Source organism: Variovorax beijingensis, from assembly GCF_003951285.1.
GTDB lineage: Bacteria > Pseudomonadota > Gammaproteobacteria > Burkholderiales > Burkholderiaceae_C > Variovorax > Variovorax beijingensis.
Genome location: NZ_RXFQ01000006.1, coordinates 1 through 109,321, shown reverse-complemented (window position 1 = coordinate 109,321; position 109,321 = coordinate 1). Strand labels below are relative to the sequence as shown.

The following is a 109,321-nucleotide window of genomic DNA, read 5'->3' as shown; positions in this document are numbered from 1 at the left end:
CGTGCCCAACCCGCCGCAGCGTCCCGACGCCAGCATGCCGGTGTCGCGCGAAGCCGTGAAGGCCGAGGCACGCGCCCACAATCGCAACAACACCAACAACCTGGTGCCCAAGGGCGAGGCCAGCACCACCGTGAACGGACAGCCGAACGCCATGCCGCAACCCACCGGCGAGATGTCGCGCGCCGAGGTGAGCCAGCTGGCCCGCAAGCCCAAGCCCCAGTTCGGCCAGCCAGGCGAGCGGCCGGACGTGCCCACCAACCCGACCGAAAAGACCGGCACGCCTCAATAGGCGCCCATTTACGACCATGTACGAAAAAAGCCCGCGGTGCTCGAGGCATCGCGGGCTTTTCATCGTGTGCACCGGCGCGGGCGCACTGTCTGCAGGTCAGCTCTTGGCAGGCGCCGCGGAATGCTGGCCGCCGTGGTCGCCGTGACCATGATGGCCGCGGTGGCCGTGCATGCCGGCATGCACCGTTTCGGCATCGAAGGTCTTCTGCTGCTCGGGCGTCAGCGCGGCATAGAAAGCCTTGGTGGCCTCGGCGCGCTTGGCGAACCTGGCGCTGCGCTCGGCCTGGCGGGCCTGCATGCGCTCCAGGCGCTCGGGCGTGGTGAGCTTGGCGAATTCCGCACGGTCCATGCGCTGCGCGCGGGCCCCGGCCGGCGGCTGGCTGGCCGCTGCGAAGCTGGTCCACGCGCTTTCCTGTCCGGCGTTCAGCTTGAGCTTTTCCTTCAGCGCGGCAAGCCGTTTGGCGCGGTGCTCCTGCATGCGCTCCATGCGCTGTGCCGGATCCATGCGCTTGCGCTGCGCCTTGGGTGCTGCGCTGTCCTCGGCCTGCGCAACGGCAGCCGCGGGCGTGGAGGACGAAGTGACGGGTGCCGCCGGGGCCTGTTGTGCAAAGGCGCCCGAAGAGGCGAGGGCAGCCGAGCCCAGAAGGCTGGCCCAGATGATGCGTTGGCGAAGAGAGATCATGAGAAGTGCTTCCTTTCGAAGAAGCCCGCCGCCAATGGGCAGCAGGTGAGACGAAGTGTGGAAGACCTCTGTATCGGCGCGGTGAGCCGGAAGTGAGCGTGCGTAAAGAATCATGAACGCGCAGGCCTTTCACCGCCCGCAGCGTGACTTATTTGGGCCTTGGTGGCTTCAATCCGCGGTCGGGCGCCTGCAGCTTGCCCGAGCGCAGCTCGCCCACCGCCAGCGCCACGGCGCGGGCCACGTTGCGCACTTCTTCCTGCACGCCTTCGTCGGCATCGAGGCTGTCGTGGCTGGTGGCGTAGGGCTCGTAGTAGCCGATGTAGCGGTCGAGCCGGGCCTGCGCGCCCGCGTCGATCAGGCCCATCCAGTCGAGCCAGTCCGACAGGTTGCGCCGCAGGCTCTCGGCGCCGGCCACGTCGCCGTGCACCACCACGCCGTAGACCCGTCCCGCCAGGTGCTTGGGATAGCCCCAGCCCTGGAGTTCGAGGGCCTTGGCTTCGTCGGGCTTCTTGCCGTGGGTGCTGGTCGGGTCGGGGTTGCCGCCGTCGGCGCACACCAGCCGGTCGGCCATGAGCTTGAGCGGGCTGGCCGACTGGTACCAGTGCGTGGGCGTGAACACGATCACGCCATGCGCCGCCACCCAGCGCTCGTAGATCTCGTTCATCCAGTCGCCGGTCTGGCGCATCGCATGGTTGGGATAGCAGCTGCAGGGCCAGTGGCACAGCGGCATGGCGGTGGACACGCAGCCCTTGCAGGGATGGATATGGCGCCCGTAGTCGGAGGCGAGCAGGCTCAGGTCGAGCACGTCGACGTCGATGCCGCAGCCATCGAGCACCTCGCGCGCGAGCTGCAGCAGCCGCCAGGTCTTGGAGATTTCGCCCGGGCAGGTGCCGTCGTTGCGCGGCGAGCCGTTGATCAGCAGCACGCGCGACTTCGTCTGCGCCCGGCCCCAGGCGGCCTGCGCCGCATCGATGCGCGCTCTGGCTTCGAGCCAGTCGACGGAAAGTTCGTAGTCGGGGTCGGCGTGGCCGGGGCCGGCCTTGCGCGTGACGGGTGCCTTGCGGCCTTGCTCGTAGGCCTCCCATGCGATGAGCTCGATGCGCTGCAGCGCAGCCTTTTCAGCCTGGAAGGCGGGGTCCTGGAACGGCTGCATGAAGCGCTCGTGGAACTGGCCGCGCTTCAGCGTTTCGGGTGCCTGTCCCTTGCGGACCTCCGGGGCTTTGATCGTGCGGTGGGGCATGGCAGTCAATCTATGCCCCATGCGTGCGCCCGTGACCTGCGGGCGATGCCGATTTGCGGTAGGCCGGCGACTACATCAACCGCCGAACTTGCCGCTCTGGAAGTCCTGCACGGCCTCCTTCAGCTGCTCCTGCGTGTTCATCACGAAGGGGCCGTATTGAGCGATCGGCTCGTGCAGCGGCTTGCCGGCAATCAGCAATGCGCGCGCCGGGCTGTGGTTGGTGGCCCCGGCACGCAGCACCACGCCATCGCTGCCGGGGTCGTTCGCAAGAATGGCCATGCGGCGCGTCGGCACCTCGCTGCCCGCGATCCACACCGATTCGCGGAACGCATACACCAGCGCGTTGTGGTCGTCGGGCAGGGGCTGGGCGAATTCGGCGCCAGGCGGCAGGGTGATGTCGAGGTACAGCGGCTCGGTGTGCTCGCGCCGCACCGCGCCCTCGATGCCATGGCTCGCGCCCGCGATCACGCGCACGTGCACACCCGCGGCGGTGGTGTATTCCGGGATTTCCTCGCTCTGGATGTCGCGATACCAGGGCTCGCGCATCTTGTCCTTGGCAGGCAGGTTGAGCCAGAGCTGAAAGCCCTCCATCAGGCCGTCCTCCTGCTCGGGCAGTTCGCTGTGGACGAGCCCGCGGCCGGCCGTCATCCATTGCACGCCGCCGTTCTGCAGCAGCCCCTCGTGGCCTGCGCTGTCGCGGTGCCGCATGCGGCCCGCGATCATGTAGGTCACGGTTTCGAAGCCGCGGTGCGGATGATTGGGAAAGCCGCCGATGTAGTCGCCCGGGTTGTCGCTGCCGAAGGCGTCGAGCATCAGGTAGGGATCGAGCCTTTTTTGCAGCGGCTGCTGCAGCACGCGGGTGAGCTTGACGCCGTCGCCATCGCTGGTGGAAACACCGGCCACGATGTGGTCGATGCCTCGCGGGGTGGCCACGGGATCGGTCGGGTGGTTGGCGTGGTGGTTTGCATTCGTCATGCAGCCATGGTGGCACTAACGGCCCGACCGCGCCACCCGGGAGGAATTGCCGAACCGGTCCTGGCGCCTCGGCGCGGCTTCAGCGCGGCCACTGCTGGCGCTGCCAGTAGCGGTACTGCCACTGCGTCGAGAAACCGGCGCGCCGATAGAGCGCATGGGCGGCCGTGTTGTGTGCGTCGACCTGCAGGAACACGCGCTCGAAGCCGCGCTCGAGCGCGGCCCGCGCAAGGCCCGCCAGCACGCGTCCGGCCAGGCCCTTGCCGCGGTGGGACTGCTCGGTTCGCATGCCGTGCACGCTGGCCCATCCGTGGCCGAAGGCCATGGCGCCTGCCGCCACGGTTCGGCGGCCCTCGCGCACGCTGGCGTAGAGCGAGTCCTGGGCGCGCGACAGCGCCCGCACGCGGTGGGCGCCATCCACGGGATCGAAGCCCTCGCCGAGGAACAGGGTGGCCCAGGCGTCGTCGGGGGCAAGGTCGACATCGGCCAGCGCGGCGCCAGGCGGCACCACCTCGCGCATGCGCCTCGCGGAGCCGATCTGCACGCAGGTCGGCGAGTCCCCGACGTAGTGCCGCTGCTCCAGCTCCGACTGCAGCGCCACGAAAGAGGGCACATCGGCCAGGCGGAACGCGGGCACGAACTGCCGGCGGTCGTAGCGCTCCTCGATGCGGTCGATCGTGCGGCCTGCGACCGGCTCGCGGTGCAGCGGAACGGCCGACCTGGCGCGCTTGACGGTGCCGTCGTCGAAGGGCAGCAGCCAGCCGTCGAGCTCTTCGACGGCAAGGGGCGAAACGGCGGCCACGGTGGCGCGCTCGATGGCTTCAACCTCGTTCATGGGAAAGCCTCCGGCGCCGTGAATCTGGCGGCCGCCACGCTCTTGAGCAATGCCTCGCGCTGGTTGCGGCTGATGCCGCGCACGCTCTCGGCGACCCACTTGGTGCGGTCCGGGTCGATCTGCCCGTCGCGCCGCCATTGCTCGAGCACCGCCTGCGGCTTGTGCAGCATGGACGCGAGCCAGACCGCCTGCGCAGGCTCCAGGCTGCGCGCGGAACGCTTGAAATAGCGCCGGGCGGCGGCTTCGGCGCCGCACAGGTTGCCGCCCCACGGCGCGTTGTCCAGATAGAGCTGCAGGATGCGGGCCTTGCCCAGGGTCTGCTCCATTTCGACCGCGTAGAGCAGCTCGCGCAGCTTGCGTTCCGCCGTGCGGTCGCTGCCGGTCACCAGCATCTTGGCGAGCTGCTGCGTCAGCGTGCTGCCGCCGCGCTTGGGCTGGCCTTCCTTCTGGTTGTTGTCGATCGACGCGACGATCTCCGCCAGGTCGTAACCGGCGTGGGTGAAGAACCGCTGGTCTTCGGCCGCGATGACGGCGCGCGCCAGCCAGCTGTCGTTGGCCAGCTTCGATGGCGCGCCGCAGCTGGTGCGCGCGCCCAGCATGGCTTCGGTGCCCAGCCCCTCGACGGTGAACTGGCTCACGGTGGGCTGCACCGCGAACGTGGCCTCGGGCAGCGCGACCTGCCCGCGCAACGCCAGCGTGCCGCCGATGCGGGCGCGCTGCAGTTCGGGCAGGTTGGGCGCGAGCACCGCATACCAGCGGGCAATCGGCGCGTCCTTGATGTCGGCGCTGAGCTGCAGGCCCTTTCCCTTGGGTGGCAGGTGTCCTTCCCATTGGCCCTGGAGCATGGCGGCGGCCTCGGCGCTGCGCGGCGTGGCCTCGATGGTGCCGCCCAGCGTGTTGCCGTCCCGCTTCACGGTGGCGACCAGGCCCTCGAACACGATCGGCTGCGTGCCGAGCGCGGCAACCTCGGCGCTGCAGGGCGAGCAGCGCACTTCGAGCACGCCTGTCGCTTCCTTCCAGGCGAAATGCAGGGTGCCGAACCGGCTGTCGAACGAATGTCCGTCCAGCCGCGGCGCGAACCAGGACGAGGTGGCCAGGCGCACCGCCGTGGGCACGCCCACGGCAATGCGCAGCGGGCCGGCCTCGACCGTGGTGCTCCACTCCCCCGCCGCCGGCGCAAGCACCAGTTTCACTATCAGGAAGATAGCAACGCAGGTTGTCACCACAAGGGCCAGCAGCCCGTAGATCACGAATCGCAGAAACTGTTTCACAAAACTCTCATCACATCGGCCTCGCCACCGTCACAGCTTGCCACGGACCGCTCGAGCGTCCACTGGCCGCCGCCCAGTACCAGGCTGAAGTGTCGGTGAAAGACGTGCCTTCGGCATCGACGATGCGCTCGCAGACACGGATCTTTTGCGTGCTGTGCCGTTGCGCAACAAAACAGCGCCACAGCCGCTCCTGCGCATCGCGTTCGAGCCGCGCCTGTTCGATGCGGAAACCCAGCGCGCGGTAGCAGTCGGCCGCCGGATGCAGCATGCGCGTGGGGGCATTCACCGCACGCATCACGATCGTCTGCGTGCCGTCGGTCATGCGGCCGATGGCGCCCGGAAAGCGGTCGGCAAAACGCTGCTCGACGTCGCCGAGCGCCAGTGGCCGCAATGGAACGCCGTCCCATTGGCTGGGCCATTCATGCGAGGCCATGGCCATCGAAGGCTCGGGCGGCGCGCGCAGCACCGCCGCGGTCGACCACAGCATGCACAGCAGCATCGCGAGCGCGAAGGCCGTCTTGTGGCCGATGCGGTTGATGAAATGGTTGGCAAACAGCGCCTCAAAGAACCGTGTCGACATGGCGGCCTCCTTGCGCGGTGATCAGGCCCGGGATCGGCCGGTCGGCGAACGGGGGCACGGCGCGCATCGGCACCATCAGGCGGGCGATGCCGCTGCATACCGCGGCCAGCACCAGCAGACCGAGCAGGTTGTGCGCCCAGGGCGCGAGCGGATGGCCTGCGCCTTCGAATGCAATCAGCACGCTGTTGCGCAGGATGTTGCCGCCCAGCACCAGCAGGCCGACCATCGGCAGCCGGCGCAGGAAGCCGCGATCGCTCTGGCGGGCCCAGAGCGCAACCGCGCAGGCCGTGAAGTAGCCGAGCCACACCATCTGCACGCCCGAGCACGGCGCGTCGACGATCACCAGCCGGCCATCGACCACCAGGCTGCTTCCCTCGCGCGCCACGCTGAAGCCCGGCGCCAGCAGCCAGCGGCTCGCCTCGGCCGTGATCACGCGCAGCGGATAGCCTGCATAGAACTGCAGCGACGACAGCAGCGGCAGCGCAAGCACCGCCAGGCCGGCCACCGGCAGCACGGCCACGCGCCGCGGCAGGAAGGCCAGCAGGCCGCAGGCCAGCGCCAGCACGGCCACCAGGCCCGCGGCGAGCGGCGGCAGCGCGGGCAGGGCGCCGAGCCCGGTGCGCAGCACGGTCGCCAGCACGGTGCCGGCGCCGGCCAGCGCCAGCCAGCCCAGCTGCGGCGCGGCCCGCAGTTCGCGCCGGCAATGCCAAGCCAGCGCAGCCAGGGCGGCCAGCGCCAGCAGGCCCAGCGGATCGTCGGAGCCATCGCGCAGGCGCCGGGCCATCCAGGCCCAGGTCGGCGCGAGCGCGGCGAATTGCAGTGCGAGCCAGCCGGCAGCCGGTGCACGGTCGACGTGGATGCCCCAATCCACGATGCGCGGATGGCGATGGGCGAGTGCGGCCAATGACATTTTTCTTTTTCCCTGGCTCAGGCCGTGAAGCGGCGCGGGTCGTTGCGGCGCGCGCGGCGGCGCAGCATCGCGAGCATCGACAGCACCACGGCAATGGCGCCCAGCGTCTCGGGCTCCGGCGTGCTCGGCACCTCGGCGCCGAGTGCGAGTTCGCTCACGCCCTGCGGCAGCGGCAGCGGCTGGTTCACGCCCACGCTGTTCTGCGGCGCGGGGTTGCGCACCACCTTGTCCACCGCGATGAAGCTGGTGTACTGGGTCAGCAGGCTGTACTTCAGGCCGAGCTCGGTGATGCGCTCCTTGAAGGCGCTGCCGCCCTCGAGCGTCTCCTGGTCGCTCAGGCTCTGAATGCGGTGGCGCGCCCACAGCGTGCGCAGCGCGGCCGTGTCCTGGCGCAGTTGCGGGTCGATACGCAGTTCCTGGCGGTACGGGCCATTGGCGCCCTGGCCTTCGACGATGACGCGGCCCTTGGCCTTGCCCTCGGCGTCCGCGCGCCACTTGCCGAACACGATCACCGGGCGCTCGCCCAGCACGTCGGGCAGCGCCTGCGGCTCCACGTCGTACACGTCGAGCCCGCCGAAAGTCAGCTTCACGTTGGTGAGCACCGGCGACTCCACCATGCGGCGGAAGCGCGCGGCCTGCTCCGGCGCCTGGATCGGGTCGGTGATGATGAAGGGCTCGCCCATGCCGGCGCGCGCAATGCCTTCCATGAGGCTGCGGTTCACCGACGAACCGATGCCGAAGGCGAACACATTGGCCCTCGAAAGGTTCTTGCGCACGAGCTCGAAAGCCTCGCGCTCCACGCTCACGTAGCCGTCCGTCACCAGGACCACGGTGCGCGACACGTTCTCTTCCTTCGGCTCGGCGTAGACGCGCTTGAGCGCGGGAATCAGCTCGGTGCTGCCGCTGCCGCCGTAGTTCTGGATGGTGGCCAGCGCCTGCTCGATGTTGGCGCGCGTAGCCGGCACCGATTTGGGCGAGAGCATCTTGTTGCTGCCCGAGAACAGCAGCACGTTGAAGGTATCGCTCGGCCTGAGGCCGCCGATCAGGCGTTCGAGCACCGTCTTGGCGGTGTCGAGCGGAAAGCCGTGCATCGAACCCGAGATGTCGACCACGAAGATGTAGTCGCGCGGCGAGATCGCGCTGGCGGCCACGGCCTTGGGCGGCTCGACCATCGCGAGAAAGAAGTTCTCGGCACTGCCGCCGGTGTTCTGGCCCTTGTAGAGCATCAGGCCCGATTCGATCCTTTCGCCCGCAAGGCGGTAGTCGAGCACGAAGTCGCGGTTGTCCGCCGGCCGGCCGTCGGCCGCGAGCACGATGTCGGCATGGCGGTCTTCATCGCTCTTCTTCACCTCGATGGCGTGGGAAGAGGAACGCACCTCCTTCAGGCCCATGGGCGTGTCGATGCTGGCCTTGAGCCTGAAGCTGGTGCCGGACGCCACCCCCGCGCGCAGCGTGGGCTGCGCCACCCACTTCGCCTGGGCGTTCTGCGACTGCGGACTGTTGTAGCGCGGGCCCACCACGGTGGGAAAGACGAACGCATAGTTGCCCGACTGCGGCACCAGCAGTTCGGTGTAGCGCAGCTCCACCTTCACGTCGTCGCCCGGCAGGATGTTGGCGACGTTCATCTGGAACACGTTGGGCAGGTGCTGCTCGAGCAGCGCGGCGGTCTTGCCTTCCTTCCTGGCGGTGTCGTATTCGATCTGCGCCTGCTGCTTCTCGCGGATCTGCGCGGTGATCAGCCGGTCGGCCAGGCGCACGTTGAGGCCGCTCACGGCAGCCTTGGTCGAGCCCGGAAAAACATACCTGGCTTCGATGGCGCGCTGGCCTTCGTTGCGGTAGGTCTGCGTGACGGTCACGTCAGCAATGACGCCCGAGATCTTCACCGCCACCTCGGTGGCCTTGAGCGGCAGGCGGTCGACCGAGGGATCGTCGCTCTTCACGAAGAAGTACGGGCTCTCGGTCTTCAGCCGCGGGCCCGGTGCTTCCTGGGCATGCACGGGGTTCAGGCTGAGCGCGACGAAGCCCGCCGTGGCCAGGCTCACGGTGGCGAGCCAGAGCCAGCGGCCGGGACGGGTGGAGTTGTGGGCATCCATGGCGGTGTGGGTGTTGGTGTCCGTGCGAACTTGCACAGCCGCAACTGTCGGCACCGCGCGAGAAGGAAATTGGAAGGCTCCTTGAAGTCCGGCGTGCGGATGCCGCCTTGTGTGAAGCCTGTGTGAAGTCTGCCGGCGGCTGCGCTTCACACGCGCTTCGGATGGCACGGCGAGCATCGCGGCTTCGACAATCGACGAGGAGAAAAACATGTTCCAGTTGCTGAAGGCCCTGCAGGGTTCGATGCTGGTCAAGGTGGCCGGGCTGCTGCTGCTCACGCTCTTGCTGTGCATCCCGCTGGCCGAGATCAATGCGATCAACCGCGAGCGCGGCAACAGCCAGCGCGAGGCGGCCGCGGAACTCGCCGCCACCTACGCGGGCCCGCAGACCGTGGTGGGCCCGCTGCTGCTGGTGCCCTATGTGGAGCGCTGGATGGAGCCGCTTCGCAATGCGCAAGGCCGCGTGATCGGCCAGGAGGCGCGCAGCAAGGAAATGACCCATGTGGTGTTTCCCGACAAGCTGCACATCGAAGGTTCGATGGCACCGCACGAACGCTACCGGGGCATCTTCAGGATTCCGTTCTATACGCTCGACGCCACGCTCGGCGGCGGCTTTGCGCCCTTCGATCCCAAATCGGTGGCGCACAGCGAGACCGATTCGCGCATCGAATTCAAGGCACCTTTCGTCGTCTTCGGCACGAGCGACCTGCGCGGGATCGATGGTTCGCCTTCGATCGCGATGAACGGCGAGGCCTTGCGTTTCAGGCAGCGCGTGCCGGGCCTGGCGGACGACGCCTCGCTGGCCGATGGCATCCACGCACCGCTCACCGGCGCAGCGCTCGCCGCATGGGAGGCAAAGGCTGCGCTGCCGTTCGAGATGAAGCTCGGCCTCGTCGGGCAGGACACGCTCTCCATGGTGCCGATTGCCGAAGAAACCACCGCCCACCTGCGCTCACCCTGGGCGCATCCGAGTTTCGGCGGCCGCTTTCTCGCCACGCAGCGCGAAGTGACGCCGCAGGGCTTCGATGCGCACTGGCGCGTGTCCTCGCTCGTGACTTCCGCACGCGAGCAGGTGCGCGCCGGACTGTCGGGCCGCGGCGATGCCGCCACGGCGGCAGCCGTAGTTGCAACCAACCATGCGCAACGCAACCTCGGCCCGCTGCAGACCTTCGACGTGTCGCTCGCGCAGCCGGTCAACGTGTATTCGATGAGCACGCGCGCCGGCAAGTACGGCGCGCTCTTCATCGGCCTGGTGATCATGGCGGCCTTCATGTTCGAGCTGTTCCGCAGGCAGCGCATGCATCCGGTGCAATACGGCCTGGTCGGCCTCTCGATCGCGCTGTTCTTCCTGCTGCTGCTGGCCCTGTCCGAGAAGCTGGCTTTCTCGCTGGCCTACGCCAGCGCGGCCGGCGCGAGCGTGCTGCTGCTCGGCATCTATTTCAGCGCGGTCTTGCAAAGCTGGAAACGCGGCGCGGGCTTCGGAGCCTATGTCGCGGTACTCTATGGCGCGCTCTACGGCCTGCTGGCATCGGAAAGCAATGCGCTGCTGCTCGGCGCCCTGCTGACATTCGGCATGCTGACGGTGCTGATGCTCGCCACGCGCAAGGTCGACTGGTATGCACTGTCGGCCGGGAACCCCCGAACGCCCGAGCCGGTCTTACCTGAGGCGGCCGCGTCCGTGTAACCAACGCTACGGACTGTTTTTTTCCTTACCTTTTTGCCACTGATTCCCATGGACGATTCTTCTCCTTCCACCGAGCCCGCGCGCTCGCCGCGTTCGGTGAAGCTGCGGCGCGCGGCGCGGTGGAGCGCCATCGCGCTCGGCTCCGGCACGCTGGTGCTGCTGGTGGCCGCCGTCGTTGCGGTGGCCGCCATCTATCCCCGGCTGCCCGACATTTCCGAACTGGCCGACTACCGGCCGAAGCTGCCCCTGCGCGTGTACACGGTCGAAGGCACGCTGATCGGCGAGTTCGGCGAGGAGCGCCGCACGCTCACGCCATTTGCCAGCATCCCCAAGGTCATGAAGGACGCCGTGCTCGCGGTGGAAGATGCGCGCTTCTACGACCATGGCGGTGTCGACTACAAGGGCTTCGCGCGCGCGGCCGTGGCCAGCCTGAAGGGCGGACGCAAGCAGGGCGCATCGACCATCACGATGCAGGTGGCGCGCAACGTCTACCTGAGCTCCGAACGCACGCTGAGCCGCAAGGCCTACGAGATCCTGCTGGCCCTGCGCCTGGAGCAGCAGCTCAGCAAGGACCAGATCCTGGAGATCTACCTGAACCAGATCTACCTGGGCAATCGCGCCTATGGTTTTGCCGCTGCGTCCGAGGCTTATTTCGGCAAGCCGCTGCAGAACGTCACGCTGGCCGAAGCCGCCATGCTGGCCGGCCTGCCCAAGGCGCCCGGCGCGAACAACCCGGTGGCCAATCCGCGGCGCGCCCGCGCACGCCAGCTCTACGTGATCGACCGCATGCAGGAAACCGGCTTCATCACCGCCGAGCAGGCGGCCGAGGCCAAGAAGGAGGAGCTGCACCTGCGCGATGCCGCCGACCCGGACCGGCTGCATGCGGAATACGTGGCCGAGACGGTGCGCCAGATGATGTACGCGCAGTACGGCGACAGCATCTACACCAGCGGCATGAAGGTCTACACCTCGCTGGTCGCGGCCGACCAGGCCGCGGCCTACAGGTCGCTGCGCAAGGGCATCATGGACTACGAGCGGCGCCAGCCCTATCGCGGGCCGGAGCGCTTCGTCGACCTGCCGAGCGATCCCAAGGAAGTCGACGAGGCGGTGGACGAAGCGCTGGCCGAGCACTCCGACAACGGCGACGTGATGGCCGCCGTGGTGCTGGAGGCCGGCAGCAAGGAAATCAACGCGGTGCGCGCGAACGGCGAAACCGTGCAGATCACCGGCGAAGGCCTCAGGCCCGCGCAGTCGGGGCTCGCGGCGAAGGCACCGCCCCATATCAAGATCCGCCGCGGCGCGGTGATCCGCGTGGCCCGCACGCCGAAGAACACCTGGGAGATCACGCAGCTGCCCGAAGTGGAAGGCGCCTTCATCGGCATGGACCCGCGCACCGGCGCCATCAAGTCGCTGGTGGGCGGCTTCGACTTCGGCAAGAACAAGTTCAACCACGTGACGCAGGCCTGGCGCCAGCCGGGTTCGAGCTTCAAGCCCTTCATCTATTCGGCCGCGCTCGAGAAGGGCTTCACGCCCGCGACCATCGTCAACGACGCGCCGCTGTACTTCGAGCCGGGCACCCAGGGCGGCCAGCCCTGGGAACCGAAGAACTTCGACGGCGGCTTCGAGGGACCGATGCCGCTGCGCACCGCACTGATGAAGTCGAAGAACCTGGTGACGGTGCGCGTGCTGCAGGCCATCGGCGCGCCGTATGCGCAGGAGTGGATCACCCGCTTCGGCTTCGACAAGGACAAGCATCCGGCCTACCTGCCGATGGCGCTGGGCGCCGGTTCGGTCACGCCGATGCAGATGGCCACCGCCTATTCGGTGTTCGCCAATGGCGGCTACAAGGTCAATCCGTACCTGGTCACGCGCATCACCGACCTGCGCGACAAGGTACTGCTCGAGACCGAGCCGCCGGTGCTCGACGAAAGCCGCCGCGCCATTCCCGAGCGCAACGCCTTCATCATGGATTCGCTGCTGCAGAGCGTGGTGAAGGGCGGCACCGCCGCGCGCGCCTACCAGGCGCTCAGGCGCGACGACCTGTTCGGCAAGACCGGCACCACCAACGACTCCTTCGACACCTGGTTCGCGGGCTTCCAGCCCACGACGGTAGGCATTGCATGGATCGGCTACGACACGCCGCGCCAGCTGGGCGTGCGCGGCGAAACCGGCGGCAGCCTGAGCCTGCCGATCTGGATCGGCTATATGCAAGCCGCGCTGAAGGGCGTGCCGGTGAGCAAGATTGCCGAGCCGCCGGGCGTCGTCAACATCGATGGCGAGTGGTACTTCGACGACTTCACGCCGGGCCACAGCGTGGCCAGCCTGGGCGTGGAGAGCGAGGCGCCGCCAGTGCCGGCCGAAGAACTCACGGGTGTGCCGCCCCTCGCTGCCCCGCCGCCGCTGGGCCCGCCGCCGCAGCCCGAAGAGCGCAACCGCATCCTCGATTTCTTCCGCTGAGGCGGCATGGCGGGAAGGAGCCGTAGCGAGTCTCTACACTCGGTGCGGCTCCTTTCGCTTTACCTTCCCACGCCTCTTTCCCCATGGAAATCCTTATCCTGGCGACGTCGATCGTCGTCGGCGCCTACATCCTCAAGTCCAGGGACCAGCGCCAGCGCATCGCGCTGCTCGGCAGCCACCTGGGCAGATACCAGATCGAAAGATTGATGGAGAGCCTCACCGAAGGCTACCTGCGCTGCCTGGGCGAGGACAACGCCGAGCGGCGCCAGCAGATCTGGAGCCTGCTCGACTCCACCGAGGAAAAGCTCTCGGCCCAGTTCGACAGCTTTGCCGCCGAATTTGCGCGGGTCGACGCGGCGGATGCGCGCGTGAGCAAGCTGCCCGTGGCCATTCCCTTCGCGCACAAGCTGTTTCCGGCCGCGACCTTCGACCTGCGCGAGGCGCTGGCCATCCACGCGCGCGGCATTGCCGATGTCATGCGCAATGACGCGGGCCGCTCGCCAAAGGCCAAGGCCTTCACCATGTCGGCCGAACTGTTCCTGATGCAGCACACCTGCCACTGGTTCTGCAAGTCGAAGACGGTGGCCTCGGCGCGCATGCTGGCGCGGCACAAGACCTCGTACGAGCAATTGCTCGAGGCCGTGAGCCCCGCAACGCGCAGGGCCTACGCGGCGCTCACGGGCCAGTGACCCGTTCAGTGGTGTGACGGCAGCAGCGGCAGCGTGAGCGTGGCCACCGCGCCGCCGCGCGCCGCATTGCCGAGCTCGATGCGCCCGCGGTGCAGCGCGGCAATCTCCTTCACGAAAGCCAGCCCGAGTCCGGTGCTCTTCTTCTGGCTGTGCGGCCGCGCGAGCGAATAGAACTTCTGGAAGACCTTTTCCTGTGCGTAGTCCGGAATGCCCGGGCCATGGTCGCGCACGCTCACGCGCGCCAGCTTCGAGGTGGTTTCCAGCGTCAGCAGCACCTCGCTGCCCTGCGGCGAAAAATCGATCGCGTTGTCCAGCAGGTTGCTGATGGCGCGCCGCAGCAGGAACGGATCGCCCTCGGTGCGGGCCTCGGTGCGGATGTTCACGCGCACGCCGATGTTGCGCTTGGCCGCCGCGGGCTGCGCGCTGATGGCGATGTCCTCGATCAGCGAAGCCAGCGCCACCGGCTCCGTGCGGTCGAGCCCGTGGCGGGTTTCCAGCGCGGTGAGCTCCATCATGCGGTCGACGATTTCCTGGATGCGCTGCGTCTCGCGCTCGATGTTCTTCAGGAAGCGCTCGCGCTCCGCATGCGGCATCGACGGCTCCTGCAGCAGCTCGGCCGCGCCGCGGATCGCCGAGAGCGGGCTCTTCACTTCGTGCGTGAAGGTCTGCACGTAGTCGGCCACGTAGTTGCGGCCGGTCAGCGCATCGCGCATTTCGCTGAAGCCGGTGCGCACCGCATCGACCGCGCGCCGCGCCATGCGCGAAAGGCTCAGCGTGCGCTGCGCACGCACCCAGGCCCAGTAGTCCGAGATCAGCCCGAAGGGCCGCACCAGCCAGACCGAGACGATCACCGCCAGCAGCAGCAGCGCCAGCCCCGAACCCACGCCCACCCACAACGTGCGTGCGCGGGCGTCTTCGACGAACTGGCCGAAGCTCTGCACCGGCTTGCCGACGCTGACCATGCCGACGATCTCGTTGTTCCACCGGATCGGCGCGCCCACGTACATGACCGAAGTGCGCGGATCGCCATCGACGTCGCGCGAGGTGCGCGCGCCGTACAGGCCGGCGAGCGTGCGGCTCACGTCGCTCCACTGCGAGTAGTCGGTGCCCAGGTGCCTGCCGAGCGAATCGAACACCACGCGGCCGCTGCGGTCGGTGACGTACACGCGCAGCTCGACGCGGTTCTTGTGCAGGTTGTAGATCTGCGCGGAGAACTCGCGCGCATAGACCGTGCGGAACAGCGGCTCGAGCCGCGCGGTGTTGAGGGCGCCCGCGATCACGTCCTGCTCGACCAGGCTGGCCATGAGCTGCGAAGTCTCGACCAGCGATTCCTCGGCCGATTCGCGGTAGCGCGGATCGATGTCCGACACCACGCGGTAGAGCAGGAAGGCGATGCCCGCCGTGTAGATCAGCAGGATTCCAATGAATATCCGCGTGCGCCGGCTCACGGCGTCGGGGGCAGTTCTTCGTTCAGCGCATAGCCGGTGCCGCGCAGCGTGCGGATCGGCTCCACCTCGGGCGCCACGGCCTTGAGCTTGGCGCGCAGGGTCTTCACATGGGCGTCGACCGTGCGGTCGAAGCTGTCGCTCGCGTCGTCCCAGACCAGCTGCAGCAGTTCGTCGCGCGTGAAGACGCGTCCCGGGCGCTGCACCAGGAGCCGCAGCAGCCCGTATTCGTAGCGCGAGAGCTCGAGCAGACGTCCGTAGTAGCGGATTTGCATCCGCTCGTTGTCCAGCGCAAACGGCATTGCGGGGGGCTGGACGGACGCTGGAGGCGCCGCGCCCGGAATTCGAGGGGGTACCCCGTCGCCCGGTCCTGCGGGCGCTCCGGGGGCCGCTCGTGCGCTGCGCCGCAGGATGGTGCGTACCCGCGCCACCAGTTCGCGCGGCGAAAAGGGTTTGGCGATGTAGTCGTCGGCACCGAGTTCCAGCCCCACCACGCGGTCGATCTCGTCGCTTCGGGCCGTGAGAAACAGCATCGGCACCTCGGCACCGCCCTGCGACTGGTTCAGCGCGCGCAGCCGCTTGAACAACTCGAAGCCGTTGAGGTCGGGCAGCCCGACGTCCAGGATCGCGAGCGCCGGCGGTTCCTGTGCGAACTGCGCGATGGCGTCTTCGGCCGTGGCGCACCAGACCGGCGTGAAGCCGTCGCTCTTCAGGACGTACTGGAGGGTGTCGGCAATGCCTGATTCGTCTTCGGCGATCAGGATCCGCGGTTTGAAACTCATCCCCGGATGTTAGCGAGCGAGCGCCGATCGGCGAGGCAAGTTTGGCTGCGTGGCGCTGCGGACACGGCGCGGCCGTTCACGGCCTTTTTTTCGGGCGCAGCGCTGTCCCCGTTTCTATTTCTTATTTCTCTTATTCAAATTAGTAGTAGTAGATAAGGGCAGCGCCGGTCTGTGGACAGGGCACTTTTTCCCTTGCGTGACATGGACTTGTCATGCCCGCGTCACTGTGCGCAGCTGCGCTTTTGTGCTGTCGCGCCAAAAGGGACAACATTGCGGGAAGCGCCGGCCCTGTGGATAACGCCCTGCTTGTGCCGGAAATCTCCCCAGAGTTGTCCTTTGACACGGTCCGGAAAATCTGCCAAAGGCGTTTTTCGGCGCGAGAAATTCATTGCCTCATATTTGGGCAGACTGTAGATTTTCCTTGCAAATCAATCACTTAGCTTTCTCTTACAAGGAAGCGCGAGTGTTATCCACAGAGTTGCCCAAGCTTTGTGGGGAGAACCGGCGGCGGAACCTTCGGGCTCCATGCCGAACGAACTTTGTCCTTCAACCAGTGGAAATTCGAACGTGACACCTTCCGAAACCCGGGCCATCGTGTCCCTCAGCCTCCTGGCCGCCTTCGTCGACGGCGAGAAGCACGAGCGCGAACGCGCCGAGATCAAGCGCATTGCCGAGGGTCTTTCGCAGGCCGACGGCGTGAACCTGCCCACGCTCTACCAGGACGTCCTGATGAAGCGCGTCTCGCTGGCTTCGGTCGCCGGCGAACTGAAGAGCACGGAATCGAAGCAGCTGGCCTACGAAATGGCGGTGTGCGTGTGCGATGCGGACGGCACGCAGTCCGATGCCGAGCGCATGTTCCTGCTGGACGTGCGCACTTCGCTCGGGCTCGATGCCTCGGCGGCGCAGTTCTCGCAGCAGGCGGAAGACATTGCGGCAGCGGTGCCGGCGGCGGCCACCGTCACGGCCACGGCGCCTGCCGCTGTTGCTGCTGTGCCATCGCCCGACAGTGCGGAGCTCGACAAGTCCATCCTCAACGCGTCCATCCTCAACGGCGCGCTCGAACTGCTGCCCGAAACGCTGTCGACCATGGCGATCATTCCGCTGCAGATGAAGCTGGTCTACCGCATCGGCAAGGCCTACGGCTACGAGCTCGACAGCGGCCACGTGAAGGATTTCCTGGCGACGGTCGGCGTGGGCCTGACCTCGCAGTACCTGGAACAGGCCGGGCGCAAGCTGCTCGGCGGCCTGCTCGGCAAGATGGGTGGCGGTCTGCTGCGCGGCCTCGGCAACCAGGCGGTGAGCTCGGGCATGAGCTTCGCCTCGACCTACGCGCTCGGACACGTGGCCAAGCGCTACTACGCCGGCGGCCGCACGCTCTCGGCGCAGATGCTCAAGGAAACGTTCTCGGGCGTGGTGCAGGAAGGCAAGAGCCTGCAGACCCAATACCTGCCGGCCATCCAGGAAAAGGCCCGCACCCTGGATGCCGGAAAAGTGCTGTCGCTTGTCAGAGGGGCCTGATCTTTTCTCAGGAACACCGTGGAACCGGCTTTGCCGGGCCACCGGTGCTGCCCCCGGTGAGGGGGTGGCGCAGCGACACGAAGTGCGCGAAGCTTGGGGGAGAGCCTATTTCGCTAGATCGTCGAGGATGGGGCAGTCGGGGCGCGCATCTCCGTGGCAGCAATGCACCAGGTGCGCGAGCGTGCTGCGCATCGACTGCATGTCGGCAATGCGCTGTTCCAGTTCGCCCAGGTGCTTTTGTGCGATGCGCTTCACGTTCGAACTCGCGCGCCGGCGGTTGTGCCACAGGCCCACGAGCTCGGCGATTTCCTCCATCGAGAAGCCGAGATCGCGCGAGCGCTTGATGAAGCGCAGCGTGTGGATGTCGGCATCGCCGTACTGGCGGTAGCCGCTTTCGGTGCGCGCCACCGGGGGCAGCAGGCCCAGGCCTTCGTAGTGCCGCACCATGCGCGCCGAGACACCCGAGAGCCGTGCGGCCTCGCCGATCGAGACAGTGCCGAAGCCGCTCATTGGACCCGGTAGCCGGCGTTCTCGATGGCCGCCACGATGTCCTGGCGAGGCTGCGCGCTCAGCACATCGACATGGCCGGTTTCAAGATCCACCGTGACCTGCGCTTCGGGGTCCACCGTCTGTACCGCGTTCTGCACCGCGCTCACGCAGTGGCCGCAGCTCATGCCCGAGACCTGGAATTTCTGGCTCATCGTCTTTGCTCCTCTGTTGAATGAAATGAAGTGAACGAGGCGCCAGTTTGAACCTTCTCATGATGTCAATGTCCAGTGCAGGGTCACTGCGTGCTGCGGCTTGACCTTGCCATGATGTGAGACTTTAGCCTCGGGCCATGGACAATCTGCTGCAAAACCTACACGACCCGATGAGCACCCTGGATCTTTCCGTCGGCGGCATGACCTGCGCCTCTTGCGTGATGCGCGTGGAACGCGCGCTCAAGAACGTGCCGGGCGTGCAGGACGTCAGCGTGAACCTCGCCACCGAATCGGCGCGCGTGGTCACGGCCGCCGGCGGCGAAGACATGGACGCCCGCCTGCGCCGCGCGGTGCGCGCCGCGGGCTACGAGCCGCGCGCGGCAGGCGGCGCAGCCGACGAGGCCGCTGCGCTGTCGCCCTGGCATGGTTTCGGGCCCGTGGGCATCGGGCTGCTGCTGTCGATACCGCTCCTGGCACCGATGCTTGGCCAACCCTTCGGGCAGGACTGGATGCTGCCACCCTGGGTGCAGCTGCTGCTGGCGGCGCCGGTGCAGTTCTGGCTCGGCGCGCGTTTCTACCGCGCGGGCTGGCATGCCGCAAAGGCAGGTACCGGCAACATGGACCTGCTGGTGGCACTCGGTACCAGTGCGGCATTCGGCTTGTCGCTCTGGCTCTGGTGGCGCGCGGGCGAGCACGCGGGGCACGGCGGCGTGCCGCATCTGTATTTCGAAGCCTCGGCCGTGGTGATCACGCTGGTGTTGCTCGGCAAGTGGCTGGAGGCGCGCGCCAAGCGGCAGGCTACCTCGGCCATCCGCGCGCTGCAGCAGCTGCGGCCCGAGACCGCGCACCTGGTGGGCCTGCGCGGTGAAAGCGACGTGCCGCTGGCCGAGGTGATGGTGGGTGACCGTCTCGCGGTGCGTCCGGGCGAGCGCGTGCCCGCCGATGCGCGCGTGATCGAGGGGCAGTCCGAGGTCGACGAATCGATGCTCACGGGCGAGCCGCTGCCGGTGCCGAAGGGACCTGGCGATGCACTGACGGGTGGCGCCGTGAACGGCGACGGCCGCATGGTCGTCGAAGTGAGCGCAGTGGGCGCCGAGAGCGTGCTGGCGCGCATCATCCGCCTGGTCGAGGATGCACAGGCCGCCAAGGCGCCGATCCAGCGGCTGGTGGACCAGGTCGCGGCCGTGTTCGTGCCGGTGGTGCTGGCGATTGCGCTGGCCACGCTGGCAGGATGGCTGCTCGCGGGCGCCGGCATCGAGGTGGCCATGATCCATGCGGTGGCCGTGCTGGTCATTGCCTGTCCCTGTGCGCTGGGCCTGGCGACGCCTGTCGCCGTGATGGCCGGCACCGGCGTGGCGGCGCGCCGCGGCATTCTCATCAAGGACGCGCGCGCGCTGGAGCTTGCGCACCGTGTCGGCACCGTGGCCTTCGACAAGACCGGCACGCTGACGCTGGGCCGCCCGGTGCTCACGGCGCTGGTGCCGGTGGCGGGCGGCAGCGACGAAGCCGCATTGCTCGCAACCGCCGCCAGCCTGCAAGGCGGCAGCGAGCATCCGCTGGCGCGTGCCGTGATGGCGGCGGCCGCACAGCGCGGCCTGCAGGCGCCGCCGCTGAGTGCGATGCAGGCGATGCCTGGCCGCGGCGTGCGCGGCCAGGTGAATGGCGAGCCCTGGGCCATTGCCAGTCTGCGCTGGTGCGCGGAACTCGGCGCCGTGCCCGACGCCGCGCAGCTCGAGCGCCTGCACGCGCAGGGCGCCACGCTGTCCGCGTTGCTGCGTTTCGACGCGGCGGGCGCTGCCCGGGTGCAGGCGCTGCTGGCCTTTGCCGACGAGCCCAAGCCCGAGGCCGCGCAAGCCATCCGAGCCTTGCATGCGCGCGGCCTGCGCGTGGTGATGATCTCGGGCGACAACCTGCGCGCCGCGCAGGCCATGGCGGCGCGGCTCGGCATTGCGGCCGAGGACGTGCGCGCCGAGGTGCTGCCCGCCGACAAGGCGGCGCAGGTCAGCGCCCTGAAGAAGAACGGCCAGGTGGTCGCGATGATCGGCGACGGTGCCAACGACGCACCCGCGCTGGCCGCGGCCGACGTGGGCATTGCCATGGCGCCCGCGGGTGGCGGCACCGACGTGGCGATGGAAGCTGCGGGCATCACGCTGATGCGCGGCGACCTGGCGCTCGTGGCCGAGGCGCTTGAGCTCTCGGCGCGTACGGTGGCCAAGATCCGGCAGAACCTGTTCTGGGCCTTTGCCTACAACGTGGCCGGCATTCCGCTGGCCGCATTCGGGCTGCTGAGCCCGGTGGTGGCGGGCGCGGCCATGGCGCTGTCGAGCGTCAGCGTGATGGCCAACGCGCTGCTGCTGCGGCGCTGGAAGCCCTGAGCCCAATCGATTTCAGTCGATCAGCAGCGCCAGCAGGTGGTCGTCGATGTAGTCGGCCTCGCCGGCGCGCTTGTAGAACTTGCGCAGGGTGCCTTCGTACTCGAAGCCCAGTTTCTCGTAGAAGCGCAGCCCCGGCGCGTTGTCGCTCTCGGCATAGAGCTCGATGCGCTTGACGCCCTCGGCCTTGAGCCTGGCAATGGCATCGGTCACCATCGCCTGCGCAATGCCCTTGCCATGCAGTGACGGATCGACCGCGAGCGTGCCGAAGCAGGCCACGTGCCGCGCGCGGCCCGGATAGCGCGTTGCGCGGTAGAAGCCCGCGACGCGGCCGTCGACTTCGTAGACATGGAAGCTGCGGCTGTCGACCAGCTCCTTGTAGATGGCGCGGAATTCGTCGAGCGGCATCGGGTCGTAGCCGAGGAACGGGACCACGCTCTCGTGCATGTAGATGGAGAAGACCGCTTCGAGGTCCTGGGGTGTGGCGAGCCTGCGCATGGATGACGGGTTTTCTGCGGATGCGGCGAAGGCGCCAGCATACCCAGTCCCGCCGGCACGCTGTTCTTCAACGGCCCGCGATCAGCACGGCGTTGGTGCCGCCGAATGCGAACGAATTGGAAAGCACGTAGCGCAGGTCGCGGGCTTCGCGCGGCTCGCCGCGCACGAAGTCGACATCGAAGGCTGCGTCGGGAATCCGCAGGTTGGCGGTGGGAGGAAGCATCCCGCGCGCCAGCGTTCGCAGCGCGACCACGAGTTCGATCGCGCCGCCGCCGCCCAGCACATGGCCGTGGATGGCCTTGGTGGCGCTCACGGGCGTGGCGTTGCCGAACACTTCGCGGATGGAGGCGGCCTCGGCGGCGTCGCCGGCAATGGTCGCGGTGCCGTGCGCATTGATGTGGCCGACTTGCGCGGGCTCGATGCCCGCATCGCGCAGCGCCGCGCGCATGGCGCGCGCCTGGCCGGCGGTGTCGGGGTTGGTGACGTGCGTCGCATCGCAATTGGTGGCGTAGCCCGCAAGAAAGAGCGAAGAGGCATGAATGGCGCCTCGCGCATTGGCATGCGCCGCTGATTCGAGCACCAGCGCCGCCGCGCCTTCGCCCAGCGCGAAGCCCGCGCGGTCGCCCGAGAACGGCCGGCAGGCGCTGGCCGGCGCACCAGGCGGCGGCGGCGCCGTCACGCGCATCGCATGCCAGCTGGCCATCACGCCCGGCGTGAGCATGGCCTCGTGTCCGCCGACGATGGCCGCGTCGATCCAGCCGCCCCGGATGGCACGCATCGCCTCGCCGATGGCCACGGCCGACGACGCGCAGGCGCAGGCATACGCAATGGCCGCGCCCTGTGCGCCGAACTGCAATGCGAGCTCCGCCACCGCGGCATTGGGCATCACGGTGAGCACGGTCGTCGGCCGCATGCGGCGCTGCTGGCCGTAGAGTGCGCGCGTGGTGTCGTCGAAGCTGCCGGCGCCCGCCAGCCCGCTGCCCCAGAAGATGCCCAGGCGCTCGGGGTCGATGCTGCCGGCGCCGAGTCCGGCCTGCGCGGCGGCATCCCGCGCGGCCGCGAGTGCCATGGCGGTGCCTCGATCGAGCGGCAGGCGCGAGCTGCTGCGCACGGCGCCCGCGTCGAAATCGCAGGCGGCCACGGCAAGTTCAATCGGATCGAGGCCTTCGATCTCGAGCGTTCGCGCGCGCGCCGCGGAATGCCCGCTGAAGAGCGCTTCGTCGAACAGTCCGGTGGTGCAGCCCAGCGGCGTGACGAAGCCGATGCCCGTCACCTGTACGCGCGTGCTGTTCACGCCTGCGCGGCCATCGGCGAATCGAGCTTGCAGTCGATCTGGGCTTCGATCGCCTCGCACAGGTGGCCGAGCGTGATGCCGGCCTCGCGCGGATCGAGCCGGTCTTCGGGCAGGCGCAGATGGAAGGCGTCTTCCACCGCGAACACGAATTCCATCAGCGACAGCGAATCGAGGCCGAGTTCGGACAAGGCCGCGCCGGGCGCGATGGTGTCGCGCGCCACGTCGAACTGGTTCACCAGGATGCTTGCGATGCTGTTGAAGACGGGCGAAGCCGAGGAAAAGGAGGAAGAGGGCATGGCGTGCTTTGTTTCAGGCGGCAAGGGAGCCTGCGGACAGGGCGCTGGCGGGGTCGGCCGTGCCATGCGCCACGGCATCGGCGAAGGCGGAGGTTTCGCGCGCCACCTGGTGGCGGTCGTTGTCGATCGTGATCATGTGATAGCTGTTGGCGAGCACCACGCTGCGGAACGTCCCGCAACGAAGGCCGCGCGCAAGGAGGCCGAGATTGGCCACGCTGGCCACCTCGTCCTCGCGCGCATGCAGCGCGAGCACGCTGCCGCATTGCACGCGGTGCAAGTTGCGCCTCACGTGGCGGATCAGCCGGTCGTGCTCGCGCAGGTGGCCCACGCCGATCACCGCGCTGCCGGCGCTCGACACCTTGCGGCGGTGCAGCTCGCGCGCGATCCAGGCGCGCACGCGTTCGTTCTTCACGCCGTAGGGCGGGCATTCGCGGTACTGCCAGAACCGCCCGAGCGGCGTGTAGAAGGCCAGCGGCAGCAGCACCTGCGTTCGCGGCACGGCCCAGCCGTCGAAGCGCAGCGTGGTCGACATCAGCACCAGCGCGTCGACGCCGCTGCCGCAGCGGATGGCCGCGCCGAGCGCCAGCGACGATCCGGCCGAGATGCCCACCAGCATCACGCGATCGTGCTGCGTGCGCAGCGCCTTCACCCGTGCCTCGATGGCGTCGATCCAGCGTTCGTACGGCAGGGCCCGCTGCACCGGCGCGGCGGCATCGAAGGAGTAGCCGTCGACACGCATCGGATGCACCGGGTAGCCGCTGGCGCGCAGGGACGATTGCACGGTCAGGAGCTCGTCAGGTGTGCTGCATAAACCATGCAGCAGCACGATGGCCGTGCGCCGCACCGCGGGATGCACCACGCTCAGGAGATCGGAGGGATCGCGGGCGCTCATCGCGTTGTCCGAGCGGCCTGGAAGGAGACCCGTGCCGCAGGTTGCTGTCGTATGCTCATGGCGCGTTTATCGCCGGGGTGTGCTGACCGGCCGCTGACCCTCCTTCGCGCAAGAATAGGCACTTCAAACCACCACACACCATGCGAATCCTGCTTGTCGAAGACGACGCCGTGCTGCGCGACGTGATGCTGCGCAGCCTTGCGGATGCCGGCCACCGGGTCGACGTGTCGACCAACGTCGAGGACGCCGACCACCTCTGGCGCGTGCAGCCCTTCGATGCGGTGCTGCTCGACCTGAACCTGCCGGCCACGGCCAGCCCCACCAGCGGCCTGGCGAGCGGCCTCAATGCCTTGCGCCAGGCGCGTGCCCGCGGCGACCGCACGCCGGTGCTGGTGCTGACGGCGCGCGGCCGCACGGAGGAGCGCATCGCGGGCCTCGATGCCGGTGCCGACGACTACCTTGGCAAGCCCTTCGACCTGGCCGAGGTCGAGGCACGGCTGCGCGCACTGGTGCGGCGGGCCAAGGGCACTGAAGACATCGTGCTGCTGGGCCAGCTCAAGCTGGACCGCAAGGCGCGCCGCTTCTCCATCGCGAGCGGGCCGCTCGACCTGCCGGCGCGCGAGTTCGAGGTGCTGTGGGAGCTGATGAGCCCGCCGGGCCGCACGGTGAGCAAGCGGGCGCTGTCCGACAAGCTCTCCAGCTTCGACGAATCGCTGGGCGACAACGCGCTGGAGGCCTTCATCTCCCGGCTGCGCAAGAAGCTGGCCGGTTCGGGCGCGGGCATCCGCACGCTGCGCGGCATCGGCTACCTGCTCGAAGCCGAAGTGTGAGCCGCACGCAACCGGCCGCGCCCGGGCCATCGAAGGCAGCGCCTTCGCTCACGCGGCGCGTGCTGCGCAATGTGCTGGTGCCGCTGGCGCTCACGTGGATGGTGGGTGCGGTGATCGCGCTGGTCATCGCCAACTACTTTTCCGAGCAGGCCTTCGACCGCGCCATGCTCGACGATGCCTATGCGCTCTCGGCCAACGTGCAAGCGGGCGAGCGCGGCATCGAGCTGCTGCTCACGCCGCGCGAAGTGGCCACGGTGCTGTTCGACCAGGTCGACAAGATCTACTTCGCGGTGCAGCGGCTCGACGGCACGCTGATCTCGGGGCAGGCGGGCCTGAATGCACCGCTGCCGGCCGCAGGTGCGCACTATCGCTTTTCGGACGTGGACTACGACGGCAAGGTCCTGCGCGCAGTGGTGCTCGAGCCCGTCACCGAGCCCGCCCGCCTGATGCCCTACCGGGTGGTGATTGCGCAGACCACGCTGAGCCGCGCGGCACTGGTGCAGCGGCTGCTCGGCTATGCATTGGCACCGCAGGTGCTGCTGCTGATGCTGCTCGCGGTATGGCTCTGGCATGGCATTCGCAGCGACCTGCGTCCGCTCGGCGAGCTCCAGCAGGCGCTGGACCGCCGCGACGTGTACGACCTTTCTCCGGTCGCGGTGGTGCGCACCTCGCGCGAGGTGCAGCGCCTGGGCAATGCGGTCAATGCGCTGTTCGACCGGCTGAACCACAGCGTGCGCGCGCAGCGCGAGTTCGTGGGCAACGTGGCGCATGAGCTGCGCACGCCGCTCGCGGGCATCCGCGCACTGGCCGAATACGGGCTCGCGCAGCACGATTCCACGGTGTGGCGCGAGCAGCTCGCGCGCGTGGCCGAGCGGCAGGCCCGTGCCAGCCATCTGATCGACCAGCTGCTGGCGCTCGCGCTGGCCGACGAGGCGCGCACCGGCCTTGCGCGCGAGCCGGTGCGGCTCGACATGTTGGCCGAGCAGACGGTGCTGCGGCACCTGGCCCGCGCCGACGCGCACGGCGTCGACCTGGGCGCGCGCGGCCTCGACGAGCGCGTGACGGTGCTTGCGAACGAAGCGCTGGTCGAAGGCATTCTCGACAACCTGATCGACAACGCGCTGCGCTACGGCGGGCGCACCATCACCGTCGAGCTGGCGGGCCGCACCCTGAGCGTGATCGACGACGGCCCCGGCATTCCGCTGGAAGCGCAGCGCGACCTGATGCAGCGCTGGGCGCAGGGGCCGGCGGGCCAGAAGCTGGGGCAGGGCTCGGGCCTGGGGCTGTCGATCGTCGCGCGCTATGCGGAGCTGCTGGGTGCCGAGCTGCGGCTCGATGCGGCCGAGCCCGCGGGACTGCGCGTGAGCGTCGCCTTCGCGGAGCTGCGCCCGACGGCGGCCGGCGATTAATCCCCGAACTCCACTTCGCCTTCGATCTCGACCGGGATGCTGAACGGAAGCTCCGCCATGCCGACGGCACTGCGTGCGTGGGCGCCGATCTCCGGACCGAAGAGCTCGAGCACGAGGTCCGAGAAGCCGTTGATGACGGCGGGCTGCCTGTCGAAGCCCGGTGCCGAAGCCACCATGCCGAACACGCGCGTCCAGGCCGTGATGCGGTCGAGGTCGCCGAGCGCGCGCTGCAGGCTGCCGAGCATCGCCAGCGCGGTGAGCCGTGCCGCTGCGTAGCCCTGTTCGACCGTCAGCTCGCGGCCCAGCTTGCCGAGCGGCGCAGCGATGGTGCCGTCGGCATTCAGCGGGCCGTGGCCCGAGACGATGGCGCGGCGCCCGGCGATGCGCACGAACGCGAAAGGCAGCACCACGCCGGGCGGCGGCGTGACCGGCGGCGGCAGCACAAGGCCGAGCGCGGCGAGTCGCTGTTCGATTCGGGCCATGGCGTTTTCTCCTGCGAGCTCAGTCCAGCGCCGGATAGTCCGTGTAGCCCTTGGTGCCGCCGCCGTACATGGTGGCCTTGTCCACGGCGTTGAGCGGTGCGTTCTCGCGCAGGCGGCGCACCAGGTCGGGGTTGGCGATGAAGGGCTTGCCGAAGGCCACGAGGTCGTCGCCTTCCTTGACGGCTTCGTCCGCCAGCGGCTTGTCGTAGCCGTTGTTGACCATCCATGCGCCCTTGCCGCCGGCCTGGCGGTAGGCGGCCTTGAGCGCCTCGTAGTCGAAGGGGCGGTCCTCGATCTCGCGCGGGCCGCCGGTGGCGCCTTCGATGATGTGGATGTAGGCCAGGCCGAGCGGGGCGAGCTGCTTCACCACGTAGGTGAAGAGCGGCTGCGGTTCGGAATCGTGCACGTCGTTGGCCGGCGTGACGGGCGACAGGCGGATGCCGGTCCTGCCGCCACCGACCGCGTCGACCACGGCGCGCGTGGCTTCCAGCAGCAGGCGGGCGCGGTTCTCGATGCTGCCGCCGTAGTCGTCGCTGCGCTTGTTGCTGCCATCCTTCAGGAACTGGTCGAGCAGGTAGCCGTTGGCGCCGTGGAGTTCCACGCCGTCGAAGCCGGCGGTTTCCACCGCATTGCGCGCGGCGGCCGCGTAGGCGTGGACGATGCCGGGCAGTTCCTCGGCGTCGAGCGCGCGCGGCTCGGAGGTTTCGACGAAGGTCGGTACGCCCTCCTTGATGAGCACGGTCTTGGTCCTGGCAGTGATGGCCGAGGGCGCGACGGGCTTGCCGCCGCCCGGCTGCAGTTCGCTGTGCGAGACGCGGCCCACATGCCAGAGCTGCACCACGATCTTGCCGCCCTTGGCGTGCACCGCGTCGGTCACGCGCTTCCAGGCGTCGAGCTGCTCGGTGCCGTAGAGGCCCGGCACGTCGGCATAGCCCTGGCCCTGGTGGCTGATGGCGGTGGCTTCGGTGATGAGCAGGCCCGCGCTGGCGCGCTGCGCGTAGTAGGTGGCGGCAATGTCCTGCGGGACCGCGTTGGGCGAACGGTTGCGCGTGAGCGGCGCCATCACGATGCGGTTGGCGAGCTGCAGGTCACCGGCCTGTACGGGATCGAAGAGGGAGGGCATGGCGAAACGTCAAAGAGTGGGACAGAGGCCGCGAGGCTAAACCTGCGCGGCCAAACCTGCTGTCGCACGGTTGTCCGTTTGCTGCTAGGCGTTCAGGGCGTCGCGATCGGACCCGGCGAGCGCGAGCAGTTGCGCGCCCACGCGCACGGGCATCGCGAGCAGGATCTGCCCCATGCCCTTGCCGAGCGGATCGTTGCGCAGCGACGCCATGCCGCCGCCGCCGAGCGCCTGCTCGCAGACGAAGTTGAAGGCGCCGATGCCCGGCACTTCGTAGCGCCTGACCGGCCCCTTGACCAGGTGTGCGAGCCATTCGGCCGCGCGCGCTTCGCTGAGCTGCTCGCGCAACAGCGGCAGCAGGGCAGGGTGTCGCGCGATGACGCCGATGTTCGAGGCGTCGCCCTTGTCGCCGCTGCGGGCCCAGGCGAGGCGGATGAGCGGCACTTCGATGGCGTCGGCATCGATGGACACCACGGCATTCGCGTCGCCGGCTGCATGCCGTGGCAAAGGCGCGTCGGCAGCCGCCGCAACCACGGCGTCGCGCGGCAATTCGATGCGCTGCCCGTCGATGCTCACGCGCGCCTCGACCTTCGACTTGTCGAGCAGGAAGGCGTACTGCCGGATCGACGGCGAGACCGAGGGCCGCCCGCCCGCGCCCGTGGTGCCCGGCGCCCACGAGGTGCCGGCGGGCGCCACTTCACGCGCGAAGAGTTCCAGCGCCTCCTTGCGCGCATGCGTGACCGCGAGCCGCAGCACGGCCTCGCGCGTCTGCAGGGCCCGCGCATGCGGGCCGTAGCAAGACTCGGCTCCGAGCACCTCGAGCTGCGTGCCGCTGTAGGGGCCGAAGCCTTGCTGCTCGAACAGCGCACCGGTGCGCGCGAGGATCGCCTCGCCGGTGCGCCTGGCCTTGGCCACGGCGTCGAAGCCGACGATGGTGAGCTGTGCCGCGGCCTTGAAGCCCTCTGCATAGGTGGCGCAGACCTTGTAGCTCGCGGTGGGCGCGTGGCCCCGCGCACCATGCACGCGCACGCGGTGCTCGCCGGCCTGCGCGATGCGCACCTGCGTGAAGTCGGCCACCACGTCGGGCAGCAGGTAGGCCGACGGATCACCGATCTCGTAGAGCATCTGCTCGCCCACCACGGCCGGCGTGACCTTGCCGCCAGTGCCCGCGGGCTTGGTGACGACGAAGCCGCCATCGGCGCTGCACTCGACGATCGGATAGCCGATGTTCGGCCAGTCGGGCACGGTGTCCCAGTCGGTGTGCAGCCCGCCCGTGGCCTGGCAGCCGCATTCGATGATGTGGCCCGCGAGGCTGCCCGCTGCGAGCAGGTCGTGGTCGCCGGGCTGCCAGCCGAACGCGTGCATCAACACGCCGAGCGTCACGGCCGAATCGACGCAGCGGCCGGTAATGACCACCTGCGCGCCCGCATCGAGCGCCGCCTGGATCGGCCGCGCGCCGAGGTAGGCATTGGCCGTGAGCACGCGCTCGGGCAGCGGTGCGCCGCTCTGCAGTTCGCGCACGGGGGGCTGTTGCTGCCGCAGCTGCGGCAGCAGCGGCGATACGTCGTCGCCGCTGACCACCGCGATCTTCAGCGCGATGCCCTGCTCGGCCGCGAGTGCGGCCAGCGCGTCGGCGCAGCCCTGCGGATTGACGCCGCCCGCATTGCTCACCACGCGGATGCCCTGCTGCACGACGTCCTTCAGCACCGCCTTCATCGCGATGGAGACAAAGTCGGTGGCGTAGCCGAGCTCCGGCTTCCTGAGCCGCGCCGCCGCGAGGATCGACATCGTGAGCTCGGCCAGGTAGTCGAACACCAGGTAGTCGATCTGCCCGCTGGCCACGAGCTGCGGTGCGCCCACGCTGCTGTCGCCCCAGAAGCCCGAGGCGCCGCCGATGCGCACGACGCGTTCGCTGCTGTTATTGCTGCGCGCGTTCATCGGCCGCTCCACCGCGGCTTGCGCTTTTCGCGGAAGGCGAGCTGGCCCTCGGCCGCATCTTCGGTGAGTGCGAAGAGGCCGATCTGGCTTTCGGTGAAGGCCATCGATTCCTCGAAGGCCATGGCCTCGATCTTCTTCATCGTGTACAGGCCGCGGCGGATGGCGGCGGGCGACTTGTCGAGCATGCGGCCGAGCAGCCAGTCCAGGCTTTCGTCGACGTCCTCGCCCACGCGGTTCACGAGCCCGTGTTCGAGCGCCTGCGCGGCGGTGATGGGTTCGCCGGTGAGGCACATCTGGGCCAGCACACGGCGCGGCAGCAGGTTGCCGAGCACGCTGAGCACCTGGGCGGGAAAGAGGCCGACCTTGACTTCGGGCAGGCCGAACACGGCGTGGCTGCCGGCAGCCGCCATGTCGCACATGCCCAGGATGCCCATGCCGCCCGCCATGCAGGCACCGTTGACGCGCGCGACCAGCGGCACCGTCAGCTGCCGGGCCTGGCGCAAGAGGTTGGCGAAGCCCTGGTACGGCTCGGCATGGTCGAACTTGAAAGCGCTGCCGCCCTGCAGGTCGGCACCGGCGCAGAAGGCACGCGCGCCCGCGCCGGTGACGACCACCGCGCGCACGGCGCGGTCGGCGTCGGCGCGGGACAGTGCCGACGAGAGTGCCGCGAGCACGCCGGGGCTGATGGCGTTGCGGCGCTCCTCGCGGTCGATGGTGAGCCACATCACGGGCCCGCGCATCTCCTCGCGCAGTTCTTGGTGATGATGATGAAGGGCAGGGGCTTCGGCCATCGTCGGATCCTTCGCTACGGAGTCTGGAGCAAGGCCGTAGCGTGACCCGAAAAAAAAGCCGCGGCATGCGGCTTGTGGCTGAAGCAGCCCGGGTTTTCCCGGGGCTGGGGCGGACTGCTTCGCGGCTCTTGCGAGCTTCTGTCGGCTTCTTCTTACTTCAGCAGGCCTTCGGCCTTCATCGCATCTTGAACAGCGGGGCGAGCGGCCACGCGCGCGTGCCAGGCCTGGAGATTGGAGAAGTCCGAGATGTCGACGCCGGTAGGCTTGGCCCAGTTGGTGACGGTGAACAGGTAGCCGTCGGCCACGCTGAACTGGTCGCCCATCAGGTAGGGCTTGTCGGCAAGCTGGCCGTCGAGCCATTCATAGCGCGACTTGAGCTTGTTCTTGAAGATGGCCTTGGCTTCTTCGGGCATGTTCGGATTGAACAGCGGGCTGTAGCCCTTGTGCATCTCGGTGCCGATGAAGGTCAGCCACTCCTGCAGGCGGTAGCGCTGCAGCGTGCCGGCGGCCGGTGCGAGGTTCTTGGTGGGTGCCAGGTCGGCGATGTACTGCACGATGGCCGGGCCTTCGCGCAGGCGGGTGCCGTCGTCGAGCTCGAGCATCGGCACGTAGCCCAGCGGGTTGATGCCGTAGTAGTCGGTGCCGTCCTGCAGCTTGTGGGTCTTGGTGCTGGCCAGCACGGGCTCGAAGGCAAGGCCTGCCTCGTGCAGCGCGATGTGGGGCGAAAGGGAGCAGGCGCCGGGCGAGTAATACAGCTTCATGCGAAGAAATCTCCAATGTTGGGAATATGGATAGCGGGAATCGATCCATGGACCAGCGGGCATGCTAGCGGGTTTGCGCGCTGGGCGTTTGTCCTACGGCCGCTCGCGCGGGGCGACTATCGGGGCGGGAACGGCCAGTTCCTAAGCTCCCCCGCACGGTGGGCGAGGCCTGCCGCAAGGAGTTTTTCAGATGTTGAAGTACGCGATTATTTTTGCCTTGATCTCGCTGGTGGCCGGATTGCTGGGCTTCGGCGGCATCGCGGCAGGCGCAGCCGGCATCGCGAAGCTGCTGTTCGGGTTGTTCCTGGTCCTGGCGGTGGTGTTCGTGGTCCTGGCGGCACTGGGGATTGGCGCGGTGAAAAAGGCAATCGATTGATGCACCGTCCGCAACCGCTCTGGCCGCGGCCCCGCCCACTCGGCCTGCTGCTGCAGAGCCCGGCCCATCGCGTGGTGCGCGTGTTGCTCGTCACCCAGACCCACTGGCAGCTTCCCGAGCATCGCTTGCGGCGGCGGCATGCCTGAGCGCAGTCTGTGCTATTAAATTTATAGCAAACTGTTCAATATACATAGGGAAGTAATGGGCCACGGGGTGGTTTAGGCGCCATTAACCATATTGCCCGCATTTCGAACGCAAACCGGCACCCCCGATTAAAATCGGTGCCCCCTTTGCGCAGCGCACGCGTCAGTAGTGCGCCCCCTCTTTCAAATGCTGTACCCCGAAGAATTCGATGTGATCGTCGTCGGCGGTGGCCATGCCGGCACCGAAGCCGCGCTGGCCGCTGCACGCATGGGCGCCAAGACGCTGCTGCTCTCCCACAACATCGAGACGCTGGGGCAGATGAGCTGCAATCCATCGATCGGCGGGATCGGCAAGGGCCACCTCGTGAAGGAAGTGGATGCGCTGGGCGGCGCCATGGCCATTGCCACGGATGAAGCGGGTATCCAGTTCCGCATTCTCAATTCGAGCAAGGGCCCGGCGGTGCGTGCGACCCGCGCGCAGGCCGACCGCGTGCTGTACAAGGCCGCGATTCGCCATCGCCTGGAAAACCAGCCGAACCTGAGCCTGTTCCAGCAAGCCGTCGATGACCTGATGGTGGAGGGCGACCGCGTGGTCGGCGCCGTCACGCAGGTGGGCATCGCCTTTCGTGCGCGCACGGTGGTGCTCACCGCTGGGACTTTTCTCGACGGCCGCATCCATGTGGGCCTGGACAACTACCAGGCCGGACGCGCGGGCGATCCGCCGGCGGTCAGCCTGTCGGCACGGCTCAAGGAACTCAAGCTGCCGCAGGGCCGCCTGAAGACCGGCACACCCCCGCGCCTGGACGGCCGGAGCATCGATTTTTCGAAATGTACCGAACAGCCTGGCGACGGCATGCCGGGTGGGGCAGGGCCGATGCCGGTGTTCAGCTTCATGGGGCGGGTCGACATGCATCCGCAGCAGATGCCGTGCTGGATCACCCACACCAATGCGCGTACGCACGACATCATCCGCTCGGGCTTCGACCGCAGCCCGATGTTCACCGGCAAGATCGACGGCGTCGGTCCGCGCTACTGCCCGAGCGTCGAAGACAAGATCAACCGCTTTGCCGACAAGGAAAGCCACCAGATCTTCCTCGAGCCCGAAGGGCTGACGACCAACGAGTACTACCCCAACGGCATCTCGACCAGCCTGCCGTTCGACATCCAGTACCAGCTCGTGCGCTCGATGCCCGGGCTGGAGAATGCCCACATCCTGCGGCCCGGCTACGCCATCGAGTACGACTACTTCGATCCGCGCGAACTCAAGAGCAGCTTCGAGACGCGCTCGATCAAGGGGCTGTTCTTTGCTGGACAGATCAACGGCACCACCGGCTACGAAGAGGCTGCGGCCCAAGGCCTGTTTGCCGGCATCAACGCGGCGCTCCAATGCCGTGGCGAGGAAGCCTGGCTGCCGCGCCGCGACGAAGCCTACCTGGGCGTCCTGGTAGACGACCTGATCACCAAGGGCGTGACCGAGCCTTACCGCATGTTCACGAGCCGCGCCGAATTCCGGCTGCAACTGCGCGAGGACAACGCCGACATGCGCCTGACCGAAGCAGGGCGCAAGCTGGGCCTGGTGGACGATGCGCGCTGGGACGCTTTCAGCCGCAAGCGCGACACTGTTTCACGTGAAACAGAACGACTCAAGTCGATCTGGGTGAATCCGCGCAACCTGCCGGCATCCGAGTCGGAGCGCGTGCTTGGCAAGGCCATCGAGCACGAATACAACCTGGCTGACCTGCTGCGTCGGCCCGATGTGAACTACGAGACGCTGATGTCGCTGGACGGCGGGAAGTACAGCGCAGGGTCGCCGCTCAGTGAAACCGAGATCGAGCAGATCGAGATCTCGGCCAAGTATTCTGGCTACATCGAGCGCCAGCACGACGAAGTGGAGCGCGCTGCACATTTCGAGAACCTGCGCCTTCCGAACGACTTCGACTACAGCCAGGTCAAGGCGCTGAGTTTCGAGGTTCGCCAGAAGCTCGACAAGCACCGGCCTGAAACACTGGGCTTGGCGTCGCGCATTTCGGGCGTCACGCCCGCCGCAATTTCCCTGCTGATGATCCATTTGCGAAAAGGCGGCCACAAGGCATTCAACCGCGACGCCGCCACGGAAGCCGCCGCAGCATCGCAGCCCACCCAATGAGCGCGCCCATCGACACGCTGCGCCAGGGCGCGGCAGCCCTGGGCACGGCCTTGTCCGATGCGCAGGCAGAACAGCTGCTGGCCTACGGCACGCTGATGCTCAAGTGGAACAAGGTCTACAACCTCACGGCGCTGCGCGATCCGGCCAGCGTGCTGACGCACCATCTGCTCGACAGCCTGGCGGTCGTGGCCCCGTTGCAGCGCGAGTGGGCAGGGAAGGGTAAGCTGCTCGACGTCGGCTCTGGCGGCGGCCTGCCGGGCGTGGTGATTGCCGTCATGCGGCCGGATCTCGAGGTGAGCTGCCTCGATGCGGTTGCCAAGAAGGCGGCTTTCGTCCAGCAGGTGGCAGCCGAACTCGAATTGCCCAACCTGCGTGGCTTGCACGCACGCGTCGAATCGCTGACGGGCAGCTATGAAGTCATCAGCTCCCGGGCCTTTGCCTCGTTGCCTGATTTCTTCAACGGCTCCCGGCACCTGCTGGCACCGGGCGGTGTCTGGCTTGCCATGAAGGGCAAGGTACCCACCGATGAACTCGCTGCCTTGCCCCCAGGTATCGCAGTGTTTCACGTGGAACAATTGACCGTGCCGGGCCTGGACGCCGAGCGTTGTATCGTCTGGGCGCGCCAAGAAGTGGCCTGAATCGCCAAAAAAAGAGGTCGCCGCGCCGGCGAAAGCCGGTGCCGAACGATCCCCGTCGGGCCGGCCTCGCTTAGACTCGACGCCTCCCCCTGGCTCTCCTTCTCGAGGCAATTCCCATGTTCGGCATCGCTGACTACGGCGCATTCGTCGCCGCCATCGTCCTCTTTCTCCTGATTCCCGGTCCGGGCAACCTCGCGTTGATCACGTCGACCAGCAAAGGCGGAATCCGTGGCGGCCTGGCAGCCACCTTGGGCGTGATCGTCGGCGACCAGTTCCTGATGTGGGCGGCGGTGGCGGGCGTGGCGGCCGTGCTGGCGGCGTATCCGGCGGCGTTCAAGGCGGTGCAGTGGCTGGGCGCCGCCTACCTCGCATGGCTGGGCGCCAAGATGCTGCTGGCCAAGCCAGGTGCGGCACCGATTCTCAACATCCGCCCCAGCCATTTCCTGCGCCAGGCTCTCGCCATCACCTTGCTGAACCCCAAGGCCATCGTGTTCTACATGGCCTTCTTCCCGCTGTTCGTCGATCCCGCACGCCACCAGGGCGTGGTCACTTTCGGCGCCATGGCGGTAACGATTGCCGCGCTGACCTTCCTCTACGGCCTCACTTCGACGCTGCTCACGCACTTCCTGGCGGAGCGCATCCGCGCCAATCCGCGCATTTCGGGCACGCTCGAAAAGCTCGCGGGCGTCTTCCTGATTGCCTTCGGCGTCAAGCTCGCCATTTCCCGCTGATCCTCATATGGCCAAGATTTTCTGTATTGCCAACCAAAAGGGCGGCGTCGGCAAGACCACCACCACCGTCAACCTAGCCGCCGGGCTGGCCAAGGTGGGCCAGCGGGTGCTCATGATCGACCTCGATCCCCAAGGCAATGCAACCATGGGTTCGGGCATCGACAAGCGCCAGCTGGAGCTCACGGTGTACGACGTGCTGCTCGAGTCGGCTTCGGTGGCCGAGGCGCGCGTCAAGGCCGACAAGCTGGTGGAGGGCGGCTGCGGCTACGACGTGCTGGGTGCCAACCGCGAACTCGCCGGCGCCGAAGTCGAAATGGTGGCGCTCGACCGCCGCGAAAAACGCCTGCGAACGGCGCTCGCCGCGGTAGGTGCCGAGTACGACTTCGTGCTGATCGACTGCCCGCCGAGCCTGAGCCTGCTGACGCTCAACGGCCTGTGCGCCGCGCATGGCGTGATCGTGCCGATGCAGTGCGAGTACTTCGCGCTCGAGGGGCTCACGGACCTGGTCAATACCATCAAGCAGGTGCATGCCAACCTCAACAAGAACCTGCAGATCATCGGCCTGCTGCGCGTGATGTTCGATCCGCGGATCACGCTGCAGCAGCAGGTGAGCGAGCAGCTCAAGGCCCACTTCGGCGACAAGGTGTTCGACACCGTGATCCCGCGCAACGTGCGGCTGGCCGAGGCGCCGAGCTATGGCCTGCCGGGCGTGGTGTTCGATCCGGCCGCCCGCGGCAGCCAGGCCTTCGTTGCCTTCGCAAAGGAACTGGTCGAGAAGATGCCGCCCGCCAGCGCCTTCGCATCCGGGGCCGTTGCGCCTCCCATTGCGCCGGTCGGTCCGGTCGCGCCGCCCAACCTGGCCGTTCCCGAGGACGTGCTGTCGCCGGCCGGCGGCCCCGATTCTGGCGAAAAAAGCTTCTGATGGCCGAGTCTCGCGTCTTCCTGCTGCCGGGCTGGCAGAACAGCGGCCCTGGCCATTGGCAGACCCGGTGGGAGTCGGTCCATGGCGACCACCGGGTCGAACAGCACGACTGGATGCGGCCGCTGCGCGGCGACTGGTCCGCGCGGCTCGAAGAAGAGGTGCTCGCAGCGCCTGGCCCCGTGGCCTTTGCAGCGCACAGCCTGGGGTGCATCCTCGTTGCGGCCTGGGCCGCGCATTCGCGCAACACGCACAAGGTGCGGGGTGCGCTGCTGGTGGCGCCCGGCGACCTCGAACGCGACGACCTGCGGCAGTTGATTCCGGGCTGGGCGCCCATCGTGCGCCAGCCGCTGCCCTTTCCCTCGGTGCTGATTGCCGCCAACGACGATCCCTACTGCGAGGCCGCGCGCTCGCGCCAGATGGCCGCCGACTGGGGCGCGCGCTTCGTCGACACCGGTGCGGGCGGCCACCTGAACGCCGAATCCGGCCTGGGCGACTGGGCCCGGGGCCGGCAACTACTGAACGAAATCTCGACGAAAGACACGCACTGATGGCGACCAAGAAACCCAAGGGCCTGGGGCGCGGCCTCGAAGCGCTGCTCGGCCCGACGGCCGCGCCGTCCGCCGACCCCACCGGCTCCGACGAGGGCGCCGCCGCGCAGAATCCGAACACGCTGATGCTCGACGAGATGGTGGCGGGCGTCTACCAGCCGCGCACCCGCATGGACGAAGGCGCGCTGTACGAACTGGCCGAGAGCATCAAGGCGCAGGGCATCATGCAGCCGATCCTGGTGCGCCGGCTCGATGCCGAATCGGCCGCCGCCAAGAACGCCGAGTACGAAATCATCGCGGGCGAGCGCCGCTTCCGCGCCGCCAGGCTCGCGGGTCTCGACCGCGTGCCGGTGCTGGTGCGCGACGTGCCCAACGAAGCCGCAGCGGCCATGTCGCTGATCGAGAACATCCAGCGCGAAGACCTCAATCCGCTTGAAGAAGCCCAAGGCCTGCAACGCCTGGTCTCAGAGTTTGGGCTCACTCACGAAGCTGCCGCACAGGCCGTGGGCCGGTCGCGCAGCGCGGCCAGCAACCTGCTGCGGCTGCTGAACCTGGCCGAGCCGGCGCAGCAGATGCTGATGGCGGGCGACATCGACATGGGCCATGCCCGGGCGCTGCTTTCGCTCGACCGCGGCACGCAGATCACGGCCGCCAACCAGATCGCGGCCAAGAAGATGTCGGTGCGCGAAGCCGAGGCGCTGGTGAAAAGGCTGGCGGCCGAGTTCACCCTCACGCCGTCTCGCCGCAGCAACGACGGCGAGAAGTCGCGCGACCTGCAGCGCGTGGAAGAGGAACTGGCCGACCTGCTGACCGCCGAGGTCGAGGTCCGCATCAAGAAGCGCAGCAAGCGCGGCGGCAAGGTGGAGGAGAGCGGCGAGCTGGCCATCCACTTCGGCTCCATCGAGGCGCTCAACGGGCTGATCGAGCGCATCCGCCGAACGGCCTAGGCGCAGGGGCGTCCAGTCGGACATTCGCGTGATTGATTCTTGCAATCTTTTACGCGTATCCTCGCCGCTGACGTTTTCAACACCAGATCTCGACGAGAGGGAGTTCTCCATGAAGTTCAGGACAAAGTTTCCGTTCGCGGCCGTGGCTGTGGGCGCGCTGCTGCTGACCGGTTGCGTGACCACCGACATGCAGATGGGCAGCCAGTCGGCCAAGACCATGGCCACGGGCAGTGCCGCGGGCTCCGCCACCGCCGGCGAAAGCGGCCAGCTCGAGCGCTGCGAATCGCCGCTGGGCACCGTCTCGCTGATCGAGAACGTGAATGCCGGCTGGTACACCATCCTCACCGGCGAATACCGCCTGCCGCCCACGGCCAACCTGCTGCGCCTGCTGGTGCAGCAGTCGAACTGCTTCGTGGTGGTCGAACGCGGCGCGGCCGGCATGAACGCCATGACGCGCGAGCGCGCGCTCATGCAGTCGGGCGAAATGCGCGGTGGCAGCAACTTCGGCCGCGGCCAGATGGTGGCTTCCGACTACGGCCTGTCGCCCGAGATCGTGTTCAGCAACAGCGATGCCGGCGGCATCGGCGGCGCGCTGGGCGGGCTGGTCGGTGGCGGCCGAGGTCGCGCCCTTGCGGCCGTTGGCGGCAGCTTGCAGACCAAGGAAGCCAGCGCGCTCCTGACGCTCATCGACAACCGCTCGGGCGTGCAGGTGGCGGCTTCGGAAGGCAGTGCCTCCAAGACCGATTTCGGCGCCTTCGGCTCGGTGCTCGGCAGCCGCGCGGGCGGCGGCCTCGGTGGCTACACCAACACGGCGCAAGGCAAGGTGATTGCCGCGGCCTTCATGGACGCCTTCAACCAGATGGTGCGTTCGCTGCGCAGCTACAAGGCGCAGACGGTGCGCGGCCAGGGCCTGGGCGGCGGCGGCCGGCTCGGCGTGGATGGCGGCGCGGCGCCGTCGCAGACTTACGTGCCGGCCGAGCAGCCGGCGCCCGCACGCCGCCGCAGGTAAGCAAGGCGCACAGCCACCGACAAGAAAGCCCGGCGCTCTTGCGAGCCGCCGGGCTTTTTCATGAGCGTACTTCCGAAGGGATCAGAGCGCGAAGATCTTTCCGGGATTCATGATGTTCTTCGGGTCGAGCGCGCGCTTGATCGTGCGCATCATGTCGATCGCACCCACGCCTGCTTCCGTCACCAGGAAGTCCATCTTGTGCAGCCCCACGCCGTGCTCGCCGGTGCAGGTGCCCTCGAGCGCCAGTGCGCGGCTCACGAGCGAGTGGTTCAGTTCCTCGGCCTTCACGCGCTCTTCGGGGATGTTCGGGTCGAGCAGGTAGCCGAAGTGGAAATTGCCGTCGCCCACGTGGCCGACCAGGAAATAGGGGATGCCGCTGGCATCGGCCTCGGCCACGGAGTCGAGCAGGCAGTCGGCCAGGCGCGAGATGGGCACGCAGGTGTCGGTCGAGATCACGCGGCAGCCGGGGCGCGACTGCACGGCCGCAAAGTAGGCGTTGTGCCGCGCGGTCCAAAGGCGCGTGCGCTCTTCGGGCGTGCTGGCCCATTCGAAGGCATTGCCGCCGTGGCCGCTCGCGAGCTCCTGCACCGTCTCGGCCTGCTCTTTCACGCCGGCCGGCGAGCCGTGGAATTCCATCAGCAGCATCGGCTCTTCGCGCAGGTTCAGCTTGGCGTAGGTGTTGACCATGCGCACCGTGTTCACGTCGATCAGCTCCACGCGCGCGATCGGCACGCCGAGCTGGATGGTCTCGATGGTGGTGCGCACCGCGGCCTCGATGCTCGGGAAGGAGCAGATCGCGGCCGAGACCGCCTCGGGCAGCGGATAGATGCGCAGCGTGACTTCGGTGACCACGCCCAGCGTGCCCTCGCTGCCCACCATGAGGCGCGTGAGGTCGTAGCCGGCGGACGACTTCTTCGCGCGCGTGCCGGTGCGGATGACGTCGCCGCCGGCCGTGACCACTTCGAGCGCCAGCACGTTCTCGCGCATGGTGCCGTAGCGCACTGCGTTCGTGCCGCTCGCGCGCGTGGCGGTCATGCCGCCGATGGACGCGTCCGCGCCCGGGTCGATGGGAAAGAACAGGCCCGTGCTCTTGATCTCGTCGTTGAGCTGCTTGCGCGTGACGCCGGGCTGCACGGTGACGGTGAGGTCGTCGGCATTGACCGACAGCACGCGGTTCATGCGCGAGACGTCGATGCTGATGCCGCCCTGCACCGCGAGCAGGTGGCCTTCGAGCGACGAGCCCACGCCGAAGGGAATGACCGGCACGCTGTGCTCGCTCGCGAGCTTCACCGCGTCGGCCACGTCCTGCGTGCTTTCGGCAAACACTACCGCCGAGGGGGGCGGTGCGTCGAAGGAGGACTCGTCGCGGCCATGCTGCGTGCGCACGGCCATGGCCGTGGAACAGTTGACGCCGAAGCGCGCTTTCAGGCCTTCGATCAGGCTGTCGGGCACTTCGCGCAGATGAAGCTCCGGCATCAGGTGCGAGGTTTGGGTCGGGGCGTTCATCGGGCGTCTCCTGGGGTGAAATGGGGGCGGGGCTCTGCTCGGCCATTTTACGGAGCGAGCACCATAATGCGCTTCGGAAAAAGCCATGAACCCCACGACCCTCGCGGCGCTTGCCGCATTCCCTTCGCAGCTCGAAGCCCACTACGCGGCCATTCCCGATGCCTTCCGCCACTGGGCGCCGCCCTCGTGGGAGGGCGTGCCCAGCGAGGCCTTCACGGCCATCGAGCAGCTCTGCCACGTGCGCGACATCGAGGTCGAGGGCTATCACGTGCGCTTTCGCCGCACGCTGGAAGAAAGCCATCCGACGCTGGCCTCGATCGACAGCGAACCGCTCGCCATTGCGCGCGCCTATGGAATGGCCGACGCGGCAAAGGTGCTGGCTGAATTCCGCATCGCGCGTGCCCGGACCATGGAAATCGTCTCGAACCTGACGGACATGCAACTTGCGCGCACGGCCGTGTTCGAAGGCTATGGGCCGCTCACGATGCGCAGCCTTGTCCACTACCTCTGCAGCCACGACCAGCAGCATCTGGCGGGCCTGCAATGGCTGGCCGGCAAGATCGACGCGTCAAAGGCCGCAGTCGCTGCATAAACCAGGAGCATCCATGGGCAACCGACTCTCACAGATCGCCACGCGCACCGGCGACGACGGCACCACCGGCCTCGGCGACAACACCCGCGTGCCCAAGGACCACCTGCGCGTGCACGCGATGGGCGACGTGGACGAACTCAACTCGCAGATCGGCCTCTTGCTGTGCGAGCCCATGCCGGAGCCCGTGCGCGAGCTGCTGGTCGACGTGCAGCACCAGCTCTTCAACCTGGGCGGCGAGCTTTCGATGCCGGGCTACACGCTGCTGAAGGCCGACGCGCTGCTGCAGCTGGACAACGCGCTGGCCGAGCACAACGCCGCCTTGCCGCGCCTGGCCGAATTCATCCTGCCCGCGGGCACGCGCGCGGCCTCGCTCGCGCACGTGTGCCGCACGGTGGCGCGGCGCGCCGAACGCGCCGTGGTGGCGCTCGGCGCGACGGCCGAACTCAACGATGCGCTGCGCCAGTATCTCAACCGGCTCAGCGACCTGCTCTTCGTGCTCGCGCGCGTGCTCAACCGGATGAACGGCGGCGACGACGTCTACTGGAAGAGCGAACGCATGGCGCGCGCCGCGGCGGCAGATGCTGCCGAGCCCAACGACGAAGAAGGAAGCCCATCATGACAAAGAAGACGTTTGCCCATGCATTCACGCAGACCGCGTGCGGCGCCGCGCTCCTGCTGCTGTCCGCCGCCAACGTTCACGCGCAGAGCGCCGACAGTCCGCCCAGGACGGAGCCCGCGCACACGCTCCAGCCGCCGCCGCGTGACAGCAAGGTCGTGAACAGCGTGCAGCGCGGCACCCACGCCGCCGGCCGCGGCATCGACCGCGCAGAGAACGCGACGCGGCGCGGCGTCAACAACGTTTCGGAAAAAGCCAGCCGGCCGGTGCGCCGGGTGGGGGAGTCCTTCGGACGCAAGCTCGCCCCGGGTTCCAGCGGCCGCACTGCGCCGCCGCCTGTGGGGCCGCAGGGTAACGCGCCTTGATGTGAGCGCTCGTTCAGGGGAGTACCCGGTGGCCTGTGCACGCGCCCCGAACAAAAGCCCCGAACAAAAGCCCCGAACAAAGACCGAAGCCGCAACACGCAGACCACCAGAAATGGCAAGAAACATAGAGATCAAGGCCCGCATCGACAGCGTGGAACGCGTGGCACTCATCGCCGCGAAGCTCGCCGATTCAGGCCCGGTCGAAATCGCGCAGGACGACACCTTCTTCCGCTGCGACAACAGCGTCGACCGCCTCAAGCTGCGCACCTTCGCGCCCGACCGCGCCGAGCTGATCTTCTATCGCCGCGCCAACAGCAGCGGCCCAAAGGAATCGTTCTACCTGATCTCGCCCACCACCACGCCCGACGCACTGCGCGAATCGCTCACGCTTGCCTGGGGCCAGGCAGGCCGCGTGCGCAAGCAGCGCCGGCTGTTCATCGTGGGCCGCACGCGCGTGCACCTCGACCGCGTGGAAGGCCTGGGCGAATTCCTCGAACTCGAAGTGGTGCTGAAGGAAGGCGAGCCTGCCGAGGCCGGCACGGCCGAAGCGCATGGGCTCATGGCGCAACTGGGCATTGCGTCCGGCCAGCTCGTGCAGGGTGCCTACGTCGACCTGCTGCAGGCCGCCTGAGCCTTGCGGTCAGCGCCAGCCCGCGGCCTTGAGTTGGTCGGCGAGCTGCTGCGCAACGCGGGCATAGCCCTCGGCATTGGCATGGATGCGGTCGGAGCGCAGCGATGCGTCCGACAGCACGCTCGAATACACATTGGCCACGAGCAGCGCCTGCCCCGACTTCGCCACCTCCTCGTAGAACAGCGCATCGCTCAGCGAGCCGACGGCCGCGCGCATCGCGTCGGGCGAGGGCGTGGCCAGCAGCGCCACGTAGGGCGTGTGCGCGCGCGCCTGGCTGACAAGGGCTGCGAGGTTCTCGCGCGTGGCCGCTGGCGACACGCCGCGCAGCATGTCGTTGCCGCCGATGCCGATCAGGACCGCGTCGTAGCTGCCGGCGGCCAGCAGCGGCGGCAGGCGCTCCAGTGCGCCGGCCGAGGTGTCGCCATTGAGGCCCGCGTTCTCGATCTGCCAACCGGTGAGCTCGCCCAGCTTCACGGGCCAGGCGGCCTCGGGCGGCGCGCCGTAGCCGAAAGTCAGGCTGTCGCCCAGCGCGAGTACGCGGGCATCGGATTTCAGCGCGGCGGCGGAGGGCTTGCGCTTGCCGCAGGCGGCCACAAGGGCGGCAGCGGGCACGCCGGCCAGCAGGTGGAGGAGGTGGCGTCGCTTCATGCTGCGCGCCGCCTCAGTCAGGACGCTTGAAGAAGCGGTACAGGCCCGCAACCAGCATGACCGCGCCCAGCAGGGCCACGGCGGTCTGGCCGCCTTGATAGCCGCCGATGCCGGCAGGCGGGCCCGACATGAGCCACCTCAGGAGCATGCCCCCGCCCCACACGATGCCGATGGCACCAATGATCTTGTCACGCATGTTGATGATGGCGCCTCCACGCCCTGGATGGTTTGGAGGCCCATTGTCGCCAGGGTCGGACAACACGCCGCCCCGATACCAGCCCTTACCTGATTTCACCTGACGGCGACCTGATGCGTGCGGGGCAGACACAAGCACCGCTGACAATGGATTCGTCATCAACACGAAGGAGTTCCAGATGATCATCAAGTCAAAGAGCATGGCCGTCGCTGCTGCGGCGCTCGCGATGTGCATGGCAGCGGGAAGCGCCTTCGCACAAGGCCGCGGCCATGACGGCGACCACGGCAACCGCGGCAACGGCCATGGCAACGGCCGCTACGAGCAGCAGGACCGCCGGTTCGATCGGCACGACGACCGCCGCTACGGTCGCGAGGACTATCGTCCCGGCCGCCATTTCGATCGCCGCGGCTACCCCCAGCCGCACGCGGAATGGCGCCGTGGCGGGCGCGTGCCCCACGAGTACCGAGGCCGCAACTACGTGGTGAACGACTGGCGCGCCTACCGCCTGCAGCAGCCGCCGCGCGGCTACCAGTGGGTGGGCGTGGGCGGCGACTACGTGCTCGCGGCCATTGCCACCGGCGTGATCGCGCAGATCATCGTGGGCAGCCAGTAACCAGCCGGGCGCGCAGGCTGCTGCTGCGCGCCGAACATTTCAAGACCGCCGCGGGCTTCCTGCGGCGGTCTTTTGTTTTGGGCCGCGCGAGCCTCTCAGGCCACCACCGTGGGCAGCGACTGGGCGCAGACATTGCGCCCGGTGATGGTGAGCCGCAGGCCGCCGCCGTGCCATTCGAGCCAGTTCAGGCTCACGTAGGCCTCGATGTCGCTGTCGTCGATGCGGTCCGCCTGGCGGCTCTGCAGCAGCTCCACCGTGGCGGGCAATGCCCGCCTCAACCGCTCGCGCCGCTCGGCGGCGTCGGCGGCCTTCAGGGCGGCCCTTGTTTTCTGTTGCTGCTGCGGGGTCGATGCCATTGCTGATCCGTTCCGGGAAGCCAAGGAATTAACCCGAATGTACGCTCCCTGTGTGAAGCGGCGCGCTTCTTTTTAAAACCTGTTGCTGCAGGCGCCGAATGCATTGCGCAGACCCTAGATTTCGTAGTGTGATCCCTTCGCTTCATCGCCCAGAGCCTTTTCGACGACCGCGCGTGTCAACGTGGGTGCGAACGATTCGATGAAGGCGTGGACGTACTTGCGCAGGTAGTTGCCGCGCCGCACCGCGAGCTTGGTCATGTTGATGCCGAAGAGCCGGCCCGCATCGAGCGCGCGCAGCTGCGTGTCGCGCTCCGTCTCGTACGCCACGCCGGCCACGATGCCCACGCCCATGCCCAGCTGCACGTAGGTCTTGATCACGTCGGCGTCCATCGCGGCCAGCACGATGTTGGGCGCGAGCCCGCGCTGTGCAAAGGCCTCATCGATGCGCGAGCGCCCGGTGAAGCCGGTGTCGTAGGTGATCAGCGGATGGCGCGTGAGCGCCTCGAGCGTCAGCGGCGCATCCAGCAGCGCATGGCCCGGCGGCACGATCACCGAATGCGTCCAGCGGTAGCAGGGCAGGGCCACCAGCTGGGGATAGTCGCCCAGCGCCTCCGTTGCTATGCCCACGTCGGCCTCGCCGTCAATCAGCATCTGCGCGATCTGCTTGGGCGAGCCCTGGTGCAGGTGCAGCTTCACGTTGGGAAACTGCGCGCGGAATTCCTGCACCGCCACCGGCATCGCATAGCGCGCCTGCGAATGCGTGGCCGCCACCGAGAGCAGGCCGCTTTGCTGCGCCACGAACTCCTGCCCGGCATGGCGCAGGTTGCTGCTCTCCATCAGCATGCGCTCGATGATCGGCAGCACGTGGCCGCCCGGCTCGGTGAGCCCGGTGAGCCGCTTGCCGGCGCGCACGAAGAGCTCGATGCCGAGCTCTTCCTCCAGCTCGCGGATCTGCCGGCTCACGCCCGGCTGGGAAGTGTGGAGGGTATGGGCGACTTCGGTCAGGTTGAAGCCGCAACGAACGGCCTCGCGTACCGAGCGCAGTTGTTGGAAGTTCATCTGGCGCGGAAGAAGATCGGGGGGAAGGCACAGGCCCGCAGCGGGCCGAGCGGCGATTCTCGGCACAAGTGCTTATGCGGGGAACGATGCGTTTGTTGGTTTCACATGAGCAAAACATCTGTGCCGGCCTTTTTGCGGGAGCGCCTGCAGTGGATTTGCAATTTCGCACGACTGTGCTAAAGTTGACCGCATGGACGCCAAGACCCAGAAAAGCGAACTCACCCGCGCCGCCATCGTCGGCGCGGCGATGGACCTTGCGCTGGCCGAAGGCCTGGAGGCCATCACGCTGCAGGCCGTGGCCAGCCGCCTGGCGCTCTCCAAGAGCGGCGTGTTCTCGCGCGTGGGTTCGCGCGAGGCGCTGCAGAAGGCGGTGATCGAGGAATACGGCCGCCGCTTCCTGGCCGACGTGTTCGTGCCGGCCATGCAGAAGCCCAAGGGCCTCGCGCGGCTCGACGACATCGTCGGGCGATGGATTGCCCGCACCCGCGACATCGAGGCCGAAACCGGCTGCATCTACATGGCGGGCGCTTTCGAATACGACGACCGCGAAGGCGAGCTGCGCGACCTGCTGTTCGGCGAGATCACGCGCTGGCGCGCCGCGCTGCGCCGCACGGTGCTCCAGGCGGTGGAAACCGGCGAGCTGCGGCCCGACACCGACCCTGCGCAGCTGGTCAGCGAATTGAACGGCCTCGTCATGGGCCTGTTGCACGACGCGCGCTTCCTGCGCGACCCCCAGGCCGCCGATCACGCCACGCAGACCTGGCAGCGGCTTCTTTCGAGCTACCGCGCCTGAGCCACGGCACAGGCCATTCCGTTCCGTCTTTCTTTGTCTCAATTTCGCACGATCGTGCGATAAAAGGAGAAGCACCATGCTGATCATCGCCCTCTGTCTTGCCGTCTACCTGGGCGCCATCGGCGCCGAAACCGTCCGCACCGCGCTGCGCAGCCTGCCGCGCAGCAACGAGGACTGGGTCTGGTACTGAATGAAGAACGCAGGAGCCCATCGCATGACGAGCACCACCACCTCCGCGGCCACGCATGCCGCCCAGTCCAACTACTACCGCCCGGGCCGCCTGATGCGCGCCTTGCGCTTCGGCCTGACCGCCTCGCAGCGCCTGTGGCCCGCGCTGGGCGTGCGCGCCGCCTACCGCGTGTTCGGCACGCCGCTGCCGCCCAAGTGGCTCTACCGCGGCCAGGGGCCCGGCGCGGCGTGGCGGCGCGAGGCCTGGGCTTTCGAAAACGCCGGCCTCGGCCTCTATCACCCGGCTGCGCAGGACTTCGGTGCGCAATCGGCACCTGTCGTGCTGCTGGTGCACGGCTGGGGCGGGCATGCGGGGCAGATGCTGGCGCTCGCGCAGGCGCTGGCCGATGCGGGCCTGCGGCCGGTGCTGCTCGAACTGCCGGCCCATGGCCGCAGCGCAGGCACGATGAGCAACTCGCCGCAGTTCGCGCGGGCCATCGCGTATGTGGTTGCCAGGCTGGCGGCCGACGGCCATGCGCTGCGCGCGGTGGCCGCCCATTCGCTGGGTGCCAACGGGCTTGCGCTGGCGGCCGCGCAGGGCCTCAACGCCGAACGGCTGGTGCTGCTTGCGCCGCCGGCATCGCCGCGCGAATACACGCGCTACTTCGCGCACACCTTCGGCCTCAGCGAGGCGACGCGCCTGGCCATGCAGCGGCGGTTCGAGGCGCGCGAAGGCGTTCTGATGGCGCAACTGGAGCCGGCGGCCGTCGGTCCGCGCATCGCGCAGCCGACGCTGATCGTGCATGACCGCGACGACCGCGTGAACCGCTTTGCCGACGCACAGGCCTACAGAGACGCGATCAGGGGAGCGCGGCTGGTGGCCACGCAGGGACTGGGGCACCGCCGCATCCTCAAGGAGGAGGACGTGGTCCGCCAGGTGGTGCGCTTCGTGGCGCAGTCCTGAGCGGTGGGCAGGGCGGGCCGGCAATGCCGCCAGCCGCGCGTTCTTTCTTCAGCGCGCCGGCGAGGGGGCCGGGTCGGGCAGCTCGATCTTGATGTCGAGCACTTCGAGGTCGTCCTGCTTTTCCAGGTGAACCTTGATGTCGTCGGCATTGATCTTCACGTACTTGGAGATCACCGCCATCAGCTCGCGCTGGAGGTCGGGCAGGTAGTCGGGGCGCTTCTTGCCGCTGAGGCTGGACCGCTCGTGCGCGAGGATGATCTGCAGCCGCTCCTTGGCGACGCTGGCTGTCTTCTTCTTTTCGCCGAGCAGGAACGAGAAAAAGGACATGGCCTACTTGCCTCCGAAAATTCGCTTGAAGAAGCCCGGCTTTTCGGCGTCGACGAAGCGCATCGGGCGGTCTTCGCCCAGGAAGCGCGCCACCACGTCGCTGTAGGCCTTGGCCACGTCGGTTTCCTTGTCGTGGATCGCGGGCACGCCCTGGTTGGAAGCCTGCAGCACGCTTTCCGATTCGGGAATGACGCCGATCAGCTTGATGCGCAGGATGTCCTGGATGTCTTCCAGCGAGAGCATCTGGCCGCCGGCCACGCGGTTGGGGTTGTAGCGGGTGATCAGCAGGTGCTCCTTGATGGGGTCGCCGCCTTCCTTCGCCCGCTTGGTCTTGCTGCTGAGCATGCCCAGGATGCGGTCGGAGTCGCGCACCGAGGATACCTCGGGGTTGGTCACCACGAGCGCCTCGTCGGCAAAGTGCATGGCCATCATCGCGCCGGTCTCGATGCCGGCGGGCGAATCGCAGACGATGTAGTCGAAGTCCATGGCGGCCAGGTCGGTCAGCACCTTTTCGACGCCTTCCTGCGTGAGCGCTTCCTTGTCGCGCGTCTGCGAGGCCGCGAGCACGAACAGGTTGTCGCACTGCTTGTCCTTGATGAGCGCCTGGCTCAGGTTGGCCTCGCCCTGGATCACGTTGATCAGGTCGTACACCACGCGGCGCTCGCAGCCCATGATGAGGTCGAGGTTGCGCAGGCCCACGTCGAAGTCGATCACCGCCGTCTTCTTGCCCGCGAGCGCGAGGCCCGACGCGAAGCTGGCGCTCGTCGTGGTCTTGCCGACGCCGCCCTTGCCTGAGGTCACCACCACAATTTTGGCCATGGCCATTCCTTCTTGTTTCGATTCGGTTATTGGTTGTCGGATGCGGCGCGGCCCGTCAGGGAATCGCGTCGATCACCAGCTTCTTGCCGTCCAGGCGTATCTGGGCGGGCTTGCCGAGCACCGGGTCGGGCAGCGGCACTTCGTTGGTGCGATAGATGCCCGCGATGGCCACGAGCTGCGCTTCCATGCAGGTCGAGAAGATGCGCGCCTCGGTGTTGCCGCGCGCGCCGGCAATGGCCTTGCCCCGCAGCGGCGCGTAGACGTGCACGTTGCCGTCGGCAATGACCTCGGCGCCGAAGCTCACCACCGCGGTCACCACCACGTCGCCGCCGCGGGCGTAGACCTGCTGGCCCGAACGCAGCGGCTTGTCGATCAGCAGGGTGCCGTTGGCCGGCACCGGCACTTCGCGCACGATCTGCGGCGCTTCGCTGGCGGGCGCCGGCGAAGCGGCCGGTGGTGCCGGGGAGCGCGGCGCGGGCGCCACCGGCATGGCCGTGAGCGACAGGCCGGCGGCGCGGGCCGCGGCATTCTGGGCGTTGTTGCCCCCGCGCACCGCAATCGGCTGCGTCTGGTGGCGCGCCAGCAGGCCGCGCAGCGCCGTGAAGTCGAGCTCGGCGGGTTCCTCGCCGCTTTCCTCGTCCGGCTGCAGCTGCGAGAGGTCGATGACCACCGGCTCCTGCTCGAAGAAATCGGGCGAGTCGGCCAGCTGCGCGTCGAGGGCCTCGGCCAGCACGGCCAGATCGGCCGTCTTGAGGATCACTGCGATCAGCGGCAGCGTGGCGCTCTTGAATTCGAAAACCGCCTTGGTGCGCGCGGCGGAGACATCGGCCATTGGAAAACGTCGGTGCGAAAAGCGTTGAAGTCTAACGGGCGCGGGCTTCCGGCCAGTGACCGGGGCCCGCTTCAAGCGCCTCGGACAACATTTCTTGCACGAGGTTTCACTTTGCAGGGCCTCAGGCGTTGCGCGTCCGGCCCAGAAGCGCGTAGAGGATGATGGCCCCGAAAGTCGCGGTGCCGATGCCGCCCAATGCGAAATCGCCGAACTTCAGCGTGAAGTCGCCGGTGCCGATGATCAGCGTGATGGCGGCCACGATCAGGTTCTTGTTCTGCGAGAAGTCGACCTTGTTGTCGACCCAGATCTTGGCGCCCGCAATGGCGATGAGGCCGAACACCACGATGCTCACGCCGCCCATCACCGGCAGCGGAATCGCCTGGATCAGCGCGCCGAACTTGGGGCTGAAGCCCAGCACCAGCGCAATGAGCGCGGCCACCACGAACACCGCCGTCGAATAGATGCGCGTGGCCGCCATCACGCCGATGTTCTCGGCATAGGTGGTCACGCCGGTGCCGCCCGAGGCGCCGCTCACCACGGTGGCAATCCCGTCGCCGATGAAGGCGCGGCCGATGTAGGGGTCCAGGTTGCGTCCGGTCATGGCCGTGACCGCCTTCAGGTGGCCGAGATTCTCGGCCACCAGGATGATGGCCACGGGCGCGATCAGCAGCATGGCGTTGGCCGTGAACACCGGCGCGGTGAAGGTCGGCATGCCGAACCAGGCCGCGTTGGCGATGCCGCCCAGGTCCACCGGCTTGCCAAGGCCCATGCCGTTGGTCAGCGCCGCATAGACCAGCGTGGCCAGGATCAGCCCGACCAGGATCAGCAGCCGCTGCAGCATGCCGCGCGTGAACACCGCCACCAGCCCCACGCAGAGGAAGGTGACGGCCTGCATCCAGGAGTCGAAATTGCTGGCCGCCATGTTCTTGATCGGCACGCCCGCCAGGTTGAGCCCGATCACCGCCACCACCGCGCCCGTGACCACCGGCGGCATGAAGCGCTCGATCCAGCCGGTGCCGATCGCCTGCACGAGGGCGCCGATCAGGATGTAGACCACCCCGCAGGCGACGATGCCGCCCAGCGCCACCGCGATGTTGGCGTTGGGCCCCTTGCCCGCATAGCCGCTGGCCGCGATCACCACGCCGATGAACGCGAAGCTCGAGCCCAGGTAGCTGGGCACCTTGCCGCCCGTCACCAGGAAGAAGATCAGCGTGCCGATGCCGCTCATCAGGATGGCGATGTTGGGATTGAAGCCCATCAGGATGGGCGCCAGCACCGTGGCGCCGAACATCGCGATCACGTGCTGCACGCCCATCGCGCCGGTCTGCAGCCAGGGCAGGCGTTCGTCGGGCGCGACCACGCTGCCTTCGGTGGCGGCGACTTCGCGCCAGCTGAACAGGTTGCTCATGAGTGGTTATCTCCTCGGTAGTTATGTTCCTGGGGGGCTTCTCTCGGCCCGCTGCCGCCCGCGTGCCGGGCGGATCTTCTTCACTTCGCTAGCGCGGCGGCAGCACCGCCATTGTGATGCGTGAGACGCAGGTCAATTCGCCCGCGTCGTTGGTCATGTCGATCTGCCACACCTGCGTGGTGCGCCCGCGGTGCACCGGCCGCGCGGTGCCCGTGACCCAGCCGCTCGCGGCCGAGCGGATGTGGTTGGCGTTGATGTCCAGGCCCACGGCCCGGTCGCCTTCGGGGGCCGAGTAGTGCGCGCCGCAGGAGCCCAGCGTCTCGGCCAGCACCACCGAGACGCCGCCGTGCAGGATGCCGTAGGGCTGGCGGGTGCGTTCGTCCACCGGCACGCGGGCGCGGATGAAGTCGTCGCCCACCTCCAGGAATTCCATGCCCAGCGTGGACACGGCGGTGCCGATGTGGTTGCGGGTCAGTTCCTCGACAGAGATGTCTTTTTTCCAGATACGCATTCGGTTTCTCCGGTGCAGGGTTTTGGAAACTATAGCGACGGGGGCTGACAGCGGCAGTCGCCTTTGCGTGCTAAGTTGGCCCGATGAAACGCCCCGTCCGCCGTTGGCTCATCGGCATCGCCGCAGTCTTGCTGCTGGGCACCGGCGCGCTGGTGTGGGTGGCGAGCACCCGCCTGCCCAGCGACGAGGAAGTGGCCGCGCGGATTGCCGACGGCTTCGAGAAGCGCTTCGGCGTCGGCCTGAAGATCGGCGGCGCGCACTGGGCGCTGTGGCCCAGCCCCGTGCTGGTGCTGTCCGACGTGGCCACCGAGCAGCCGCGCCCCGTCACGCTGCGCCGCATCACGGTCCAGCTCAAGCTGCGGGAGCTGCTGCGCCGGGTCATCGCCATCGACGAGGTCGAGATCGAAAGCCTGGTGCTGCCGCGCGAGTCGGTGCGCGCGTTCCGCGGCAAGGGCCCCAAGCCGAAGGAGGGCGCCCACATCGTCGCGTTGCCCGTGCCCTGGACGCTGGCGCCGGTTCCGCTCGAAAAGCTGCGCTGGCGCGACCTGAGCTGGATCGATCGGCGCGACATTGCGCTGGCCTACGACGGCGAAATCAGCTTCGATGCCGGCTGGCGTCCGCGCCAGCTGCGCATCGAGCGCGCGGGCGTGTCGCCGCCCGCCCGGCTGCGGCTGGACCGCGCCGCCGGACAGGACCGGTGGCGCACCCGCATCGACATTGGCGGCGGCACGGCGAACGGCGTGACCTGGTTCGAGGCCTTGCCGCCGAACGACCTGCTGCGCGTGTCGGCCGAACTCGAGCCCCGGCAGGTGGACGTCGAGGGCCTGGTGCAGGCCTTCGGCCGGCGCAGCGCCGTGGCCGGCAAGGTCTCGGGCCAATCCACGCTGGTGGCCGAGGCGGGCGAGGTGGGCGCGCTGATGCGCAGCCTGCGCACCCGCACCGCCTTCTCGGTCCAGCCCGCCACGCTCACGCGGCTGGACCTGGCCAAGGCCGTGAGCACCGCGGGCATCAGCCGCGGCGGCACCACGCCGCTCGAAGAACTCACCGGCGTCCTCGACACGCAGGGCACCGACGACGGCGTGGTGCTGCGCTACACCGGGCTCAAGGCGCGCTCGGGCGTGCTCACGGCCAGCGGCCACCTGCGGCTCTTCAACCGCAAGCTGGACGGCGAGATCGCGGTCGACCTCATCGACGGCGTAGTGGGCATGCCGCTGAAGATCGGCGGGACGATGAGCGAGCCCGAGGTGTCGCTGACCGGCGGCGCGCTGGCCGGCGCGGCGGTCGGCACCGCGCTGCTGCCGGGCGTGGGCACGGCCATCGGCGCCCGCGCGGGGCAGCAGATAGAAAAGCTCTTCGGCACCGAAGAGCCGGCGAAGAAAAAGGCGCCGCCGGCGGCTCGCAAGGGCCCGTCGGTTTCTCCCTGAGGTGCCGGCGGGGCTTGCGGCTGAAGCCCGCTGAAGCCGCGCGGCTGCGCACCTCGAGAGGCGTCAGCCGAAGGCCTTGATGACGGCTGGCACCGTCAGCACCGCCGTGTAATAGCCCATGAACTGCACGCCGGTGTTGAAGCCGATGGCGCGCGACAGCAGGCCGCCGAGCAGGCCCATCGTGAGGATCACCAGCAGGCCGAGCAGTTGTCCTTCCCATACGCTGATCACCACGATCAGGCCGACGAAGGTCGCGATGATGGCCTCGTGGCTCACTCTGCGCGAGACGAAGAGCGCCGCGTGGCGCGCGAAGTTCATCGTGAACGGATAGGCCACGAGCGCCGCGAGCACCACGGCCAGCATGCCGTAGCCCAGGAACTCCCAGTGGTTCAGCAGGTTGTGCAGGTTGTGTGTCTGGCCGGTGGCCGAGTCGATGGTGAACACCGGCGGCGCATTGAAGAGCGGCGCCGCCGGCCCCGCCGCCACCGGGCTCAGCGGCAGGCCGATCGCAATCAGCGGGATCAGCGCCTCGGCGATGTAGGTCGCCTCGGTCACGCCGTTGCGCGCGGCCAGCGTGGTGGTGAGCCGGTGGTAGGCGTGCTTGATGCGCGAGCCCACCAGCTCGCCCAGCACCACCGTCATCGCGACCGGGCTGAACACGAAGGTGGCGCTGGAGATCGCGGCGGTCGCGAAGGTCCACTTCACCTGGCCGCGGTCGAGCACCTTGAACGGGTTCGGGAAGTAGCCCGACCAGCCCTTCACGTCCGGCGCGAGCGAGAAGGTGCGGACCTTGTCGCGCTTCATGCGTGCACGGGCCGCGGGCGAGATCACCGAGAACAGATCGGCCACCAGCGGTCCGATCGCGATGCCCAGGAAGTAGCTGATGCTGAGCTTCACGCCGTACTTGCCGGTGAGCGCCTGCAGCGCCAGGATCACCATCACGAACGGCACCAGCGTGGCCACCGAGGCCCAGCGTCCGCCCGAGAAATACGCAATGGCCACGGCCGCCACCACGAAGATCCAGGGCGCCGCCTTGGTGATGGCCGCGCCATAGGGCGCCAGCAGCACAGCAAAGAGCACGGCCAGCGGCACCGCGAGGAAGGCCGCGATGATCGCGCCCGACACCATCTTGCGCAGCGCGATGTGCGGCACGCCGAGGTTGCGCAGCAGGTTCGCGTCCTGCAGCAGCGGCGTGGCCATGGTGTCGCCCGGAATGCCCAGCAGTGCGGTGGGCACCGCATGCGTCATGTGCTTGGCCACCGCCGCTGCGAGGAAGAAGGTGAACACGCCTTCGGGCGGCACGCCGAGCAGCACCACCAGCAGGGTGAGCGGCGCGAGCGTGGTGGTCTCGTCGGTGCCCGAGACGAGGCCGATGGCCGCGAACACGATGGCGCCCACCAGGCCCATGCCGGTGGCGACGAGGATCTGGTCGAGGAGTGCGGCGTCGATCACGGTGCGGCTCCTTCGGCATTCCTGGCGTCATGGGTACGGGGCTTGTACGACGCAAACAGGTCGTGGATCTCCAGCTCCTTCATCTCGCGCACCACGGACGGCGGCAGGTCGTCCATCGAGCCCAGGTCGCCGTGCTCGCCGGCCAGCTCGGCCAGCACTTCTTCGCGCCAGCGCGGATCGGCGTCGGTGCCTTCCACCACTTCGCGCTTGGGCGTGAAGAGCTTCGCGCAGATCAGGCCCGACACCACGCAGCCGCCGAGGCCGGCGAGCATGGCGTAGGCGCGCGCCAGCTCGGGCGTGCTCACGGCGTTCGCGAGCACGCGGCTGGCCACGAGATAGCCCGCGAGGCTCACCGCGACGGCGATGGTGATCGACCATCCGAGATGGCCCAGGTCGGCCGTGTCGCCCCATATCTCCACCAGCCGCCATCTGGCGCGCGTTGCACTGTCTGCGTTCATTTTTCGTGTGTCTCCGTCTGTGGTTGTGTGACGGCCATTCCCATGGCCGCCGCGGTATCGGCCGCGGTCCGTGGTGCGGGGCTATGCCCGCATTTCTTTTCTTCCTGCTTACTTCTTGCGCAGCGCTTCGAGCAATGCCACGGCACGGTCGGTGCGCACGTCGTGCTCTGCGGCCATCTGCCTGGCGATGCTGTCGATCTCGTCGCCGGCGGCGCCCGCGACGAGCGCGATGTTGCGGGCATGCAGTGCCATGTGGCCGCGCTGGATGCCTTCGGTGGCGAGCGCGCGCAGCGCGCCGAGGTTCTGCGCGAGGCCCACGGCCACCGCGACTTCGCCGAGCTCCTGTGCCGACTTCACGTCGAGGATCTTGAGGGCGAGCCGCGCGAGCGGATGTGTCTTCGTGGCGCCGCCGACCAGCCCCACCGGCATCGGCATCTCGATGGTTCCGACCAATGCGCCCGCCGTGTCCTTCTCCCAGGTGGTCAGCGAGCTGTAGCGCCCGCTGCGGCACGCATAGGCATGCGCGCCGGCCTCCACTGCGCGCCAGTCGTTGCCGGTCGCGACGATCACCGGATCGACGCCGTTCATGATGCCCTTGTTGTGCGTTGCCGCGCGGTAGGGGTCGATGGCTGCGAAGGTGCAGGCGTCGATCACGCCTTCGACCACTTCCTCGCCGCTGCGTTCGCGCGTGGCCAGCACCGAAGGCATAAGCCGCACGCGCGCACGCGCCAGCCGCAGGTCCGCCAGGTTCGACAGAATGCGCAGGCGCACCGTGCCGCCCGTGAGCTTCCCGACCAGCGGCGACACCGCCTCGGCCATCGTATTGACGGTATTCGCGCCCATCGCGTCGCGCACGTCGACGACGAGGTGCATCACCACCATCGCGCCGCGCGGCGTGTCGCCGAACACATGCACCTCGATGTCGCGGCAGCCGCCGCCCAGGCCGATCAGCACCTTGTCGCGGCTGTTCGCCACGGCCAGGATCTGGTCGCGCGCACGCAGCAGCGCGAGCCGCGCGCCATGCGGGTCGGTGATGCCGATCACCTGCACTTGCGCGCGCATCAGCGGCCCGGTGCTCGAGGCTTCGAAGCCGCCGCCCTCGCGCGCCAGCTTGGCCATGAAGGAAGCGGCCGCCACCACCGAGGGCTCTTCGACCGCCATCGGCACGAGGTAGTCGCGCCCGTTCACGGTGAAGTTGCCGGCCACACCCAGCGGCAGCTCGAAGGTGCCGATCACGTTCTCGACCATGCCGTTGGCGCGGTCCACGCCGAGGGCCCCGGGTTGGGCGAGCAGCGCCGCTTCGTCGTCGGTGAGCGAGGCGGCCTGCGCGATGTGGGCCAGGCGCTGCGCGGGCGTGAGCGCGCGGAAGTTGGGAATGCGGGAATCGGCGACCATCGTTGCTTGTCTCTTCGGAAGATGAATTCGGGAGCAGGCAATTTAGGTCGGCTGTACCGCCGGCGGAAGGCACAGTTTGGCGGGACAGTGCGGACAGTGGTGCGCCGCGGCGGCCTGCTGTGTCACAGTCGCAGCCCATGACCACGATCGCCGATTCGCTTGCCGACACCCTCGCGCGCCAGATCGCGAGCGGCGCCTACAAGGCCGGCGACAAGCTGCCGTCGCTTCGCGAGCTCGCGCAGCTGCACGGCTACGCCAAGAACACCGTGGTGGCCGCGTTCGAGCTGCTGGTGTCGCGCGGGCTCGTCGAGCCGCGGCGCGGTTCGGGCTATTTCGTGCTCGCGCAGTCGACCCCCAAGCCCGTCGAGGAAGACGCGGGCAGCCTCGGCCGCGCCATGGACATCGTGTGGCTCATGCGCGAGCAGCTCAAGACGCAGCCCGACGCGGTGGCCGTGGGCGACGGCTTCCCGCCGGTCGAATGGCTGGCCGACGTGCGCCTGGACAAGTACCACCCCAAGGTGGTCCGCACCGGGCTCGGCGCGCTGTTCCGCTACGGCAGCCGCTTCGGCTATGCGCCGCTGCGCGACCACCTCGTGCGCAAGCTGGCCGACTTCGGCATCGGCGCCGAGCCGCGGCAGATCGTGCTCACGCACGGCGCCAACGAGGCGATGGACATCGTCATCCGCTATTTCGTGCCGCCGGGCGGCAAGGTGCTCGTGGACGACCCGGGCTACTACCCGCTGTTCGGAAAGCTCAAGCTCGCGGGCGCGCAGATGCTGGCCGTGCCGCGGCTGGCCGACGGGCCCGATCTCGACGTGCTGGAGCGCCTGCTGATGGCCGAGCGGCCGCGCCTCTTCTTCACGCAGTCGCTCGCGCACAACCCCACGGGCTCCGACATCTCGCCGGCCAAGGCCTTCCGCGTGCTGCAGCTCGCACAGAAATACGACCTGCTGATCGTCGAGAACGACCCGCTGGCCGACTTCAAGCCCACGGCCTTGCCGCGGCTCTCGGCGCTCGACCAGCTGGAGCGCACCATCTACATCGGCAGCTTCTCGAAATCGTTCTCGGCGGCGCTGCGCGTGGGTTTCGTCGCCTGCGGGGCCGACCTGGCGAGCGACCTCGCGGACCTGAAGGCGCTGATCCACGTGAGCAGCTCGGAGTACAGCGAGCGCACGGTCGACGTGATCCTCAGCGAAGGCCACTACCAGCGGCACCTGAACCGCCTGCAGAACCGGCTCGGCGAGGCCACGCGCAAGGCGTTGCAGCTGTTCGATTCGGTCGATGCGGAAGTCTTTGCGCGCACCCCGCAGTCGCTCTACGTCTGGGCTGCGCTTCCCGGCGTGGCCGACTCGCTGGTGCTGGCGAAGGAACTGCTGCCGCGCAAGATCGTGATGGCACCGGGCCGCATCTTCAGCACCGATTCGACGCAGGTCTCGCGCTGGTCGCGCTTCAACGTCGGTGCCATGGCCGACCCGCGCTTCGCGAAGGCGCTGCGCACCGCGCTGCGGCGACGTCCCAGCGGTTGATCTTCTTCAGTCAGTCGCGCAGCCGGATCACCTGCAGGTCGTGATCCGCGCCGGCATGCAGCCGCGCCACCTCGGCCGCGCGGCGCGTGAGCACTGCGCGCTGGTTGATGTAGCCCTTGTCGGTGATCTCGCCTGCGTCCAGGTTTGGCGGCTCGGCGAGCAGCAGCGCGCGCGTGGGGCATTGCGAGGAACCCGCGCCTTCGCTGCGCAGCGTGCGCAGCACTTCGGCGATGCGCCCGGCCAGCGCCTGCGGCGCGAGCGAGGCGGCTTGGGGGCTCGCGAACACCAGCATGCCGATCTCGTCGCGGTCATGGCCCGTGAGCACCACGTCCTGCACGTGCGGCGCCAGCATCGAGACCAGCTTCACGCGCAGCGTGCCCACCGAGACCCAGGTGCCGCTCGAGAGCTTGAAGTCCTCGGCCACGCGGCCGTTGAAGATCACGCCCTGCGCAGGATTGGCGGGGTCCGCAGGAAAGCCGGCATCGCCGATGCGGTAGTAGCCCTCATCGTCGAAGGCTTCGGCTGTTTCGCGCGATGCATGGCGGTAGCCCGGGAACACGGAGACGCCCTTGACGCGCATCTCGAGCTTCTGGCCGTTGGGCACGAACTTGAGCTCGAGCCCCGGCAGCGGCGCGCCGATGCAGCCCGCGCCCTCGAGCTTCCAGTGTGCTGAGGTGATGGCCGGCGAGGTCTCCGTGGCGCCCCAGGAGGTGGTGAGCCACAGCGGCCGCTCGGGCCGCACGCGCTGCGCCACGGCTTCGAGCCGCTGCCAGGTCGAGGGCGCGAGCGCCGCGGCCGCATAGAAGGCCAGCCGCAGCCGCGAGAGCACTTCGCGCGCAAGCGCATCGTCGGCTTCGAGAAAAGGCAGCAGCATGTCGAAGCCGCGCGGCACGTTGAACAGCAGCGTGGGCTTCACCTCGCGCAGGTTGCGCACGGTCTTCTCGATCAGGCCCGGCGCGGGCCGGCCCTCGTCGATGTAGAGCGCACCGCCATGGGCGAGCACCATGTGCAGGTTGTGGTTGCCGCCGAAGGTGTGGCTCCAGGGCAGCCAGTCGACCAGCACCGGTTTTTCCTGCGCGAGGAAGCGCCAGGTCTGCGCCATCATCTGCTGGTTGGCGCAGAGCATGCGGTGCGTGTTGATCACCACCTTGGGCTTGCCGGTGGAGCCCGAGGTCAGCAGGTACTTGGCGTGGGTGTCGGGCAGGATGGCCTGGTAGGCCTGCATCACGGCCGGAGTCTCGCTCGCCTGCAGCAGTTGCGCAAAGGGCAGGGCGCCCGCATGCGCATCTGCGTTGCGGCTGAACACCGCGGGCGCTTCGACGCCGCAGCCCGCGAGCGCGCCGCCGTAGACCTTGGCGTCCGAGGCGTAGATCAACGCCGGCTGCAGCGCCTGCAGCATGCCGTGCAGGCGCGACGGGTCCTTGGCCAGGCGCGAATACGCGCTCGACAGCGAGCAGGCGGTGCGCCCGATGTGCATGGCCGCCAGCATCAGCACCGCGTGGTCGATCGCGTTGTCCGAGAGGATCACGATCGGCTTTTCGGCCGGCAGCTTCAGGTCGAGCAGTGCCTGCGCGACGGCGCCCACGGCCTCGCGCAGTGCCCGGTAGTCGAGCTTTCGCCAGCCTTCGCCGCTGTCGTCGCGTTCCGCGAAGGCCAGCGCCTCGGGCGTCTCGCGCGCCCAGCGCTCCAGCCATTCGCCGATGCAGCGCGCATACGGCTTGAGCGCCATCGGCGATCGCAGCGCGAAGGAGCCGTCGTCGAAGTCGATGCGAACCGTGCGCGGCGGGGCGATCTGGCTTTCGTCCAGGAGAAAGTCGTCGTCGGTCATGTCAATCGAGTCTGCCGGTGTCGGCTTTGGCGCGAATCAGGTTCAACAGCAGGATGTCCCGGGCGGCCTCGAGCTCGGCCACGCGCCGCGCACCCAGTTCCTCGGCCACGCCCTCGGCCACCTTCTGCTTGAGTTCCGGCGTCATCGTCGGCGCGCCCAGGTCCTTCCACCAGTCCTCGATCGGGCCGCCCAGGTGCGCGAGCACATGTTCGATGCCGCCCGCGCCGCCCGACAGATGCAGGTTCATGAACGGCCCCATCACCGCCCAGCGCAGGCCGGGGCCGTGTGCAATGGCGGTGTCGATGTCGGCCACGCTCGCCACGCCCTCGTCGACCAGGTGGAAGGCCTCGCGCCAGAGCGCGGCCTGCAGCCGGTTCGCGATGTGGCCCTTGACCTCGCGCTTCACGTGGATCGGCCGCTTGCCGATGGCGGCGTAGAAGGCCATCGTGCGTTCGACGGTCTGGGCCGAGGTGCGCTCGCCGCCGACCACCTCCACCAGCGGAATCAGGTGCGGCGGATTGAAGGGATGGCCCAGTACCACGCGTTCCGGGTGCTTGCATTCGGCCTGCACCGCACTGATCGCGAGCCCCGAGGAGCTCGACGCCAGGATGGCGTGGGCCGGCGCGGCCTCGTCCATGCGCCGGAACAGGTCGGTCTTGAAATCCAGCCGCTCGGGGCCGCTTTCCTGGACGAAGTCGGCCTGGGCCACCGCGTCTTCGAGCCGCGCATGAAAGCGCAGCCGCCCGGCCGAGGCGCCAGTGGCCAGGCCGAAGCGCTCCAGCGTGGGCCAGTGCGCGGCCACGGCCGCGTGCAGCCGTGCCTCGGCATCGGGCGAGGGATCGGTGGCCTCCACGTCGAGGCCGCGCGCGAGGAAGAAGGCGGCCCAGCTGGCGCCGATGACGCCGGTGGCGACCACCGCAACGCGTTTCGTGGCAATCGGTTCCATCTGCATCGCCTCAGGAATCGGCCGTGAAGCCGATCTTCTTGACCAGCGGGCCCCAGCGTTCGGCCTCGGCGCGCTGCGAGCGCGCCATCTCCTCGGCAGTGGAGCCCTGGGCGATCAGGCCGACCACGGCCAGGCTGTCCGTCACCACCTTTTCCTTGATGGCCGCGTTGATCGCCGCATTGGCCGCCGCCACCACGCTGGCCGGTGTCCTGGCCGGCGCGTAGAAGCCGAACCATTCCTCGGTCGTCAGCTCGGCGAAGCCCTGCTCGGCAAAGGTCGGAACTTCGGGCGAGAAGGGCGAGCGCGCCTTGCCCGAGGTGGCGAGCAGCCGCAGCTTGCCGGCCTTGTGGTTGGGAATGAAGTCGCCGCTGGGCGTGACCATGGCGGCGATCTGTCCGCCCACCACGTCGGTCACGCCGGGGATGGAGCCGCGGTAGGGCACGTGCTTGAGATCGACGCCATTGTTCAGGCCCAGCAGCGCGCCGATGAAGTGCGGCGTCGAGCCGGCCGCGGGCGAGCCGTAGCTGGCCTGGTTCGGGTTGGCCTTGGCCCAGGCCAGGAAGTCCTTCACCGTGCGCACCTCGGGCGGCACCAGCGGGCCGACCGCGAGGCCGTGGTGCATGACGGCGGCGATCGACACCGGCACGAAGTCCTTGGCCGGGTCGTAGCTGAGCTTGCTGTAGATGTGCGGATAGATCGAGGTGCACGAGAAGGGCGAGAGCGCCAGCACGCTGCCGTCGGCCGGCGCGCTCTTGAGGGTTTCCAGCGCGATGCGCCCGCCGGCGCCCGGCTTGTTCTCGACCACCGCCACGTTGCGGGAATAGGCCGAGCCCGCGAGCTTTTCGCCGACGCGGCGCGCCACGCTGTCGCCGGCGCTCCCGGCCGGGAAGCCGTAGTAGATCTTGACCTGTTCGAGCGCCTGGGCCAGTGCGGCCAGCGGCGAGAGGGCGCCCAGCGCAGTGGCTGCGCCGAGCGTGTGGAGGAAGTGGCGGCGGGTGTTCATGGGATGTCTCCTTGGGTTGTTCTTCAGCGCGGCGCGAATTCGGGGCGCGGGCCGCCTCTGCGCGGCAGCCCCATCATCTGCCTTGCTTCGGCCGGCGTGGCCACTTCCATGTCGAGTTCATGGATGACGCGCACGATGCGTTCGGTGAGCTGCACGTTGGTGGCCAGCTCGCCGTGGCGGAAGTAGAGGTTGTCTTCCAGCCCCACGCGCGCATGGCCGCCCAGCAGCAGCGCCGCCACGTTGGCTTCCAGCTGCGAGGTGCCGATGCCGCTCACGCCGAAGATGCTGCCGCGCGGCAGGGTGTCGACCATCATCTGCAGGAAGCGCGGCGAATACGGCATCGCGTTCTGGAAGTTGCGGTGCACGTTCATCACCAGGTTGATGAAGTAGGGCTCGTCGTCATGGCCTTCCTCGATCAGCGTGGCCGTGTCCTGCAGGATGTGCGTGGGGCTGAACACCTCCCACTCGGGCTTGATGCCGCGCGCCTTCATGCCGGCGGCAAGCTCGCGGCCGCGGGTGATCGGCGTGTCCATCAGGATCTGCTTGCCCTCGAAGCTCAGGTTCAGCGTGGTGGCGTCGAGCGTGCACATCTCGGCGCCCGCGTCCATGCCCTTGATGCGCTCTTCCCAGGCGATCTCCCAGCGATCGCCGGCCAGCGGCTTCACCATGTCGCCGTGCACGCCGCCGCCGGTGGAGTTGTTGATGACGATGTCGCAGCCGGCGTTGCGGATGCGGCTGTTGATGTCGCGGTACACGTCGGCGCTGCAGGTGGCGCCGTCGTCGGGGCGGCGCGCATGGATGGCGGCCACGCTGGCGCCGGCGTTCCAGCAGCGCAGCACGTCGGCCGCGATCTCGTCGGGCTGGGTGGGAAGGTGGGGGTTCTGCGACTTGTGCGCCATGCCGCCGGTGGGGGCGATGGTCACGATCACTTTGCGCTTGGACGACATGCTCCGGGTCTCCTGGGGTGTCTTCTTTCATGAGGGGCGCGCTATTATTTTTGGCGGCGCAGGCACACTCAGTCATTGCGACGACATTTGGAGTCAGGGTTTACGCGGCGCGGCCCCATTTCCACGCCATCAGGAGCTTTCTTTTCATGTCCACGACGAAGCCGGCCTTCAAGGCGGCATCGCTGACGATTCCCCAGTTGCTGCAGCGCTCGGCCTGGTATCCGCTGCTCGACGAAACGGCGCGCGAGCGCGTGCTCGACGAAATCCGCGAGGTCGAAGTCGCGGCCGGCGCCGCGCTGTGCCGGCGCGGCGATACGCCGTTGCACTGGTACGGCACGCTCGAAGGCTTGCTCAAGTGGTCGATCACCTCGAGCGACGGCCGCTCGGTCACCTTCGGCGGGCTGTCGGTGGGCAGCTGGTTCGGCGAAGGCACGCTGCTGCGCGGCGCTCCGCGCTCGGCCGACGTCATTGCGCTGCGGCCCAGCCGCGTGGCCCAGTTGCCGCTGGAGACTTTCGAGTGGCTGCACCGCACGCAGCGCGGCTTCGATCATTTCCTGCTGCAGCAGCTCAACGAGCGGCTGCACTGGTTCATGGGCAACTACGCGGCGCACCGGCTGCTCGACGCCGACGGCCAGGTGGCCCGTGCGCTGGCGGGGCTGTTCCATCCGTGGCTGTATCCGGGCAGCGAGCTGCACCTGCAGACCTCGCAGGAGGAGATCGCCAATCTTTCCGGCGTGTCGCGCCAGCGCTGCAATGCGGCGCTGAACCGGCTGAAGGAAGCGGGCTTCCTGCGGATCGAGTACGGGGGGATCACCGTGATCGATCTGGAAGGCTTGCGGCGATTCATCAGCGAATGAATGAACGGGCTTCCTCTCCCGCACGCGGGAGAGGAAGCAAGGCCGCTCAGCGCGTGTGGTAGGACGGCGCGCGCTCGTACACCGGCGTGTCGATGCCTTCCATGCGCGCCTTCAGCTGCAGCGCCAAAAACTGCGAGTAGTGGCGCGACTGGTGCAGGTTGCCGCCGTGGAACCAGAGGTTCTCGACCTGCGTGGGCTTCCACATGTTGCGCAGTTCGCCCTCCCAGGGGCCCGGGTCCTTCGGCGTGCCGGAGCCCAGGCCCCAGCACTTGCCGACCTTGTCGGCGATCTCGGGCGAGATCAGGTCGGCCAGCCAGCCGTTCATGGAGCCGTAGCCGGTGGCGTACACCAGCAGGTCGGCCGGCAGCTCGGTGCCGTCGGTCAGCGTGACCGAGCGCTCGTTCACCCGCTCGATGTTCACGCCGCTCTTGAGGTGGATGCTGCCGTTGGCCACCAGCTCGGAGGCACCCACGTCGATGTAGTAGCCCGAGCCGCGCCGCAGGTATTTCATGAAGAGCCCGGAGCCGTCGACGCCGAAGTCCAGCAGGAAGCCCGCTTTCTCCAGCCGCGCGTACAGGTCGGCATCGCGCTTCTTCATCTCCTCGTACACCGGGATGTGGAAGGTGTGCATGATCTTGTAGGGCACCGAGGCGAAGATCAGGTCGCCCTTGTGGTGGTCGATGCCGTTCTTCACGGCCTGCTCGGAGTAGAGCCCGCCCAGCGCCAGCTCCATCAGCGACTGCGACGGCGCGATGTGCGTGGACGAGCGCTGGATCATCGTCACGTCGGCGCCGTGCTCCCACAGCGCCGCGCAGATGTCGTGTGCCGAGTTGTTCGAGCCCAGCACCACGCACTTCTTGCCGGCATAGGCCTCGGGCCCGGGGTGCTGGCTCGAATGGTGCTGGTCGCCCTTGAAGTTCCCTGCGCCCGCGATCTTCGGCACGTTCGGGTAGCCCGACACCCCGAGTGCGAACACCAGCTGCTTCGGCCGCAGCACCACCTGCCTGCCCTCGCGCTCCACCGTCACTTCCCAGCGCTGCGTGGCCTCGTCGAAGCGGGCCTTCTTCGCATTGGTGGAGCTCCAGTAGTTGAGCTCCATGATCTTCGTGTACATCTCCAGCCAGTCGCCGATCTTGTCCTTGGGCGCGAACACCGGCCAGTCGTCGGGAAAGGGCATGTAGGGCAGGTGGTCGTACCAGACCGGGTCGTGCAGGCACAGCGACTTGTAGCGCTTGCGCCAGGAGTCGCCGGGCTTGGCGTTGCGCTCCACGATGATGGTCGGCACGCCCAGCCGGCGCAGCCGCGCGCCCAGCGCGATGCCGCCCTGGCCGCCGCCGATGATCACCACCTCGGGCTGCTCGGTGTAGCCGAGCGCGGCCTCTTCGTCGCGGCGTTTCTCGAGCCAGTTCTTGCGGCCCTTGTGCACGCCGTGCTCCGCGCCCTTGATGCGGTTCTCGCCGGTCTTTTCCTCGAAGCCCTTGAGCTCGGTCATGGTGGTGAGCAGCGTCCAGGCCTTGCCGCCGCGCAGCCGAAGATGGCCGCGGCCGCGCGCCACGCGTGTCTCGAAGCTGAACCAGGCATCGACCACGCCGTCGGCCTCGGTCGCCTCGCCCTCCAGCGCGAAGGCCGTGGGCTGCGCGTCGGCCAGCCGCGCCTGCAGCATCGCGCGGATGGCACCCGCGCCTTCCTGCGTGCGGATGTTCCAGGTGAAGGCGACGAGGTCGCGCCAGTAGCTGTCGGCCTCGAACAGCGAGACGGCCGCGTCGACGTCGCCGCGCGCGAGGGCGGCGGCAAAGTCGGCGAGCCAGGTGGCGGCGGCCCGGGTGGGACCGGTGGTCGGGTCTGTCATTGCATGTCTCCGTGTGTCGTTGAACGAATCGAATCGCGGCGCGGCAAGGCGCACGCGGTGTTCGTTGCGCAGCTTTCGTGCCGTGCGGGGCAGGGCGAAGAATCAACGGCTTGGCGGGGGGTTTGTCGCAGGCGCTTGTCGCTGTCTCACCGAGACTGAGACAATGCATGAGAATCTGAACGACGTATAAAATTAGACGAAGTTCAAATTAAAGGGGCCACACCGTGACAGAACCCGACCCCCCCGGCCGCCGCGAGCGCCGGCGCACCCAGACGCTCGACCACGTGGCGTCCACCGCCATGCGCCTGTTCGAAGCGCAGGGCTACGACGCGACCACCATGGAGCAGATCGCGCAGCAGTCGGACGTGGCCAAGGGCACGCTCTACAACCACTTTCCGACCAAGGAGGCGATCCTGGCGCACTGGGTGCACCTCGAGCTCGTGGCCGATGTGCAGCGCCTGCACGCGGCGGTCGATGCGAAGGCGGGCTTCGCGGTCCAGCTCGCCGGCCTGCTCGACGCGTCGGCCGAGTGGTCCGAGCGCTACCGGGCCTACCTGCTCGACTACTTCCGCTTTCGCTTCCTCAACATCGAGAGCGAACTCGGCGGCGGCGACCGCAGCACGCCGCGCGACCTGTCGGGGCTGTTCGAGGCGCTGATCGCTGCCGCCCAGCAGGCGGGCACGCTGCGCACCGACGTGCCGGCCGCGCACCTCGCGAGCCTGCTGCACCACCTGTACTTCGGTGCGCTGATGCGCTGGCTCACACTGCCCGGCCTCGTGCTGCGTGACGAGTTCGCCGTGGTCGTCGACCTCTTCACCGGTGGCGCACGCGCGGCGCCGAGACCCCCTGCAAGGAGGCGCTCCTCATGAAACTCGCCGTGCTCACCTACGGCACCGAGGGCGACGCCCGGCCGCTCGCCGCGCTGTGCCGCGCGCTGGACGACGCGGGCCATGCGTCGGTGCTGCTGGCGGACGCGGCCACGCTCGGCGCGGCCGATCGGCTCGGCGTGCGCTCGCAGGCGCTGGCCGGCGACATGCGGCAGGCGCTCGGCGGCGTCATCGCGCAGGGCGACAAACCGGCTGCGGCCGCGAAGGCGCTCGCGGACATCGCCAATGCCAACGCCACGCCCTGGCTGCGCCAGACCGTCGAGACCGCGCAGGGCTGCGACGCGGTCGTCTGCGCGGGGCTCGCGGCCTTCGTGGGCCTGTCGGCGGCCGAGGCGCTGGGCGTGCCCGCCATCGGTGCGGGCATGTTCCCGCTCACGCCGACGGCCGCGTTCGCCTCGCCCTTCCTTCCGCCCGCGCGCGTGCCGCGCTTCCTGAACCGCACGAGCCACCACCTCGTCAACGGGCTGCTCTGGCGCGCCTTCCGGCCGGCCGTGAATGCCGCGCGCGCCGAGGTCTGCGGCCTGCCGCCGCGGCGGCGCCTGTGGACCACGCACCCGGTGCTCTACGGCTACTCGCCGAGCCTGCTGCCGCGCCCGGCCGACTGGCCCGCCAACGCCGCCGTGTGCGGCCAGTGGCTCGCACCTGCGCCTGACTGGCAGCCGCCGCGGGCGCTGCGCGACTTTCTCGCGGCCGGCGAGGCGCCCATCTACATCGGCTTCGGCAGCATGACGGGCTTCGACAAGGCGCGGCTGCTCGCAGCCCTCGTCGAGGGCGTGGCCGGCCGGCGCGCGGTGCTGCATCCCGGATGGAGCGGCCTCGATGTGGGGCGGCTGCCACCGAACTTCCACGCCATCGGCGACACCCCGCACGACTGGCTGTTTCCGCGGATGGCGCTGGTGGTGCACCACGGCGGCTCGGGCACCAGCCACTCGGCCGCGCGCGCGGGCGTGCCCTCGGTGGTCGTGCCCTTCGCGGGCGACCAGGCCTTCTGGGCGCACCACCTCGCGCAGGCGGGCGTGGCACCGCCAGCGGTGGCGGGCGGCCGGTTCGGCGCCGACGACCTGGCGCGCGGCATCGCCTTCGCGCACGACCCGCCGGTGCGTGCGCGGGCCCGGGCATTGGGCGAACGCATGCGTGCGGAAGACGGCCTGGGCACGGCCATGCGCGCCATCGCGCAGATCCTGAGGCGCTAGCCGCGCTGCGGCGCCACGATGCCGAAGCGCTTCATGTGGCGGTACGCGGTGGCGCGGCTGATGCCGAGCGCCTGCGCGGCCCGCGCCACATGCCAGCGGTGGCGCTGCAGCGCGTCGAGCAGGCGTGTGGCGTCGGCGGCGCTGTCGCTGCCGTCGACCGGAGAGAGCGTGGCGTCACAGGGGCCGAGCGACGGACGATGGGGCGCCAGGCGCAGCTCCTCGGGCGTGATGCTGGCGCCCGTGCAGAGCGCGAGCGCCAACCGCAGCACATTGCGCAACTCGCGCAGATTGCCCGGCCAGTCGTGCGCCATCAGCCGCAGCATCGCGGCCTCCGACAGCCGCGCGGCCGAGCCCATCGCCGCGGCCTCCTCATGGAACATCGCCTCGATCAGGTACCGCCGGTCGCCCCGCGCGCGCAGCGGCGGCAGCTTCAGCACCGCGCCGCACAGCCGGTAGTACAGGTCCTCGCGAAAGCGCCCCGCCGCCACCAGCGCCGACAGGTCGCGGTGCGTGGCTGCCACCACGGCAAGGTCCACGCGCTGCGGCGACTCCGCCCCCAGCGGCAGCACCTCGCCTTCGGACAGCACGCGCAAAAGCCGCGTCTGCAGCGCCATCGGCATGTCGCCGATCTCGTCGAGGAACAGCGTGCCGCGGTCGGCCTGCGCGATCAGCCCCTTCATGCCCTTGGCGCGGCCGCCGGTGAAGCTGCCGGGCGTGTAGCCGAAGAGCTCGCTCTCGATCAGCGAATCGGGAATGGCCGCGCAGTTCACCGCCACGAAGGGCATGGCCGCGCGGCGGCTCGCGCCGTGCATGGCGCGCGCCAGCACTTCCTTGCCGCAGCCGGTTTCGCCTTCGACCAGCACATGGATGCCGCGGTCCACCAGGCGGCGCGCCTGCGCGAGAAGCTGCTGCATGGCCGGATCGTCGCCGGCGATGCGTGCGAGCGGCGGCAGGCGATCGGAGGGACGGGCCGTGTCCGGCGCGGGCGCCGCCGCCCGCCGCACGCGCGGCGCCAGCAGCGAGGCGTGGTATTCGCCGCCGCCCGGCAGCAGCACCGTGTGCGCGAAGGGCATGGCCGATGCACCGCCGTTGCCCACGCGCCAGACCGCATCCATCGGCATGTGCAGCAGCTGCGACACCTCGCGGCCCAGCGGGTTCTCGGCCAGCGCCTGCCGCGCGCCGCTGTTGGCGCCGACCACCGTGCCGCCCTCGTCGAAGGCCAGCATCAGCTCGCCGGCCACGTCGACCAGCCCGTAGGCCGTGCCCAGCCGCAGGATCCAGTGGCCGCGGAAACTGCGCAGGAAATCGGCGTCCTCGATCATCCGCGCGTAGATCGACACCAGGTGCCGCACAAGGTGCTGGCTCTCCCGGGCCTCGGGCGAGCGCAGCGCCGAGACGTCGAGAATGGCCGTGAGCTTGCCGCTGTGGTCGAACAGCGGCGCCGTCGTGCAGGTCAGCGCGATGTGCGTGGCGTCGAAGTGCTCGGTCTGGTGGCAGGTCATCGGCTGGCGCTCGACCAAGCAGGTGCCCACGCCGCAGGTGCCCGCATGGGCTTCGTTCCAGTCGGCGCCCAGGTAGAGGCCGGCGCGGCGCAGCTGGTCGTCCCAGGCCGGGTTGCCGATGTAGTCGACCGTGATGCCTTCGGCGTCGGTCAGCAGCACCATGTATCCGAGGTCCGCCACGCGGCGGTAGATGTCTTCCATGCCGGCGCGCGCCGCGCGCAGGAAATGCTCCAGTTGCTGCTGGTGCGCGCGCACCTCCTGTGCCGGAAGGATGCGTGCGGGGCTCGGCTTCGTCGGATCGAGCCCGTGCTCGCGCACGCAGCGCGCCCACGACTTGTGGACCAGGCTCGCCGCCGGATCGGCCAGCGCCGTGCCGGTGGCGATCGAGTAGACGTTGTCGATGTGGCGCGATTGCAGGGAAGTCATGCTCAACCTTGCGGTGCGCACGGCCCGGCCGGGGATCCATGGGGCGTGCAGCCGCACATCATTCGGCGGCCGCATCGCCCGGGGTGAGAGGTGAAACCCGGTGGAACGGACGTTTTACTCCCCCTCACATCGAGGGCATGGTGCTCGATGCGGCGCAATTCCTTCACTGCGCCGGTTTCGCACCATCGGCCAGCCGCTTGCGGTACTCGGTGGTCGTCAGGCCCGCGAAGCCCCAGTCGTCGGTGTCGATCTCCTCGATCACGATGTGCGTCCATTCCGGTGGCTTCTTCAGCACCCGTTCGAGCGTTTCCGTGAACTCGGCAATGACCTGGGTTTTCTGTTCGCGCGTGACGCCGTCGCGCGTGATCTTCAGATTGACGAAAGGCATGGCGCGCTCCTTACCACTTGCCGGTGCTCATGCCGCCATCCACCGGCAGCACCACGCCGGTCGTGAAATCGGCGCTCGTGAGGTAGAGCACCGCATCGGCGATCTCGCGCACGGTCGCGATGCGGCCGGCGGGCGCCAGGCCGTTGAGGAAGCCGTGCTGCTCGGGCGTGTACAGCGGCGTGTCCACGATGCCGGGTGCCACCGCATTCACCTTGACGTTGTGCGGTGCGAGTTCGAGCGCCAGCGCGCGCGTCGCGGCATTGATGCCGCCCTTGATCAGCACCGGCAACGCAGCCGGCACCTGCTGGTTCGGCTGCAGCGCGATGCTCGCGGTGATGTTCACGATATGTCCCTGGCGGCGCGCGACCATGTGCTTCGCCGCGGCCTGCGAGGCATAGACGAAGCCCTTGAGGTTCGTGGCCACCATTTGCTCGAGTTCGTCCTCGGTGTATTCGACGAAGGGCTTGGCGTTGAAGATGCCCGCGTTGTTGACGAGCACGTCGACCTGGCCGAAGCGCTCCACGGCGCGGTCGACCAGTTGCTGCGCAGTCTCGCGGCGGCCGATGTCGCCCGCGACGCCGAGAAGGCGCGCCGGGTTGCCGAGCTGCTTCGCGGCGGCTGCAAGCCGCTCGGCGGTGCGGGCATTCGCGACCACGTTGAAGCCGCGCTCGAGGTACGCCTGCGCAAGGCCCAGGCCGATGCCGCTCGAGGCACCCGTGATGAGCACGGTGGGGGATGTGTTGTCCTGCATGTCGGTTCTCCAAGGAAGTTGATGACGCGGGGAGAACTGTATTGATGACGCGCCAGTAGATAAATCACTAGACTTGCACTTCACTTGGTACGCGAGGTAATCAATCCATGCAGCGGCAATTCGGCGACATCCTCCTGGGCAGCATCGAATTGTTCTGCCTCGCTGCGGAGACCGGCGGCTTCACTTCGGCGGCACTCGCTGCCGGTGTGACGCCGGCGGCCGTGAGCCGCTCGATCTCTCGGCTCGAGAAGCGGCTGGGGTTGCGGCTTTTCGTGCGCACCACGCGCAGCGTGCGGCTCACCGACGCGGGCCGCTCCTACTACGCTCAATGCCGCCAGGCGCTGGCGCAGCTCGCCGAGGCCGAACGCGAGGTGATGGGCCAGCAGGCGCTGCCTTCGGGCACGCTGCGCATCAGCGTGCCGACCACCTACGGCCACCACCGCATCCTTCCCTTGCTGCCGGCGTTTCGCGAACGCTTTCCCGATATCCGGCTGCACGTGCACCTGAGCAACCGCAACATCGATTTCGTGGAAGAGGGCTACGACATGGCCGTGCGCGTGCGGGCCCAGCCCGACTCCACGCTGATCGCGCGGCACCTCGAGGATGCGGATCTCGTCGTGGTCGCCACGCGCAAATACCTGAGGAGGGCCGGCACGCCGCGCACGCTGGACGATCTCGCGGCGCACGAGTGCATCCAGTTCGAGCTGCCCAGCAGCGGCCGCCGCATTTCGTGGCTCTTCAAGGAGAACGGCAAGGACCGCGAGGTCTTCGCGGACAGCGCCTACAGCTGCTCCGACGACGTGCTCGGCGGCGTCACGCTCGCGAAAAGCAGTGCCGGGTTGTTCCAGACCTACCGCTTCGTCGTGGAGAAGGAACTGGCCGACGGCTCGCTCGTCGAGGTGCTGAAACCCTTCGCAGGCCGTTCGCGGCCCTACACGCTGCTGTACCCGGACGGGCGGCATGTGCCGCTGCGCATGCGGGTGTTCATCGATTTCCTGATGGCGCAGCGGGCCGGGTGACGTCCGCCGCGCATGCTCACACCCCCAGCAATTCCTCCAGCGCCTGCGGCTCCGCCAGCAGATCGGCCGATGCGCCGTGCCGCACGATCTGCCCCTTCTCCATCACCACCGCCAGGTCGGTGTGTGCGAGCACCTTGCGGTAGTCGCGGTCGACGATCAGCGTGGCGATGCCGGTCGCGCGGATCTCGCCGATCACGCGCCAGATCTCGGCCACGATCAGCGGCGCCAGGCCCTCAGTGGCCTCGTCGAGGATCAGGAGGCGCGGGTTGGTCATCAGCGCGCGGCCGATCGAGAGCATCTGCTGCTCGCCGCCAGAGAGCTGCTGGCCGCCGTGCGAGAGCCGCTCGGCCAGCCGCGGAAAGGTGGCCATCACGCGGTCGAAGGTCCAGGCGCGGCGGCCATCGATGCCCGCGCGCTCGCTCATCACGAGGTTCTCGCGCACCGAGAGATTCGGAAAGATGCCGCGGCCCTCGGGCACGTAGCCGATGCCGAGGCGCGCCATCTTCTCGGGCGGCCAGCCGGTGACGGTGCGGCCATCGACCTGCACCTCGCCCGAGGCCGGTCGCACGTAGCCCATGACCGTGCGGATCAGCGTGGTCTTGCCCATGCCGTTGCGCCCGAGCAGGCCGACCGAGGTGGCCGCCGGAATGCCGGCATGCACGCCGCGCAGGATGTGGCTGCTGCCGTAGTAGGTGTTGAGGTCGCGGACGACGAGCATGTCAGTGATCCTCTCCAAGATAGGCGGTGCGCACTTCCGGGTTCTCGCGGATCTCCTGCGGATTGCCGCTGGCGATGACCGTGCCGTTCACCATCACCGTGATGCGGTCGGCAACGCGGAACACCGCGTCCATGTCGTGCTCCACCAGCAGGATGGCGTGCGTGGCCTTCAGCCGTGCGAGCAGCGTGAGCATGCGGTCGGTTTCCTCGGCGCCCATGCCTGCGAGCGGCTCGTCGAGCAGCAGCACGCGGGGCTTGGTGGCAAGGCACATCGCCACTTCGAGCTGGCGCTGCGCGCCGTGGCTCAGCGTGCCGGCGATGCGCAGGGCTTCGTTCGAAAGGCCCGCGGCCTCGAGCGCCGCATCGGCCGCCGCATTGCTGGCCGCGCAGCGCCCGGACGACTGCCACACCGTCCAGGGCCGCGCGGTGGCGGCCTGCGCCGCGAGGCGGCAGTTCTCGTGCACGCTGAACTCCGGGAAGATGGTGGTGCGCTGGTAGCTGCGTCCCACGCCGGCACGCGCGCGGCGCCACTGCGCGCGCCGCGTGATGTCGACGCCGTCGAGCGCGATGCGGCCTTCGGAGGCTTCGATCTCGCCCGAGAGCATGTTGATGAGTGTCGACTTGCCCGCGCCGTTGGTGCCGATCACCGCATGGACCTCGCCCACGTGCAGGTCGAGCGTGATGGCATTGACGGCCGTGAGGCCGCCGAAGCGGCGTGTCAGGCCTTCGACGGAAAGCAGTGCGGTCGTCATGCAGCCCCCTTCGGCGACAGCCGCTTGGCCAGGCCGATCAGTCCCTTGGGCAGCCACGCCACGAACACGATGATCGCGATGCCCAGCGTCAATTGCCAGTGGTCCGCGAGCGGCCCCATCACGGCGTGCGTCGAGAAGATTTCCTTCAGCAGCGTGAACGCAATGGCGCCGATGACCGCGCCGCGCAGGTGGCCGAGGCCGCCGAGGATCACCATCAGCAGCACCTCGCCCGAGTTGTGCCAGGCCATCAGCTCGGGGTTGACCACGCCGTCGCGCGAGGCCAGCAGAAAGCCCGCGAGCCCGGCCAGCGCGCCCGCCAGCACGAAGGACGCGAGCTTGTAGCCGTACACCGGAAAGCCCGCCGCGCGCATGCGCTGCTCGTTCACGCGGATGCCCGCGAGCGCCGCGCCGAAGCGCGAGCGCCGCACCAGCGCCAGGAGGCCGTAGGTGAACACCAGCGATGCGAGCACCACGTAGAACAGCACCATGCGGTTCTCCAGGTCGAGCTTGCCGATGGCCGGCCGCACGTACAGGTAGATGCCGTCGCTGCCGCCGCCCACCTTGGTGTCGTGGAACACGAAGAAGGCCATCTGCGCGAAGGCCAGCGTCACCATGATGAAGTACACGCCGCGCGTGCGCAGGCTCAGCGAACCCACGAACAGGGCATAGAGCGCCGCCGCGCCCATGGCCAGCGGCAGCAGCAGCGCGAGGTTGCCGCCCTCGTTGCCCGAGGCCAGCACCGTGACGTAGGCGCCGATGCCGTAGAACGCCGCATGGCCCAGGCTGACGAGCCCCGTCATGCCGACCAGCAGCTCCAGGCTCAGCGCGAAGATCGACAGGATCATCACCTTGACGACGAAGTCCGAGACGTAGTTGCCCATCAATGGGCCGAGCACGCCGATGGCAATGGCGCAGGCCACCGGCACGAGAAACGCGCCGCGCCGCATGGAGCTTCCGGTCTGCGTCATGGCCGCCTCCCCATCAGCCCTTCGGGTTTCCAGATCAGCACGATGGCCATCAAGAGGTAGATGCCGATGCCGCTCAGGTCCGCGAAGAACACCTTGCCGAAGGTGTCGACGAAGCCCACCAGGAGCGAGGCCACGAGGGCGCCCGTGATCGAGCCGATGCCGCCGATCACCACCAGCACGAAGCAGATGATGAGCACGCTCGCGCCCATGTTGGGATACACCGAGGACATCGGCGCCGCGATCATCCCGGCCAGCGCCGCGAGCGCCACGCCGGCCGCGAACACGATGCGGTAGAGCCGCTTCACGTCGATGCCCAGGCCCCGCACCATGTCGCGGTTGCTCGCGCCGGCGCGGATCATCATGCCCAGCCGCGTGCGGTTGACCACCCAGTACAGCGCCACGGCCAGCACGATGCAGGCGGCCGAGGCGAAGAGCCGGTACCACGGATAGCTCATGACGTTGCCGAGCGCAAAGCTGCCGTCCAGCCACGCCGGCACCTTCACGCCATGCACGTCGTTGCCCACGAGAATGGAGCGCAGCTCCTCGAACACCAGGATGAGCCCGTAGGTCATCAGCACCTGCTGCAGGTGGTCGCGCTGGTAGAGGTAGCTGAAGAAGGCCCATTCGAGCAGGTAGCCGAAGATGGCCGCCAGCACCACGCCGGCCACCAGCATCAAGAGGAACTGGTCGCCGAACAGCGGCGCGAGCGCGAACGCCATGTACGCGCCGATCATGTAGAAACTGCCGTGCGCAAGATTGATCACGCCCATGATCCCGAAGATCAGCGTGAGCCCCGAGGCCACCAGGAACAGAAGAAGTCCGTACTGAACCGAGTTCAGGCACTGGACAAGGAAGGTGCCGAAATCCACGTTAGGTCATCCCGGTTAGACCGTGAAAGGAGCGTGGCGCGCTAGCGCCCGCGATTGTTCGTGAGACACCGCGGATCCGGCTTTGCCGGTCCGCCGGTGTCGCCCCCCCGAGGGGGGAGTCGAGCTACACGCAGTGAGCGAGGGACGGGGGTGGGCCGTTCACATCCTGCAGCCGCGCGCCGGGTCCGTCAGCCCCTTGATCGCGATGCTCACCAGCTTGTTCTCCTTGCCTTCCACCTTGCGCAGGTAGATGTCCTGCACCGGGTTGTGCGACTTGCTCATGGTGAACGTGCCGCGCGGGCTGTCGATTTTTGCCTTCTCGATGGCGGCCGTGAACTCGGCCTTCTTGCCGATGTCGCCCTTGGTGGCGGCCAGGCCCACGCCCAGCATCTGCGCGGCGTCGTAGCCCTGCACGGCATACACGTCGGGCTGCAGCTTGAAGGCCTTGGCGTAGCCGACGCGGAACGCGTTGTCGCGCGCCGTGTTCAGGCCGTCGGCATAGTGCAGCGTGGTCAGCATGCCTTGCGCGGCCTCGCCTTGCGCCTCCAGCGTGCCGTCGGTCAGGAAGCCCGGGCCATAGAGCGGAATGGTCTTGCTCAGGCCCGCGGCCTGGTAGTCCTTGACGAACTTCACCGCGCCGCCGCCCGCGAAGAAGGCATACACCGCATCGGGCTTGGCCGCCGCGATCTCGGTCAGCAGCGCCTGGAATTCGACGTTGGGAAACGGCAGCGTGAGCTGCTTGTCGACCTTGCCGCCGTTCTTCTCGAAGCCTTCCTTGAAGCCGTTGACCGACTCGTCGCCGGCCGCGTACTTCCAGGTGATGGTCATCGCCTTCTTCTTGCCCTGCTGCTTGGCCGCCACTTCGCCCATCGCGAAGGCCGGCTGCCAGTTGCTGAACGAACTGCGGAAGATGTTGGGCGCGCACATCGGGCCTGTGACCGCATCGGCGCCGGCATTCGGCACGATCAGCACGGTGCCGCTTTCCTTGGCGGCCTTGGCCATGGCCATGGCCACGCCGGAGTGCACGGTGCCCACGATCACGTCGACGTTGTCGCGCTTGATGAGCTTGTTGACGTTGTCGGTGGCCTTGGCGGGGTCGGACTCGTCGTCGACCTTGAAGTATTCGATCTCGCGGCCGGCGAGCTTGCCGCCCTGCTCGTCCACGTAGAGCTTGAAGCCGTTCTCGATGGCCACGCCCAGGGCGGTGTAGGTGCCGCTGTAGGGCAGCATCAGGCCGACCTTGAGTTTGCCGGTGCCCTGGGCGCCGGCGGCGCTGGCCAGGGCGGCGAAGGCGATCGCGGTGAGCGCGAGGCGGGCGGTACGGATGGTCATGGTGTTTGTCTCCTGTTTTTGGCAATGAAAGAAGTGGCCGCGACGATGACACGATCCGGCCGATCGCGATGCGGGGAATGCCCGCATTCCGGGATTTCGAGCAGCTCGCATCCCCTGACGCGTGTCGCGATGCCGTGGATCTGCGCGAGCGTGCCGTACTCGTCGTCGATTCCCTGGATGGCAAGGACAGGGCAGCGGATGGTGTCGAGTTCGGCCTCGATGTTCCATTCGCGGAAGGGCGGGTGCAGCCAGATGCGGTTCCAGCCCCAGAAGGCCGAGTCGGCGCTGTCGTGGTAGCGGCCGAGCTTCGCCGGCAGGTCGGTCGAGAGGTACGCGGTGCGGGCCTGCTCGATGTTCGCGACCGTCACGTCTTCCACGAAGATGTGCGGCGCGAGCACCACGAGGCCACTGACGCGGTCCGGGAAGCGCGAGGCATAGAGCAGCGAGATCGAGCCGCCGTCGCTGTGGCCGAAGAGCCAGGGCTTCTCGTCGTCGAGCTTCAGGGCGGTGAAGAGGGCGGGCAGCACCTCGTGCGCCTGGCGGTGCATGAAGTCGACGTCCCAGATCTCGTCGTCGGCGCGCGGCGTGGAGCGGCCGTAGCCGGGGCGCGAGAACACGAGGCCGCGGGCGTTGGCGGCGTTGCAGACTTGCGCGGGGAAGTCCTTCCACATCGCGATGGAGCCGAGGCCTTCGTGCAGGAAGACGATGAGCGGGGCATCGGTGCGCTCGGGGGCGATCCATTGGCATTCGATGCGCACGGGGCGGCCGCGCCAGTTGATCGTTGCGAACTCGGCGCTCATTGCATTGCTCCTTCCCCCTCTGGGGGGCGGCTGGGATGGGGGCTCGCGGCGCTGGCAGAGGCCATGCCTTTGCAGCGGCCGCCCGCCCCCACCCCAACCCTCCCCCGGGAGGGGAGGGAGCAAGACAGGGAACCGCTCATGCCTGCTTCTCCCGCTCGCGCAGCCTGAACCGCTGGATCTTCCCCGTCGCCGTCTTCGGCAGCTCCGGCACGAATTCCAGGAAGCGCGGGTACTTGTAGGGCGCGAGCCGCTCCTTCACGAAAGCCTTCAGCGCCTCGTCGCTGACCGACTGGCCGTCCTTCAGCACGACAAAGGCCTTGGTCTTGGTCAGCCCGTCCGCGTCTTCCTTGCCGATCACCGCGGCCTCGAGCACCGCGGGGTGCTGCATCAGCGTGGCTTCCACCTCGAAGGGCGACACATAGATGCCGCTGACCTTGAGCATGTCGTCGCTGCGTCCGGCATAGGTGTAGTAGCCGTCGGCGTCGCGCGTGTACTTGTCGCCGCTCTTGGTCCAGCCGCCCTGGAAGGTCTCGCGCGACTTCTCGCGGTTGCACCAGTACATGAGCGCCGCGCTCGGCCCGCGGATGTAGAGGTCGCCCACCTCGCCATCGGGCACCGGGCGGCCGTCCTCGCCGCGCAGTTCGACCTCGTAGCCTTCCACCGGCCGGCCCGTGGTGCCGTAGCGCACGTCGCCGGGGCGGTTGGAGATGAAGATGTGCAGCATCTCGGTCGAGCCGATGCCGTCGATGATCTCGCAGCCGAAGTGCGCCTTGAAGCGCTGCGCGATCTCGCCCGGCAGGGCCTCGCCGGCGGAAGAGCACATGCGAAGCGCCACCTGTTCGCGCGCCGGCAGCTTCGGCGAGGCGAGCATGCCGGCAAAGCCGGTGGGCGCGCCGAAGAACACAGTGGGTTTGTGCTCCACCCAGCGGCGGAAGGTGGCGTCGGGCGTGGGGCGCTCGGCCATCAGCACCACCGTGGCGCCGACCGACAGCGGAAAAGTCAGCGCATTGCCCAGGCCGTAGGCGAAGTACATCTTGGCGGCCGAGAAGCACACATCGTTCTCGGTCAGCCCGAGCACCGGCTTGCCGTAGAGCTCGGCCGTCCACCACAGGTTGGCATGCGTGTGGACCGTGCCCTTGGGCTTGCCGGTGGAGCCGGAGGAGTACAGCCAGAAGCCGGGGTCGTCGGAGGCCGTGGGCGCGGGCGCCGCCATCGGCTGCGCGGCGGCGAGCGCGGCTTCGAATTCCTGCGCGCCTTCGGGCAGCGCGCCGGCCGGCTGCGAGACGATCAGCGTGTGCACTTCGTGCGCGCCGAGCGCCATCGCCTCCTGCAGCGCGGGCAGCAGTGCGCCCGACACCAGCGCGGCCTGCGCGCGGCTGTGGTCGAGCATGTAGGCGTAGTCTGCGGGCGTGAGCAGCGTGTTGACGGCGACGGGGACCACGCCGGCATAGAGGCAGCCGAGAAAGCTCACGGGCCAGTCGCTGCTGTCGAGCATCAGCAGCAGCACGCGCTCTTCGCGCCGCACCCCGGCGGCCTTGAGTGCGGTGGCCAGGCGGCGCGCGCGGTCTTCGAGCTGGCCGTAGGCGAGCGTGCCGCGGTCGTCGATGTAGGCCGTGCGCTCGGCGCGGCCGCGGTTCAGCGCGAACAGGTGCTCGGCGAAATTGAATCGTTGGGGCAGGGTCATGGTTGTCTCCTTCGGCCGGGTTCTTTTTCTAGAGGCCCAGTGCGGCGAGGACGCCGGGGCTCGCCTGCACGGCGCTGCGGCGATGGTAGAAGTCCAGCGCGCGCAGGCCGCCGAGCTCGGCGCCGCCGCCCGCGCGGCCCGGGCCGCCGTGCAGCGACATCGGCATCACGTTGCCATGGCCGGTGTGGGCCTGCGCCACCTCGGGCGTGATCACGTGCACGCGGCCGTGGCTCGGCGCCACCGCGAGCGCGGCCTGCGCCAGCGCGGCGTCGTCGCTGCCGTAGAGCGAAGTCACCAGCGAACCCTGGCCGCGGTGCGCCAGCGCAATGCCGTGCGCAAGATCGCGGTAGGGCAGCAGCGTCGCGACGGGTCCGAACACTTCCACGTCGTGCACGCGCTGCGCCGCATCGGCGTCGCGCGCACCGAGCAGCACGGGGCCGATGCAGGCGGCTACCGATGCTTCGGCATCGATCAGCGGCGTGTCGCGGCCGTCGTACAGCACGCTGGCTTGCGCCGAGAGCGCTTGCAGGCCCTGGCTCACGGCGTTCATCTGCGCCCGGCTCACGAGAGCTCCCATGCGAACGCTCTCGTCGCGCGGATTGCCGACGGTGATGCCCGCGAGCTTGGCGCCGATGGCCTGGGCCGCGGCGTCGTAGAGCTCGGCCGGCACCAGGATGCGGCGGATCGCGGTGCACTTCTGGCCCGACTTGACCGTCATCTCGCGCACCACTTCGCGCACCAGCAGGTTGAAGGCGTCGCTGCCGGCCGCGGCGCCGGGCAGCAGCAGGGCGCTGTTGAGGCTGTCGGCCTCGATGTTCGCGCGCACCGAGCGCTCGGCCACGGCCGGATGCGAGCGGATCACGGCGGCCGTCTCGGCCGAGCCGGTGAACGAGACCACGTCGAAGGGCTGCAGCGCATCCATCAGGCCCGCCGAACTGCCGCAGACGACCGAGAGCGCGCCCACGGGCAGCACGCCCGCATCGACCACGTCCTTGACCATGCGCTGCGTGAGCCAGGCGGTGGCCGTGGCGGGCTTCACGATCACCGGCACGCCCGAGAGCAGCGCCGGCGCGGCCTTTTCCCACAGCCCCCATGACGGGAAGTTGAAGGCGTTGATGAACAGCGCCACGCCATTCGTCGGCAGCTGCAGGTGCTGCGACTGGAACACCGGCTCCTTGCCGAGCTTCACGGCCTCGCCGTCGCGCAGCGCGCGCACGTCGCCGAGCGCGTCGCCCCACTTCGCGTACTGGCCCAGTGTGAAGATCGCACCGTCGATGTCGACGGCCGAGTCGTTCTTCACCGTGCCGGAGTTCGCGGTCGCGATCTCGTAATAGGCATCGCGGTTCGCCTGCAGCACCTTCACGATGGCGCCCAGCAGCCCGGCGCGCTGGCGGTAGCTGAGGGCGCGCAGCGCGCCGCCGCCCTGTTCGCGCGCAAAGGCAAAGGCGGCGGGCAGGTCCAGGCCGGTGGCGTCGACGCGCACGAGCTCGGTGCCCAGCACCGGGTCGAAAAGCGGCGTGCCGGCGCCCGATCCGCCCTGCCAGCGGCCGGCGACGTGGTTGGGGAGGAGTTCGGTCATGGGGTGAACTTGATCTGCCCTTCAGGCAGGAGATAGAGAACGAGGGCGCGGCCGTTCGCCACGGTCGGGCGGTGTGCGGTGCCGGGGCCGTAGACGCACCAGCCCGCGGGCCGGCCGTCGAAGGTGGCGCCGGGGCTGCCTTCGAGCGGCATGATCAGGTCGATCTCGCCGTTCGGATGGGTGTGGTGCGGCCCCGCGATGTCCTGCATGTCGACCACGTCGACCGAGAAGCGCTGCAGCGCGTCTTCGGCCTTGAAGACGCGGCCGTACTTGATGCCGCCGCCTTCGCGCTCGCACAGCCAGCCTTCGGCGACACCGCCGATGCAGGCCTGGCGCAGCGCCTCGAAGCGCGCGCTGCCCGCGCCGTGGGTGGCGTTGAGCCACAGGTCGAGCTGTTCGTCGAGCGGACGGCCGGCGATTTCGGCGGCCAGGCCGGCGATCAACTGGTGAAATGCTTCCTTGCTGGACATTGGCGGGCTTCCTTTTTGGAGGCTGGCTGGCAGGGTGAATGGCGCAGCGAACTTTCGAACTACCTTGCAGGATTGGTGCGCGTGCAGTATCTTGCTTGTGGCCGAACAATAAGCATCGACTCCATGGGTGTCAAGCAATATAGTGCATCTATGGTGTTTACCCTGAGCGCGCACAATCCCGGCCAAGAACGAGGACATGCATGAACGAGCACGTAGACGCGGTGCTGGCCCCCGCGCCCGAAGAAGGCCGCCGCGCCGGCAACCCGGCGGCACCGGCCGGGGAGGCCAAGAATCCATTGCTGGCGGCACTGGGCGAGCGCGTGCGCAACCTGCGCGCGCAGCGCGGCCTCACGCGCAAGGCGGTGGCCATTGCGGCCGACGTGTCGGAGCGGCACCTGGCCAATCTCGAATACGGCATCGGCAACGCGTCGATCCTGGTGCTGCAGCAGGTGGCCGGCGCGCTGCACTGCTCGCTGGCCGAGCTGGTCGGCGACGTGACCACCAGCTCGCCCGAGTGGCTGCTGATCCGCGAGCTGCTCGAAAACCGCAGCGAGGCCGACCTGCGCCGCGTGCGCGTGGCGGTGGGTGAACTGCTGGGCACGGCCTCGGTCGATCCCGCGCGCCACCGCCGCATCGCGCTCGTGGGCCTGCGCGGCGCGGGCAAGTCGACGCTCGGGCAGATGCTGGCCGACGACCTCGACGTGCCCTTCGTGGAGCTGAGCCGCGACATCGAGAAGCTCGCGGGCTGCAGCGTGCGCGAGATCCACGACCTCTACGGCACCAACGCCTACCGCCGCTACGAGCGCCGCGCGCTCGAAGAAGCCATCCAGATCTACGGCGAGGTGGTCATTGCCACGCCGGGCGGCATCGTGTCGGACCCCGCCACCTTCAACGAGCTGCTCGCGCACTGCACCACCGTGTGGCTGCAGGCCGCGCCCGAGGAGCACATGGGCCGCGTGGCCGCGCAGGGCGACACCCGGCCGATGGCCGCCAGCAAGGAAGCCATGGAAGACCTGCGCCGCATCCTGAACGGCCGCGCCGCCTTCTATTCGAAGGCCGATCTCTCGGTGGACACCAGCGGCAAGACGCTGGCACAGAGCTTCCAGGCGCTGCGCGCGGTGGCACGGCAGTCCATGGGCGCCGGCGCCTGAACTGAAGTTTTGAAAAAAAGCGCTTCAGGCATTGACTTGCCTGTTTACATGCAGCATGATGCATGTCATCGACGCCAGAAGCTGCATTATTCTTCCGGTTTGCATCTGCCCCCACAGGAGACTTCCGTATGACCGAGACCACGACCGTCCAGGCGCCTCTGCGCGTCGACTACCGCATCGAACCCGCGCAATACAGGCACTGGAAGCTCAGCTTCGAAGGCCCGGTGGCGCGCCTGGTGCTCGACATCGCGGAAGACGGCGGCATCCGCCCCGGCTACAAGCTCAAGCTCAACAGCTACGACCTGGGCGTGGACATCGAGCTGAACGACGCGCTCAACCGCGTGCGCTTCGAGCACCCTGAAGTGCGCAGCGTGATCGTCACCAGCGGCAAGGACCGCATCTTCTGTTCGGGCGCCAACATCTTCATGCTGGGCGTGTCGAGCCACGCCTGGAAGGTGAACTTCTGCAAGTTCACCAACGAGACGCGCAACGGCATCGAGGATTCGTCGAAGCATTCGGGCCTGAAGTTCATCGCGGCCGTGAACGGCGCTTGCGCCGGCGGCGGCTACGAGCTGGCGCTGGCCTGCGACGAGATCCTGCTGGTGGACGACCGTTCTTCCTCCGTCTCGCTGCCCGAAGTGCCGCTGCTCGGCGTGCTGCCCGGCACCGGCGGCCTGACCCGCGTGACCGACAAGCGCCATGTGCGCCATGACCTCGCCGACATCTTCTGCACCAGCGTTGAAGGCGTGCGCGGCCAGCGCGCGGTCGACTGGCGCCTGGTCGATGCCGTGGCCAAGCCCGCGCAGTTTGCCGCCGCCGTGCAGGAGCGCGCTGCGCAGCTTGCCGCCGCGAGCGACCGCCCGGCCAGCGGCAAGGGCGTGGCGCTGACCCGGCTCGAACGCACCGACAGCGCCGACGGCATCGCGTATTCGCACGTCGACGTGAAGATCGACCGCAGCAAGCGCACCGCCACGATCACCGTCAAGGCACCCACGGGCGCGCAGCCCGCGGACGTCGCAGCCATCGAGGCCGCGGGCGCTGCCTGGTGGCCGCTTGCCGTGTGCCGCGAGCTCGACGACGCCATCCTCAACCTGCGCACCAACGAGCTCGACATCGGCACCTGGCTGCTCAAGACCGAAGGCGATGCGGCCGCCGTGCTCGCATCGGATGCCCTGATGCTCGCCCACAAGGACCACTGGCTGGTGCGCGAGACCATCGGCGCGCTGCGCCGCACGCTGGCGCGGCTGGACGTGTCGTCGCGCAGCCTGTTCGCGCTGGTCGAAGCCAGCTCCTGCTTTGCCGGCACGCTGGCCGAACTGGCCTTTGCGGCCGACCGCAGCTACATGCTCGCGCTGCCCGACGACGCCGCGCGCGCACCGAAGCTCGTGCTCAACGAATTCAACTTCGGCTTCTTCCCGATGGTGAACGACCAGAGCCGCCTGCAGCGCCGCTTCTACGAAGAGGCCGCGCCGCTGGACGCCGCCCGCGCCGCGGCCGGCAAGCCGCTCGATGCCGACGAAGCACTGAGGCTCGGCCTCGTCACCGCCGCGCCCGACGACATCGACTGGGACGACGAGATCCGCATCGCCGTCGAGGAGCGCGCCGCCATGTCGCCCGACGCGCTCACCGGCCTCGAGGCCAACCTGCGCTTCGCCAGCCAGGAGAACATGGCCACCCGCATCTTCGGCCGGCTCACCGCCTGGCAGAACTGGATCTTCAACCGCCCCAACGCCGTCGGCGAAAAAGGCGCCTTGAAGGTCTATGGCACCGGTCAAAAAGCCGGCTTCGACCTGAACCGCGTTTGAGCACAGAGCAGTCCGCACAACCCAAGGAACAACGATGAGCACGATCAACTACAGCGAGAAGATCCCCAACAACGTCAACCTCGGCGAAGACCGCACGCTGCAGCGCGCGCTCGAAGGCTGGCAGCCCAACTTCATCAACTGGTGGGACGACGTGGGCCCCGAGGGCTCGACCAACCACGAGGTCTACCTGCGCACGGCCGTGAGCGTCGACCCGCAGGGCTGGGCCCAGTTCGGCCACGTGAAGATGCGCGACTACCGCTGGGGCATCTTCCTGAACCCCGGTGACGCCAACCGCGAGATCCACTTCGGCGACCACAAGGGCGAGAAAGCCTGGCAGGACGTGCCCGGCGAGCACCGCGCCAACCTGCGCCGCATCATCGTGACGCAGGGCGACACCGAGCCCGCCTCGGTCGAGCAGCAGCGCCACCTGGGTCTCACGGCACCGTCGATGTACGACCTGCGCAACCTGTTCCAGATCAACGTGGAAGAAGGCCGCCACCTGTGGGCCATGGTCTACCTGCTGCACAAGCACTTCGGCCGCGACGGCCGCGAGGAAGCCGAGGCGCTCTTGCAGCGCACCTCGGGCGACCAGGACAACCCGCGCATCCTGGGTGCCTTCAACGAGAAGACGCCCGACTGGCTCGCGTTCTTCATGTTCACCTACTTCACCGACCGCGACGGCAAGTTCCAGCTGGCCGCGCTGGCCGAGAGTGCCTTCGACCCGCTGGCGCGCACCACCAAGTTCATGCTGACCGAGGAAGCGCACCACATGTTCGTGGGCGAGAGCGGCGTCTCGCGCGTGCTCGCGCGCACCGCGCAGGTGATGAACGAACTCAAGACCGACGACCCGCAGAAGGTGCGCGCGGCCGGCGCCATCGACCTTGGCACGATCCAGCGCTACCTGAACTTCCACTACAGCGTGACCATCGACCTGTTCGGCGCCGACCAGTCGAGCAACGCCGCCATCTTCTACAGCTCGGGCCTGAAGGGCCGCTACGAGGAAGGCAAGCGGGCCGACGACCACGTGCTCAAGGGCCAGACCTACAAGGTGCTCGAGGTGAAGGACGGCCAGCTCGTCGAGAAGGACGTGCCGATGCTGAACGCGCTCAACGAAGTGCTGCGCGACGACTTCATCAAGGACTCGGTGGCCGGCGTCGGCCGCTGGAACAAGGTGCTCGAGAAGGCCGGCATCCCCACGCGCCTGACCGTGCCGCACAAGGCTTTCAACCGCCAGATCGGCGCGCTCGCGGGCATCAAGATGTCGCCCGAGGGCCGCGTGGTGAACGAGGTCGAATGGGCTGCCAAGCGCGATGAATGGCTGCCGAGCGCCGAAGACTTCGCTTTCGTGGCATCGTTGATGGGCCGCGTGGTCGAGCCGGGCAAGTTCGCAGGCTGGATCTCGCCGCCGGTGATGGGCATCAACCGCCAGCCGGTGGATTTCGAGTACGTGCGTTTCGGTTGATCGGGTATTTGGTCATTGCTCCTTCCCCTCCCGGGGGAAGGCTGGGATGGGGGCAAGCGGCGCGACCACGACAAGCGCCGCCGGCCCCCACCCAACCCTCCCCCGAAAGGGGAGGGCTCTAGGAGAACAACATGGACATGGCCGTTGAAGCCGGGGTCATCAAGCAGCACCTGATCGACCCCGAGATCTGCATCCGCTGCAACACCTGCGAGGCCACCTGCCCCGTCAACGCGATCACGCACGACGACAACAACTACGTCGTGCGCGCCGACGTCTGCAATGGCTGCATGGCCTGCATCTCGCCGTGCCCCACGGGTTCGATCGACAACTGGCGCACCATGCCGCTGGTGCGTGCCTACACGATCGAGGAACAGCTCACCTGGGAATCGCTGCCCGCGGAGCTCACGCCCGAGGAGCTCGAGGCCGCGGGCGTTGTTTCCGCCGATGCCGGCGATGAGGCCGCAGTGGCTGCCGCGCCCGCGCCGAACCCGGCGCAGGCTGCGGTCGGCTCCATCGAGCCGGTCTTCAACTCGGCCCAGTACGGCGCCACCGTGCCGCCCTGGTCGGCCGCGCACGCCTACACCAACCTCTTTGCGCCGAAGGCGCCGACCACCGCCACCGTGGTGGGCAACTTCAACTGCACCGAGGCGGGCTTCGACAGCGAGACCCACCACATCGTGCTCGACTTCGGCGTGGTGCCGTTCCCGGTGCTCGAAGGCCAGTCGATCGGCATCGTGCCGCCGGGCGTCGACGCCATCGGCAAACGCCACCATGCGCGCCAGTACTCGGTGGCCAGCCCGCGCAACGGCGAGCGGCCCGGCTACAACAACGTGTCGCTCACCGTGAAGCGCGTGACCGAAGACCACCAGGGCGACCCGGTGCGCGGCGTGTGCTCCAACTACGTGTGCGACCTGAAGGTGGGCGACACGGTGCAGGTGGTGGGGCCCTTCGGCTCCTCGTTCCTGATGCCGAACCATCCCAAGTCGCACATCGTGATGATCTGCACCGGCACCGGCAGCGCGCCGATGCGCGCCATGACCGAATGGCGCCGGCGCCTGCGCAAGAGCGGCAAGTTCGAAGGCGGCAAGCTCATGCTGTTCTTCGGCGCGCGCACGCAGCAGGAGCTGCCGTACTTCGGCCCGCTGCAGTCGCTGCCCAAGGACTTCATCGACATCAACCTCGCGTTCTCGCGCACGCCGGGCCAACCCAAGCGCTACGTGCAGGACCTCATGCGCGAACGCGCCGCCGACCTGGCTGCGCTGCTGAAGGACGGCGCGAGCCACTTCTACGTGTGCGGGCTCAAGAGCATGGAAGAAGGCGTGGTGCTCGCGTTGCGCGACGTGGCGAAGGAAGCGGGCCTGGACTGGGACACCGTGGGTGCCGCACTGAAGCGCGAAGGCCGCCTGCACCTCGAAACCTATTAAGCTGCGGCGAATGAAGTTCGCCGACTTCCACCCCGGCCAGGTCATCGAGGCCGGGCCCTATGTCATGTCCGAAGCGGAGCTCGTCGGCTTTGCACAGGCCTACGACCCGCAGTGGTTCCACACCGACGCCGTCGCCGCGGCGGACAGCGCCTTCGGCGGGCTGATCGCGAGCGGCTGGCACACCTGCTCGATCGCGATGCGCCTCGTGGTCGACGCCGCGCTCAGCGGCTCGGAGTCTTTTGCCTCGCCGGGGCTCGAGCATGTGCGCTGGCCCCATCCGGTGCGGCCCGGCGATGCCTTGCGGCTGGTGGCCGACGTCATCGAGGTGCGGCGCTCCGAAAAGCGGCCCACGCTCGGCATCCTGCGCTGGCGCTGGCGGCTCTTCAACCAGCGCGAGCTGATGGTGCTCGACGTGGAAGTGACGAGCCTCTTCAGGCTGGAAGCAAGCTGAGAAGAAAAAGCCCGCGGCGCAGGCGCGCCGCGGGCTTCTTTCCCTGAGCGAAGTGCTTATTTCTTGACGTCGACCGCGCCGGATCCCTTGGCCTTGCCGCTGGCCTTGGCGCCCACGGCCGGCGCCTTCAGCGCGCCGCCGGCCGAGCCTGCGGCACCGGTCGCACCGCCCACCGTGTCACCCACGACATTGGTCGCGCCGGTCACGTTGCCGGCCGCGCCGGTCGCGGCATTGGTGACACCGCCCACGGCACTGGTGGCGCCACCCACCGCGCTGGTCGCACCGCCGACCGCACCCGTCGCGCCGCCGACCACGCCGCCCAGGGTGTTGCTCAGCCCGCCTGCGGCCTTGCCGGGGACTTCGACCGGCTGCACGCCGGCATTCGTGGCGGCACCGCTGCCGGCACTTCCCTCGGCCCGCGTCTGTGCGGCCGCATCGGTGCGTGCACCGGCGCCCGCGGCGCCTTGGCGTTGGGGCGCGTTCGCGCTGCCCGACGTGTTGACGTCGGCATTCACGCCCACGCCCACGCTCTGTGCCTGTGCGAAGCCGCTCATGGCAAGAAGGCCTGCGAGCAAGGCGCCGACGAAAAGGGATTTGGGTTGTTGCTGCTTCATAGGTGACTTTTCCTTTCGTTTGAATGGTCACTGACCAGAACCGGCTTGGGGCCAGTTCGGTCGCTACCGTGACCACCTCCGCACATGTCGCCGTGTGCGAGGCAGCCGCCGGCGCGTGTGGGACGCCTCCGTCGTCCGGAATGGGGGCTTGTGCGTTAGGGCCCCGGCTCAAGGCAGCAGATGCGTGCTGAAGAAGGCCGTTGTCTTGCGGTCCACCTCCGGCAGCACGGCGCGGTCGAACCCGGGCGGGTCGTTGAGCATGTCGCCGATCAATCCGGTGAGCCCCGGCGGCAGCGGCGAGAGCAGCGCGCCGTGGCCGCCAGTGGGCAGATCGGCAATCAACTCGCAACGCGGCAGGCAAGCCGCGAGCACGCGGTCGCTGTGATAGCGCGGCACCAGCCAGCGGTCCTGCTGCGCGGTGATCAGCCCCAGCGGCACGCGCGGCGTGGCGAGCGAGGCCATGTCGAAATCGGCCGAGCCGGGCACGCCCGCCACGATGGCGACGATGCGCGGATCCTGGTGCTCGCGCGGCGTGGAGTCCGCGAAGCGGTGGCGGATCACGAACAGCGCGCCCCATTTCCTGATGCGGTCGAACCAGCTTCCGGTCAGCCGCGTGATCAGTCCGACGCAGGTCTGGAAGTCGCCCTCCAGGTTGGCTTCGCAATGCCGCAAGAATGCCGCCGGCGACCAGCGCCCGCCCGCCAGGCTCAGCGCGGTGTGGCCACCGGCCGACATGCCGTACACCCCCACCTTGTCGAACTGGAGCAGCGGCGCAAGGCGCGCATCGCGCGCCACCGCGTCGATGGCGCGCGATACCTCGGCCGGGCGCATCGTCCAGCTGTCCGGGCCCGGGTTGCCGTTGTCCTTGTAGTTGTCGGCCTTGTGCTCGGGCATCGCCACGATGAAACCGGCGTCCACCAGGGTGCGTGCCAGGTCCGCATGCACCCATGGCGCACCGCCCGACCCGTGCGAAACCACGATCAGCCGGCCATTGCCGCGAACGGGCGTGCCCTGCGCGGCCACGTCCAGCGTGAAGGGCCCGCGCCGGACCGGCTGGGCCTCGCTGCTGGACGGGTAGAACACCGTGACCGGTCCGTCACCCGCGGCGGCGGAAATCTCGGAAAACCCCATGGCGGCATGCGCGAGGCCGGACAGCAGCGCCAGTCCCAAGGCCGGCAGCGGGAAAAACAGACATCGCATCGATCAAACTCCTTGTGGTCGCCGAAAGCCCATGCATCCGGCGACGCGGACGATGCCGCAGCCTCTTCGCCGCGTCTTGCCGAAAGCTGCACGCGCGGCTTTCGGCGGGCCGATTTCAGGAATCGGCCAGCTTCTGCTTGCGGAATTCGGTGGGCGTGAGACCCGTGGCCAGCTTGAACGCGCGATTGAAGGGCCCGATGGACTGAAAACCCGCGGTGAGTGCAATGGTGAGAACGGGCAGGTCGCGCTTGCCCGGATCGGCCAGTGCTGCCATCGCCTCGGCCAGCCGGAAGCCGTTCACGAAGGCGTTGAAATTGCGATGCCCCAAGCGCCGGTTGATGAGCCGCCGCAGCCGGTACTCGGGCACGGCCAGCCGCACGGCAAGGCTGGCGATGCTCAGGTCCTCGCTGCGGTAGGCGCGGTCGACGGCCATCAGGTGCTGCAGGGATTCGGCGAGGCGATCCTCCGCCGCGTCGGGCACGGTGACGGCTCCGGGTTCGGCCGCCGGGGTGAGGGGCGCGATCACGGCGGCCCGGACCGCCGGCGCGGCAGCAAGCATCGCCGGTACCTGTGCGAGCGGAAACAGTTCCGAGCCGGCGAGCCGCACCATCCGCCACGCCACGGCCGCGACGATCAAAAGCAGCATCGCCACATCCGCCGTTGCCGACATGCCCGAGAGCCGGCCTTGCGGGGACGCCAGCCGAACCGCCACCATCGCCACGCTGTAGCCGATGCCGGTCACCACGATGAACACGCGCAGCCGGCGGCGCCGCTCCACCAGGTCTTCCCGCCAGTGCGAGGCCGCGGCCAGTGCGGCAAGCACCGCGAACACCAGGGGCACGGCGCGCTGCAAAACCAGGGTGATCGGTGCGAGTACCGAGGCGCTGCCGGCCGCGACCGCGCAGTTGAACGCCACCAGCACCGCGACCATGGCCCAGGCCGCGACATGCATCCGCCGCAGCACGAAATCGTCCTCGAACAGCGCCTGCACGAACACCCAGAACAACACCGCATTGCCGACCGAGACCGCCACCAGCGGCACCTGCCAGAACCAGGGCACGAGCGCCTCGACCATCGGTGCGGAGCCGACAACCTGCACCACGAGACCGATCGCCATGACCACGCCGGCCCGCGCCGCCGGCAGGCGCGGTCGATCGCGGCCCAACACCAGCGCCAGCAGGAGCAGCAATGCAACCAGCACGCCGCGCAAGGCGGCGTCGATCAAGATCGAGGGAGGGGCTGCGGACATGCGTTGCTGGCGGCTCGGGGGCTTGAAGGCGGCCGACGATAACAGGCGGCGGCCCGACAACCGCAGCGCCGGCAGGGTCAATTGCCGCCATCAGGGGGCTTTCGTTATCACGCAACTAATAATGTTGCATGAAACGAGACAGCAAGCTTTCAGGCGTTCTCCACGCACTGCTGCACATGGCCGAGATGGAGGGGCCCGTCACCTCCGAATCGCTGGCCATGGCCATGCAGACAAATCCCGTCGTGGTGCGCCGGGTCATGGCGGGCCTGCGCGAGGCGGGCTTCGTGAGTTCGGCCAAGGGCCACGGCGGCGGCTGGGTGCTGTCGTGCCCGCTCGATGCCGTGACGCTCGGCGACATCCACCAGGCGGTGGGATCTCCGGCGTTGCTGGCCATGGGCAACCGCACCGAGAGCCCGGGCTGCATCGTCGAGCAGGCCGTGAATGCGGCGCTCGACGGCGCCTGCCGGGAGGCCGAGGCCCTGCTGCTCGAGCGTTTCAACAGCATCACGCTGGCGGATCTCTCGAAGGATTTTCATCGCCGCATGACAGGCGGCGGCTTCACACACAAGGACATCGAACATGCACTATGACGCTCTGGTCGTGGGCGGCAGCTTTGCCGGCCTTTCCGCTGCCCTGCAGCTTGCGCGCGCGCGCAAAACGGTCTGCATCGTCGATGCGGGCGCGCCGCGCAACCGCTTCGCCGCCGCCTCGCACGGCTTCTTCGGGCAGGACGGCACGCCGCCGCTGAAGATGATTGCCGATGCGCGCGCCAAGGTGCTCGCGTATCCGAACGCCAGCTTCGTCGAGGGCCGCGTCGTGCAGGCGCAGGCCGACGGCGCGGGCGGGTTCGCCCTTTTGCTCGAAGGCGGCGGCGCGCCGCTGTCGGCCAGCCGGATCGTGCTCGCCTTCGGCGTCGAGGACGGCTTTCCGCAGATCGAAGGCGTGCGCGAACGCTGGGGCCAGAGCGTGCTGCACTGCCCGTACTGCCACGGCTATGAAGTCGGCGGCCGGCGCCTGGGCATCCTGATCGAGCGGCCGCATGCGCCCGAGCATGCGATCCTGTTCGCCGAATGGGGATCGGCCACGCTGTTCCTCAACGGCAACAACACGGTGGACGAGGAGACGCGCGCCAGGCTGCAGGCGCGCGGCGTGGCGATCGAGCCGGGTCGCATCGCGGCGCTCGAGGGGCCGTCGCCGGCCGAACTCTCGGGCATCCGATTCGCGGACGGCCGGCGCGTGCCGCTCGATGCGATGTTCCTCGTGCCGCGCACGCGCCTGGCGAGCCCGCTGGCCGAGCAACTCGGATGCGCGATCGACGAGGGCGGCTTCGGCCCGCTGATCCGCACCGACGCAATGAAGATGACCACGGTGCCCGGCGTGTTCGCGGCCGGCGATGCGGCCATGATGTTCCACAACGCCACGATGGCTTCGGCCGATGGCGTGATGGCCGGCATTTCGCTGCACCGCGCGTCGGTGTTCGGCCACTGACCGAAGAGGCGAAGGAGGCCTGAAAAAACCAGGCTATAATCTGCGGCTCGAAATGCGGGAATAGCTCAGTTGGTAGAGCGCAACCTTGCCAAGGTTGAGGTCGAGAGTTCGAGACTCTTTTCCCGCTCCACATTTCATGCAAAAGGCCACCTTACCGGTGGCCTTTTCTTTTGGCGCGCCGGATGGATGCCTTCAGCCCTTGGCGGGCAGCACCATCCCCCGGCTTTCGCCGAAGCCGATGCGCGCATGGCCCGGCTTCTCGCACCAGCCGCGCAGCAGCACCGCATCGCCGTCTTCCAGGAAGCCGCGCTGCTCGCCGTTGGCCAGCGTGACCGGGTCTTGCGCGGCGCGCGCGAGCTCGATGATCGCACCGGCCTCGCCCGGCCCCGGTCCCGAGATGGTGCCGCTGCCGAACAGATCGCCCGGGTTCAGGCTGCAGCCGCCCACCGTGTGGTGCGCCACCATCTGCGCCACGCTCCAGTACTGGTGCCTGAAGCTTGTGCGCGACAGGCGCGAAGGCCCGCTCCCCTCGCTGCGCGCCTTCTCGCTTTCGAGCCAGACCTCCAGCCGGATGTCGATCGCGCCACTTTCGCGGTTGGCGCTGCCTTCGAGGTAGGCCAGCGGCTGTGGCTCGTTGGCGGGCCGCGTCCAGGCCTCCCGGTAGGGCGCGAGCGCCTCCATCGTCACGATCCACGGCGAAATGGTGGTCGCAAAATTCTTCGCAAGGAAGGGACCGAGCGGCGCCATCTCCCAGAACTGGATGTCGCGCGCCGACCAGTCGTTGAGCAGGCAGATGCCGAAGACGTGCTCTTCCGCGTGCTCGAGCGGAATCGCTTCGCCCGCCGCATTGCCTTCGCCGATCCAGATGCCGAGCTCGAGCTCGTAGTCGAGCCGCGCGCAGGCGTGGTACGTGGGTGCCTCGGCGCCCGGCGCCATGGTCTGCCCCATCGGGCGGTGAAAGCGCTGGCCGCTGATGCCGATGGTCGACACGCGCCCGTGGTAGGCCGTGGGAATCCAGCGGAAGTTGGGCGTCACGTCGCCTTCGGGGTTCATCAGGCGGCTGATGTTCAGCGCATGGTCGATGGACGTATAGAAGTCCGTGTAGTCGCCGATGCGCGCGGGCACCGTGTATTCGACCTCGGCTTGCGGCACCAGGCATTCGCGCACGGCGTGCATCGTGGCGGCCGGTGCATCGTCGCGCAGCAATGCGAACACCGCGTGGCGCAGTGCACGCCAGGCGGCGCCGCCGAGCGTGAAGAAATCGTTCAGCGCCGGCAGCGCGGCGGCGCGGGCCGCGTCGAGCGCGAGTCCGTCGAGCAACTGGCGCGCGGAGAGCGCGGCCATGTCGAGCACCTGGTCGCCAATGGCCACGCCGCCGCGGAACGGCTGCGGGCTGCCCGTGCGGCGGAACACCGCGTAGGGCAGGTTCTGGATCGGAAAGTCGGTGCCTGCCGCGTTGGCAGCGGCGACCCAGCTACTGGCATCGACATCGTGTGTGTGGTTGAGCGCAATCATCTGTCTGGATGTCCAGGGTTTAGACCGACGCCATCAGCGCATCGTCGAAGATCGCCACCGCGCGCGTCCAGCCGGCCGACGCGCCGCGGATCTTGTGCGGAAAGCAGCTGATGAAAAAGCCCGTGGGCGGGAGCGCCTCGAGGTTGTGCAGCTTCTCGATGTGGCAGTAGCCGATATCGCGGCCGGCCTTGTGGCCTTCCCAGATCAGCGAGGCGTCGTGCGTCTCGCCGTACTTTTTGGCGGTGTGCACGAAGGGCGCGTCCCAGCTCCAGGCATCGGTGCCCGTGAGGCGCACGCCGCGCTCCAGCAAATACATGGTGGCTTCGTAGCCCATGCCGGCGCCGGCCGACACGTAGTCGTTGTGGCCGTAGCGTGAGCCCGCGCGCGTGTTCACCACCACGATCTCCAGCGGGCTCAGCGTGTGGCCGATGCGCTCGAGCTCGGCCTCGACGTCCGCTGCCGTGACCACGTAGCCATCGGCGAAGTGGCGGAAGTCGAGCTTCACGCCGGGCTGGAAGCACCATTCGAGCGGCACGTCATGAATCGCGATGGCGGGCTTCTTCTCGCCCAGCGCCTTGTCCATGGTGGAGTGGAAGTGGTATGGCGCGTCGAGGTGCGTGCCGTTGTGCGTCGAAAGCTGCACCAGCTCCACGGCCCAGCCTTCGCCATCAGGCAGGTCTTCTTTCTTGAGGCCGGGAAAGAAGGGCTCGATCTGCTCATAGGTCTGCTCGTGCGTGAAGTACTGGATCTTCGGCGCGAAGGCCGGCGGATCGGACAGCACATCGTTTTCGAGAAAAATCGAAAGGTCGACGAACTTGCGTGGCATGGCGGGGCTCCTTGTGGAATGGGGATGTGAGGGACGGCGTCAGGGCTGCTGCCAGCGCAGCAGCCGCTTCTCTGCAAAGGCCAGCAGCGCGTTGCTCGCGAAGCCGATCAGCCCGAGCAGCGCGATGCCGGCGAAAAGATCGCTCGCGCGAAACGCGCGCGCGGCCAGCAGAATGGCCTGGCCCAGGCCGCTTTGCGAGGCAATCATTTCGCCCACCACCGCAACGATCAGCGCAATGGTCAGCGCAAGCCGCATGCCGGCCAGAATGTCGGGCATGGCGTTGGGCAGGCCCATCTTCCAGACGAAGGCCGCGCGCGACATCTGCAGGCAGCGCGCCACTTCCGACAGCCTGGGTTCCACGGCCGCGAAGCCGTGCACCGTGGCCAGCAGCACTGGCCACATCGCGCCGAAGGCCACCACGAACAGCACCATGCCGGGGTTCAGCCCGAAGATCGAGATCGCGAGCGGCAGCAGCGCCGAGGCGGGCAGTGGGCGAATGAATTCGAGCGTCGGTTGCACCCACGCACGCACCGTGGGCGACACGCCGATGGCCGCGCCCAGCAGCACGCCGAACAGCGAGGCCAGCAGCCAGCCCTGCACCATGCGGCCGACCGTGGCCTGCGTGAAGGCGAGCAGCTCGCCGTTGCCCCCGTTGCCGTTCGGGCCCGGGAGGTTGAGGCCTTCGAGCAGGCTTGCGAAGGTGGCCTGCGGTGTCGGCAGGAACACGCGGCTCACCCAGCCCGCATTGCTCGCCATCCACCACAGCGCAATCAATGCGCAGAGCATGGCGAGCGAGCCGAGCCGGTTCATGTTGATGCCAACGCGGCCGCGGTCATTGCCGTTCATGGCAGCATCCCCATGCGCCGGGCGACCAGGCGCTGCAGCAGCACCATGCCCGCATTGACCGCAAAGCCCACCACGCCGATCCAGCCCAGCCACGCAAGCATCAGCGCGGGGTCGAAGCTCTGCTGCGCGATCATCATTGCGTAGCCCATGCCGTTGGGATTGGCCGCAATCTCCACCGTGACGGCCACCACCAGTGCCACCGCCACGCCGAGACGCAGCGCCACGAACAGGCGCGGCACGATGGCCGGCAGCACGATCTTGAAGGCGCGCTCGCGCGCCGAGAGCCCCAGCACGCGGCTCACCTCGAGCAGCCGCGGTTCGATCTGCTGCACCGCCGACTGCACCAGCACCAGCAGCGGCCAGAAGGTGGCAAAGGCGACGATGGCCAGCTCCATGCGCACGCCGAATCCGAAGGTCAGCATCGCGAGCGGAATCAGCGCCACCGAAGGCACGGGTCGCAGCACCTCGATGGAGAGCGAGCCGAGCTGCGCCGCGCGGCGCGAGAGCCCGAGCACCAGGCCCAGCGCAATGCCCAGCACCGCCCCCAGCAGCAGGCCGAGCGCGGCCGTGCCGAGCGTGAAGCCCGTGGCCTGCCAGAGCGAGCCGTCGAGCGCCGCGCCCATGAAGGCCCGGGCCGCCGCGCTTGGCGGGGCGAGCGCATCGCTGCCCAACGCGGCCGCGCGCCGCGCGTACCACTCGAAGGCGCCGACCAGCAGGGCCGGAAAGACCCAGGGCCGCAGCCGGCGCAGGAGGCGGCGTTCAGCCATGGCTTTGCTCGATGAACGCGAAGAGCTCACGGCGCAGATGCAGGTATTCCGGATGCTCCTTCGTCGTGAGCTGGTCGCGCGGGCGCGGAATCTTCACGTCGATCATCCGCGCCAGGCTGGGCCGCCCAGGCCCCGGGTTGGCCTGCAGCGCGATCACGCGGTCGCCGAGGTAGATGGCCTCTTCGAGATCGTGCGTGACGAACAGCACCGTGAGCCCGTCGTCGCGCACCAGCCGCGCGAGCTCGTCCTGCAGGCTCTGGCGCGTGAGCGCATCGAGCGCGCCGAAGGGCTCGTCCATCATCATGAGTTCGGGCTTCTGCGCCAGGCAGCGGGCAATCTGCGCGCGCTGCTGCATGCCGCCCGAAAGCTGCACCGGAAACTTCTGCGCATGCTTCGCAAGCCCCACCTTGCCCAGCACCTCGGCAATGCGCGGCGCGCGTTCGGCCGCGGGCACGCCAGCCGCTTCGAGCGCGAGGCTCACGTTGCCTTCGACCGTGCGCCAGGGCAGCAGCGCGCGGCCGTAGTCCTGGAACACGAAGGCCACTTCGCGCGACGGCTCGCTGATCTTCACGCCCTTGCGCCGCACTTCGCCGGCGCTGGCCGCCACCAGCCCGCTGGCCGCGCGCAGCAGCGTGGTCTTGCCGCAGCCGCTCGGGCCCACGATGCAGACAAACTCGCCGCGCGCCACGTCGAACGAGGTGGGCGACAGGATCTCGCGCCCGCCGAGCCGGATCGCGACGCCGTCGAAGCGAAGGAAGTCGGCGGCCGTGCTCACTTGGCGATCAGCTTCGCAACGTCGATGGAGGTCTTGAGCATGTCCTGGTCCTTCATCAGCCCGACCCAGTAGCCCAGCTGCTTCTCGCTCACCGTGGCGCCTGGCGGCGAGATCTGGATCTTCGCGAGCACCTCGGGCGGCAGCTTGATGTACTTGCCGATGGCCGCGCGCACCTTGGCATCGTTCTTCGGCTGCTGCATGAAACCGGCGGCCTCGACCAGCGACTCGCGGAACGCGCGCGCGGCGGCCGGGTTCTTTGCCACCCATTCGCGCTTGGCCGCATGCACGATGGTCTGGTTGTTCTCGGGCAGGAAAGTGGAGTAGTACGAGGCCACGTAGCCCGCGCCGCTCTCGGTGATGCGGCTCATGAACGGATCGGCCGACACCACCGCGTCGACCGAGCCGCCACGCAGCAGGTCGGCATGCTGGGGGAACGAGGCCTCCACGAAATTGACCTTGCGGTAGTCCACGCCGCTCTCCTTGAGCCAGGCACGGAAGGTCACGTGCAGGAACGCGCCGAGCCCCGGCACGCCGATCTTCTTGCCCACGCAGTCCTGCGGCCCCTTGATGCCCGAGCCGGCGCGCGCCACCAGGCCGAAGCCGGTAATGGTCTTGGACGTGAGCCCGCCGCCGGCCACCAGCACCAGGTCGAGCCCGCCGTCCACCGACTGCAGGAACACCGAGGGCGTGGGCCCGCCGATCTGCAGCGAGTCGGACTGCAGCGCCGCGGGAATGGTGGAGTTGAGCGGAATGAACTTGAGCTCCACGTCGAGATTGCGCTTCTTGAAGTAGCCCTCTTCCGCGGCCACGAACACAGAGGCGAAGTCGGACACGGCCGTGTAGCCGAACACGATCTTCGGGTTCGATTGCGCGCGCGAGGGCAGTGCCGTGGCGGCCGAGGCGGCGGCCAATGCCGACAGCAGGGTGCGTCGTTTCATCATGTCTTCTGTCTCCTGGGGGTGGTTTTCTTCTGCGGGGCCTTGGGTCGCGGCAGCGCGGCGCGCAGCCCGCCGACGATGAAGTTCACGAGCATCGGCGCCACGGCCGGATCGCTGCGCCGGTTCTCGCCGCGCGAGAGCCGCTCGATGCGGCTGTCGTTCAGGTGGTGCAGGAGCGCGCCGAGCGAGAACTGGTAGCCCCAGGCCGCCTGCCCGCGCGTGGCATGCGGCAGCGCAACGTGCAGCGCATCGATGTAGGCCTCGGCCAGCGGATCGAAGTAGCCGCGCAGCACGCGGTCGGCTTCCTCGGTGGCGTGATAGAGCTCGCGCGCCACCAGGAGCGCGTAGTACTCGCCCTCGGCGCTCGCGCGCAGCGCCAGCACCGGGCCGGTGAAGGCCTCGATGATGCGCGGCAGCGTGCGCGCGTCGTCGGGGTCGTTGTTCACGGCCTTGAGGCCCGCGAGCCGCTCCTCGATGCTGTGGCTCCAGTGCTCGAAGATCGCGTGGAAGAGCTCGTGCTTCGGGCCGAAGTAATAGCCCACCAGCGCCAGCGGCACGCCCGCCTCCTCGGCGATCTGGCGGATGGTGACCGCGTGGTAGCCGTGCTGCGCAAAAAGCTTTTCCGCCGCCAGCAGGATGGCGTGGCGCCGATCGGGCCGGGCGGCTTCGGCAGCGGCGGCCGCGGGGCGGTGGGCGCTTCGCCTGGCGGGCGGGGTGCGGGTGTTCATCGGGCGTATTGAACGTCTGTACAAAACTATTGAACACACGTACAAACCCTGAGGTCAAACCCGATTGAACGGCGCGGAATGCGGCATTAGGCTCGGTGCATGCCCGCCCCCAACATTCCCCAGATCCGCCTCTACCAGGACTGGCTGCGCGAGCAGCGCGGCCTGTCCTTCGACACCTACGACGCGCTGTGGCGCTGGTCCGTGACCGATCTCGACGCCTTCTGGCAGAGCATCTGGGACTACATGGGCATCGTGTCGCCCACGCCGCACGCGGCGGTGCTGGCCGACGACCGCATGCCCGGCGCGACGTGGTTTCCGGGCGCGCAGGTCAACTACGCGCGCGAGGTGCTGCGCCATGCCGACGCGGCGCATGCGGCCGGCATGGCCGCCATCGTGAGCGACAACGAATTGGGCGAAGTGCGCGAGATGGCCTGGCCCGAGCTGCGCCGGCAGGTGGCCTCGGTGGCGCTCACGCTCAAGTCATTGGGCGTCAAGCGCGGCGACCGCGTGGCCGCCTACCTGCCCAACGTGCCCGAGACCATGGTGGCGTTTCTCGCATGTTCGAGCATCGGCGCGGTGTGGAGTGTGTGCGCGCCCGACATGGGCACGGCCTCCGTGGTCGACCGCTTCCGCCAGATCGAGCCCACGCTGCTGATCGCCGCCGACGGCGTGCACTACGGTGCCAAGCCCATCGACCGCAGCGCGGTGGTGCAGGAACTGCGCGGCGCCTTGCCCAGCGTGCAGAAGCTGCTGTTGCTGCGCACGCCGCATGCCGCGCAGCAGCTTGCCGCCGACGCCGACTGGCAGGGCGCCACCGCGCGCAGCGACGCCGAGGTCGCGGCCTTCGAGCCCGAGTGGCTGCCCTTCGACCATCCGATCTGGATCGTCTATTCGAGCGGCACCACCGGCCTGCCCAAGCCCATCGTGCATGGGCAGGGCGGCATCATCATGACGATGTACGCCTGCGGCCTGCACAACGACATCGGCGCGAGCTACGGCGCCAACAACTTCAATGAGCGCTTCCACTGGTACAGCTCGACCGGCTGGGTGATGTGGAACTGCCAGCTCGCGGGCCTGGCCTTCGGCGCGACCATCGTCATCTACGACGGCCATCCGGCCGGCAGCAAGGAGAAGCCCGACTGGGCCGTGCTGTGGCGCTTCGTCGCGAAGCATCGCATCAGCTTCTTCGGTGCCGGCGCGGCCTACTTCACCAACTGCATGAAGGCCGGCGTGGCCGCGGCCGAGTGCGGCGACCTGTCGCGCGTGCGCGCGCTCGGCAGCACCGGCTCGCCGCTGTCGGAAGAGGTGCAGCGCTGGGGCACGGCGCAGCTGCTGGCCGCGGGCGCGGACAGCGTGTGGTGGTGCAACATCTCGGGGGGCACCGACTTCTGCGGCGCCTTCGTGGGCGGCAACCGCGAGCTGCCCGAAGTGCCCGGCCAGATGCAATGCCGCCAGATCGGCCACGCGGTGGAGGCCTGGAACGAAGACGGCAAGCCCGTCATCGGCGAAGTGGGCGAGCTGGTCTGCACGCGGCCCATTCCATCGATGCCGCTGTACTTCTGGGGCGACGAAGGCAACGCGCGCTACCTGTCGAGCTACTTCGACACCTATCCCGGCGTCTGGCGCCACGGCGACTGGATCAGGATCGGCGAGGACGGCGGCTGCATCATCTACGGCCGCAGCGACGCCACCATCAACCGCCAGGGCCTGCGCATGGGCACCAGCGAAATCTACAGCGCCGTGGAGGCCCTGCCCGAAGTGCTCGACTCGATGGTGGTCGACCTCGAATACCTGGGCCGCGAAAGCTACATGCCGCTGTTCGTGGTGCTGCGTCCCGGCGTGGCGCTCGACGATGCGATGCGCGGCAAGATCAACAACGCCATCAAGACCTCGCTCTCGCCGCGCTTCCTGCCCAACGACATCTTCCAGGTGGCCGAGATCCCGCGCACGCTCTCGGGCAAGAAGCAGGAGCTGCCGATCAAGAAGCTGCTGCTGGGCCAGCCGCTCGAGAAGGTGGTCAACCCCGAGGCCATGGCCAACCCCGGCTCGCTCGGCTGGTACGTGGAGTTCGCGGCGCGGCGCGCCGCAGCCCCTCAGGGCATCAGCAGTTCGTAGAGCACCATGCGCGTCCGGCGGCCGCGCAGCGCCACCCGCTCGTCGATGCGGCGCGTCTGCAGCCGGCCCTTCAGGCCCGCGAAGGTGACCTCCGAGATCAGCGTGTGCGTGCCCAGCTGCTTGTTGATGCCCTCGATGCGGCTCGCCACGTTGACCACGTCGCCCAGGGGCCGTGTAGGACAGCCGGTCGTTCGAGCCCAGCACCCCCGCGATCGCCACGCCGGTATGGATGCCGATGCGGGTGCGAAATTCGGGCAGCGCCGTCGGCGCGCCGCTTGCGGTTGAGCGCGCCCATCTCGATGTGCAGCTGCAGCGCGGCCAGGCAGGCGCGGTACGCCGCATCCTTCAGGTCCGCGGGCGCGCCCCACAGCACCATGATGCCGTCGCCCATGAACTTGTCGATCACGCCGCCGTAGCGCGCCAGCACGCCCGTCGCCAGGTTGAAGTATTCGGTCAGCATGCGCACCAGCACATTGGCTTCCATCGACTCGGAGATCCGCGTGAAGCCCTCGATATCGGTGAACATCACGGTCATGCGCCGCGGCGAGCCGCTGGGGGAGGCCTGCGCGAGGTAGGGCCGCGCGTCGTGGTCGAACGAGAAGGCCGCACCGCCGGCGCTGCCGGCCGTGCCGTCGCCCAGCATCTGGTCGTGCAGCGCGCCCAGCACGGCGCTGTCGCCGCGGCCGTCGCTCGCGAACAGCCGCACGAACTGCGACAGCCGGCCCAGCGAGACGTCGCCGCCCACCACCAGCAGGCGGGGGCTGCCTTCGGCCGCGCGGCGCTTGCTGGTCAAGGCGTAGGTCACGCCCAGCTCCTGCGTCGCGGCGAAGATGTAGGGCGCCGTCCATACGGGCCTTTGCACCTGGCGGGCCTGCTGGTACCAGCGCTGCAGCCGCGGGTCGTAGCCGCCGCGGAAGGACTCGATGCGTTGCGTGGCGAAGCGCTGCTGCGCGTCGACCTCGGGCGGCAGCTTGTACTGCCAGGTCTCGATGGCGAGTTCACCGGCGCCTGCGCCGCGCGTGATGCGCCGGATGGCCGGTACCGGGTAGCGCAGCGCCATCAGCATCTGGCCGGTGTCGTCGGCCACGTAGAGGCTGTCGAGTTCGGGCGACTGCTGCAGCAGGGTCCACAGAAGTTCCGCGGTTCGCTGCGCATGTTCGCCCGCGGGACCGAGGCTGGGCGCAGCGGCCAGCGCACCGACCGCCGACTCGGTCTTCGCGAGAACGGCGAGCACATTGTCCTCTGTCCGGTGGTGGTTGGCCGCGTGCGCGGAGGCGCCGATCTTCGCCACCAACCGCTGCGAGCCCCGGTAGCCGAGCGTGGCCAGCAGCAGCGACTGCGTCAGCGCCACGGCGCTCACGATGGTGCTCACGTCGACCCTGAAGCGTCGCGAGAGCCGGGCCACCGCCGCGGAAAATTCAAAAAATGCGAGAGGCGGCTTTCCCGCCACATCCGGAGGCCCGGACGAGTTCTTCTTGTTCATACAGCTCCCTGTCGACCACTCGAACGCACCCGCGGCCGTCACGTCGGGCCGCGGATCGCATCCGGCCGCTCGCTGCTCCGATCGTTTTTGTTGTCGGAAATCCTGGCGAGCACCCGGGGTGCAGGGCGGATTTTGCGCGACTTCGGGCCGCGTGCGTCATGGCACGGTCGTGCGCAAGACGCGGGGCCTTGCTAGCGCGCGTCGTGGAAGATGATTCCCAGCGTGTGCCGCCGCCCCGAGCGCACGCGGCTCACGCCGTGCCGCATGGTGACGCGATAGCTGCCGCGCGTGCCCGCCACGGGCCGCTGGTTGACCGCGAAGATCACCGCCTCACCCTGTGCGAGCGGCACCACCTCGGCGCGCGACTGCATGCGCGGGCGCTGCTCGGTGAGCACGAATTCGCCGCCCGTGAAGTCTTCGCCCGGCCGGCTCAGCAGCACCGTGAGCTGCATCGGAAATTGAAGGTCGCCGTACAGGTCCTGGTGCAGGCAGTTGTAGTCGCCTTCGCCGTAGCGCAGCAGCAGTGGTGTCGGGCGCAGCTGGCCTGCCGCATGGCAGCGTGCGAGGTAGGCCGCGTGGTCCGCCGGGTAGCCGGCCGGCTGCCCCATCGCGGCCGCCCATGCGTTCGCGAGCGGCGCGAGGCGCTCGTACAGCGTGCTGCGCCAGGCCGCGACCGGGGCGGGCAGCGGGTTGTCGAAGTACTGGTACTCGCCTTGCCCGAAGCCGTGGCGCTGCATCACCACGCGGCTGCGGAAATGGCCGGGCTCGTCGTAGAGCGCGGCCAGCGCGGCGCATTCCTTCGGGCTGAATAGCACGCCCGTGGTCGCGCAGCCGCGTGTGGCAAGCTCGGTTTCGATGCGGGGCCAGTCGAGGGCGCGGACGATGTTGGCGGGAGAGGTCGGCATGCCGGAAGTGTGCGGCCGGCGCGGCCGCGGCGCTCGCTGTTTCCGGACATGGGTTCCGTCCGCGCAGCGAGGCCCGAAAAGGGATGTCAGAAGGAGAGGGCCACGGGCGCGAGCTCGCCGATCTCCACGCGCACGGCCGTGCCCGCCGACGCGAACAGCATGCCGGTGCACGAGCCGCTCGTGACGATCTGACCCGCCTTGAGCCCGGCGCCGCGCGCGGCGCAATGGTTGGCAAGCCACACCAGCAGCGCGCCCGCATCGGGGCTCGGATGCTCGCCCACGGTGTGCGCGACGGTCTGCCCGTCGAAGTGCAGCGCGGCCTCGGCATGCCGCAGGTCGAACCAGGCCGGCGCGAAGGGCTGGCGCTGTCCCAGCACCAGCGCGCCATGGCTCAGCAGGTCGGCCAGCAGGGCGTTGGCATCGGCGCCGAACCAGTCGGCCAGCCGGGTCTCGACGATCTCGATCACCGGCAGCACCGATTCGACGGCGCCTGCCAGGTCGGCCAGCGTGTAGGGCGCGGCGCGCGGCGGCAGGTCGGCGCCCAGCTGGAAGCCGACCTCGGCCTCGATGCCGCGCAGCCGCCATGCCGGCCCCTGCAGGCGCACGCCGCCGGGCAGCAGCCCCTCGGCCGGCAGCGGCGCGCAGGTGGGTTCCTGGCCAGGTGCCCGCGCGCCGACCTTCCAGCCGCCGACCGGGCCGATCGCCGCCAGCGTGGCGTCCTGGACGGCATAGGCCTCGGCGCGGCTGGCCGGCTGCAGCAGCGCCGAAGGCACGCGCCGGCCGTCGCGCCGCGCGAGGCACAGGGCGTGCGCGGCGCTGGCCGGCGCAGGGCCGCCGGCCGCCGCGTTCACAGGGCGGGAAAGCGCTGCCACGGATGGGCGCGTTCGAATTCGCGGGCCAGCGCCAGCAGCGCGTCGTCGCCGCCTTCGCGCGCGACCAGCTGCAGCCCCACCGGCAGGCCCTCCGCAAAGCCGCAGGGCAGCGCGATCGCGGGCAGGCCCACGGCATTGACGAAGCCGGCGAACACCGCATGGCCGCGCGGGCCGACCTCGCGGCCGTCGATGCGCGGCGGATGCGTGTCGGCCGCGGGCCAGGGCAGCGCCGCGGTCGCGGGGGTCAGCAGGAAGTCGTGCTGCTCGAACAGGCCTGCGAGTTCGCCGCGCAGGCGCTCGGCCTCGAAGAGCAGCTCGAACAGCGCGCGCGCCGAGGCGGCGCGGCCGGTCTCGGTGTTGGCCTGCATCGCGGGGCCGAACAGCGCGGGGTCGAAGGGGCGGGACGAGAGTTCGCGCGGATGGTCTACCAGCCAGGCCAGGCCCACCTGCGCGAGCAGCGGCCAGCGCTGGTTCACCGCCTCGGCAAGCTCGAAGCGCGGCAGCGTCGTGACCTGGTGCCCGAGCGCTGCCAGCTTCTCGGCGGCGGCATCCACCAGCCGCGCGATGCGCGGGTCCACCGGGTGGTCCGCGAAGCGCGGCAGGTAGAGAATGCGCGCGGGCCTTGTTTCACGCAGTGCATCGGCCGCCGCGCGCGGCGCGATCGCCCGCATGACCGCGGCCACGTCGTCCACGCAGCGCGCCATCGGCCCCACCACCTCGAAGTCCAGAAAGATCGGCGGCAGCCCGTCGCCGCGCCGCACGCGGCCGCGCGAGGGCTTGAGCCCGACGAGGTTGGTGTGCGAGGCGGGCCGGCGGATCGAGCCGCCGCCGTCGGTGCCCAGCGCGATCGGGCAACCGCCCGCGGCCACCAGCGCCACCGCGCCGCCCGAGGAGCCGCCGGGCGTGAGCGCCGGGTTCCACGGATTGCCGGTAGGCCCGAACACCGGGTTGCCGGTGTAGCCTTGCATCGTGAACTCGGGCACGTTGGTCTTGCCGAAGATCACCGCGCCGGCTTCGCGCAGCCGCGCCACCGGCAGCTCGTCGCGCTCGGCGATGAAGCCGGCCAGCGCGCGGCTGCCCCAGTGCGTGGGCAGGCCGCGCACCTGCAGGTTGTCCTTGATGGTGGCCGGCACGCCGTCGAGCGCGCCGAGCGCGCGGCCCGAGCGCCAGCGCGCGGTGCTTTGCGCGGCGGCCTCGGCTGCGCCTTCGGCATCGAGCACGACCAGCGCATTGAGCTGCGGGTTCACTTCGGCGCTGCGTGCCAGGCAGGCCGCGAGCGCCTGCTCCGGCGTGAAGGCGCCGGCGCCAAAGCCTTCGGCGAGCTGGGCCGCCGTGAGTTGCCAGAGTGCTTTCATCGTGCGCTTACCGGAGGCCCACCACCGGCGCGACGACCTGCTTCCAGGTGGCCGAGCACTTGTCGTAGGACTTGTCGCAAACCTCGGCCCACAGCGGCAGAGAGACCGCGCCGACGGCGTCGCGCACCAGCTTCTGGTCGGCCGGCTTCACCGGCACTTCCTTCATGGCGTAGCGCTTGCCGAGCTTGCACGGCTCGCGCCCCACGTTGCAGCGCGAGGCGTCGTCCCACAGTTCGCGCGAATAGGCCCAGGTGTCGGCCTCCAGCTGCTGGAAGGCGGCCGCCATCCTGGCCTGCTGCCCGGCGGGCAGCGCATTCCATTTCTTCAGGTTGATGGCATAGGCGACGAAGTGGATCTGGAAGCCGATCGGCATGACATGCGTGGTCACCTCGGGCCAGCCGGCCGAGTTGGCGGAACTCGGCCCGGTGATCGCACAGTCGACCACGCCGCGCTCCAGCGCCTGCTGCGTCTCGGTGAAAGCCAGCGCCACCGGAATGCCGTCGAGCCGCTCGATGAAGCGCGCGAGCGACTGGTCGCTCACGCGCACCTTCTTGCCCCTGAGATCGGCAAGGCCCGCAATCGGGGTCTTGCAGAACATGATCTGCGGGCCGAACGGATAGGTGCCCAGCAGCTTGGCGCCGTGGCGCTCCTGCAGCCGCGTGTCGAGCGGCGCGCGGTAGGCATCGACCACCTTGCGCGCGGTGTCGTAGTCGGTCGAGAGGCCGACGATGTCGGGGCCGAGCAAAAACGGGTCGTCGCGCGAGACCTGCGCCAGGCGCAGCGCCACGATGTCGAACAGCCCCGACTTGAGCACGCGCAGGCTGTCGGCGTCCTTCATGCCGAGCACGTCGAGCGGCTTGTAGTCGGCATCGATCGGCAGGCCGGTGTTCTTCGCGAAGTTCTCGAAGAAGGGCTGCTCCTTGTTCTGCTGGATCTGGCCGCCGGACACCAGGCTGCCCGCCACGCGCAGCCGCGTGTTCTGGGCCGGCGCGGGCAGCGCCAGGGCGAGCGCGGCCGCGGCAACGAGGGCGAGCTTGAGTTTCTTCATCATCACATGCGCCCCGGCAGCCAGGTCACCAGCTGCGGCACGGCCAGCAGCAGCAGGGTGAACAGGATCATGATCAGTGCATAGGGCAGCGCGCCCCAGATCGCATCCTCGATGCCGCCCTTGTCGGGCCGGATGCCGTGCACCACGAACAGGTTCATGCCCACCGGCGGCGTGATGAGCCCCAGCTCGCACATCAGCACGATGAAGATGCCGAACCAGATCGGATCGACCCCCAGCGCGGTGGCGATCGGGTAGGTGATGGGAATGGTGGCCACCTGCATCGACAGCACGTCCATGAACATGCCCAGCATCAGGTAGAACACCATCAGCGCGAGGATCAGCCCCGTGGCCGACAGGCCCAGGCCCGAGACCCACTTGGTCATGGCCTCGGCCACGCCAGTGAGGCTCACCGTGAGGTTCAGCACGAAGGCCGCCACCACGATCAACAGGATCATGCCGCTCACGCGGGCGGTCGAGACGAAGCAGTTGCGCATCAGTTCCCAGCTCAGCTTGCCCGAATGCAGCACGAAGCCCAGCGCCGCAATCACGCCCAGCGCGGCGCTTTCGGCCGCGGTGGCAATGCCGAAGTAGAGGCTGCCCATGACGATGCCGAACACCACCGCCGGCGGCACCAGGTGCACCAGCGCGCGGATGCGGTCATTCAGCGGCACCTTGGCCTCGCGCATCGCGTTGCCGCTCGCCAGGCTGGAGCCCGCGATCCAGAGCATGAAGAGGCCGGTCAAAAGCAGGCCCGGGATGATGCCCGCGATGAACAGCTTGCCGATCGAGTTGTTGGTGAGGGAGCCATACACGATCATGTTCACGCTCGGCGGAATCAGGATGCCCAGCGTGCCGCCGGCGGCCAGGCTGCCGAGCGAGGCGCGCATCGAGTAGCCGCGCCGGTGCAGCGAAGGCAGCGCCACCGTGCCCACCGTGGCCGCGGTGGCCACCGACGAACCCGAGGTGGCCGCGAACAGCGCGCAGCTGCCGATGTTGGTGTGCAGCAGCCCGCCGGGCAGGCGGCCGAGCCAGGCCGACAGCGCGACGTACATGCGGTCGGCAATGCCCGAGCGCAGCAGCAGTTCGCCGAGCAGCACGAACAGCGGCACCGAGGTCAGCAGGTTCTCGTTCTGCACGCCCCAGACCACGGGCGCAATCGAGTCCAGGAAGGGCGTGCCGTAGGCCGCAATGCCGCCGACGATGCCCACCAGCGCCATCGAGACGGCAATCGGCAGGCCGATCAGCATCATGCCGAGCATCGCGAAGAACGCGAAGCCGATGACGAGCATGTTCATGGCTTGCCTCCTTCACCGGGCTGCGCGGCCTGGCGCACCGCGAGGTCGTCCAGTTCCTCCTTCAGCTCTTCCTTCGCACTCTTGGGATGGAAGTCGGTGTTCAGCGCCGCGATGTTGCCGCCGAGAAGCAACTGGGTGGCGCGCAGGGCGAGCCCGCAGGCCACCAGCGCGAAGATCACGAGCCCGCCGTACCAGACGCCCTGCGGAATGATCAGCGGCGTGGCCCACGGCGTCTGCGCGGTGCTGCGGTAGGCCATGGTGTCGCCGATCACCTTGAACGCCACCCAGCCGATGAACACCGCGAGCGCGGCCAGCGACACCGCCGAGAGCCAGTTCAGCAGCGCCTGCACGCGGGCCGGGAACTTCTCGTGGAACACGTCGACGCGGATGTGGTTGCGGCCCATGAGCGCCAGGCTGAAGGCAATGGTCGAGCCCACCGCGAGCGCATAGCCGCCGAGCTCGTCCGCGCCCTGCAGCGAGATGTTGAACAGCTTGCGCGCGGCGGTCTCGATGGTCACGATGACCGACAGGCCGAGGAAGATCGCGCCGAAGAGGGTGGCCAGCACCGTCTCCACGCGCGTCTTGAAGCCCGCGCGCCGCGGCGCGGCCGGCGCTCCTTCCGGCGATGCGGCGGTGGGCTGCGGCCGCGCGCTCATGGCCGCGCTGCTCACTTGAGCCCCAGCACCGGCGCCACGGTGGCCTGCCAGGCCTTGGAACAGCCCGGGTTCGACTTGTCGCAGACCTCGGCCCACACCGGCAGCGACACCTTGCCGACCGCGCCGCGCACCAGCTCGAGGTCGGCTGGCGTGACCGGCACGTCGACCAGCTTGAACTTCTTGCCGGTGGTGCACGGGTCCTTGCCGGCGTTGCAGTTCAGCGCGTCGCGGAACAGCTCCTCGGAGTACTTCCACACCTCTTCGGTCAGGCCGTCGAAGGCCGCCTTGAGCTTGGCCTGCTGGTCGGGCTTGAGCGCGTTCCACGACTTCATCGTCATGCCGTAGCCGTTGAGCGCCATCTGGAAGCCGATCGCCAGCTGGTGGGTCGTGACCTCGGGCCAGCCGGCCGAGTTGGCCGAGCTCGGCCCGGTGATGGCGCAGTCGACCACGCCGAGCGACAGCGACTGGTGCGTGTCGGCGAACGACACCGGCACCGGCGTGCCGCCCACCATCTCGATGAACTTGGCCAGGTTCTGGTCGTACACGCGCACCTTCATGCCCTTGATGTCGGCCAGCGAGGCGATCGGCTTCTTGCAGAAGAGGATCTGCGGGCCGAAGGGCCACACACCGAGCAGCTTCACGTTGAACTGCTGCTGCAGCCGCGCATCGACCGTGTCGAAATAGGCCTTGGCCACCTTGCGGCCGGTGGCGTAGTCAGGCGCGGCGCCGACCAGGTCGAGGCCCAGGATCGTCGGCTCGTCGCGCGAGTTCTGCGACACGCGCAGCGAGACGATGTCGAACAGGCCCGCCTTCATCACGCGCAGCTGCTCGGTGTCCTTGATGCCGAGCGTGTCGATGGGCTTGTAGTCGACGTCGATCGGCAGGCCGGTGCGGGCCGCGAAGTTCTCGAAGAAGGGCTGTTCCTTGTTCTTCTGGATCAGCCCGGTGGCCAGCGGCTGGCCGATGGCTTTCAGCTTGATCCGGTCCTGCGCCTGGGCGGCGGGAAGGGCGAGCAGCGTGGCCAGCGCGAACACGAAGGCCGCGGCGAGCGGCTTTGGGAAAGAAGGCTTGGCAAGAGGGCGCATCGGCATGATTTCTCCTGGGAGGGCAAAGGTGGGCGGATTGGCAAAGGCGGCAATGCAGGAGGCCATTGAACCGCGCCGCAAGGCACGTGCGCGGAGTTTTCCGCGCACCGGGAACGGCAGAAAAAATCGTTCCATATCAAGCACTTGGCGCTGCGCGCCGGTGGAAGACGCGCGGCCGGCGGCTACTTCGGGCGCCCGCCGTAGGCCGCGGTGATCTCGTCGGCGGCGGTGCGCACCGTGGCGCCGAGCTGCGCGAAGTCGGCCGCCTTGATGCGCTGCGCCGGCCCCACCAGCGAGATCGCGCCGAAGGGCTGGCCATGCTCGTCGCGGATGGCGGCGGCAATGCAGCGCAGGCCCACGGCGTTCTGCTCGTCGTCCACCGCATAGCCGGCGCGGCGCACCTCGCCCAGCGTTTCGTGCAGCCGCGATGCGCGCGCGATGGTGTTGGGCGTGAGCTTGGGCAGGCCGTAGGTGCGCAGGTACTGCAGCACGTCGTCCTCGGCCATGGCGGCCAGGATGGCCTGCCCCATGGCGGTGCCGTGCAGCGGTGCGCGAAAGCCCGGCTTGCCGATGGCGCGCATCAGCTCGCGGCTTTCCACCTGCGTGACGAACACGATGTCGCCCAGGTCGGCAATGCCCAGGTTGATGCTTTCGCCCGAGCTGTCGCGCAGCCGCCGCATCACCGGCAGGGCCAGGTGCGCGATGCGGCGCCGGCGCCCGAAGGCCGCGCCCACCGAGAAGCAGCGCACGCCCACGTACCAGAGGCTGGTTTCGCGGTCGAACTGGACGAACTGGCGCTGCTCCAGCGTGGTGAGCAGGCGGTGCGCGGTGGACGACGACAGGCCGCTGCGCGCCGCGATATCGACCAGGCGGTAGCCCTCGTCGTCGTCGGCCAGCAGTTCGAGCAGCTGCATGGCCCGCGTGAGCGATTGCACGGTGCCGTCGCCGTCGCGGTCGATGCGCGTGACCTTGCCGGCGGCCTTGGAGGAGGAGCGGGGGGAGCTGCTGTCCGTCATGACGAAATCCTTGCAAGTTGCACGCCACCCCGCGGCCGGCCGGGTCGGCATCGGCGGCCGCCGGCACGCCCATTTCGCCCGCTCAGCCGCGCCGCCGGGGCTGCAGCGTGGGCGCGCCGCATGGCAGGAAGCGCCCGTGCCCGGCGCGCCCGGTGAAGGCCGTGCCGTCCCACACCACCTCGCCGCGCGCCAGCGTCATGGCCGGCCAGGCCGACAGGCGCATGCCTTCGTAGGGCGTGTAGTCCACATCGTGGTGCAGCCGCGCATTGCCGAGCACGAACGCGCGCTCCTCCCAGATCACCAGGTCGGCATCGCCGCCGACCGCAATGCTCCCCTTGCGCGGATGCAGCCCGTAGGCCCTGGCCGGGTTGGTGGCGGTGAGCTCGACGAACTTCTGCGGCGTGATGCGCCCGGCCATCACCCCTTCGGACCACAGCAGCGCCATCCGAGTTTCCAGGCCCGGAATGCCGTTGGGAATATGGCGAAACGCGACCTCCTGCCCGCCCGGCTTCTTGCCCTCGGGGTCGTCGAAGCGAAAC

110 protein-coding genes and 1 tRNA gene (1 of these 111 cut by a window edge) are annotated in these 109,321 nt (G+C 68.7%); 39 read left to right on the top strand and 72 right to left on the bottom strand.

Translation table 11 applies throughout. The features are described 5' to 3' along the window. On the top strand, positions 1-289 hold the 3' portion of the coding sequence (locus tag EJO66_RS11915) for a serine/threonine protein kinase (protein WP_124960350.1). 140 nt of this gene lie to the left of the window's left edge; only the last 289 of its 429 coding nucleotides appear in the window; its start codon lies beyond the left edge, outside the window; it ends in the stop codon at positions 287-289. A 96-nt stretch (positions 290-385) separates the two neighbouring features. Here EJO66_RS11915 and EJO66_RS11910 read toward each other — a convergent pair whose 3' ends face one another. The 8 genes from EJO66_RS11910 to EJO66_RS11875 form a co-directional block, all read right to left on the bottom strand. After that, positions 386-970 (bottom strand): Spy/CpxP family protein refolding chaperone, encoded by a 585-nt coding sequence (locus EJO66_RS11910; protein WP_125965338.1) that lies wholly within the window; start codon positions 968-970, stop codon positions 386-388. A gap of 148 nt (positions 971-1,118) precedes the next feature. Continuing rightward, on the bottom strand, positions 1,119-2,210 hold the full coding sequence (locus EJO66_RS11905; RefSeq protein WP_124960348.1) for a flavodoxin family protein: 1,092 nt from the start codon (positions 2,208-2,210) through the stop codon (positions 1,119-1,121). A 75-nt stretch (positions 2,211-2,285) separates the two neighbouring features. Further along, the gene (locus tag EJO66_RS11900; RefSeq protein WP_124960347.1) at positions 2,286-3,185 is read right to left on the bottom strand and encodes a pirin family protein; all 900 of its coding nucleotides are present in this window, start codon (positions 3,183-3,185) and stop codon (positions 2,286-2,288) included. Between the two features lie 79 nt (positions 3,186-3,264). After that, a complete protein-coding gene (locus EJO66_RS11895) occupies positions 3,265-4,017 on the bottom strand; it encodes a GNAT family N-acetyltransferase (protein WP_124960346.1) in 753 nt (250 codons plus the stop codon). Then, positions 4,014-5,288 carry a biosynthetic peptidoglycan transglycosylase gene (locus EJO66_RS11890; RefSeq protein WP_124960345.1) on the bottom strand — a complete coding sequence of 425 codons (1,275 nt, stop codon included), beginning with the start codon at positions 5,286-5,288 and terminating at the stop codon, positions 4,014-4,016. Before EJO66_RS11890 ends, EJO66_RS11895 begins: the two co-directional genes overlap by 4 nt. A gap of 10 nt (positions 5,289-5,298) precedes the next feature. Then, positions 5,299-5,868 carry a hypothetical protein gene (locus EJO66_RS11885; protein ID WP_124960344.1) on the bottom strand — a complete coding sequence of 190 codons (570 nt, stop codon included), beginning with the start codon at positions 5,866-5,868 and terminating at the stop codon, positions 5,299-5,301. Then, a complete protein-coding gene (gene xrtQ, locus EJO66_RS11880) occupies positions 5,849-6,778 on the bottom strand; it encodes an exosortase Q (RefSeq protein WP_125965337.1) in 930 nt (309 codons plus the stop codon). Before xrtQ ends, EJO66_RS11885 begins: the two co-directional genes overlap by 20 nt. Before the next feature lie 17 nt (positions 6,779-6,795). After that, a complete protein-coding gene (locus EJO66_RS11875) occupies positions 6,796-8,871 on the bottom strand; it encodes a VIT and vWA domain-containing protein (protein WP_125965336.1) in 2,076 nt (691 codons plus the stop codon). 208 nt (positions 8,872-9,079) lie between these two features. Between EJO66_RS11875 and creD the strand changes: the two genes are divergently transcribed. The 3 genes from creD (at position 9,080) to EJO66_RS11860 (ending at position 13,698) form a co-directional block, all read left to right on the top strand. Then, the gene (gene creD, locus EJO66_RS11870) at positions 9,080-10,552 is read left to right on the top strand and encodes a cell envelope integrity protein CreD (RefSeq protein ID WP_124960341.1); all 1,473 of its coding nucleotides are present in this window, start codon (positions 9,080-9,082) and stop codon (positions 10,550-10,552) included. A gap of 48 nt (positions 10,553-10,600) precedes the next feature. Further along, positions 10,601-13,009, top strand: coding sequence for a penicillin-binding protein 1A (locus EJO66_RS11865; protein WP_125965335.1), 2,409 nt, complete (start codon positions 10,601-10,603; stop codon positions 13,007-13,009). Between the two features lie 83 nt (positions 13,010-13,092). Further along, entirely contained in the window at positions 13,093-13,698 is a 606-nt protein-coding gene (locus EJO66_RS11860) for a hypothetical protein (RefSeq protein ID WP_124960339.1), read from the top strand. A 5-nt stretch (positions 13,699-13,703) separates the two neighbouring features. Here the strand turns inward: EJO66_RS11860 and creC are convergent, their stop codons facing one another. Both creC and creB read right to left on the bottom strand, forming a co-directional pair. Further along, positions 13,704-15,146, bottom strand: coding sequence for a two-component system sensor histidine kinase CreC (gene creC / locus EJO66_RS11855; RefSeq protein ID WP_124960338.1), 1,443 nt, complete (start codon positions 15,144-15,146; stop codon positions 13,704-13,706). After that, positions 15,143-15,925 carry a two-component system response regulator CreB gene (gene creB / locus EJO66_RS11850; RefSeq protein WP_124960337.1) on the bottom strand — a complete coding sequence of 261 codons (783 nt, stop codon included), beginning with the start codon at positions 15,923-15,925 and terminating at the stop codon, positions 15,143-15,145. The genes creC and creB overlap by 4 nt, the downstream gene beginning before the upstream one ends. A 567-nt stretch (positions 15,926-16,492) precedes the next feature. Between creB and EJO66_RS11845 the strand changes: the two genes are divergently transcribed. Continuing rightward, on the top strand, positions 16,493-17,443 hold the full coding sequence (locus EJO66_RS11845; protein WP_124960336.1) for a YcjF family protein: 951 nt from the start codon (positions 16,493-16,495) through the stop codon (positions 17,441-17,443). A gap of 105 nt (positions 17,444-17,548) precedes the next feature. On the opposite strand, the gene cueR is transcribed toward EJO66_RS11845, so the two are convergent. Together cueR and EJO66_RS11835 are read right to left on the bottom strand one after the other, a co-directional pair. After that, the gene (gene cueR, locus EJO66_RS11840) at positions 17,549-17,953 is read right to left on the bottom strand and encodes a Cu(I)-responsive transcriptional regulator (RefSeq protein ID WP_124960335.1); all 405 of its coding nucleotides are present in this window, start codon (positions 17,951-17,953) and stop codon (positions 17,549-17,551) included. Beyond that, positions 17,950-18,144, bottom strand: a complete 195-nt coding sequence (locus tag EJO66_RS11835; RefSeq protein ID WP_124960334.1) for a heavy-metal-associated domain-containing protein — start codon at positions 18,142-18,144, stop codon at positions 17,950-17,952. Before EJO66_RS11835 ends, cueR begins: the two co-directional genes overlap by 4 nt. A gap of 137 nt (positions 18,145-18,281) precedes the next feature. Between EJO66_RS11835 and EJO66_RS11830 the strand changes: the two genes are divergently transcribed. Further along, positions 18,282-20,519 (top strand): heavy metal translocating P-type ATPase, encoded by a 2,238-nt coding sequence (locus tag EJO66_RS11830; RefSeq protein WP_124960333.1) that lies wholly within the window; start codon positions 18,282-18,284, stop codon positions 20,517-20,519. Positions 20,520-20,531: 12 nt separating this feature from the next. Here the strand turns inward: EJO66_RS11830 and EJO66_RS11825 are convergent, their stop codons facing one another. The 4 genes from EJO66_RS11825 to EJO66_RS11810 form a co-directional block, all read right to left on the bottom strand. After that, positions 20,532-21,014 carry a GNAT family N-acetyltransferase gene (locus EJO66_RS11825; protein ID WP_124960332.1) on the bottom strand — a complete coding sequence of 161 codons (483 nt, stop codon included), beginning with the start codon at positions 21,012-21,014 and terminating at the stop codon, positions 20,532-20,534. Positions 21,015-21,081: 67 nt separating this feature from the next. Continuing rightward, positions 21,082-22,308: a beta-ketoacyl-[acyl-carrier-protein] synthase family protein gene (locus EJO66_RS11820; RefSeq protein ID WP_125965334.1), complete on the bottom strand. Its 1,227-nt coding sequence runs from the start codon at positions 22,306-22,308 to the stop codon at positions 21,082-21,084. Further along, positions 22,305-22,604, bottom strand: a complete 300-nt coding sequence (locus tag EJO66_RS11815; protein ID WP_124960330.1) for an acyl carrier protein — start codon at positions 22,602-22,604, stop codon at positions 22,305-22,307. Before EJO66_RS11815 ends, EJO66_RS11820 begins: the two co-directional genes overlap by 4 nt. 13 nt (positions 22,605-22,617) lie before the next feature. Then, positions 22,618-23,496 carry an alpha/beta hydrolase gene (locus tag EJO66_RS11810; protein ID WP_125965333.1) on the bottom strand — a complete coding sequence of 293 codons (879 nt, stop codon included), beginning with the start codon at positions 23,494-23,496 and terminating at the stop codon, positions 22,618-22,620. A 140-nt stretch (positions 23,497-23,636) separates the two neighbouring features. On the opposite strand from EJO66_RS11810, the gene EJO66_RS11805 reads away from it, so the two are divergent. Continuing rightward, positions 23,637-24,326 (top strand): response regulator transcription factor, encoded by a 690-nt coding sequence (locus EJO66_RS11805; protein ID WP_124960328.1) that lies wholly within the window; start codon positions 23,637-23,639, stop codon positions 24,324-24,326. Beyond that, the gene (locus EJO66_RS11800) at positions 24,323-25,735 is read left to right on the top strand and encodes a sensor histidine kinase (RefSeq protein ID WP_125965332.1); all 1,413 of its coding nucleotides are present in this window, start codon (positions 24,323-24,325) and stop codon (positions 25,733-25,735) included. Before EJO66_RS11805 ends, EJO66_RS11800 begins: the two co-directional genes overlap by 4 nt. Here EJO66_RS11800 and EJO66_RS11795 read toward each other — a convergent pair. The 5 genes from EJO66_RS11795 to gstA all read right to left on the bottom strand — a co-directional run bounded on the left by EJO66_RS11795 (position 25,732) and on the right by gstA (position 30,827). Then, complete coding sequence (locus tag EJO66_RS11795) at positions 25,732-26,217, bottom strand: RidA family protein (protein ID WP_124960326.1); 486 nt, start codon at positions 26,215-26,217, stop codon at positions 25,732-25,734. The two genes, EJO66_RS11800 and EJO66_RS11795, sit on opposite strands and share 4 nt — an antisense overlap. 19 nt (positions 26,218-26,236) lie before the next feature. Then, positions 26,237-27,340 (bottom strand): alkene reductase, encoded by a 1,104-nt coding sequence (locus EJO66_RS11790; RefSeq protein WP_124960325.1) that lies wholly within the window; start codon positions 27,338-27,340, stop codon positions 26,237-26,239. 84 nt (positions 27,341-27,424) lie between these two features. Continuing rightward, the gene (locus EJO66_RS11785) at positions 27,425-29,275 is read right to left on the bottom strand and encodes an acyclic terpene utilization AtuA family protein (protein WP_125965331.1); all 1,851 of its coding nucleotides are present in this window, start codon (positions 29,273-29,275) and stop codon (positions 27,425-27,427) included. Beyond that, positions 29,272-30,066, bottom strand: a complete 795-nt coding sequence (locus EJO66_RS11780; protein ID WP_124960323.1) for an enoyl-CoA hydratase/isomerase family protein — start codon at positions 30,064-30,066, stop codon at positions 29,272-29,274. Before EJO66_RS11780 ends, EJO66_RS11785 begins: the two co-directional genes overlap by 4 nt. Positions 30,067-30,218: 152 nt before the next feature. Continuing rightward, on the bottom strand, positions 30,219-30,827 hold the full coding sequence (gene gstA, locus EJO66_RS11775) for a glutathione transferase GstA (RefSeq protein ID WP_124960322.1): 609 nt from the start codon (positions 30,825-30,827) through the stop codon (positions 30,219-30,221). A 190-nt stretch (positions 30,828-31,017) separates the two neighbouring features. Here gstA and EJO66_RS11770 point away from each other — a divergent pair, with 190 nt between their 5' ends. The 9 genes from EJO66_RS11770 (at position 31,018) to EJO66_RS11735 (ending at position 38,287) form a co-directional block, all read left to right on the top strand. Further along, complete coding sequence (locus tag EJO66_RS11770; protein WP_124960321.1) at positions 31,018-31,203, top strand: DUF1328 family protein; 186 nt, start codon at positions 31,018-31,020, stop codon at positions 31,201-31,203. Further along, complete coding sequence (locus EJO66_RS32535; protein WP_164547819.1) at positions 31,203-31,349, top strand: hypothetical protein; 147 nt, start codon at positions 31,203-31,205, stop codon at positions 31,347-31,349. Before EJO66_RS11770 ends, EJO66_RS32535 begins: the two co-directional genes overlap by 1 nt. Before the next feature lie 184 nt (positions 31,350-31,533). Beyond that, positions 31,534-33,492: a tRNA uridine-5-carboxymethylaminomethyl(34) synthesis enzyme MnmG gene (mnmG, locus tag EJO66_RS11765; RefSeq protein WP_125965330.1), complete on the top strand. Its 1,959-nt coding sequence runs from the start codon at positions 31,534-31,536 to the stop codon at positions 33,490-33,492. Beyond that, a complete protein-coding gene (gene rsmG / locus EJO66_RS11760) occupies positions 33,489-34,130 on the top strand; it encodes a 16S rRNA (guanine(527)-N(7))-methyltransferase RsmG (protein WP_125965329.1) in 642 nt (213 codons plus the stop codon). Before mnmG ends, rsmG begins: the two co-directional genes overlap by 4 nt. A 116-nt stretch (positions 34,131-34,246) precedes the next feature. Continuing rightward, positions 34,247-34,861 carry a LysE family transporter gene (locus tag EJO66_RS11755; RefSeq protein WP_124960318.1) on the top strand — a complete coding sequence of 205 codons (615 nt, stop codon included), beginning with the start codon at positions 34,247-34,249 and terminating at the stop codon, positions 34,859-34,861. Between the two features lie 7 nt (positions 34,862-34,868). After that, on the top strand, positions 34,869-35,783 hold the full coding sequence (locus EJO66_RS11750) for a ParA family protein (RefSeq protein ID WP_124960317.1): 915 nt from the start codon (positions 34,869-34,871) through the stop codon (positions 35,781-35,783). Beyond that, entirely contained in the window at positions 35,783-36,331 is a 549-nt protein-coding gene (locus EJO66_RS11745) for an RBBP9/YdeN family alpha/beta hydrolase (protein ID WP_125965328.1), read from the top strand. Before EJO66_RS11750 ends, EJO66_RS11745 begins: the two co-directional genes overlap by 1 nt. Further along, entirely contained in the window at positions 36,331-37,278 is a 948-nt protein-coding gene (locus tag EJO66_RS11740) for a ParB/RepB/Spo0J family partition protein (protein ID WP_124960315.1), read from the top strand. The genes EJO66_RS11745 and EJO66_RS11740 overlap by 1 nt, the downstream gene beginning before the upstream one ends. Positions 37,279-37,387: 109 nt before the next feature. Continuing rightward, complete coding sequence (locus EJO66_RS11735; protein ID WP_124960314.1) at positions 37,388-38,287, top strand: CsgG/HfaB family protein; 900 nt, start codon at positions 37,388-37,390, stop codon at positions 38,285-38,287. Between the two features lie 81 nt (positions 38,288-38,368). Here EJO66_RS11735 and EJO66_RS11730 read toward each other — a convergent pair whose 3' ends face one another. Continuing rightward, positions 38,369-39,793 (bottom strand): FAD-binding oxidoreductase, encoded by a 1,425-nt coding sequence (locus tag EJO66_RS11730; RefSeq protein ID WP_124960313.1) that lies wholly within the window; start codon positions 39,791-39,793, stop codon positions 38,369-38,371. An 85-nt stretch (positions 39,794-39,878) separates the two neighbouring features. Between EJO66_RS11730 and EJO66_RS11725 the strand changes: the two genes are divergently transcribed. The 4 genes from EJO66_RS11725 (at position 39,879) to EJO66_RS11710 (ending at position 41,997) form a co-directional block, all read left to right on the top strand. Then, a complete protein-coding gene (locus EJO66_RS11725; protein WP_124960312.1) occupies positions 39,879-40,385 on the top strand; it encodes a DinB family protein in 507 nt (168 codons plus the stop codon). Between the two features lie 13 nt (positions 40,386-40,398). After that, a complete protein-coding gene (locus tag EJO66_RS11720; protein WP_124960311.1) occupies positions 40,399-41,004 on the top strand; it encodes a cob(I)yrinic acid a,c-diamide adenosyltransferase in 606 nt (201 codons plus the stop codon). Continuing rightward, positions 41,001-41,366 (top strand): hypothetical protein, encoded by a 366-nt coding sequence (locus tag EJO66_RS11715; protein WP_124960310.1) that lies wholly within the window; start codon positions 41,001-41,003, stop codon positions 41,364-41,366. The genes EJO66_RS11720 and EJO66_RS11715 overlap by 4 nt, the downstream gene beginning before the upstream one ends. Before the next feature lie 112 nt (positions 41,367-41,478). Then, positions 41,479-41,997 carry a class IV adenylate cyclase gene (locus EJO66_RS11710; protein ID WP_125965327.1) on the top strand — a complete coding sequence of 173 codons (519 nt, stop codon included), beginning with the start codon at positions 41,479-41,481 and terminating at the stop codon, positions 41,995-41,997. Positions 41,998-42,006: 9 nt separating this feature from the next. Here the strand turns inward: EJO66_RS11710 and EJO66_RS11705 are convergent, their stop codons facing one another. Continuing rightward, the gene (locus tag EJO66_RS11705; protein ID WP_124960308.1) at positions 42,007-42,645 is read right to left on the bottom strand and encodes a GDSL-type esterase/lipase family protein; all 639 of its coding nucleotides are present in this window, start codon (positions 42,643-42,645) and stop codon (positions 42,007-42,009) included. A gap of 13 nt (positions 42,646-42,658) precedes the next feature. Then, positions 42,659-43,042 (bottom strand): hypothetical protein, encoded by a 384-nt coding sequence (locus EJO66_RS32980; protein ID WP_240648571.1) that lies wholly within the window; start codon positions 43,040-43,042, stop codon positions 42,659-42,661. Between EJO66_RS32980 and EJO66_RS11695 the strand changes: the two genes are divergently transcribed. Continuing rightward, positions 43,020-43,454: an RcnB family protein gene (locus EJO66_RS11695; protein WP_124960307.1), complete on the top strand. Its 435-nt coding sequence runs from the start codon at positions 43,020-43,022 to the stop codon at positions 43,452-43,454. The genes EJO66_RS32980 and EJO66_RS11695 overlap by 23 nt on opposite strands. Positions 43,455-43,549: 95 nt before the next feature. Here the strand turns inward: EJO66_RS11695 and EJO66_RS11690 are convergent, their stop codons facing one another. Together EJO66_RS11690 and EJO66_RS11685 are read right to left on the bottom strand one after the other, a co-directional pair. Continuing rightward, the gene (locus tag EJO66_RS11690; RefSeq protein ID WP_012745225.1) at positions 43,550-43,810 is read right to left on the bottom strand and encodes a hypothetical protein; all 261 of its coding nucleotides are present in this window, start codon (positions 43,808-43,810) and stop codon (positions 43,550-43,552) included. 114 nt (positions 43,811-43,924) lie between these two features. Continuing rightward, the gene (locus tag EJO66_RS11685; protein ID WP_124960306.1) at positions 43,925-44,869 is read right to left on the bottom strand and encodes a CysB family HTH-type transcriptional regulator; all 945 of its coding nucleotides are present in this window, start codon (positions 44,867-44,869) and stop codon (positions 43,925-43,927) included. A 190-nt stretch (positions 44,870-45,059) separates the two neighbouring features. Between EJO66_RS11685 and EJO66_RS11680 the strand changes: the two genes are divergently transcribed. Continuing rightward, positions 45,060-45,662 (top strand): TetR/AcrR family transcriptional regulator, encoded by a 603-nt coding sequence (locus EJO66_RS11680; protein ID WP_124960305.1) that lies wholly within the window; start codon positions 45,060-45,062, stop codon positions 45,660-45,662. Between the two features lie 214 nt (positions 45,663-45,876). Beyond that, entirely contained in the window at positions 45,877-46,794 is a 918-nt protein-coding gene (locus EJO66_RS11675; protein WP_125965326.1) for an alpha/beta fold hydrolase, read from the top strand. Between the two features lie 48 nt (positions 46,795-46,842). Here EJO66_RS11675 and minE read toward each other — a convergent pair whose 3' ends face one another. From minE to EJO66_RS11650, 5 genes are all read right to left on the bottom strand, one after another. Continuing rightward, positions 46,843-47,121, bottom strand: coding sequence for a cell division topological specificity factor MinE (gene minE / locus EJO66_RS11670; protein WP_012745230.1), 279 nt, complete (start codon positions 47,119-47,121; stop codon positions 46,843-46,845). Positions 47,122-47,124: 3 nt separating this feature from the next. Beyond that, a complete protein-coding gene (gene minD, locus EJO66_RS11665) occupies positions 47,125-47,940 on the bottom strand; it encodes a septum site-determining protein MinD (RefSeq protein ID WP_124960303.1) in 816 nt (271 codons plus the stop codon). Positions 47,941-47,995: 55 nt separating this feature from the next. Continuing rightward, the gene (gene minC, locus EJO66_RS11660) at positions 47,996-48,772 is read right to left on the bottom strand and encodes a septum site-determining protein MinC (protein WP_124960302.1); all 777 of its coding nucleotides are present in this window, start codon (positions 48,770-48,772) and stop codon (positions 47,996-47,998) included. 121 nt (positions 48,773-48,893) lie between these two features. Then, positions 48,894-50,180: a solute carrier family 23 protein gene (locus tag EJO66_RS11655; protein ID WP_124960301.1), complete on the bottom strand. Its 1,287-nt coding sequence runs from the start codon at positions 50,178-50,180 to the stop codon at positions 48,894-48,896. Positions 50,181-50,268: 88 nt separating this feature from the next. Next, positions 50,269-50,691 carry a hotdog fold thioesterase gene (locus EJO66_RS11650; RefSeq protein ID WP_124960300.1) on the bottom strand — a complete coding sequence of 141 codons (423 nt, stop codon included), beginning with the start codon at positions 50,689-50,691 and terminating at the stop codon, positions 50,269-50,271. A gap of 83 nt (positions 50,692-50,774) precedes the next feature. Between EJO66_RS11650 and EJO66_RS11645 the strand changes: the two genes are divergently transcribed. Further along, positions 50,775-52,115 carry an AsmA family protein gene (locus EJO66_RS11645; RefSeq protein WP_125965325.1) on the top strand — a complete coding sequence of 447 codons (1,341 nt, stop codon included), beginning with the start codon at positions 50,775-50,777 and terminating at the stop codon, positions 52,113-52,115. A 63-nt stretch (positions 52,116-52,178) separates the two neighbouring features. Here EJO66_RS11645 and EJO66_RS11640 read toward each other — a convergent pair whose 3' ends face one another. The 3 genes from EJO66_RS11640 to EJO66_RS11630 form a co-directional block, all read right to left on the bottom strand. After that, on the bottom strand, positions 52,179-53,567 hold the full coding sequence (locus EJO66_RS11640) for a tripartite tricarboxylate transporter permease (RefSeq protein ID WP_206168848.1): 1,389 nt from the start codon (positions 53,565-53,567) through the stop codon (positions 52,179-52,181). Then, positions 53,564-54,025 (bottom strand): hypothetical protein, encoded by a 462-nt coding sequence (locus EJO66_RS11635; RefSeq protein WP_125965324.1) that lies wholly within the window; start codon positions 54,023-54,025, stop codon positions 53,564-53,566. Before EJO66_RS11635 ends, EJO66_RS11640 begins: the two co-directional genes overlap by 4 nt. Before the next feature lie 108 nt (positions 54,026-54,133). Continuing rightward, positions 54,134-55,420 carry a hydroxymethylglutaryl-CoA reductase, degradative gene (locus tag EJO66_RS11630; RefSeq protein ID WP_125965323.1) on the bottom strand — a complete coding sequence of 429 codons (1,287 nt, stop codon included), beginning with the start codon at positions 55,418-55,420 and terminating at the stop codon, positions 54,134-54,136. A gap of 137 nt (positions 55,421-55,557) precedes the next feature. Here EJO66_RS11630 and EJO66_RS11625 point away from each other — a divergent pair, with 137 nt between their 5' ends. Further along, entirely contained in the window at positions 55,558-56,946 is a 1,389-nt protein-coding gene (locus EJO66_RS11625) for an aminotransferase-like domain-containing protein (RefSeq protein ID WP_125965322.1), read from the top strand. 10 nt (positions 56,947-56,956) lie between these two features. Here the strand turns inward: EJO66_RS11625 and EJO66_RS11620 are convergent, their stop codons facing one another. The 4 genes from EJO66_RS11620 to EJO66_RS11605 are packed head-to-tail and all read right to left on the bottom strand — an operon-like array spanning position 56,957 to position 61,670. Beyond that, the gene (locus EJO66_RS11620) at positions 56,957-58,774 is read right to left on the bottom strand and encodes a feruloyl-CoA synthase (RefSeq protein ID WP_125965321.1); all 1,818 of its coding nucleotides are present in this window, start codon (positions 58,772-58,774) and stop codon (positions 56,957-56,959) included. Between the two features lies 1 nt (position 58,775). Continuing rightward, complete coding sequence (locus EJO66_RS11615; protein WP_223262357.1) at positions 58,776-59,720, bottom strand: 3-hydroxyacyl-CoA dehydrogenase NAD-binding domain-containing protein; 945 nt, start codon at positions 59,718-59,720, stop codon at positions 58,776-58,778. 10 nt (positions 59,721-59,730) lie between these two features. Then, a complete protein-coding gene (locus EJO66_RS11610; protein WP_124960293.1) occupies positions 59,731-60,723 on the bottom strand; it encodes a Bug family tripartite tricarboxylate transporter substrate binding protein in 993 nt (330 codons plus the stop codon). 23 nt (positions 60,724-60,746) lie between these two features. Then, complete coding sequence (locus EJO66_RS11605; RefSeq protein WP_124960292.1) at positions 60,747-61,670, bottom strand: beta-keto acid cleavage family enzyme; 924 nt, start codon at positions 61,668-61,670, stop codon at positions 60,747-60,749. Between the two features lie 146 nt (positions 61,671-61,816). On the opposite strand from EJO66_RS11605, the gene EJO66_RS11600 reads away from it, so the two are divergent. After that, the gene (locus EJO66_RS11600) at positions 61,817-62,527 is read left to right on the top strand and encodes a Crp/Fnr family transcriptional regulator (protein ID WP_124960291.1); all 711 of its coding nucleotides are present in this window, start codon (positions 61,817-61,819) and stop codon (positions 62,525-62,527) included. Positions 62,528-62,573: 46 nt separating this feature from the next. Here EJO66_RS11600 and EJO66_RS11595 read toward each other — a convergent pair whose 3' ends face one another. Further along, positions 62,574-64,376, bottom strand: a complete 1,803-nt coding sequence (locus EJO66_RS11595) for an NAD(P)/FAD-dependent oxidoreductase (RefSeq protein WP_125965320.1) — start codon at positions 64,374-64,376, stop codon at positions 62,574-62,576. 224 nt (positions 64,377-64,600) lie between these two features. Here EJO66_RS11595 and EJO66_RS11590 point away from each other — a divergent pair, with 224 nt between their 5' ends. Together EJO66_RS11590 and EJO66_RS11585 are read left to right on the top strand one after the other, a co-directional pair. Continuing rightward, complete coding sequence (locus EJO66_RS11590) at positions 64,601-65,245, top strand: TetR/AcrR family transcriptional regulator (protein WP_223262356.1); 645 nt, start codon at positions 64,601-64,603, stop codon at positions 65,243-65,245. Beyond that, on the top strand, positions 65,242-66,456 hold the full coding sequence (locus EJO66_RS11585; protein WP_125965319.1) for a glycosyltransferase: 1,215 nt from the start codon (positions 65,242-65,244) through the stop codon (positions 66,454-66,456). Before EJO66_RS11590 ends, EJO66_RS11585 begins: the two co-directional genes overlap by 4 nt. On the opposite strand, the gene EJO66_RS11580 is transcribed toward EJO66_RS11585, so the two are convergent. The 3 genes from EJO66_RS11580 to EJO66_RS11570 all read right to left on the bottom strand — a co-directional run bounded on the left by EJO66_RS11580 (position 66,453) and on the right by EJO66_RS11570 (position 69,523). Beyond that, complete coding sequence (locus EJO66_RS11580) at positions 66,453-68,384, bottom strand: sigma-54-dependent Fis family transcriptional regulator (protein ID WP_124960288.1); 1,932 nt, start codon at positions 68,382-68,384, stop codon at positions 66,453-66,455. The genes EJO66_RS11585 and EJO66_RS11580 overlap by 4 nt on opposite strands. Before the next feature lie 163 nt (positions 68,385-68,547). Then, on the bottom strand, positions 68,548-68,772 hold the full coding sequence (locus EJO66_RS11575) for a tautomerase family protein (RefSeq protein ID WP_124960287.1): 225 nt from the start codon (positions 68,770-68,772) through the stop codon (positions 68,548-68,550). Positions 68,773-68,782: 10 nt separating this feature from the next. After that, positions 68,783-69,523: an SDR family NAD(P)-dependent oxidoreductase gene (locus tag EJO66_RS11570; protein ID WP_124960286.1), complete on the bottom strand. Its 741-nt coding sequence runs from the start codon at positions 69,521-69,523 to the stop codon at positions 68,783-68,785. A gap of 107 nt (positions 69,524-69,630) precedes the next feature. Here EJO66_RS11570 and EJO66_RS11565 point away from each other — a divergent pair, with 107 nt between their 5' ends. Beyond that, the gene (locus EJO66_RS11565; protein WP_125965318.1) at positions 69,631-70,542 is read left to right on the top strand and encodes a LysR family transcriptional regulator; all 912 of its coding nucleotides are present in this window, start codon (positions 69,631-69,633) and stop codon (positions 70,540-70,542) included. A gap of 16 nt (positions 70,543-70,558) precedes the next feature. On the opposite strand, the gene EJO66_RS11560 is transcribed toward EJO66_RS11565, so the two are convergent. The 9 genes from EJO66_RS11560 to EJO66_RS11515 all read right to left on the bottom strand — a co-directional run bounded on the left by EJO66_RS11560 (position 70,559) and on the right by EJO66_RS11515 (position 79,713). Then, positions 70,559-71,260, bottom strand: coding sequence for an ABC transporter ATP-binding protein (locus EJO66_RS11560; RefSeq protein ID WP_124960284.1), 702 nt, complete (start codon positions 71,258-71,260; stop codon positions 70,559-70,561). A gap of 1 nt (position 71,261) precedes the next feature. Beyond that, positions 71,262-72,011, bottom strand: coding sequence for an ABC transporter ATP-binding protein (locus EJO66_RS11555; protein WP_125965317.1), 750 nt, complete (start codon positions 72,009-72,011; stop codon positions 71,262-71,264). Further along, the gene (locus EJO66_RS11550; RefSeq protein ID WP_124960282.1) at positions 72,008-72,979 is read right to left on the bottom strand and encodes a branched-chain amino acid ABC transporter permease; all 972 of its coding nucleotides are present in this window, start codon (positions 72,977-72,979) and stop codon (positions 72,008-72,010) included. Before EJO66_RS11550 ends, EJO66_RS11555 begins: the two co-directional genes overlap by 4 nt. Further along, the gene (locus tag EJO66_RS11545) at positions 72,976-73,848 is read right to left on the bottom strand and encodes a branched-chain amino acid ABC transporter permease (protein ID WP_021004792.1); all 873 of its coding nucleotides are present in this window, start codon (positions 73,846-73,848) and stop codon (positions 72,976-72,978) included. The genes EJO66_RS11550 and EJO66_RS11545 overlap by 4 nt, the downstream gene beginning before the upstream one ends. 159 nt (positions 73,849-74,007) lie before the next feature. Further along, positions 74,008-75,180: an ABC transporter substrate-binding protein gene (locus EJO66_RS11540; RefSeq protein ID WP_124960281.1), complete on the bottom strand. Its 1,173-nt coding sequence runs from the start codon at positions 75,178-75,180 to the stop codon at positions 74,008-74,010. After that, complete coding sequence (locus tag EJO66_RS11535) at positions 75,177-75,980, bottom strand: alpha/beta fold hydrolase (RefSeq protein ID WP_125965316.1); 804 nt, start codon at positions 75,978-75,980, stop codon at positions 75,177-75,179. Before EJO66_RS11535 ends, EJO66_RS11540 begins: the two co-directional genes overlap by 4 nt. Positions 75,981-76,116: 136 nt before the next feature. Continuing rightward, positions 76,117-77,664: a benzoate-CoA ligase family protein gene (locus EJO66_RS11525; protein ID WP_124960279.1), complete on the bottom strand. Its 1,548-nt coding sequence runs from the start codon at positions 77,662-77,664 to the stop codon at positions 76,117-76,119. 28 nt (positions 77,665-77,692) lie between these two features. Continuing rightward, a complete protein-coding gene (locus EJO66_RS11520) occupies positions 77,693-79,243 on the bottom strand; it encodes a 3,4-dehydroadipyl-CoA semialdehyde dehydrogenase (protein ID WP_125965315.1) in 1,551 nt (516 codons plus the stop codon). After that, on the bottom strand, positions 79,240-79,713 hold the full coding sequence (locus EJO66_RS11515; RefSeq protein ID WP_124960277.1) for a 4-hydroxylaminobenzoate lyase: 474 nt from the start codon (positions 79,711-79,713) through the stop codon (positions 79,240-79,242). Before EJO66_RS11515 ends, EJO66_RS11520 begins: the two co-directional genes overlap by 4 nt. Before the next feature lie 200 nt (positions 79,714-79,913). Between EJO66_RS11515 and EJO66_RS11510 the strand changes: the two genes are divergently transcribed. The 5 genes from EJO66_RS11510 (at position 79,914) to EJO66_RS11490 (ending at position 86,006) form a co-directional block, all read left to right on the top strand. Further along, positions 79,914-80,864: a helix-turn-helix transcriptional regulator gene (locus EJO66_RS11510; protein ID WP_124960276.1), complete on the top strand. Its 951-nt coding sequence runs from the start codon at positions 79,914-79,916 to the stop codon at positions 80,862-80,864. Positions 80,865-80,992: 128 nt separating this feature from the next. Beyond that, positions 80,993-82,669 (top strand): 2,3-epoxybenzoyl-CoA dihydrolase, encoded by a 1,677-nt coding sequence (gene boxC / locus EJO66_RS11505; protein WP_124960275.1) that lies wholly within the window; start codon positions 80,993-80,995, stop codon positions 82,667-82,669. Between the two features lie 34 nt (positions 82,670-82,703). Next, a complete protein-coding gene (gene boxB / locus EJO66_RS11500; RefSeq protein ID WP_124960274.1) occupies positions 82,704-84,131 on the top strand; it encodes a benzoyl-CoA 2,3-epoxidase subunit BoxB in 1,428 nt (475 codons plus the stop codon). Between the two features lie 131 nt (positions 84,132-84,262). Beyond that, on the top strand, positions 84,263-85,555 hold the full coding sequence (gene boxA, locus EJO66_RS11495; RefSeq protein ID WP_124960273.1) for a benzoyl-CoA 2,3-epoxidase subunit BoxA: 1,293 nt from the start codon (positions 84,263-84,265) through the stop codon (positions 85,553-85,555). Positions 85,556-85,565: 10 nt separating this feature from the next. Then, positions 85,566-86,006, top strand: a complete 441-nt coding sequence (locus tag EJO66_RS11490; RefSeq protein ID WP_124960272.1) for a MaoC family dehydratase — start codon at positions 85,566-85,568, stop codon at positions 86,004-86,006. 56 nt (positions 86,007-86,062) lie between these two features. On the opposite strand, the gene EJO66_RS33205 is transcribed toward EJO66_RS11490, so the two are convergent. The 3 genes from EJO66_RS33205 to EJO66_RS11475 form a co-directional block, all read right to left on the bottom strand. Continuing rightward, complete coding sequence (locus EJO66_RS33205) at positions 86,063-86,620, bottom strand: adhesin (RefSeq protein WP_124960271.1); 558 nt, start codon at positions 86,618-86,620, stop codon at positions 86,063-86,065. Between the two features lie 168 nt (positions 86,621-86,788). Then, the gene (locus EJO66_RS11480) at positions 86,789-87,820 is read right to left on the bottom strand and encodes an alpha/beta hydrolase family protein (protein ID WP_124960270.1); all 1,032 of its coding nucleotides are present in this window, start codon (positions 87,818-87,820) and stop codon (positions 86,789-86,791) included. A gap of 115 nt (positions 87,821-87,935) precedes the next feature. Next, on the bottom strand, positions 87,936-89,150 hold the full coding sequence (locus EJO66_RS11475) for an AraC family transcriptional regulator (RefSeq protein ID WP_240648570.1): 1,215 nt from the start codon (positions 89,148-89,150) through the stop codon (positions 87,936-87,938). Positions 89,151-89,197: 47 nt separating this feature from the next. Here EJO66_RS11475 and EJO66_RS11470 point away from each other — a divergent pair, with 47 nt between their 5' ends. The 3 genes from EJO66_RS11470 (at position 89,198) to EJO66_RS11460 (ending at position 90,687) form a co-directional block, all read left to right on the top strand. Beyond that, complete coding sequence (locus EJO66_RS11470; RefSeq protein WP_124960269.1) at positions 89,198-89,659, top strand: RrF2 family transcriptional regulator; 462 nt, start codon at positions 89,198-89,200, stop codon at positions 89,657-89,659. Further along, entirely contained in the window at positions 89,649-90,557 is a 909-nt protein-coding gene (locus EJO66_RS11465; protein WP_124960268.1) for an NAD(P)/FAD-dependent oxidoreductase, read from the top strand. The genes EJO66_RS11470 and EJO66_RS11465 overlap by 11 nt, the downstream gene beginning before the upstream one ends. A 54-nt stretch (positions 90,558-90,611) precedes the next feature. After that, positions 90,612-90,687, top strand: a tRNA-Gly gene (locus tag EJO66_RS11460). Between the two features lie 62 nt (positions 90,688-90,749). Here the strand turns inward: EJO66_RS11460 and fahA are convergent. The 7 genes from fahA to EJO66_RS11425 are packed head-to-tail and all read right to left on the bottom strand — an operon-like array spanning position 90,750 to position 96,952. Further along, positions 90,750-92,072, bottom strand: a complete 1,323-nt coding sequence (gene fahA / locus EJO66_RS11455) for a fumarylacetoacetase (RefSeq protein ID WP_125965314.1) — start codon at positions 92,070-92,072, stop codon at positions 90,750-90,752. Between the two features lie 19 nt (positions 92,073-92,091). Beyond that, on the bottom strand, positions 92,092-92,898 hold the full coding sequence (locus tag EJO66_RS11450; RefSeq protein WP_125965313.1) for a cyclase family protein: 807 nt from the start codon (positions 92,896-92,898) through the stop codon (positions 92,092-92,094). 39 nt (positions 92,899-92,937) lie between these two features. Then, complete coding sequence (locus EJO66_RS11445) at positions 92,938-93,744, bottom strand: ABC transporter permease (protein WP_125965312.1); 807 nt, start codon at positions 93,742-93,744, stop codon at positions 92,938-92,940. Continuing rightward, positions 93,741-94,511 (bottom strand): ABC transporter permease, encoded by a 771-nt coding sequence (locus EJO66_RS11440; RefSeq protein ID WP_125965311.1) that lies wholly within the window; start codon positions 94,509-94,511, stop codon positions 93,741-93,743. Before EJO66_RS11440 ends, EJO66_RS11445 begins: the two co-directional genes overlap by 4 nt. Then, a complete protein-coding gene (locus EJO66_RS11435; protein ID WP_124960263.1) occupies positions 94,504-95,286 on the bottom strand; it encodes an ABC transporter ATP-binding protein in 783 nt (260 codons plus the stop codon). Before EJO66_RS11435 ends, EJO66_RS11440 begins: the two co-directional genes overlap by 8 nt. Next, on the bottom strand, positions 95,283-96,227 hold the full coding sequence (locus EJO66_RS11430; RefSeq protein ID WP_124960262.1) for an ABC transporter substrate-binding protein: 945 nt from the start codon (positions 96,225-96,227) through the stop codon (positions 95,283-95,285). Before EJO66_RS11430 ends, EJO66_RS11435 begins: the two co-directional genes overlap by 4 nt. Continuing rightward, positions 96,224-96,952, bottom strand: coding sequence for a TetR/AcrR family transcriptional regulator (locus tag EJO66_RS11425; RefSeq protein WP_124960261.1), 729 nt, complete (start codon positions 96,950-96,952; stop codon positions 96,224-96,226). The genes EJO66_RS11430 and EJO66_RS11425 overlap by 4 nt, the downstream gene beginning before the upstream one ends. A 99-nt stretch (positions 96,953-97,051) precedes the next feature. On the opposite strand from EJO66_RS11425, the gene EJO66_RS11420 reads away from it, so the two are divergent. Beyond that, positions 97,052-99,067, top strand: coding sequence for an acetoacetate--CoA ligase (locus tag EJO66_RS11420; RefSeq protein WP_124960260.1), 2,016 nt, complete (start codon positions 97,052-97,054; stop codon positions 99,065-99,067). On the opposite strand, the gene EJO66_RS32970 is transcribed toward EJO66_RS11420, so the two are convergent. From EJO66_RS32970 to EJO66_RS11370, 11 genes are all read right to left on the bottom strand, one after another. Then, a complete protein-coding gene (locus tag EJO66_RS32970) occupies positions 99,046-99,216 on the bottom strand; it encodes a hypothetical protein (RefSeq protein ID WP_223262354.1) in 171 nt (56 codons plus the stop codon). The genes EJO66_RS11420 and EJO66_RS32970 overlap by 22 nt on opposite strands. Next, positions 99,165-100,439, bottom strand: coding sequence for an adenylate/guanylate cyclase domain-containing protein (locus EJO66_RS33200; RefSeq protein WP_276311970.1), 1,275 nt, complete (start codon positions 100,437-100,439; stop codon positions 99,165-99,167). The genes EJO66_RS32970 and EJO66_RS33200 overlap by 52 nt, the downstream gene beginning before the upstream one ends. Positions 100,440-100,741: 302 nt before the next feature. Further along, complete coding sequence (locus EJO66_RS11410) at positions 100,742-101,455, bottom strand: 2OG-Fe(II) oxygenase (protein ID WP_125965310.1); 714 nt, start codon at positions 101,453-101,455, stop codon at positions 100,742-100,744. 86 nt (positions 101,456-101,541) lie between these two features. After that, positions 101,542-102,327, bottom strand: a complete 786-nt coding sequence (locus EJO66_RS11405) for a 2-keto-4-pentenoate hydratase (RefSeq protein WP_223262353.1) — start codon at positions 102,325-102,327, stop codon at positions 101,542-101,544. Next, positions 102,303-103,682: an amidase gene (locus tag EJO66_RS11400; RefSeq protein ID WP_125965309.1), complete on the bottom strand. Its 1,380-nt coding sequence runs from the start codon at positions 103,680-103,682 to the stop codon at positions 102,303-102,305. Before EJO66_RS11400 ends, EJO66_RS11405 begins: the two co-directional genes overlap by 25 nt. Before the next feature lie 7 nt (positions 103,683-103,689). Further along, on the bottom strand, positions 103,690-104,733 hold the full coding sequence (locus EJO66_RS11395; RefSeq protein ID WP_206168847.1) for a TRAP transporter substrate-binding protein: 1,044 nt from the start codon (positions 104,731-104,733) through the stop codon (positions 103,690-103,692). Next, positions 104,733-106,025, bottom strand: a complete 1,293-nt coding sequence (locus tag EJO66_RS11390) for a TRAP transporter large permease (protein WP_125965308.1) — start codon at positions 106,023-106,025, stop codon at positions 104,733-104,735. Before EJO66_RS11390 ends, EJO66_RS11395 begins: the two co-directional genes overlap by 1 nt. Continuing rightward, on the bottom strand, positions 106,022-106,681 hold the full coding sequence (locus EJO66_RS11385) for a TRAP transporter small permease subunit (RefSeq protein WP_124960256.1): 660 nt from the start codon (positions 106,679-106,681) through the stop codon (positions 106,022-106,024). The genes EJO66_RS11390 and EJO66_RS11385 overlap by 4 nt, the downstream gene beginning before the upstream one ends. Before the next feature lie 11 nt (positions 106,682-106,692). Then, positions 106,693-107,772: a TRAP transporter substrate-binding protein gene (locus EJO66_RS11380; RefSeq protein ID WP_124960255.1), complete on the bottom strand. Its 1,080-nt coding sequence runs from the start codon at positions 107,770-107,772 to the stop codon at positions 106,693-106,695. A 176-nt stretch (positions 107,773-107,948) separates the two neighbouring features. Beyond that, positions 107,949-108,782 (bottom strand): IclR family transcriptional regulator, encoded by an 834-nt coding sequence (locus EJO66_RS11375; RefSeq protein WP_124960254.1) that lies wholly within the window; start codon positions 108,780-108,782, stop codon positions 107,949-107,951. 82 nt (positions 108,783-108,864) lie between these two features. Beyond that, on the bottom strand, positions 108,865-109,321 hold a 457-nt coding region (locus EJO66_RS11370), incomplete at its 5' end, for an amidohydrolase family protein (RefSeq protein ID WP_148101326.1).

Bases quoted from the DNA above. Each gene is read 5' to 3' on its own strand.
- boxC (WP_124960275.1), top strand. From the start codon at position 80,993: ATGACCGAGACCACGACCGTCCAGGCGCCTCTGCGCGTCGACTACCGC.
- EJO66_RS32535 (WP_164547819.1), top strand. From the start codon at position 31,203: ATGCACCGTCCGCAACCGCTCTGGCCGCGGCCCCGCCCACTCGGCCTG.
- EJO66_RS11825 (WP_124960332.1), bottom strand. From the start codon at position 21,014: ATGCGCAGGCTCGCCACACCCCAGGACCTCGAAGCGGTCTTCTCCATC.
- rsmG (WP_125965329.1), top strand. From the start codon at position 33,489: ATGAGCGCGCCCATCGACACGCTGCGCCAGGGCGCGGCAGCCCTGGGC.
- EJO66_RS11910 (WP_125965338.1), bottom strand. From the start codon at position 970: ATGATCTCTCTTCGCCAACGCATCATCTGGGCCAGCCTTCTGGGCTCG.
- EJO66_RS11520 (WP_125965315.1), bottom strand. From the start codon at position 79,243: ATGACCGAACTCCTCCCCAACCACGTCGCCGGCCGCTGGCAGGGCGGA.
- EJO66_RS11895 (WP_124960346.1), bottom strand. From the start codon at position 4,017: ATGAACGAGGTTGAAGCCATCGAGCGCGCCACCGTGGCCGCCGTTTCG.
- EJO66_RS11600 (WP_124960291.1), top strand. From the start codon at position 61,817: ATGTCCACGACGAAGCCGGCCTTCAAGGCGGCATCGCTGACGATTCCC.
- EJO66_RS11705 (WP_124960308.1), bottom strand. From the start codon at position 42,645: ATGAAGCGACGCCACCTCCTCCACCTGCTGGCCGGCGTGCCCGCTGCC.
- EJO66_RS11605 (WP_124960292.1), bottom strand. From the start codon at position 61,670: ATGTCGTCCAAGCGCAAAGTGATCGTGACCATCGCCCCCACCGGCGGC.
- EJO66_RS11900 (WP_124960347.1), bottom strand. From the start codon at position 3,185: ATGACGAATGCAAACCACCACGCCAACCACCCGACCGATCCCGTGGCC.
- creB (WP_124960337.1), bottom strand. From the start codon at position 15,925: ATGAGTTTCAAACCGCGGATCCTGATCGCCGAAGACGAATCAGGCATT.
- EJO66_RS11785 (WP_125965331.1), bottom strand. From the start codon at position 29,275: ATGAACGCGCGCAGCAATAACAGCAGCGAACGCGTCGTGCGCATCGGC.
- EJO66_RS11745 (WP_125965328.1), top strand. From the start codon at position 35,783: ATGGCCGAGTCTCGCGTCTTCCTGCTGCCGGGCTGGCAGAACAGCGGC.
- EJO66_RS11550 (WP_124960282.1), bottom strand. From the start codon at position 72,979: ATGACGCAGACCGGAAGCTCCATGCGGCGCGGCGCGTTTCTCGTGCCG.
- EJO66_RS11885 (WP_124960344.1), bottom strand. From the start codon at position 5,868: ATGTCGACACGGTTCTTTGAGGCGCTGTTTGCCAACCATTTCATCAAC.
- EJO66_RS11625 (WP_125965322.1), top strand. From the start codon at position 55,558: ATGACCACGATCGCCGATTCGCTTGCCGACACCCTCGCGCGCCAGATC.
- EJO66_RS11375 (WP_124960254.1), bottom strand. From the start codon at position 108,782: ATGACGGACAGCAGCTCCCCCCGCTCCTCCTCCAAGGCCGCCGGCAAG.
- EJO66_RS11715 (WP_124960310.1), top strand. From the start codon at position 41,001: ATGACAAAGAAGACGTTTGCCCATGCATTCACGCAGACCGCGTGCGGC.
- EJO66_RS11645 (WP_125965325.1), top strand. From the start codon at position 50,775: ATGAAACGCCCCGTCCGCCGTTGGCTCATCGGCATCGCCGCAGTCTTG.
- EJO66_RS33205 (WP_124960271.1), bottom strand. From the start codon at position 86,620: ATGAAGCAGCAACAACCCAAATCCCTTTTCGTCGGCGCCTTGCTCGCA.
- EJO66_RS11450 (WP_125965313.1), bottom strand. From the start codon at position 92,898: ATGCCACGCAAGTTCGTCGACCTTTCGATTTTTCTCGAAAACGATGTG.
- EJO66_RS11690 (WP_012745225.1), bottom strand. From the start codon at position 43,810: ATGGCATCGACCCCGCAGCAGCAACAGAAAACAAGGGCCGCCCTGAAG.
- cueR (WP_124960335.1), bottom strand. From the start codon at position 17,953: ATGAGCGGCTTCGGCACTGTCTCGATCGGCGAGGCCGCACGGCTCTCG.
- minC (WP_124960302.1), bottom strand. From the start codon at position 48,772: ATGGCCGATGTCTCCGCCGCGCGCACCAAGGCGGTTTTCGAATTCAAG.
- minE (WP_012745230.1), bottom strand. From the start codon at position 47,121: ATGTCCTTTTTCTCGTTCCTGCTCGGCGAAAAGAAGAAGACAGCCAGC.
- EJO66_RS11490 (WP_124960272.1), top strand. From the start codon at position 85,566: ATGAAGTTCGCCGACTTCCACCCCGGCCAGGTCATCGAGGCCGGGCCC.
- EJO66_RS11790 (WP_124960325.1), bottom strand. From the start codon at position 27,340: ATGCCCTCCCTCTTCGATCCCGTACAGGCCGGTGACCTGCAGCTCGCC.
- EJO66_RS11470 (WP_124960269.1), top strand. From the start codon at position 89,198: ATGAAACGAGACAGCAAGCTTTCAGGCGTTCTCCACGCACTGCTGCAC.
- EJO66_RS11425 (WP_124960261.1), bottom strand. From the start codon at position 96,952: ATGAACACCCGCACCCCGCCCGCCAGGCGAAGCGCCCACCGCCCCGCG.
- EJO66_RS11585 (WP_125965319.1), top strand. From the start codon at position 65,242: ATGAAACTCGCCGTGCTCACCTACGGCACCGAGGGCGACGCCCGGCCG.
- EJO66_RS11630 (WP_125965323.1), bottom strand. From the start codon at position 55,420: ATGGTCGCCGATTCCCGCATTCCCAACTTCCGCGCGCTCACGCCCGCG.
- EJO66_RS11770 (WP_124960321.1), top strand. From the start codon at position 31,018: ATGTTGAAGTACGCGATTATTTTTGCCTTGATCTCGCTGGTGGCCGGA.
- EJO66_RS11680 (WP_124960305.1), top strand. From the start codon at position 45,060: ATGGACGCCAAGACCCAGAAAAGCGAACTCACCCGCGCCGCCATCGTC.
- EJO66_RS11540 (WP_124960281.1), bottom strand. From the start codon at position 75,180: ATGACCATCCGTACCGCCCGCCTCGCGCTCACCGCGATCGCCTTCGCC.
- EJO66_RS11440 (WP_125965311.1), bottom strand. From the start codon at position 94,511: ATGGCTGAACGCCGCCTCCTGCGCCGGCTGCGGCCCTGGGTCTTTCCG.
- EJO66_RS11380 (WP_124960255.1), bottom strand. From the start codon at position 107,772: ATGCCGATGCGCCCTCTTGCCAAGCCTTCTTTCCCAAAGCCGCTCGCC.
- EJO66_RS11725 (WP_124960312.1), top strand. From the start codon at position 39,879: ATGAACCCCACGACCCTCGCGGCGCTTGCCGCATTCCCTTCGCAGCTC.
- EJO66_RS11385 (WP_124960256.1), bottom strand. From the start codon at position 106,681: ATGAGCGCGCGGCCGCAGCCCACCGCCGCATCGCCGGAAGGAGCGCCG.
- EJO66_RS11420 (WP_124960260.1), top strand. From the start codon at position 97,052: ATGCCCGCCCCCAACATTCCCCAGATCCGCCTCTACCAGGACTGGCTG.
- EJO66_RS11730 (WP_124960313.1), bottom strand. From the start codon at position 39,793: ATGAACGCCCCGACCCAAACCTCGCACCTGATGCCGGAGCTTCATCTG.
- EJO66_RS11610 (WP_124960293.1), bottom strand. From the start codon at position 60,723: ATGAACACCCGCCGCCACTTCCTCCACACGCTCGGCGCAGCCACTGCG.
- fahA (WP_125965314.1), bottom strand. From the start codon at position 92,072: ATGATTGCGCTCAACCACACACACGATGTCGATGCCAGTAGCTGGGTC.
- EJO66_RS11750 (WP_124960317.1), top strand. From the start codon at position 34,869: ATGGCCAAGATTTTCTGTATTGCCAACCAAAAGGGCGGCGTCGGCAAG.
- EJO66_RS11805 (WP_124960328.1), top strand. From the start codon at position 23,637: ATGCGAATCCTGCTTGTCGAAGACGACGCCGTGCTGCGCGACGTGATG.
- EJO66_RS11655 (WP_124960301.1), bottom strand. From the start codon at position 50,180: ATGAGCAACCTGTTCAGCTGGCGCGAAGTCGCCGCCACCGAAGGCAGC.
- EJO66_RS11710 (WP_125965327.1), top strand. From the start codon at position 41,479: ATGGCAAGAAACATAGAGATCAAGGCCCGCATCGACAGCGTGGAACGC.
- EJO66_RS11780 (WP_124960323.1), bottom strand. From the start codon at position 30,066: ATGGCCGAAGCCCCTGCCCTTCATCATCATCACCAAGAACTGCGCGAG.
- EJO66_RS11860 (WP_124960339.1), top strand. From the start codon at position 13,093: ATGGAAATCCTTATCCTGGCGACGTCGATCGTCGTCGGCGCCTACATC.
- EJO66_RS11510 (WP_124960276.1), top strand. From the start codon at position 79,914: ATGAACGAGCACGTAGACGCGGTGCTGGCCCCCGCGCCCGAAGAAGGC.
- EJO66_RS11635 (WP_125965324.1), bottom strand. From the start codon at position 54,025: ATGAACGCAGACAGTGCAACGCGCGCCAGATGGCGGCTGGTGGAGATA.
- EJO66_RS11390 (WP_125965308.1), bottom strand. From the start codon at position 106,025: ATGAACATGCTCGTCATCGGCTTCGCGTTCTTCGCGATGCTCGGCATG.
- EJO66_RS11595 (WP_125965320.1), bottom strand. From the start codon at position 64,376: ATGACAGACCCGACCACCGGTCCCACCCGGGCCGCCGCCACCTGGCTC.
- EJO66_RS11835 (WP_124960334.1), bottom strand. From the start codon at position 18,144: ATGAGCCAGAAATTCCAGGTCTCGGGCATGAGCTGCGGCCACTGCGTG.
- EJO66_RS11410 (WP_125965310.1), bottom strand. From the start codon at position 101,455: ATGCCGACCTCTCCCGCCAACATCGTCCGCGCCCTCGACTGGCCCCGC.
- xrtQ (WP_125965337.1), bottom strand. From the start codon at position 6,778: ATGTCATTGGCCGCACTCGCCCATCGCCATCCGCGCATCGTGGATTGG.
- EJO66_RS11525 (WP_124960279.1), bottom strand. From the start codon at position 77,664: ATGACCCTGCCCCAACGATTCAATTTCGCCGAGCACCTGTTCGCGCTG.
- EJO66_RS11615 (WP_223262357.1), bottom strand. From the start codon at position 59,720: ATGGAACCGATTGCCACGAAACGCGTTGCGGTGGTCGCCACCGGCGTC.
- EJO66_RS11905 (WP_124960348.1), bottom strand. From the start codon at position 2,210: ATGCCCCACCGCACGATCAAAGCCCCGGAGGTCCGCAAGGGACAGGCA.
- EJO66_RS11430 (WP_124960262.1), bottom strand. From the start codon at position 96,227: ATGATGAAACGACGCACCCTGCTGTCGGCATTGGCCGCCGCCTCGGCC.
- EJO66_RS11400 (WP_125965309.1), bottom strand. From the start codon at position 103,682: ATGAAAGCACTCTGGCAACTCACGGCGGCCCAGCTCGCCGAAGGCTTT.
- EJO66_RS32980 (WP_240648571.1), bottom strand. From the start codon at position 43,042: ATGCTCTTTGACTTGATGATCATCTGGAACTCCTTCGTGTTGATGACG.
- EJO66_RS11695 (WP_124960307.1), top strand. From the start codon at position 43,020: ATGATCATCAAGTCAAAGAGCATGGCCGTCGCTGCTGCGGCGCTCGCG.
- EJO66_RS11445 (WP_125965312.1), bottom strand. From the start codon at position 93,744: ATGAACGGCAATGACCGCGGCCGCGTTGGCATCAACATGAACCGGCTC.
- gstA (WP_124960322.1), bottom strand. From the start codon at position 30,827: ATGAAGCTGTATTACTCGCCCGGCGCCTGCTCCCTTTCGCCCCACATC.
- EJO66_RS11395 (WP_206168847.1), bottom strand. From the start codon at position 104,733: ATGATGAAGAAACTCAAGCTCGCCCTCGTTGCCGCGGCCGCGCTCGCC.
- EJO66_RS11755 (WP_124960318.1), top strand. From the start codon at position 34,247: ATGTTCGGCATCGCTGACTACGGCGCATTCGTCGCCGCCATCGTCCTC.
- EJO66_RS11865 (WP_125965335.1), top strand. From the start codon at position 10,601: ATGGACGATTCTTCTCCTTCCACCGAGCCCGCGCGCTCGCCGCGTTCG.
- EJO66_RS11465 (WP_124960268.1), top strand. From the start codon at position 89,649: ATGCACTATGACGCTCTGGTCGTGGGCGGCAGCTTTGCCGGCCTTTCC.
- EJO66_RS11560 (WP_124960284.1), bottom strand. From the start codon at position 71,260: ATGCTCGTCGTCCGCGACCTCAACACCTACTACGGCAGCAGCCACATC.
- EJO66_RS11875 (WP_125965336.1), bottom strand. From the start codon at position 8,871: ATGGATGCCCACAACTCCACCCGTCCCGGCCGCTGGCTCTGGCTCGCC.
- EJO66_RS11565 (WP_125965318.1), top strand. From the start codon at position 69,631: ATGCAGCGGCAATTCGGCGACATCCTCCTGGGCAGCATCGAATTGTTC.
- mnmG (WP_125965330.1), top strand. From the start codon at position 31,534: ATGCTGTACCCCGAAGAATTCGATGTGATCGTCGTCGGCGGTGGCCAT.
- EJO66_RS11575 (WP_124960287.1), bottom strand. From the start codon at position 68,772: ATGCCTTTCGTCAATCTGAAGATCACGCGCGACGGCGTCACGCGCGAA.
- EJO66_RS11480 (WP_124960270.1), bottom strand. From the start codon at position 87,820: ATGCGATGTCTGTTTTTCCCGCTGCCGGCCTTGGGACTGGCGCTGCTG.
- EJO66_RS11735 (WP_124960314.1), top strand. From the start codon at position 37,388: ATGAAGTTCAGGACAAAGTTTCCGTTCGCGGCCGTGGCTGTGGGCGCG.
- EJO66_RS11580 (WP_124960288.1), bottom strand. From the start codon at position 68,384: ATGACTTCCCTGCAATCGCGCCACATCGACAACGTCTACTCGATCGCC.
- EJO66_RS11570 (WP_124960286.1), bottom strand. From the start codon at position 69,523: ATGCAGGACAACACATCCCCCACCGTGCTCATCACGGGTGCCTCGAGC.
- boxB (WP_124960274.1), top strand. From the start codon at position 82,704: ATGAGCACGATCAACTACAGCGAGAAGATCCCCAACAACGTCAACCTC.
- EJO66_RS11720 (WP_124960311.1), top strand. From the start codon at position 40,399: ATGGGCAACCGACTCTCACAGATCGCCACGCGCACCGGCGACGACGGC.
- EJO66_RS11650 (WP_124960300.1), bottom strand. From the start codon at position 50,691: ATGCGTATCTGGAAAAAAGACATCTCTGTCGAGGAACTGACCCGCAAC.
- EJO66_RS11555 (WP_125965317.1), bottom strand. From the start codon at position 72,011: ATGACGACCGCACTGCTTTCCGTCGAAGGCCTGACACGCCGCTTCGGC.
- EJO66_RS11795 (WP_124960326.1), bottom strand. From the start codon at position 26,217: ATGGCCCGAATCGAACAGCGACTCGCCGCGCTCGGCCTTGTGCTGCCG.
- creD (WP_124960341.1), top strand. From the start codon at position 9,080: ATGTTCCAGTTGCTGAAGGCCCTGCAGGGTTCGATGCTGGTCAAGGTG.
- minD (WP_124960303.1), bottom strand. From the start codon at position 47,940: ATGGCCAAAATTGTGGTGGTGACCTCAGGCAAGGGCGGCGTCGGCAAG.
- EJO66_RS11535 (WP_125965316.1), bottom strand. From the start codon at position 75,980: ATGAGCGCCGAGTTCGCAACGATCAACTGGCGCGGCCGCCCCGTGCGC.
- EJO66_RS11675 (WP_125965326.1), top strand. From the start codon at position 45,877: ATGACGAGCACCACCACCTCCGCGGCCACGCATGCCGCCCAGTCCAAC.
- boxA (WP_124960273.1), top strand. From the start codon at position 84,263: ATGGACATGGCCGTTGAAGCCGGGGTCATCAAGCAGCACCTGATCGAC.
- EJO66_RS11685 (WP_124960306.1), bottom strand. From the start codon at position 44,869: ATGAACTTCCAACAACTGCGCTCGGTACGCGAGGCCGTTCGTTGCGGC.
- EJO66_RS11515 (WP_124960277.1), bottom strand. From the start codon at position 79,713: ATGTCCAGCAAGGAAGCATTTCACCAGTTGATCGCCGGCCTGGCCGCC.
- EJO66_RS11815 (WP_124960330.1), bottom strand. From the start codon at position 22,604: ATGCCCTCTTCCTCCTTTTCCTCGGCTTCGCCCGTCTTCAACAGCATC.
- EJO66_RS11810 (WP_125965333.1), bottom strand. From the start codon at position 23,496: ATGAGCGCCCGCGATCCCTCCGATCTCCTGAGCGTGGTGCATCCCGCG.
- EJO66_RS11830 (WP_124960333.1), top strand. From the start codon at position 18,282: ATGGACAATCTGCTGCAAAACCTACACGACCCGATGAGCACCCTGGAT.
- EJO66_RS11620 (WP_125965321.1), bottom strand. From the start codon at position 58,774: ATGACCGACGACGACTTTCTCCTGGACGAAAGCCAGATCGCCCCGCCG.
- EJO66_RS11740 (WP_124960315.1), top strand. From the start codon at position 36,331: ATGGCGACCAAGAAACCCAAGGGCCTGGGGCGCGGCCTCGAAGCGCTG.